Source organism: Synechococcus sp. W70.1 (assembly GCF_047461515.1).
Lineage (GTDB): Bacteria > Cyanobacteriota > Cyanobacteriia > Thermostichales > Thermostichaceae > Thermostichus.
Genome location: NZ_JANSHH010000002.1, coordinates 1 through 86,160, shown reverse-complemented (window position 1 = coordinate 86,160; position 86,160 = coordinate 1). Strand labels below are relative to the sequence as shown.

The following is an 86,160-nucleotide window of genomic DNA, read 5'->3' as shown; positions in this document are numbered from 1 at the left end:
CCGCCGCCAGGGTCTCCATCGTCGGCACATCGCCGCAGCAGGCCATGACCACATCCGGCTCCGAGCCCTGGTCGTTGCTGGCCCACTCCCAGATCCCCAAGCCCTGGGTGCAGTGCTTGATGGCGGCGTCCATGTCCAGGTACTGCAGAGCCGGCTGTTTCCCCGCCACGATGACATTGACGTAGTGGCGGCTGCGCAGGCAGTGATCCGCCACTGAGAGCAGGGTGTTGGCATCGGGGGGCAGGTAGACGCGGATAACATCGGCTTTCTTGTTGACCACGTGATCCAGAAAGCCGGGATCCTGGTGGCTGAAGCCGTTGTGATCCTGCCGCCACACGTGGGAGGTGAGCAGGTAGTTGAGGGAAGGGATGGGCCGCCGCCAGGGGATGTGCCGGGAGGTTTTCAGCCACTTGGCGTGTTGGTTAAACATCGAGTCCACCAGGTGAATGAAGGCCTCGTAGCAGGAGAAGAAGCCGTGGCGACCGGTCAACAGGTAGCCCTCCAGCCAGCCCTGACAGACGTGCTCGCTCAGGATCTCCATAACCCGCCCATCGGGGGAGAGGTGCTCGTCGTAGTCGTAGGTAGGGGCCACCCAGGTGCGGTCACTGGCCTCAAACACGGCATCCAGCCGGTTGGAAGCGGTCTCGTCAGGGCCAAAGAGGCGGAAGTTGTGGGGGTTGAGCTTCATCACATCCCGCAAGAATTGCCCCAGCACCTTGGTGGCCTCGGCTTCCGTGGTGCCAGGGCGCGGGACGTCTACGGCGTAGCGGCGGAAATCTGGCATCCTCAGCTCCCGCGTCAGCAAGCCGCCGTTGGCATAGGGAGTGGCGCCCATGCGCTTTTCCCCCTTGGGAGCTAGCTCCTGCAGCTCGGGGAGCAGGCGGCCGTTTTCGTCGAAGAGCTCTTCTGGCCTGTAGCTGCGCAGCCACTCTTCCAGGATCTTGAGGTGCTCCGGCTTTTGGGCCAGATCCGCCAGCGGTACCTGGTGGGAGCGCCAGAAGTCCTCTATCTTTTTGCCGTCCACCTCTTTGGGGCCAGTCCAACCTTTGGGGGTGCGCAGGATGAGCATCGGCCACTGCGGACGGGTAGGATCCCCCTTGCTGCGGGCATAGTGCTGGATTTCTTGGATTTCATGGATAACGGTGTCGAGGGTGGCGGCCATCAACTGGTGCATTTCTGCCGGCTCGGAGCCCTCCACGAAGTAAGGCTTGTAGCCGTAGCCCACAAACAGGCTTTGCAGCTCTTCGCGGCTGAGGCGGCCCAGGATGGTGGGGTTGGCAATCTTGTAGCCGTTGAGGTGGAGAATGGGCAGCACCGCCCCGTCGCGGATGGGGTTGAGAAACTTGTTGGAGTGCCAGGAGGCAGCTAGAGGGCCGGTTTCCGCTTCTCCATCCCCTACCACACAGGCCACCAGCAGATCGGGGTTGTCAAAGGCTGCCCCAAAGGCGTGGGCTAGGGCATAGCCCAGCTCCCCCCCCTCATGGATGGAGCCGGGGGTTTCCGGAGCCGCATGGCTGGGCACGCCGCCGGGGAAGGAGAACTGCTTGAAGAGCTTGCGCAGACCTTCGACATCCTGGGTGATGTTGGGGTACACCTCGCTGTAGGTGCCTTCCAAGTAGGTGTTGGCCACTAGGGCAGGGCCGCCGTGGCCGGGGCCGGTGATGTAGAGGACGTTGAGGTTTTCCCGCTTGATGATGCGGTTGAGGTGCACGTAAATAAAGTTCAGCCCTGGAGTAGTGCCCCAGTGCCCTAGTAGGCGCGGCTTCACGTGTTCTGGCTTCAAGGGCTCCCGCAGCAGCGGATTGTCCATCAAGTAGATCTGCCCCACTGACAAGTAGTTGGCAGCCCGCCAGTAGGCGTCGATCTTGCGCAGTTCCTCGTCGGTGAGCGGTTTTCTCGAGAGCTGTTCTGCCAAAACCATAGCTCCACCCCCTAGGTATCTCTACTCCCATGGTGAGCTAGGTTTGGAGAAGGGCGAGGGGATCTTGGGATTCCTTTGGATTTGGGAGGAAGGGTCGGCCTACCACCACCAAGGCTTGAGGGGGGTGCCGTCGGGGAAGATCAGGCCAGCAATCCGGGCGCCGCTGTGCTTGAGGCCCTCGATCTGGGCGCCTTCTAGGTTGGCTTGCTCCAAATTAGCCCCGCTGAGGTCGGCGCGGCGCAAGTTAGCTCCCTGCAACTGGGCCTGGCGCAGCTCGGCGCCGCGGAGATCAGCCCCCTCTAGGTCGGCATTCTGCAAGTTGGCCCCCCGGAGATCTGCCCGCTGCAAATTGGCCCCCCGCAGATCCGCTTCCTCCAGGTTGGATCCGCGCAGATCCGCCCCCTTGAGGTTGGCTCCCCTTAGACAAATTTGCCGCAGCACCAGCCCCCGCAGGTCAGCTTTGCTGAGGTCTTGGCCGGCCAGATCCTGCCCCTCTCCCCCCCAGTTTTGCAACTGCCAGATGTGACGCAGCCGCTCCTCCAAGTGGGTGGCGTCTGAAAGCTGGGATCCGCGCAGGCTGGTGCCACTGACTTTTACCCCCCTCAGGTCGGCCCCCCGCAGATCCGCTCCTTCTAGGAGGGCGCCACTGAGCTTAGCCCCTTGCAAATTGGCCTGGCGCAGATCCGCTTGGCGCAGGTGGGCGCCGTTGAAGTTGCAAAGGCGCAGGTTAGCCTTTCTCAAATTGGCTTCGTAGAAGTTGGCACCCCCCAGCCGTGCCTCCTGCAGATCCACTCCCTCCAAGTCGGCGTAGGCAAAGTCTCGCTCCCCGCGCCGATAGGCCACGATTACCCCCTGTGCTCCTCCCACCGGCCGAAAGGGGCTGTAGGTCCGACACGCTTCCTCTGCCTCGGGTCGCTCGAGCTGGGAGAGCAGCCGCCACGCCGCCAAGCGCACTGCCCAGGAGCTGTTGCCGGCCAGGGCTGCTACTAGCTCCGCTAGACCTGCCGGCCCGTACTGCAGCAACTGGGGCAAGGTGGCTAGACGCACCGCCTCCTCACCCCGAGTGAGCCGCCGCCGCGCCCCCTCAAGACCCCCTAAGACCAAGGCGTAAGGCGGGGCACCGCTGGCGGCAGCTTGTCCTCCCAACACCAGATCCCAAGGGCGAGGGCTAGACCCCACCGCTGGCTGAGGATTGCTGTTCATCGGCGGAGGTGGGCTCAGTTACACCCAGCGCCCCACCACCACGCGGATAGTGCCATCTTCCAGGCGCTCTTCCGCCTCGATGGCATAGCCCTGTTGCTGGGCCGAGCGCAGCAGGCTTTTGTAGGCGTAGCGCTGCAAAATCGGCGCTAGGAACGTCTGGGGATCGATGCCGGCTCCCCAGAGATCGGCCACCAGCTCGTAGTGATCCCCCTTGCGGCGAAAGCCGATGTCGAAGCCGTTCTTTTGCCGGATCACCAAGTCGGCGCGGGTGCGGTTCCAGAGGTAGCCCCGCAGGTTGGCGTTCCGCTCCACGCTGTAGCCCAATTCCTTCAGGGTTTCTTCCAGCAGCTCGGCATCTTTAATCTGCACTTGCAGGGTGGTGAAGTGGGACATGGCGCTTCCCATCCCAACACGGAGAGGGGGATCCTCACTATAGGAGCGCTTTTGCGGTTCTAGGACAAATGTTAAGGAGCTTGACGCTTTAAACCTCTCTGCCCGAGGGGGGGAGCAGCTTGGGATCTGTTCTCTCCGGCTGCCGGGAGGGCGAGCTCCCATCCCTTTCCAGCTCAGACAGGAGCAAGGGGCGGGCTCGCGGGCCTCGCCAGGGATCCAGCACATCTCGAATCAGCACCTCCTGGATCCACACCTGCAGGATGGCCGCCAAGGGCACGGCCAAGAATAGGCCCAGCACCCCGAAGAAAAAGGCCGAGGTGATTTGAGCTATCAGCGTCAAGGCGGGCAAAAGCGACACCTGGCGCGACATGACAAGCGGGGTAAAGACGCTGCTTTCAAGCTGCTGGATGAAGATGTACAGCCCTAGCACTGCTAGGGACTTCCAGGGGGCGTCGGTGAGGGCCACCAGCATTGGGGCAACCACGCTCAGGGTGGGGCCAATGTTGGGGATGAAGTTAAACAGGCCCGCTAGCACCGCGTTGGCTAGGATCAGGGGCACACCCAAAATCCAGAGGCCAATGCCGCTTAGCACCATCACCAAGGTGCTGGTAAACAAGATCCCCACCAGCCAGCCCCGCAGCACCAGCTCGCAGCGCTTGAGGATGTAGCGAACGCGGGGGCGGTAGAAGGCCGGGAAAACGGAAACAAAGGCGCGGCTGTAGGCCGGGGGATCTAACAACAGCAAGATGGTGAGGATGATCACAAACAAGAAGTTGAGCAGGGTGGCAAAGAAAGCAGTGAAGGACTGGGAGAAAAAGTCGCGCACCTGGCGCACCAATTCGGTGGCCTGGGGCACAAGACTATTGGCCAACTCCCGCAGCGTCGGCAGCTCAAGGTCGGTCGGCAGCAAGAGGATTAGGCTCTCAAACAGCCGCTGCGCCTGCACAATCCCCGCAGGCACCACGTCGGTCAACAGCCGGCGCAACTGCTCCAGTAGAGGCGGCACCACGATGAGCCCCACCAAGACCGCGCCCACCAAAACCGTCAAGCCCGTGATGAGAAGGGAGGGGCCGCGGCGAAAGCCGTAGCGCTGGGGAATCTGGGCTAGAGTATCCAAGGCTACTGCCAGGACGATGGCTGCAAACACCAGCAGCAGGATCTGTCGAATCTGCCAGAGCAGCGCCAACAGGCCCAGCAGCGCCCCCAGCCCCAGCCAATGGGCAAAAGTCACCGTAGCCACCTCCTCCCTTGGTTTGTCGTCGCCTATTCTAGATGGGGTCTCGGACATTCCCAGCGGTATTCGGGAGCTGCGTATGCCGAATCCCGATCCACAAGCAAGGGCTCTGGCTAACCGCAGTAACCTGGAGGAGGTGATAGAGTCCCTGCTGGGCGGGGAAGTCCCCCTCCTCTCAGTTGGGGGGGTGTCCCGCTACCTCAAGTCGCTGCTGGGCGGGGATCCCTATTTGACCCGGCTGTGGGTGGTTGGAGAAGTCTCCAGTTGTCAGCGCAACCACACGGGCCACCTGTTCCTGACCCTGGTGGATCCAGAAAGCGGCGACGTCCTCAGAGGGGTTGTGTGGCAAAGTCAGACGGCCCGGCTCAGCTTCTGGCCAAAAGTGGGTCAACAGGTGCTGGCGCTGGGGCAAGTTGGCATCTACAGCGGCGGCAGCTACTACCGCCTGGTCATCTGGCAACTGCTGCCAGCAGGGGAAGGCCTCCTGGCGTGGAGATTCCAGCAGCTCAAGGCCCGCCTGGCCGCCGAGGGCCTGTTCGACAACCAGCGGCCCCTGCCCACCCACCCTCAGTGCATTGCCGTCGTCAGCTCTCCCGACGCCGCCGGCTGGGGAGATATCCGCCGCACCCTCAACCAGCGCTACCCGGGGCTGCGGGTGCTGTTTTCGCCAGCTCAAGTGCAAGGGGAAGCGGCCCCCGAGTCCATTGTGCGGGCCATTCGCCGGGTGGAACGGGATGGGCGGGCGGAGGTGCTGCTGATTGCCCGAGGAGGCGGAGCCGGCGAGGATTTGGCCTGCTTTAACGATGAACGGGTGGTGCGGGCCATTGCCGAATGCCGCATTCCGGTGGTAACTGGGATCGGCCACCAGCGGGATGAGACCTTGGCGGACTACGCCGCTGACTATGCGGCCCACACCCCCACAGCGGCAGCCGAACGGGTTGTGCCGGATCTGCGGGAATTGCAGCGCCAGGGATCCCAGCTCCGGCAGCGGCTGGTCACCTGCACCCTGCAGGTTTTGGAGAAGGCCCAGGAGCGCCTGCACCATGCCCACCACCGTCTGCTCCAAATTCATCCCGAGCGGCTGCTGCACCAGGCCCAGAAGCACCTGCTGCAACGGCAACAGCGCCTAGTTCAGGCCGTGCGCCATCGCCTTCAAGAGCAGCAACAGCGCCACCAAGCTCTCCAGCAGCACCTCCAAGCCCTCGATCCCGCGGCCGTCCTCCGGCGGGGCTACGCCCTCGTGCGCGACGAGCGGGGATCTCTCGTCCGCAACCCCTGCCTGCCACCTCAGACCCGCCTGTGCATAGAGCTGGCCGGGGGAAGCTTCTGGGTTCGAGTGGAGGAGAGCCATGAGCCGCCGCAAACGTGAGGATCCCTGGCGCTACGAGGCAGCCATTGCCGAAGTGGAAAGTTTGATTGCCCAGATTGAATCGGGGGAGCTGGATCTGGAGGAGGTGGTGGAGCGCTTCCAGCAGGCCGCCCAAACCCTAAAGCGCTGCGCCGAGTTTTTGGAGGAAAAACGGCAGCAAGTGGAGATCATCATTGAGCAGCTAGGGCCCGACGACGAAGAAGAGCTGCGCGAGTTCTAGGGACATCAATGCCCGTGCTGCTGGTTCTCGACGGCAGCAAGGCTTGACGAAGGGAGCCGAGCTCCTGAAGATAGTCAAGTTGTCAAGACCTCGTGGGGCGCCCTCCATGGCTGCCAAGATCTTGGATGGCAAAGCCTTAGCTGCTCGCCTGCAAGCCGAGATGGCCGCCCAAGTGCAAGCTTGGCTCCCGCGGGTGGGGCGCCCCCCAGGGTTGGCAGTGCTGCGAGTTGGAGAGGATCCTGCCAGTGCTGCCTACGTGCGCGGCAAAGAGCGGGCCTGTGAGCGGGTGGGCATCGCCTCCTTTGGTCGCCATTTTTCCGCCCAGGACTCCCCCGCCCATCTGCTCGACACCATTGCCCAACTCAACCAGGACGAGCGCGTCGATGGCATCCTGGTGCAACTGCCGCTGCCCCCTGGCTGGGATCCCATCCCGCCTCTTCTAGCCATCGATCCTGCCAAAGACGTGGACGGCCTCCACCCCCTCAACCTGGGCCGGCTGGTGCGCGGCGAGCCCGGCCTGCGCAGTTGTACCCCATTAGGCGTGATGCGCCTGCTGGAGGCAGAAGGGATCCCGGTTGCCGGACGAAAAGCGGTGGTGGTCGGCCGCAGCCTTCTGGTGGGCAAGCCCTTGAGCTTGATGTTGCTGGCCGCCGACGCCACAGTTACCGTGGCCCACTCCCGCACACCCAACTTGGCCGAAGTAACCCGCAGTGCCGACATTGTGGTCATGGCGGTGGGGCGTCCCCGCCTGCTCAAGGCAGAAATGGTAAAGCCAGGGGCCGTGGTTGTCGATGTAGGCATTAACCGTATCCAAGGCCCTGACGGGTCGGAGCAGTTGGTGGGAGATGTGGACTACGAGGCAGTCAAAGAGCGGGCTGCCGCCATCACACCCGTACCGGGTGGCGTGGGGCCGATGACGGTAACCATGCTGCTGGCCAACACCCTGGAGAGCTACAAACTGCGCAGCCGCCTCTAGGCCAAAATGCGTGCGCCCCCTCCGGCTAGACGCCGCGGATTTCCCGATATCTTCTGGCGCGCTCTTCGGCGGGATCGGGGGCTTGTGCCTTGGCCACAGCTTCCTGCAGTTGCACCATCACCTTTTCCGGGGGGTCAGTGGAGCGAACGACATAGAACATCAAGTTAATGGCTTCGGCAGCTGTTAGCTTGAGGTCTTCTTTTCCCTTGGGCACCAGAGCAACCTTGCCATCGGTGGTCGGAATGGCCGTATGGGATCCCTTGGCGAGAATCTCCCCTGCTTTCTCCAAAGTGACCAGCATATCCGCGCCTCACTGCAGCGATTAGGTATCATCCTGGCAAAGATCTTTTGGGCTCCTGGCAAAGCCCGTGTTCTTCTAGCCAAGTGTACAGGTAGGGAAATAGCTTTTGGTTAGCTGCTGGAAAAGGAAACTGCGACAGCTCTGCCGGTTTGACCCAGCGGACTTCACTGCATTGTAAAGGCTGAGCTTCTCCGCCCAAATAGCGGCAGATAAAAGCCATGAGGGTGATGGTGAAATGGGTGTAGGCATGCTCAACGGTGGCTAGCGGCGCTACCACGGCGATGTCAATGCCCACTTCCTCTTTCACTTCCCGCACCACACACTCCGCAGGGGTTTCTCCCGGCTCGATCTTGCCACCGGGGAACTCCCACAGGCCGCTGAGCATCGAGCTTTCCGGGCGCCGATCGATGAGGATCTCGTTCTCCCGCAGGACAATGGCCACCGCAATCTGTTTGTGAGGGCGCAAGGGACGGGGTTCAGCCATAGGCAGGTGGTGCTGTTGACCTCGATGGTAAGCGGCGCAATCGGCCTGCCAAGGGCACTGACCACAGCGAGGCCGCCTGGGCCGGCAGACAGTAGCGCCCAAGTCCATCAGAGCCTGGTTAAAGGTGCGCGGCTGCTCGGGATCCAGTAATTGCTGCGAAAGCCGCCACAAGAGAGGCAGGCAGCGACTTGGTGGCTGGGGCAAAGCCACCAGGCGAGCCAACACCCGCTTGACGTTCCCCTCCAAAATCGGCAGGGGTAGGTCAAAGGCAGCGCTGAGAATGCCCCCAGCTGTCGTGCGCCCGATCCCTGGCAGCGCCAGCACCTGCTGCAGGTTGCGGGGAAACTGCCCTCCATGTTCCCGCATCAGGATTTGAGCGGCTTTGTGCAGATTTAGCGCCCGCCGGTAGTAGCCCAGGCCTTCCCACAATTTCAGCACCTGCTCTTGGGAGGCTGCCGCCAAGTCGGGGATCCCGGGCAAAGCCTCCATCCAGCGCTGAAAGTAGGGGATCACGGTAGCCACCTGGGTCTGTTGCAGCATCACTTCCGCTACCCAGATGGCGTAGGGATCTCGGGTGCGCCGCCAGGGCAGATCCCGGCCTTCCTTGCGGTACCACTGCAGCAAAGAACGCCTCAGGCGCTGCTGAACTGCCTCTTCCCAGCCCAGCCGTTGCCCGTCGACGGTTGCCGCCTCTACCTCCACCTCCCCGGGTTGCAGAGATGGCATCTCAAGCTGCGTAGGCAAAGTGCAGGGCCCACCAGATCAAGGCCGAGACGACCCCCGCCACAACGCTGGCCGAGATCAGCACCACAATGGGGCTATCCGCCCCCTTGAACTGCATAATGCCGCGGTTGTAGTTAGCCATCGTCGCCTCCCCCAGCTCCAGCGGTGGGGTGGGGAACCAAGCGCAGGAGCTGGAAAGTTTTTCCCAAGAGCCTACTTTCAGGATAGCCAACTAGCCCCCCTCCGACTCTACACCGGGGCAGGTTCCCCCCGGCCATGGCTGGGTTGGCCAGGGGGTGCTTTGTTAAACTGAGGTTCCGGAGGCAAGTTGCCATTATTGGCCAAAAGAGTGGCGTTGGGGCAGGCATGGCTAGAGGAAGGGAGGGAAGAGGCAGCAGCTCAGCTCCAGAAAGATCCCGGCAGGCAGGGCCTCATCAACACCTTGCTTCTGAGCGTCTGCTACCTGCTGCGGGATCCCTCTTGCGCCTTTCTCGCCAAAAGGCCCTTGCCCGAGTGCGCCAACGGGCAACTCGTCCCTCTCGCCTACGCCGGCCCAGGGCTTTTAAGGAGGTGCTGCTCAGGGGCTTGGGCTTCAGCCTAATTTTGGGTCTGACGATGGCTGGCCTGTCGCGCCTGCTGCAATCCACCGCCCCTCCCCAGACAGAGCAGGTGGCAGCAGGATCTGGGGATCCCCCCCCTGCCTTGCCCACAGACTTCCTCAAAGGAGAGGAAATCCCTGCTTTGCAGGAGCGCTTAGCTGCCCTAGCTGACCAGCCGGGCCTGACGGTGGGAGCCTTGTTTTGGGAGGTGGAAACTGGCGCCTTTGCGGGGGTGAGGCCGGATCAGGTTTTTCCTGCCGCTAGTGTCCTCAAGATCCCGATTCTCCTAGCCTTTTTGCAGGCAGTGGACACTGGGCAGGTGCGGCTAGATGAAAAGCTAACGCTGCGGGAAGAGCTCAAGGGGGGGGGAGCTGGCCTTTTGCAAACCCGTCCTATGGGATCCCAGGTCTCTGCTCTTGAGGCAGCCACCCTCATGAGCACCGTCAGCGATAACTTCGCCGCCAACTTGATCCTGGATCGCCTGGGCGGTCGAGAAGCCCTTAACCAAAAGTTTCGCCAGTGGGGACTGCAACACACGCAGATTTCTCAATGGCTGCCAGATCTAGAGGGCGCCAACACCAGTAGCCCGCGCGATATGGTCTGGCTGCTCAGCCAAGTGGAGCAGGGGCGCCTGCTTAGTCGCCGCAGCCGCGACCGCTTTTTGGACATCCTCTGGCGCACGCAGCGGCCCTCCTACTTTCGCCCTGGCCTAGACCCAGAAGTGCGCATTGCCCACAAGACGGGAACCCTTAGCTCGGTGGTTGGAGATGCCGGGATCCTCGATCTGCCCAACGGGCGGCGTTACATAGCAGCGGTGTGGGTGAAGCGGGAAACCCCCAACGATCCCAGAGCGGAGGAGCTGATTGCCAAACTCTCCCAGGCCGCCTACGAGTTCTGGTCGACTGTAGAAGCTCCGGCGACCTCAGCTTTGCAGCCCTAGGCCATCTCAGCACCTTGCCAGCAGAGCGCCTGAGAATGGAATTAGCCGACGAGCAAGAACGCTATGGCCACAACGGCTCGAGCTTCTGGAGGGGGAGATCCCTACATTAAGCTGGGTCAATTTCTCAAGCTCACGGGAGTTGTCCCCACCGGCGGGCGGGCTAAGCAGCTCATCCAGGCGGGGCAGGTGCGCGTCAACGGCGAGGTGGAAACCCGGCGGGGGCGCAAGTTGCGCCCAGGGGATGCAGTGGCGGTGGCAGGCCAAGTTTGGCAGGTGCGCTGGGAGGGTGCCAGAGCTTGCGCCTGGCGCCAAGATCCCACTCCGCCAACTCGGCCACTGCTGGCCTAAGCTGGGAACAGATGTCTTTTCCTAGCTGAGCCTCCTGTGCAGGGTGATTCTCCCCCTTTACCCCCCTCGCCACCCCCTTCTCCTGCGTTGAGGGTGGTGGAGACGGCTTTCTTGGCCAGCACTGCCGCTTTGATCTGGATCTTGAGCTACACGCCGCTGGCCCCGCTTATGCGCCTGTTTTTCCCTATCCCGGTGGCACTGGCCGTGATGCGCTGGGATCCCCGCACTGGGGCCATGGCGCTAGGGGTCTCCGCCTTGCTGCTGACGGTGCTGATGGGGCCCACCCGCAGTATCCTCTATGTCATTCCCTACGGCCTTCTAGGCTATTGGTGTGCCTGCCTGTGGCGGCAACGCCTCTCCTGGTATCTCTCGGTGGTCAGCGGCGCTGCCCTCAGCACTTTTGGTCTGGTTTTCCAATTGCTGCTCTCCTCGCTGCTGCTGGGAGAAAACCTCTGGATCTATCTCACCATCCAGCTCACTGGCCTGACCAACTGGCTGCTGGACGTGTCTCTGGGCCGATTCGGCCTGTACTGGGTGGCGGAACCTTGGATGGTTCAGGTGGTGGTCCTAGGGTTTATTGCCTTTAACTCCCTTGTCTATGCATTTACTGTGCATTTGGTGGCAGCCTTGGTCATGGAGCACTTCCGCTGTCCGCTGCCACCGCCGCCAAAGTGGGTGCAATTTTTGCTGGACTAGCAGCCTCCTATACTTCTTGGGGAGGCTATCGCCATAAGATTAAAGTTAGATTAAGACCTAGAGGCTCTGCCTTCGTTGCCTAGGCCCTATGAACCCTATTCCCCCCCCTGCCCACCCCTACCAGTTCCGCGCGCTGGGCTTGATTAAGGGATCCCTGAAGCCAATCCCGAAGACCTATGCCCAGGCGACGCTGGTTGCCAGCGATGGCGTGGAGTACCCAGCCACCCCTGGCCGCGCCGGGCTGCTGCGCCGTTTCACCCACTGTATTGAGAGCGGCCGAACCTACTGGTACTACGTGCAGCCCCAGCTGCGCTCGGGGGGCACTCTGGGCCTAGGCGTCATCCGCATCCTGGCTCTGCCAGAGGAGGAGCAAGACCCAGCGGCAGAAGATGAGCCTTTTTTGCCTGCCCCTGAAGATGCGGAGGAAGGCTTTAACATTCGCGGCGTTGTCGAGCCCCACGAAGGCTACATCTGGGTAGCAGTGCGGCGCAAGCCTCAGGGGAGCAAACAATTTCCCCCCCTGCGGCTACGCCTGGAAGGGTTTTTGCCAGGGGCTACAGCGGGGGAGTTCTGGGATCTGCTGGCGGAGCGGGAAGGTCACAAGCTGCTGCTGGTGGATGGCAGCCGCCTCTTGACAGCCGTAGCCTAGGTGCTGAGAACTAGCCCAACTGTACCCCAGGATCCCTAACTGATGGTGTCTGCTGCTGGCTTGTCCCAACGGGTTGCCCGCCTTTCCCCTTCGGCAACGCTGTCGATCTCGGCCCTGGCCAAAGCCATGCAGGCAGAGGGTCTGGACGTCTGTATCCTGAGCGCCGGCGAGCCGGACTTTGACACCCCTGAACATATTCGGGCGGCTGCCATTCGCGCCCTGCAGGAAGGCAAGACCCGCTACGGCCCCACCGCTGGGATCCCCGCCTTGCGCCAGGCGGTAGCCGACAAGCTGCGTCGGGAAAACGGCCTGGACTATAGCCCCGAGCAGATCTTGATTAGCAACGGCGGCAAGCAAACCCTGTTTAACCTGGCCATGGTGCTGCTGGATCCAGGGGATGAGGTCATCCTACCCGTCCCCTACTGGGTCAGCTATCCCGAAATGGTGGCTCTGGCAGGCGCTCAAGTGGTGCGGGTTCAGACCCAAGAGGCCCAGGGCTTCAAGCTCACTGCCGACCAGCTGCGCCAAGCCCTCACCCCCCGCAGCAAGTTGCTCATTCTTAACTCGCCAGCCAACCCCACCGGCGCTGTCTATCACCGGCACGAGCTGGAGGCGCTGGCGGAGGTGATCCTCTCGGTCCCCCATCTCTACGTGGTCTGCGACGAGATCTACGAGAAGCTCGTCTACGGCGAAGCTCGCCACCTCAGCCTGGGATCCCTCTCTCCAGAGCTGCTGCCGCGCACTATCCTTAGCAGCGGCTTTGCCAAAGCTTATGCCATGACCGGCTGGCGCATCGGCTACTTGGCAGGGCCAAAGCCCATCGTCGAGGCGGCCATCAGCCTGCAAAGCCACAGCACCTCCAACGTCTGCACCTTCGCCCAATACGGCGCCCTAGAGGCCCTCACCAGCCCCCTTTCAGCGCCAGCGGTAGAAAAGATGCGCCAAGAGTTCTGGCGGCGGCGGGATCTGATGCTGGAGGGGATCCGCACCCTGCCAAAGGTAAGCTGTCCGGAGCCAGAGGGCGCATTTTACATCTTTCTCAACATCAGCCAGACCGGCTTGAGCTCGGTGGAGTTCTGCCAACGGCTGCTCAAAGAGCACCATGTGGCTGCCGTGCCAGGGGTGGCCTTCGGAGCCGATCACTGTATTCGCCTCTCCTACGCCGCCGACCGCGTCACCCTGGAAAAAGGTCTGGAGCGACTGCACCGCTTTCTCTCCTCCCTCTAAGGCGGGAAACTGGATGCTGCCAGCGCCCTGGTTGACCTAGAGGAGCTTCTTGACGATGAAGGAAGTAGACCTGGCCAAAGCCATCCAGCAGCGGCGCACTTTTGCCATCATCTCCCACCCCGATGCTGGAAAGACCACCCTTACGGAAAAGCTGTTGCTGTACGGAGGAGCCATTCAGGAGGCTGGAGCCGTGAAGGCCCGCCGCGCTCAAAAGCGGGTTACCTCCGACTGGATGGAACTGGAAAGACAGCGGGGTATCTCCATCACCTCGACGGTGCTCCAATTTGACTATCGCAACTTTCGCCTCAACCTCCTCGATACCCCCGGCCACCAGGACTTTAGCGAAGACACCTACCGAACCCTGGCGGCAGTGGACAACGCCGTGATGCTAGAAGATGCCGGCAAAGGGCTAGAACCCCAAACCCGCAAGTTGTTTGAAGTCTGTCAAATGCGGCGGCTGCCGATTTTTACCTTCATCAACAAGATGGATCGCCCCAGCCGGGATCCCCTCGAGCTCATGGACGAAATCGAGAGCGAGCTGGGCCTTAAGCCCTATCCTGTTACCTGGCCCATTGGCTCAGGGGAGCGCTTCACAGCTTTGTTTGACCGACGCACTCACGAGTTTCACTTCTTTGAGCGAGTCTCCGGGGGACGGCTACGAGTCAAAGATACAGTTATTAAACTCGGGGATCCCCAAGTGGAAGACCTAATCGAAAAAGATCTCTACTACCGATTTAAGGAAGAATTGGAGATCCTGGATGGCCTTATGCCCAGTTTGGATCTCAAACAGGTCCATGCTGGGAAACAAACTCCTGTCTTTTTCGGCAGCGCCATGACCAATTTTGGGGTGGAGCTGTTTCTCAATGCGTTTTTGGAGTACTCCCTGCCGCCAATGCCCCACGAAAGTACGGCTGGGCTGATTTCTCCAGAGTATCCTGAGTTCACAGGCTTTGTCTTTAAGCTGCAGGCCAATATGGATCCCCGCCACCGGGATCGCATTGCTTTTGTGCGCATCTGCTCCGGCAAGTTCGAGAAAGACATGGTGGTCAACCATGCCCGCCTCAACCGCCCCATCCGCCTATCCTACCCACAGAAATTGTTTGCTCAAGAGCGCATCTCCATTGACGAAGCTTACCCTGGGGATGTGATTGGCCTAAATAACCCTGGCCTCTTTACAATTGGGGATACGCTCTACACTGGCCCAAAGCTGCGCTACGCCGGGATCCCAAGCTTTTCCCCGGAGCTTTTTGCCTATCTCAAAAATCCCAACCCCTCCAAATTTAAACAGTTTCAGAAAGGGGTGTCAGAGCTGCGGGAAGAAGGGGCGGTGCAAATTATGTACTCCCTTGACGAATCCAAACGGGATCCAATCGTGGCCGCGGTGGGCCAGCTGCAGTTCGAGGTGCTGCAGTACCGCCTGGAACATGAATACAACGTTGAAACCCGCCTGGAGATGCTGCCCTACACGCTGGCTCGCTGGGTAGAAAACGGCTGGGAGGCTCTTCGGGATCTTCCCAGTCTGTTTAACACTCTGATTGTCAAGGATGTTCAGGATAGGCCGGTTCTGCTCTTTAAGAATGAATGGACTCTGCAGCAATTTGTCAGTAGCAATCCCAAGATTAAGCTCAGCAAAATTGCTCCCACTGCCGATCTCAGCCTAGAAGCTAACAGCAGCCCGTAAAGCCCCTCAGAGGAATCCCCTCCCCGCCTCCTCCGACGTATTCCCCGAAAAGGGTGCTGGTGGCCAGAAAAGCTGCACCCGGTTACGTCCTGCCCGTTTGGCTTGGTAGAGGGCCTCATCGGCTTGCTGGAGGGCAACCTCTGGCGGCAGGGGGTGATCTTCGCTAATCACGACCCCGCCAATGCTGATGGTTACGGGCAGTCTGCGACGGGGTGAAACCTCAACGGGACGGCTGGCGATAGCCTGGCGCAGCGACTCAGCATACCGTTGACAGCGCGAGGGGCTTAGACCAGGGGTAACGCAGACAAATTCCTCCCCGCCGTAGCGGTAGAGCAGGCTGGAGGGGCGGAGGTGCTGCTGCAGCCGTTCAACAGTGGCCTGGAGGACGCAGTCGCCGATGAAGTGGCCGTAGGTGTCGTTGATCTGCTTGAAGTGATCCACATCCAGCATCAATAGGCAGAGGTAGCGGTAGCGGGCTTTCCCTTGCGGCCCCACCTGCTGCAGCAAACGGGGCAGTGCCTGGTCAAGGGCGCGGCGGTTCAAGGCTCCAGTCAAGGGATCCGTCAAAGCCAGAGACTCCAACAGCTCGTTGCGGGCTTGCAGTTGTCGGTTGGCCTGAGCCAAAGCTTGGACAAGCCGCTGTAAACGCAGCCCTGCCTGCACCCGTGCCCGCAGTTCCTCAGGAGCCACCGGCTTGGCGATAAACTCATCTGCCCCCGCCTCCAACCCCTGAAGGCAATCCTTGAGTTCAGAGCGGGCCGTGAGGAAGATGAAGTAGACAAACTGGCCAGCGGTGGATCCCTTGAGACGGCGACAGAACTCCAGCCCTGACAGCTTGGGCATCACCCAATCGCAGATCACCACATCCGGCCACTGGCTTTCGTCGAGCGCCTGCAGCTGCTCCCAGGCCATCTGGCCATCTTCCCAGGTTTCCACCTGGTAGCCACAGGCTTTGAGAACCTCGCCCACGGAGCAGCGAGTCACCGAATCGTCGTCGACGACCCAAAGGCGGGGAACCTGATCCTTAAGCTGGCTCCATGCCTTCTCCTCCAGGGACTCAGGTACTGGACTAGAAGAATCCCCGCCCCTGTAGTCAGACGGCGGCATGAGGAGAAACCCCCAAAGTCTAGCTACAACTAGAAGTAGGGGTGGCTAAGTAGGTAGAGGCAGGGGGGCCCTCCCCTACCGCCTGCTGCAACGCCTCTACAAATTCCCGCACCCGAATGGGGTCAATGAGGGGGAAAAGCTCTGCATGGCCTGTCAGCATACCCCCAGAACGAGCCAGCCGCTTGAGGGAACTGGCCACGATCACTCCATCGGCGTGCTGGATGAGGGTGCCGATGTTCTCAGCGGTGGCCCCTGAGCCAATGAGAAGGGGTACCTGAGGAGCAACTTGGCGGGCTAGCTTGAGATCTTCCAAAAGAGGCGGCTTGCCGGTCGCCTCGCCGGAGACAATGATGGCATCGGCAAGTCCTCGCTCCACTGTATCCAGGATAGCCGCCTCAAGGCTAATGGGGCCGAGAGGCTGGGCGTGCTTCACCAGCACATCGGCGAAGATTTTAATGTCTTGGGCCCCCAGCTCGCGGCGGTAGCGCAGCAAGCGGTAGGCATTCCCCTCGATGAGGCCCTGGTCGGTCACCATTGCCCCGCAGAGGATGTTGACGCGGATAAACTGCGCTCCCACACAGGCGGCAATGGCTAGAGCGCTACAGCCATCGTTGCGCAGGACGTTGATCCCGATGGGCAGGGAGACCAACGTCTTAATCCGCTGGACAACTACCGTCATGGCGCTCACCACCGCCGCGTCTACCTGATCCTTGGCAAAAGGGGCATCGTAGAAGTTCTCGACCAGGATCCCGTGAACGCCCCCTGCAGCCAAGGCTGTGGCGGCCTGTTCCGCTTGGGCAATAACCTGCTCCAAGTTGCCGCCCCAACGGGGGGAGGTGGGCAGCGGCAACAGATGGACCACTCCGATAACGGGATGGGAAGTTTTGAAAAGGTGTTGCAGCAGGCTCACCGGCAGGCTCCCTTGGGGATCCTTAACCAACAATCTTACGCCCGGATGGGATCGAGCAGGCTCCCTGCCGGCTAGCAGCAAGGCCGCGCAGCAGGCGAGGAACCAGGCTTGGCCCTTCATAGATCCAACCGGTATAGACCTGGAGCAAACTGGCGCCGGCAGCAAGCTTCTCCAGGGCGTCGTCTAGGGTAAAGATGCCCCCCACGCCGACAATGGGCAGCTGTCCCCCCGTGGCCTGGTGGATGTAGCGGATGATCTGGGTGGAGCGCTCTCGCAGCGGGGCGCCGCTGATGCCGCCGGCTGCTGTTGTCAAAGGCCCTAGACCAGGGAGGAAGCGGGTTTTCAGGTTGTCGCGGCGCAGAGTGGTGTTGGTGGCGATGATCCCAGCCAGGCCGTAGGCTTGAGCTAGCTCCAGAATGGCGTCAATCTCTGGCCAGTCTAGGTCGGGGGCAATCTTGACCAGAAGAGGCTTCTTGGCTTGGTTTTCCTCTTGGAGAGCGGCCAGGATGGGCTCCAGGTGCTTGGCAGCCTGCAGGGATCGCAAGCCTGGCGTGTTAGGGGAGCTGACGTTAATCACAAAGTAGTCCCCCAGCTCCCGCAGCACCCGAAAGCTGGCCAGGTAGTCGGTGGCGGCGGCTTCCAGCGGCGTGGCTTTGCCTTTGCCCAGGTTGACGCCAATGGGGATAAGACGTTGACGCAGCCGGCGCAGCCGTTCGGCCAAAGCTGCTGCTCCCTGGTTATTGAAGCCCATGCAATTGAGGGCAGCCCGATCCTGGGGCAGCCGAAATAGGCGCGGCTTTGGATTGCCCGGCTGGGGCTGGGGAGTGACGGTGCCCACCTCCACAAAGCCAAAGCCCAGGTGGGGCCAGACTCCCAAAGCTACGCCGTCCTTATCCAAGCCTGCAGCGAGACCCAGGGGATTGGGGAAGCTCAGCCCCCACAGCCGCACCTCCAAGCAGGGATTCCGGTAGCAGAAGAGGCGTTCCAAAAGACTCAAGATCCCCGTGGCCTGGGTAACATCTAGCCACTCTAAGGTGCGTAGGAGCGCCACCTTGAGGGTTTCTGGGTCAGCCCTTAGCCCGGAAAACAGTAGCGGCTGCAGCAGATCCCGGTACAGATTCACCCCTCAACCCCTCTTTGCCAAGCCATATTACCTGAGCCAGCTCGCTTGCACTCCGCGGTGCAGGGCTGTTGCTAGATTGGGGTTACAGTTTTGACTCCCCTCCTTCCGCCGGAAAAGGGGATGGGGGCAAAACCAGGGTCCCTGAGGCTAGCGCTATGACTATCCCTCTCATCCAAAGCCCAGAGCTTCTGGAGAGTCGGCTCAAGGAGATCCCGGCTGAGCCTGGTGTCTACCTCATGCGAGATGCCAGCGATCAAATCCTCTATGTGGGCAAATCTAAGAAGCTGCGCTCCAGGGTGCGATCCTATTTTCGCTGCCTTGGGGATCTCTCCCCTCGCATTCAGCGCATGGTAGCCCAGGTGTGCGAGATCGAGTTCATTGTAACTGATAACGAGAGTGAGGCCCTGGCTCTAGAAGACAATCTGATTAAAACCTATCAGCCACCCTACAATGTTCTCCTCAAAGAGGATAAGAAGTACCCCTATTTGTGCATTACATGGTCAGAGCCTTACCCTCAGATTTACATTACCCGCCACCGCCGTCTCGACCGAAATCAAGATAAGTACTACGGGCCCTATACCGATGTAGGCCTGCTGCGGTACACCCTTGGGCTAGTGAAGCGGATTTTTCCCTTGCGCCAGCGTCCTAAGCCACTTTACAAAGACCGCCCCTGTTTGAACTACGACATCGGGCGTTGCCCTGGTGTCTGTCAGGGCTTGATCAGCCCCGAGGAGTATCGCAAGACCGTTGCTCAAGTGGCGATGATCTTCCAGGGGCAGACGGACGAGCTCATCCGGGAGTTGAAGGAGAAAATGGCCCAGGCGGCCGAGCAAGAAAATTACGAGGCAGCAGCGCGGTATCGGGATCAAATCCGCGGCCTAGAACAGTTGGGCGAATCCCAGAAGGTGTCCTTGCCCAACTCGACAGTTAGCCGCGATGCTCTGGCCTTGGCGATGGACGACTCGCGGGCTTGTATTCAGTTGTTTCAGGTGCGAGCGGGCAAGCTGGTGGGTCGGCTGGGGTTTGTGGCCGAAAACCGGGGCGACGATCCAGCCCTGATTTTGCAGCGGGTTTTGCAGGAGCATTACCAGTACTGCGATCCGGTGGAAATTCCCTCGGAAATCTTGACGCAGTACGAGCTGCCGGATCGCGATTTTCTCGAGTCTTGGCTAAGCCAAAAAAAGGGGCGCAAAGTCAGTCTCATTGCCCCCCAGCGGCAAAGTAAAGCCGAGCTGATTGAACTGGTGGAGCGGAACGCCCAGCTGGAGCTAGCCCGCAGCCAGCGCTTGGCAGACCGGGAGGCAGCAGCCCTGGAGCGCTTGGCAGAAGTTTTGGATCTGCCGTCAGCCCCCCGCCGCCTGGAAGCCTACGATATTTCCCACATTCAGGGATCCGATGCGGTGGGCAGCCAGGTGGTGTTTATCGACGGCCTGCCAGCCAAGCAGCACTACCGCCGCTACAAGATTCGCAACCCCGAGGTGCGTCCTGGCCACTCCGACGATTTTGCCAGCCATGCCGAGGTGGCGCGGCGTCGCTTTAGCAAAATGACCCCTGAGGATCAGCCGGACTTGGTCCTCATCGACGGGGGCAAAGGGCAACTGGCTGCAGTGATGGCTGTTTTGGCGGAGCTGGGGCTAGATCACCTGCCGGTCATTGCCTTGGCCAAGCGGGAGGAGGAAATCTTTCGGCCTGGGGATCCCGAGCCGCTGCGGCTGCCGCCCCAAGATCCAGCTCGCCTGCTATTGCAGCGCCTACGGGATGAGGCCCACCGCTTTGCCCTTGCCTACCATCGCCAGCAGCGGAAACTGCGCCAACAGGCTTCTGTTCTGGAGGAGATCCCTGGCCTAGGCAAGCAGCGCCAAAAGCTGCTCATGGAGGCGTTTCGCTCCCTTGCCCGCATTCAAGTGGCCACCGAAGAGCAGTTGGCCCAGGTGCCAGGCATTGGCCCCAAGCTGGCCCGCCAGATTTACCGCTACTTCCACCCAGAAGCCGAAACCGAGTTGCCGGCAACAGCGCAACCCGCCTCTAGCCAAACCTAAGTCTGAGCTGGCGTATCATCGTGGAGTCCGCCATTCTCGACCAAGGGAGCCAAGTGAAGGTAGCGCTGTTGCAACTTAACTATACCGTTGGCGATCTCAGCGGCAATGCCGAGCGCATCCGTGCGTCGGTTGAGGCGGCAGCAGCCAAGGGGGCAGAGCTGGCGATTACTTCTGAGCTGGCCTTGTTGGGGTACCCGCCCCGGGACCTGCTGCTCTACCCTGCTCTAGTCGAGAGGGCAGGCCAAGTCTTGCAGCAGTTGGCTGACCGGCTGCGGGATAGCATTCCGGTGGTGGTGGGATCCGTGCAGCCCAACCCCCTGCCGGAGGGGCGGCCTCTCTACAACGCCGCGGCCTGGCTAGAGGGGGGGCAGATCCGCCACTGGTTCCAGAAGTCGCTTTTGCCCACCTACGATGTCTTCGACGAAGACCGCTACTTTGAGCCGGGATCCCAGCCCCAGCCCGTCCAGTACGGCGGCTATCGCCTGGGTTTCACCATCTGTGAAGACATCTGGAACGACCGCGACTTCTGGCAGCACCGCCGCTACCACCGGGATCCGGTAGACGAGATGGCCCGCTGCGGCGCCGATTTGCTCATCAATCTGTCGGCCTCGCCTTTTAGCCTGGGCAAGCAGAAATTGCGGGTGGAGATGCTGGGATCCCTGGCCCGCAAGCACGCCCTGCCCATCCTCTATGTCAACCAGGTGGGGGGCAACGACGACCTCATTTTCGACGGGGCCAGTTGCGCCCTAGACTGCCGGGGCCGGGTGGTGGCCCAAGCCGCTGCCTTTCAGCCGGACTGCCTGATTGTAGATGTGGAGGCGCTGGTTCACCCTCCTGAGGAAGGCCCGGAAGTTCAGGGATCCCGCTGGCCAACGGAGCCGGAAGCAGAGCTCTACGAGGCGCTGGTCTTAGGCACCCGCGACTACGTCAGCAAATGCGGCTTTCGCGAGGTGTTGCTGGGCCTGTCGGGGGGGATTGACTCAGCGGTAACTGCCGTCATTGCCGCCGACGCCCTAGGGCCGGGGCGGGTGCTGGGGGTACTCATGCCCTCTCCCTATTCCAGCCCGGGCAGCCTGACGGACGCCTACCAACTGGCGCAGAACCTGGGGATCCCTACCCTGAAGCTGCCCATCCAGTCGATTATGGAGAGCTACCAGCACCTCCTGGCTGAGCCCTTCGCTGGCCTGCCCTCTGACATCACGGAAGAGAACCTGCAGTCGCGCATTCGCGGCACCTTGCTCATGGCCCTCTCCAACAAGTTTGGCCGGCTGCTCTTGACCACGGGCAACAAGTCGGAGCTGGCGGTGGGCTACTGCACCATCTACGGGGATATGTCCGGCGGCCTGGCCGTGATTTCCGATGTGCCCAAAACCTGGGTCTACCGCCTGGCCCGCTGGATCAACCGCCACCAGGAACGGATTCCCCTCCCCATCCTCACCAAGCCCCCCTCAGCAGAGCTGCGGCCCGGCCAGAAAGATAGCGACAGCCTGCCTCCCTACGACTTGCTGGACGCTATTCTCCAGCGGCACATCGAACAGCACCAGTCGGCCGCTGAGCTGGTGGCCCAGGGGTTTGACCCTGACACGGTGCAGCAGGTGCTGTGGCTGGTGCAGAATGCTGAGTTCAAGCGCCACCAGGCTCCCCCTGGCCTGCGGGTTACCGATCGGGCCTTTGGCACCGGCTGGCGCATGCCGATTGCCAAACGGCAAGAAGGGATCAGCTAAAGAACAAAGAGCCTGCTCCACGGCAGGCTTGATCTGGTGCTAGGGCCTGAGGGGGATCACTGAATTAGACCTAGCCAGGAGGCGACGCCTTGGCCCGTTACCGCTTCAATAACGATGGCCAGCACAAAGCCAATCATGGCTGCGCGGCCGTTGAGGCGCTCGGCGTACTCGTTAAAGCCAAACTTGGGCTCAGACAGGTTGGGGTTGGACATGGAAACCTCCACAAGCGGCACCTGCCCTTCAGTATACTTTGCATTTCTTCACGATCGCAACCTCAGCCGCTTCTCGCCTTAGGGGCTAGGCTTTGCCTTCCCTGTTACAAAAATTCGGAAATCGCAGCCTTCTTGCCGACTAGGGATCTCCTCTAGTCCTTGATTCACCGGACAATTGGCCACTTTGTGGCATAACCAACCTTCTGCCTTGACGTAGATGGGCTGAGCTAGTAGGCTAGCCGGTACATCTTCTTGCTTCTTGAGTAGGCGTTTTGCCTAGGCTAAAGTTGGCTCCGTCTTTAGCCGGTGTGCCTTAGGTGGGCAAGGAGCACCTACCTGCAGCTCGCGGGGAAGTTACGCCTGTGGAGATCCCTCTGGCGGGGTGGTAGGGGTGGACTCTGCCACTAGCCACGGGTCGCTGAAGCAGGAAGAAAGCCTCAACGCCGAGCGAAAGTCTGCTTTTGCCCGGGGTTGTATAAGTCTTTCAGAGCGGTAATCTGAAGGGCAGGTAATGGAGAGAACCTCTATGGCGATTCAGCGCGGTGCCAAAGTCCGTGTCTTGCGGAAAGAATCCTACTGGTATCGGGATGTGGGGACGGTTGCGGCAGTGGATACCAGCGGCATTCTCTACCCGGTGATCGTCCGCTTTGACAAGGTTAACTACTACAACATCAACACCAACAACTTCCGCGAAGACGAGCTGGAAGTGGTGGAGGAGCCCAAGCCCAAAGCCGCTTCCAAAAAGTAAACCCAAGCCCTCCCGTGCCCGAGCTGCCGGAGGTTGAAACCGTCAGGCGGGATCTGCAGTGCCTGACTCTTGGCCTGCGCATCCTGGCGGCAGAAGTGCTTCTTCCTCGCACCCTGGCCTACCCCGGCCAAGAGGAGTTTGTGCGGGGGCTGGCTGGCGCCTATTTGACCCAGTGGCGGCGTCGGGGCAAGTATCTTCTGGGATCCCTGGACTCCGGAGCGGTTCTCGGCGTGCACCTAGGCATGACGGGGCAGTTGCTCTGGGTTCAGGGATCCGCGCCTTTGCCAGCCCATACCCGGGTTCGACTGCGCCTGGAGCAGGGGTGGGAGCTGCGCTTTGTGGACCCGCGTACCTTTGGCCAGATGTGGTTGGTGCCTGCCGGGGTGGAGCCGGAGGCGGTGATCACGGCTTTGCAGAGGCTGGGGCCAGAGCCGTTTTCGCCCGCCTTTTCAGAAACCTATTTCCAAGCCGCCTTGCGGAAAAGCCGCCGCCCCATCAAAGCCGCCCTGCTGGATCAGTCGCTGCTAGCGGGAGTGGGCAACATCTACGCCGACGAAGCCCTGTTTTTGAGCGGCATCCACCCCTTGACACCTGCCTCGCAGCTTTCCGACGCTGCCAAGAGCCGCCTGCGAGAAGCCTTGATCCGGGTGTTGCAAGCGGGGCTGGAGCAGCGGGGCACCACCCTGCGCGATTACCGGGATCTGCGGGGGCTCAACGGCAACTACCAGGGTCAGGCGTGGGTATATGGTCGAGAAGGGGATCCCTGTCGCCTGTGTGGCACCCCGATTCAGCGGATCAAGCTGGCAAGCCGCTCAGCTTACTTTTGCCCCCACTGCCAGCCGCCTTGAGGGCAGACCTCTGGTGAACGGTTCCCCGTGAAGAAGATGGCCTGGCCTCGGTCTTGGGGCAGTCTCAGTCTCCTCGCCCTGTGGGGGATGGGGATCCCGGCACCTCCAGCTTTTGCCCAACTGGAGCTTGAGGCCCAACTGGGTCGATCCCAAGTCGTTCTTCCTGGCCGAGATTGCCCCGCCTGCGATCTGACGGGAGCCGTACTGGCGGGAGTGGATTTGCGGGGGGCCAACCTGAAAGAAGCCATCCTCAAGCAGGCCAATCTACAAGCTGCCAACCTCTCCCAGGCCATCCTCAACTTGGCCGACTTGCGCGGCGCCAACCTGAGCAGCGCGGATCAGGGGGGAGCCTTTTTGTGGGAAGCGGATCTCAGCCGAGCCAACCTGCAGCAGGCCAATCTCACAGGGGCCAATCTTCAGGTAGCTAACCTCAGCGAAGCCGATTTGCGCGGGGCTGTTCTTGCCGGCGCCGACCTGACGAGAGCCAACCTGCGCCAGGCCGATCTGCGCGGGGCCGACCTGCGGGGAGCTTTTCTGGAAGAAGCCGATCTGACCGGTGCCCTGTACAATGCTCAGACCCGGTTGGATCCCACCTTCAACCCCAAGACCCGCGGCATGGTCTTTGTAAAATAGCTCCTCTCCAGGCTGGGGGTGAGGGCACTTTATTGGGGATCCCTCTTTTGGGCAGATTAAGTTGTGCCCTCTTCCTCCGGGATCCTATGATTTCTCCTGTGCGCGTGCTCATTGCCGACGACCATCCTCTGTTTCGGCTAGGGATGAGGTTTGCCCTGGAAGCCCAGGGGTTTGTGGTGGTAGCCGAGGCCGAGACCGGATCCCAGGCTGTTGAGTACTGCCGCCACCACCCCGTCGACGTGGCCCTTTTGGATGTGCGCATGCCTGGTGGGGACGGGATCGCTGCCTGCCAGCAGATTGTCGAGCTGGGCCTGCCGGTGGTGGTGGTGATGATGACGACTTTTCACGAGCCGGCCCTAATCGAAGCAGCGCGGCGGGCGGGGGCCAAAGGCTACCTCTCCAAAGAAACCGAGCCGGCGGAATTGGCCCGCGTTATCCGCCAGATCTTAGCCAACCCCGACCACGACTGGCTGCCCGCCCCCCAGGAGCTGCCCAGGCTTACCCCCCGCGAGCTATGCGTGCTGCAACTGATGAAGGAGGGCCTAGCCAACAAACAAATTGCTCGCCGCCTTGGCATTAGCGTCGAAACCGTGAAAGAGTACGCCAGCGCTGTCTACCGCAAGTTGGACGCCACCGACCGCGTCACCGCCCTGCTCAAAGCGCAGCAACTGGGGATTTTGTAAAAGCTTGGGAATCCTGAAAAGAGCAGGCTGTCCCTTCCCCCCACCCGTGGGGATGGCTGAGACTCGGGATCCCTTGCATACTGTTGCTATCTTGGCACTCGCATACTCCGGGATACAGCCATGTCTGCTCCTTCCCCGCTGTTGCTCAAACTTGTCCTGCGCTTGCTCAGCTCTCTGAAGATCCCGGTGGATCGGGGCAGGATCCGCGAGCGCGGCTTTGTGCTGCCAGTGGCGATTTTAATCGTGCTGGTGCTGAGCTTGGTAACGGTGGGGTTGCTCACTCGATCTACCCAGCGCACCATCCAAACCCAGGTGGAGCGGGCGGAGCAGACGGTTAGCCGACAACTGAATGCCGCCATCGACCGGGCGCGGGCCAAGATCGACAACCTGATTCGGGATCGCCGCCTGCCTGTCAGTGCTCCCACTGATGAGCAATTCACCTCTGCCCTGCTCAACGATGGCGCATTGGTGCCTGCAGAGCCCTCGGATCCCTATACCCTTCCCGATGAGCGGCGCTTTTTGCTGAACTACAGCGCCCTTGTTCCGGATCCCCAGAATCCGAGCCGGAGAATTGAAGTGCAGCGGCAAGCCCCAGTCTGGTGGTTCTTGGTGGATACCGACAACAACGGGATCGACGACTCCGTTACCGCCTACACCATTCTGTACAACCGCCGAGCGCCGGTTACGGGGCAAACGAACCTCCAGGACTTTCAGGAAAACATTTCCGATACTGAGCGGGCGCGGCGGCTGCTGATCCGCAGTGGGCCACTGCAGGGTTCGGCCTTGGCGGGGTGTACCGATTCTCCGGCTGAACAGACGGTCAACCCCAACGTGGGGGATTGGTTCCAGGTCGGCACGGCGCTGTACAAGCCCTTCCAGGTCTTTGCCGTCACCCTGCCGATTCAAGGCGCCGACTCCACCACCCGCGCCGTTTCGGCTTTGCAATTTCAGCAAGATCGGCGGCGGGATCTGCTCAACAAGTGGGGGGTCTTTAGCCGCGGCGATGTAGAGTTCTTCTTCACCCCCGGCTACAACTGGAACGGCGCCATCTACGCTGGGGGCAGCCTCTTTTTCCGGTATGGCTCCAACAACTTGTTCCGGGCTTTCGCCATCAGCTCGGAGCACTCCTGCTTCTACATGCCCGCTGACAACTCTGAGATCACTGCCTTTGGAGAGCTGGTGGCAGGGGCCATTGGCTACGCCGGCCAGCAGGTGAGCGACAACCTCATCTTCGATGCCCACCCCGGTGTGCCAGGTAGGGCACCTAGTACGTCCCGTCTGGATAACCTCAACTCTGATTCAGTTCAGAACGATGCAGATCCGGAAAAGATAGCTCTGGATCCGCTGGAGCTCCAGCTTTTTGGCCGCATTCGCACCCGCGGAACCTATGCACCGGATCCAAGGGGATGGTCGGACTCCCCAATTAATGCCAAGCAGGGAGGACGAGTTAAAGCCGGTGGCTTTCAATCAGAAAGAGACCAGGTCTGCCCTCCCTATGTAGACGATGTCTATCGGGCCGACAACCGCTTTGGCCCCAAGGCCAGCTACGACCGTCCACCAGCCAACCCTGTTCCGGGGAAGGGCTGTGACGTGGACACTTTTGCGCAAAAGTATCGTGCCAAGGCCGGTGATCCCATCCCTGCCGACGCCAGGAACGACCAAGGGGAATCTCTGACCGAGGACAACCCTCCCCCAGGGGCCCTTGCCGAAGTGGGGCTGGATGGCTACTGGGAGCGGCGGGCCCGTGTGGAGGGCTTGCGGGTGATTGTGGGGCAGCGCCTGGAGCTAACCCGCACCGATTCTTTGCCTTTGCCTCTGGTGCCGCCCGGGGATCCCGAGGACCCCACCAAGCTGCAGGCCATTTTCATCAGCAACGAGGCGCGGCAACGGCTAACGCTACGGGATAACCCAGCGGCAGTGCAGGCCACGGCCGTTTACCACTACAGCCATGAGCAGGGGCGCTTTCCCATTGCTTGCCTGGCCACGGTAGCCCACCCCGGCTCTCCCTGGAGCTTGCAGCGGGCTTCCACCTTCCCTACCGGCGACCAGCGCACTCAACTGGGCATCAACTTCTTTACTGGAGAGGGCACCAACGTTTGGGAGTATGACCCCGAGCCGATGCGGGAGCAACTGCGGCCTGGCACTCCTTTGTGGACGGCGCTCACCAACCTGGCCAATTTTGCTGGCGATCCCGACGGGGCCTACCCACCTAAGCAAGAGCTGGGCCGCATTCATCCGGATCCGTTCATCACCGCCTTTGGCAACTTCTCCGAGCTGCGGCGGGTTATTGATATCGTCAACCGAGGCACCTCTGTTGACCAATTGAGCCTGGCCGACCAAACCACCCTGCAAACGGCAGGCTGCATGTTGGGCATGCTGGCCGACAACATGCTCCGCATTGAGGCGGCTGCCAATGCCGGGAATCCAGCGGCTCAAACCCTCTGGAACGACATTCAAGCCAGCCGAGCTGGGAACCGAGAGGCGGCCAATCGGTTTTATCTGCCGCTGCGCTACATCTTCCCGACCACCAGTTTCAACCAGACGGATACCCTGGAAACGGAGCGGCGCAACGCTTACTCCTTCCTTCCGAGCACAGTCAGCTATCAGGCTGTAACCAACTTAAACGAGGTTGCTCTGGAGCCCCGTTCTGGAATTGGCAACTGGGCTTTGCCCCATGCCCTAGCCAATTGCACTGCTGCTGGCCCCAATAGCAACCAATTTGATCTCATTCGGATTGGTGACCAGTGCTTCCGCGTGCCCTTTAAGGATTCCGTCTTTTACGATGGCCGCGAGGCAATGGCGGTGCGGGCCCTCAACATCGACCTGGCCCTGCTGACCAACAACGTCAACGGACAGGTCAACGGGTTGATCAACGGAGATACTTGGCTGCCTGCCGGCATTGGCGAGAACCGAGAAGGGGGGATTTTCTACGCCTTCCGGGAAGATGCGGTACGGGAGGATGCCATTGCCCGCCCACCCTTGGGCACTTTTGATAACTACCTAACCAGCTGGCGCAACGCAAACGCCCGCGGCACTTTGGGCAGCGCTGGCGTTATGAACGCCGGTCAGCCGAATCGAGGCACGGCCAATGGCCAAACGGTCTGGGATCCCCCTGTTTCCGATGCCGGACTTAGCCCTAAGCCGGTGGACTACTACGCGGATCCGGATCGGCGGCCCTACGGCTTCCGGCTGCGCAACGGGGCGGTGCTGGCCCGCGGCGGGTTCAACCCTGATGACGCGATCTTTGGCTTGTCTTTTATTTCCGATAACCCCGTCTATATCCAGGGGGACTTTAACCTGCACCAGACGAGGAACGGGCAGCGGCTGGAGGAGTTCACAACTCTCCTCAACTTCGGGGCGGATGGCCTCTACAGAAACTTCTACGGGCGGCTCCGGAGGGATGAAGACCGGCGCTTTGCTCGGGCGGCGGAGGATCTTTGGCGGCCCAGCGAGGTCTTGGGCGACTCGGTGAACATCCTCTCTGCCGATTTCTGCGATGGCAGCATTGATGATGCCTTTGTCCAGGATGGCACCCTCAATGGCGGCGGCGTTAACTACAACCCCGGGCAGGACTACAACGGTGGGCGGGCATCAGCCCCTCGGCGGTGGGATTACTACGGCTGTCTCAGGGGTGAGAACGGCAGGGATAACCTGGGATTCAACACCTCCTTCCTCAACCAGGCCCTGGTAATCCGCGGCAACAACTGGCCGGCTCCGGATCCCAACAGAGATGGTGCTGGGGTTCTGCGCTTCGACAACACGAACGGGGCCCAGAACCTGGGCGACAACCTCAACCAGCCGGGTTGGCCGGATGTGTTTGCCCGCGACACCATTCTGGCTCCCTTCAACAACGCCGATTCGGATCCCAATAACGATGACAGAACGGCGGGCGGTGGCGTGCCGGCAGTGCGGCCCTTGCGGGCACCCGATACGGGCTATGCCAACTTTGGGGTGCGCATCTCGGCTTTGGGCAACCCGGTGCTGGATACCTCCCGCTGGGTGCTGGTGGCTCCCCTTGGACCTTGCCCGCCTCCGGGTGGTGGTGGCCTGCTGGCCGAGTACTACAACGGCTGGCTGACCAGCCCGCAGAACCGGTACAACCGCAACACAGGGTTTGCCACCAGCGGAGCTGTAGGCCCCCTGGACGGAGACGCTCAAAGGGACAACCTGCCCTACCTGCGGGCAGTGCGCTGGCCGGATCCGGTGTTCCCGGCGCAAGGCGTGCCCGATGCCCTTGGTCAGTTTAACAACGGCTTTACCAGCAGTGCTCACACTTGCCCCACGACCAACTTGGACAGCGCCAACAATGACCAACGCTGGGCCTGCGTGCGCAATGCTATCGATAACCCGACCAACCTAGCCCCCTTTGCCCGCAGCGGCAGCGGTTTCCCTTGGTGGGGAGGCTTCCAGTACTTTTTCGGCAGCAGCACATCGCTGAACTCCAACTCTCCCTTCAAGCGGCGGCTGTATGACGACTCTAAGTGCAACGGGTCTTTGGCGGACATTCGGGAGCCCCTTTGCCGCTTGTCGGCGCCAGCTGGCACCCCAGATCGACGGGATCGCGGCGATTGGTTCTGGATGCCCAGTTGTGGGGAGCCCGATGGCAACAACAGCCTGCCGGACCTGCCCATCGACGCGGATGACCTCAACTTTCCAAGTCACTTCAACTTCCTGCGCTCCTGCTGGCGGCGTAGAAGTGGGGGCGGGCCAAATGGCAACAACAACGGCAACGACTTTTTCGTGGTGCGCTGGGTAGGGGAGCTGTATCCGCGTTGGCCGGGCTTGCAGACCTACCGCATTTTCGAGGGCGACGACGGCGTGCGGCTGATCATTCGGCGGCGGGACGGCTCCGATGCCACTTTCGAGAACCGCGGAGTTTGGAACGGAACTCCCCTCAACCTAGGGCCAAACGCAGCAGGGGCCGAAGCCTGGCAAGATGGCGGCGCCAACGAGGTTGCCCTGCGATTGGAGCTGGAGTGCGCGGATCCAAGCCAGCCCTCGCCCTACTTAATAGAGATCCAAACTTACGAAAATACCGGCAACGCCCGGCTACGCTTTGCTACCCGCGATGACAGTGAGTGGGAAGACTACGACCTGCGCTACCTAAAGCCGCTGCCGCCGGTCAACAAGCCATGCCAGCCGGATCCTCAGAAGACTCTTGAGTCTAACCAAGCGTATTGCAAGACCTGCGATCCCATCTGGAATCCCCCCTGCCCGACCAATATCTGTCAGTCTGTAACCATTACCCAAACAGCAAGGTTGCCTGATGGCTGCCCAGGCCAGCCACCAACACCTCGACGGGTTACCTGCCAACCTCCGAGGACCTGCGGTGCTTGGTCTGAATGGACTCCTGAGTGTACGGTGGCCAACGGTGGCACCAGAGTCACCCAAACTCGCAGCCGCACCTGCACAGTGGTAGCTTGCGGAACCAGCTACACCGAGACGCAATCCCAAACGGTCGACTGCCCGCAGACTTGCAACTACGACTGGGGCCCTTGGTCACCGGCCAGTTGCGATGAGGTCATCGACCAGATCGCCTGCGGCACAACCAGAACGTTTACCCAAACCCGGAGGGGCACCCTCATCGCCAGCACCAGCAGCCCAACCTGTGAGGACACTGCAACGGAGACCCGACCTTTGCGCTGTCAAGGTCGGCCTTGCGGGTCGAGCACCTTTGCCCCAGAAACTCGTTCTAAGAGCCCCTTGGGCGAGTGGATGGCAGCCAAGCCCAACACGGTGGAGCTGCGCCCTGTTCAGGAAGTGCAGGCGGATCCGGAGCTCGAGACAGTCAGCGTGCACAGTGTGGCCAAGGCTTCTACTGAAGGTGTAACCATCGCCCTGGAGCCGCAGCTCTCGCCAGTGCTAGAGGTGAAAGCAGGGGTGCCCAAGCCGCCCAAGTGGCTTAGCCCTGCTGAGGCTTTGCGGGCAGCCTTCGATTGGATGTTTGGCGAGCCGGCTCATGCTGCCCGCGCTGGCTTGAGGGGCAACCTGCTCTCCACTCAAATTGCCAACCCCAGCAGAGAGCCAGGTATCCGCCCTGCCGAGAGCGGTGCTCCACCACTTTCTGCAAATCCTGCTCGAGGCACAGACGACTGGGCCCGGCAACTGCGGCGGCGATTGCTCAATCCCAATGGAACTGTTCGCTGTGACTCAGAAGAAAAGGTCACTCCCACCGACGGTGGCTTCTGGGTACCGGGGGTGTTTCGCCCCAACTTCAACGACCGCTTCAAGTACACCGCCTACACCGGTGACAGCCGCCCCAGCACTTTGCGCTTTGAGGACAAAAACGGCAACGATCAACCGGATCCGGATGAGATTCGAGATCGGGATCCGCTGTTTGGGTTGGATCTGGTTCCTGAGCCTCCCGGCAACCCCATTCAGCTAGAAATTCAGCCGCAGATGGCGCTCAACCCTTACGCCCGCGTCAATAAAAGCGCCGCGACCCAAGCCTACACTCCCGCGTCCAAGTATGCGGACGGATACTACATTAACCACAAGGGCAGTGAAGATATCCGCAATGGCCTGTGCTTCTACGTCAAGCCCAACGGCAGCACCATCCAGGTGCAAATTGACTTCAACGGTGGCGCAGGTGGCAGTAATGACGACTTGAAGTGGGTGGATGTGGAGCCCTTCACCCTGGACCTGAACAAGCCCACCACTGGCTTTGCTGGGGACAACCCGGTGCTGGGGGTAATCCTGGATGAGGTGACCCGTCGGCCCATTCCCATTCCCCGCTTCCAAGAGCTGGCTTCAACCGATGTGGACCAGCGCCGCCGCAACGACACTGGCGAAAACAACCATCAACTGCAGCCAGCTAGGGAAACGCGGGTGAATGCCACTGCCATCAGCGGCACCCTGCCCTCGCGGCTGCATCAAGCTGCTGGTGGCATGCATAACTTCCTGCGCCTCAACGAGCTGTGGAAGGATATCAACCTCTTCTTCAGCGGCTCGATGATCCAGCTCAACTACAGCACCTATGCCACCGGCCCCTTCCTGCAGCACAGCTTCGAGCCGCCCAGCCTAGTGTCAGATCCAACCTTTGTGCGGGGCTTCGACTACTACTTCCCGCCCAATCGCCGCTTCGGCTATGACGTGGGCTTGCAAATTGCCCGCCGCCCCGGCCCTGTGTCGTCCCGCTTCCAATTCCCCTCCAACACGCGCACCGAGTTCTTGCGGGAGCTAGATCCACAAGATCCGTACGTGCGGCGGCTGCGCTGCGCACTCCAGAATCAGCCGGGTGTGCAGTTGGATCCGTCTGCCCGGATTGGTGGCTGCGAGGAGTTTAACTGATACTGACCTGGCCGGTCAGGGGCAGATTTAGGGTAGGGGCAGAAGAGGGAGGGATCCATGAACAAGTGGCGGCTTTGGAAGCAACACCAAGCGGAGGGTTTCACCCTCATTGAAGTCTTGGCTTCGGTCGTCCTCGTGGCCCTGGCCATGGTCGCCCTGGCCCCTACCCTCACGGTGATTGCCTACCGGCGCGCCATGAGCGAGCGGGTGGAGCTGGCCAACCGCCTGGCCCAGGAAGAGGTAGACCGCATCCGCACTCTGGTGGATATCGAGCTGGCTGCCAACCCTCGCGCTTTTCAGGATCGGGCTCAACTGGCCCGTCTGCCCAAGGTGGGAGCCAACCCGCTGGCAAATACCCCACCTCCTACCGATATGGACACAGAGGGGAACAACTATTCCATTCGCGTGGCTCGGGTTCAAGTGCCGGGGCGTAACCCTGAAGAATACGTCATCCAAACCTTCCGCGACGCAGGGGCACCTTGCATCGACCGCCGTGAAAACAGGGTCATTGAGGGGGTGCCCTGCAGCTTTCTCATGGGGGTGAGGGTTTACCACCGCTTTTCTTTTGATCCAAACACTCGCCGAGCGCTGCCTGGCTTGAGGAGGGAGGTGGTTTCGGCTAACCAGAACTTGGCCAATGCCGATGTCTGGCTCTTTCCACTAGCCACCTCCTTTGTAGAAGTTAACCCTGCTGCCAACTTGGGGGATGTTTGCCGGCAGATAGCCATTGCCAGACGCGAGAATCCCAACCAGAGGTGCCAGGCTTTCCCCTTGCCTAACTGACCTGCTGTACCCTGAGGTAGAGCCTAAGTTCCTTCCTGCAAAACCTGTTGAAAGATGGAGGTGTTGGCCTGTGTTGATCTTTCGCCGCCAAGCCAGCAGAGGGTTTACCCTCATTGAGCTGTTGGTCTCACTGCTGGTTGCCTCCATCTTTCTCCTGGCCACCGCGATGATTGTCATCGAGACGATGCGGCTGGATCGGGAAGAGACGGGCCGCACCCAGGTGCAGGCGGAGCTGACCCAAGCCATGGAATACATCCGGCAGGATTTGGCGGAGGCTCTTTACATTTACAACGACACTGAGCAGAACCCACAGCAACCTGATCGACTTGGGGACAGGATCCCGGATGTCATTCAACGGCTCTACGCGCCGGGCTGGATCCGCCGACCCGATGACGCTATCCCGGTTGTTGCCTTTTGGAAGTTGGAGCCGATCCCGCAGGGATGCTACGAGGGCAACCCCACCTTGCAAGATATTCGAAGAGGCAATGCTACCCTACCAGCCCAGCCACCTCCCGAGTTTCCGCGCGATCAGAACGGTAGAAATGCGGATTGGGACACTCTTGTCAGCCGCCGCGGCATCTACACCCTGGTGGTGTACTACCTACGCCGCAACTACAACAACGCCGGCAACCCAACGGGGGGCACTCCCTGGGAAGGCAACGCGCGGATCGACCGTTTTGAGTTGCGACCCTTCAACACTGAGGGTCAAAATAACTGCGCCGGGCGCAGCCCGTTCTTTGTTGAGGATCCCGATCCGTTCCGAGATGGTTTCCTTGCTTGGCCTTCCGAGCAAGCTCGAGCGCGCCAAATCCCCATTGCCGGCAGGACAGATGGCCCCCGCCTGACAACTCTGGTCTCCAACATCTTCAGCAGCCGAGAGGGAAGTCCGCAGGTTGCGCCCGCTTGCCCGCAGGGCTATGCCTTTGGCGGCGGCAAGCCCAACGGCGTCACCTTCTCAGGGCTGGGAGATAACCAAAACGACGTGGGCTTCCATGTCTGCGTGCGGCAAAGCGTCGGCGCTGACCGACCGCAGGATGTGATCATCAACATCACCGCCACGGCCATGGAGCGGGCCAACCCTGGCCTTTTCCGTCGCTACATCCGAGATGCCACCAGCGTCGATATCTCGGAGGTGTCGCGCTACTTGCTGCCAATGCAAACACGGGTTCTTGCCCGCGGTGTTATCAACCGTCAGCTCTCCTAGGGGGAATGTCCACCATGTTGGCCTTGGAGAAAAAAGCAATTGGCCGAGCTCAGCCTTTTCGATCCCGGGGCTTTACGCTGACAGAAGTCCTAGCGGTGGTGGTCATCATCGGCATTCTGGCCGTGCTGGCGGTTCCTTCTGGGATCAACATCTGGGCGCGGATCCAACTGGAGGATGCCCAAAACAAGGTGGAGCGAGCCTTGCGCACCGCCCGCACTAACGCCAAAGCCTCTCTCCAAGGTCGTGCTTGGGTGGTTGGGATCGACAATGCGGATCCAAGGGTTCCCACGCTAGTGATCCAAGACGAGGAAGGCCGTTGCGATGAGCCTACTCCCTGTCAGCGGGTGCGCCTGAATAACTTTGTAACGGTACGCAACAACTTCCCTGATGGCAGAGCTGTTTTCGACTCGGAAGGGCGAGCGCGTCAGCTAGGACGCTTTGTGGTCAGCAGCACCTACTCTCAGGGAGAAAACCGCTGCGTGGTGGTGAGCACTTTGATCGGCACTCTTCGCAAGGACAACAATCCGGAGTGTGGCAATGTAACCAGCGAGCCAGAGGAAGGATAGCTGGGGTAGGATGGTCAGGCCGTGGCTTAAAGGTTGCCAGGCTCCTGTCCTGTCCTAAGCTGCCGTAGGTCATTGGCTATGCTTACCTCTTCCCCAACTCTTGAAGCTCCAGAAAAAGTCTTCCCCTGGCAAGCTCGTCAGCCGGCTCTGCTGGTGCTGGCGGATGGCACTTCCTTTGCCGGCTGGTCTTTTGGGGCGCTGGGCACGGCGGTGGGTGAGGTGGTGTTCAACACGGGCATGACCGGCTACCAGGAGGTGATGACCGATCCCAGCTACCGGGGGCAGATCGTTACTTTTACCTGCCCTGAGCTGGGAAACACCGGAGTCAATGAGCTGGATCAAGAATCGGCCCGGCCCCAGGTCGCGGGAGTGATTGCCCGCAACGTGTCGCGCCTAGCTAGCTCCTGGCGAGCCACGGGGACACTGCCTGACTACCTCAAACAGCACGGGATCCCGGCCATTGCCGGGGTGGATACGCGGGCTTTGACGCGGCGGCTGCGCTCCCAGGGGGTGATGAATGGAGCTCTCTCGACCGAGATCCTGGACCCGCAGGCGTTGCTGGAGCGGGTGCGCCAAGCCCCTTCGATGCAGGGGCTGAGCCTGGTGGCAGAGGTTACAACCCCCAAGCCTTACGAGTGGCTGGAGCCCACCCCTGCCGACTGGGACTATGGCTGCAGCCAAGGGATCCCGGTCCCAGATCCCCCCTTGCGGGTGGTGGCGCTAGATTTTGGCATCAAGCGCAATATCTTGCGCCGCCTAGCTCGCTACGGCTGCCGGGTGGTGGTGTTGCCGGCCCACGCCACTCCTGAGGAGATCTTGAGTTACAGCCCCGACGGGATCCTTCTCTCCAACGGGCCTGGGGATCCGGCGGCAGAGACCACGGCCATCCGCACCGCCCAGGCGCTGCTGCAAAGCGGGAAGCCCTTGTTTGGGATTTGCCTGGGCCACCAGATCCTCAGCCTAGCCCTCGGAGGATCCACCTACAAGCTCAAGTTTGGCCACCGCGGCCTCAACCATCCCTGTGGGCTAGAGCGGCAAGTGGAAATCACCAGCCAAAACCATGGGTTTGCAGTAGACGCTGCTTCGATCCCGGCTGAGGACGTGGAGATCACCTACCTCAACTTAAATGACCGCACGGTGGCCGGGATCCGCCACCGCCAGTTGCCCCTCTTTTCGGTGCAGTACCACCCAGAGGCCAGCCCCGGCCCTCACGATGCCGATCACCTCTTCCGCGAGTTTGTGGAGCTGATGCTGCAGCACCGCCGTTTAGCGGGATAGATGGGCTAGACGCAGAGCAAGGGCCTCGCGCGCTTCTTCCCGGTCGTCAAAGGGAATCTTCTCAGTGCCTAGGATCTGGTAGTCTTCGTGGCCTTTACCGGCAATGACCACCGTATCCCCTGGCTGAGCTTCGAGGATGGCTAGACGAATGGCCTGCCGCCGATCCACCTCCACGGCCCAGGGGGCTCCAGGGATCCCAGCCAAGATATCCTGCAGGATTTGTTGGGGATCTTCAGTGCGCGGGTTATCTGAGGTCACGATCACCTGATCTGCCCAGGTGGCGGCAATGCGGCCCATCTGCGGGCGCTTACCCCGGTCGCGATCTCCACCACAGCCAAAGACGCAGATCAGCCGGCCTTGAACTTGCGGGCGCAGCGCCTTGAGCAGGTTTTCCAGCCCATCGGGGGTGTGGGCATAGTCCACGATTACCGTGATGTCCTGCCCTGGCAGGCTCACCCGCTCCATTCGCCCCGGTACCCCGGGAAAACGGGGCAAGGCTGACTGGATGGCCTCAGGGGGGATCCCCAGGTGCAGTGCTACCCCTACCGCCGCCAGCAAGTTGGAAAGGTTGAAGGATCCCACCAGGGGCGCCTCCACGGCAAAGGTGCCCATAGGGGTGTGCAGGGTTGCCTTGAGGCCGGTGGGATGTAGGTGAACTTGGCTGGGCCATAGGCCGGGGATCCCTTCTAGGGGCTTAAGGGAATAGGCCCAGGGCTCCAGAGAGGCTGAAATGGCTCCAAGCAGCCGCCGTCCGCCCGCGTCGTCGGCATTGACCACTGCCCGCCCCTGCAAATACTCTGGCCGGAAGAGAGTGGCCTTGGCCTGCCAGTAGTTCTCCATGCTGCCGTGGAAATCCAGGTGATCTTGGGTGAGGTTGGTCCAGACGGCAGCGGCAAAGGCACAGCCCCACGCCCGATCCTGGGCCAAAGCGTGAGAGCTCACCTCCATCACCGCCACCTCGGCGCCGGCTTCCTTGGCCTGTCTCAGGCTGCGCTGCAGCTCTAGGGGAAACAGGGTGGTGTGGGGTGTAACTTCATAGTGGCCTGGCCAGCGGTTGTAGAGGGTGCCCAGCAGGGCTACAGGACGGCCAGCAGCCTGCAGCAGGTGCTCGATGAGGTGGGTGGTGGTGGTCTTGCCGTTGGTGCCGGTTACCCCCACTAGGGTCAGTTGGCGAGCTGGAAAACCGTAGAAGGCCGCCGCCACCTGGGCCACGGCTTTGTTGAGGCCGACGCGAGGCAAAACCAGAAGGGGCTGACTCCCCCATTCAGCCTCTCCGCTAACCTTCTTCCAAGCCTCCTGGGAAAGAAGGGCCGCTACCGCTCCTCTAGTGAGCGCTTCCCCGACAAACTCGCCGCCATCGACGCGGGATCCCAGCATCCCCAAAAACAGATCCCCCGCCTGCACCTGGCGGGAATCGGCGCAGAGGCCTTTTACCCACACCCCCTCTAGGGATCCCTGGACCAATTGGGGTTGGATTCCGGCCTGTTCTAGCAATTGACCCAGACTTCTCATGCTTTTGCCACTCCCCACCGCTTTGCTGGTTAGGGTAGCTGCTAACTGCAGCCTAGGCCAGGGCCTCCTCCAGCTTTTGCTTAGCCCAGAGGGTAGCGTAGAGCCCCTGCGGGTCGGCCAGCAGCTCGGCATGGGATCCCTGCTGCACAATGCGACCTTTGTCCATGACCCAGATTTGATCTGCCTCCACCGCCACCGTGAGGCGATGGGTGATAAAGAGCACCGTCTTCTGAGCCGTGGCCTGGCGCAGGTGGCGAAGAATGGCCTGGGCGGTCTGGTTGTCCACGCTGGAAAGACAGTCGTCCAAAACCAAGATTGGCGCATCCATTAGCAGAGCCCGGGCGAGAGCTACCCGCTGTCGTTGGCCGCCGGAGAGGGTAATGCCTCGCTCTCCCACCAGCGTGTCGTAGCCCTTGGGAAAGTTGAGGATCTCGGCGTGGATGTGGGCGGCTTTGGCGGCCCATTCCACTTCCCAGTCTTCAGCGTCCGGCTTGCCGTAGCGGATGTTGTCCCGAACCGTGGCGCTGAACAGGAAGCTCTCCTGGGGCACATAGGCGATGGCCCGGCGCAGGGATCTCAGTTGGATCTGGGTGATGTCCTGTCCGTCCAAAAACAGTTGCCCCGGCTGGATCTCCAGCAGGCGAGGAAGGGCATTGGCCAGGGTGGACTTGCCCGCCCCAATTGGCCCCACCACCGCCACCAGTTGGCCCGGCTCGAGACAAAAGTGCAGATCCTGTAGAGCTGGCGCTGGGGATCCTGTGCCGGTGTAGGCAAAAGTTAGACCCCTAGCCTCGATACGTCCCTGCACCTTCTCCAAAAGGAGAGGCAAAGCCTCCGGGGCATCGCGGATGGTGGGCTCTACCCGCAGCAAGGCGTCAATCCGCTCCAGGCTAACCTGGCCTCGCTGGTAGGCGGTAAGGGTAAAGCCCAGCAAAGCGGTGGGAAACACCAGCCGTTCTACGTAGAGGGTGAGCGCCGAGAAATCCCCAATCGTCAGCCGCCCCGCGGCAATCTGGGGCCCGCCCACGGTGAGCAGCAACAACAGGCTGAGGCTAACCAAAGCCACCAGAGAAGGAAACAGCAGGTTGCGGGTGAGGGCCAAGCGCAAATTGGCCTGCAACAAGCGGTCATTGCGGCGACGAAACTCCTGCTGCTCGTGCTCTTCCTGGGCGTACACCTTGATCGAGGTGATGCCGTTTACGTCCTCCTGGATGAGATCGCTGAGATCCGCCAGCTCCTGCTGCACCTGAAGCTGCTCCTGCTGCAGGCGGTTGCTGCTTAACTTCACCAGCACCAGCATCACCGGAAACACCGACAGGGCCAGAGCGCTTAGACGCGGCTCAATAGCAAACATGGCCGGCAGCGTACTGCCGTAGGCAAAGATCGTGTTGGCCAAGTTAAGCAGGGCAAAGCCCAACAGGCGGCGGACATTTTCCACATCGCTGGTGATGCGGGTGAGGATGTCCCCGATGGTCTGCTGGGCAAAAAAATAGGAAGGCTGCAGGGTGAGCAAATGCTCGAAGATGGCCTGCTTGAGGCGAAACTCCACCTGCCGTCCTGCCCCAAACATCCACACCCGCGAGGCAATGCGAATAACCATCATCAGGGTGGAGACACCCAACACCACCAGGGCGTGGAGGGCGATGCGGCTGGGCGCCAGGGTGGCCAGGTTCTGGCTGAGATCATCAACGGCCAGCTTGACATACCAGGGCAGGAACACCCCCAGGCTGTTGACCACCAGCAGGGAGGCAATGCCCAACACCACCTGCTGCCAGTGGGGGCGTAGATAGTGAAGCAACTGTTGCCAGTGGGATCTGGCCACTCAGGTGCTCCTCAAGCCTTTTCCCACTCTAGCGCTGGGCCGGATCCCCCTGGTAGGGATCAGGCTAGAACCTGGGCTGGGGCCTGCTGCGCCAAGAGTTCCACCTGCTGTCGCGCCCAGGCATCCACTGCCAGAATGTCCTCCAGGCTGGGATTGGCAATGACCTGATGCCGCTCGCACACCTGCTCCAAAAGGCGAGGGATATCCAGAAAGCGGATGCGCTCTTGCAGAAAGAGGTTCACCGCCGCCTCGTTGGCCGCATTCAACACCGCTGGCAGGGTTCCTCCTGCCCGCCCAGCAGCATAAGCCAGTTGTAGGCAGGGGTACTTGCGGTGATCCGGCGCCCTAAAGGTAAGGGATCCCAGCTTTACCAAATCAAGAGGCTCCCAGGGGGTGGAGAGGCGCTCCGGCCAACTGAGGCCGTAGAGAATGGGCAGGTGCATATCCGGCCAGCCCAACTGGGCCAGAACAGAAGTATCTGCCAGCTCGACCAAGGAGTGGACAATGCTCTGGGGGTGGATGAGGATCTCGATCCGGTCATAGTCCAGGCCAAACAGCCAGTGGGCCTCGATCACCTCCAGGCCCTTGTTCATCAGGGTGGCTGAATCAATGGTGATCTTGCGCCCCATCACCCAGTTGGGGTGTTTGAGAGCATCGGCCAGCGTCGCCTGATCCAGTTTCTCCACCGGCCAATCGCGAAAGGCTCCCCCTGAGGCGGTCAGCCAGATGCGGCGCAGGGATCCCGCTGGCACTCCCTGCAGACATTGAAAGATGGCCGAATGCTCCGAGTCCACGGGGATGAGCTTCACGCCGTGCTTTTGCACCAGGGGCAGCACCACCGGACCGCCTGCCACCAGGGTTTCTTTATTGGCCAGGGCAATGTCCTTGCCGGCGCGGATGGCAGCCAGAGTAGGCAACAGGCCAGCACAGCCGACGATCCCCGCCACCACCCGCTGAGCCTCGGGGTGGGCCGCCACCTGACACAGCCCCTCCATTCCTGACACCAACTCTGGCAGGGGCCGCAGGCCGCTCAGCAGGGATCGCAGCTCCGGCAGCAGCTCCTCCCGCCCGATGGCTACAATTTGAGGCCGAAACCGCCGCACCTGCTCGGCCAGAAGAGTGACGTTGCTGTGGCTGCTCAAGCCAACAACCCGAAAGCGATCAGGATACTGAGCCACCAAGTCCAGGGTTTGGGTGCCGATGGAGCCGGTGGAGCCGAGCAGGGTGATGGCTTGCATACTTGTAAGGATCCCTTTGCACCTAGCTAAAGAGCGTAACACTCTTTCAGCGCAGACTCACCCTCCTACAGCCTGCCCAAAGGGCGAACGGCCCCGCTTCGCGTTTGAGGATCCCTGCCTTATACCGCCTGCAGGGGATAGTGAGGCCCTTTTTTCCCGACTGCAGACCTTTCCTAACTCTTCATCGGTCGGCAGGGTATGCTTGGCTAGCATAGCCGGCTAGCCTTGCAGAATCTGACCATGCCTTATTCCTCCCGATTCCATCCCTTCTTTGGCCTAGCTCGCTCATGGTCTGTGCTCCTGGGGTTGGGTTTGGCTCTGAGCGTAAGTGCCTGTGGTGGTGGGGGTTCCAGTCGTCCCCTGCCGCCGCTTCCAGCCCCTCCTGCAGGGCGCATCGAGGGATCCCATTTCGACGATCTCAACGGCAATGGTCTGCGAGATCCAGGAGAGCCAGGGCTAGCAGGCATCACCACCTTTCTGGATTTGAACAGCAATGGACGCCTCAACCCAGGGGAGCCCAGCACCGTCAGCGATGCCAACGGCAACTTTCGTTTCTCCAACTTGCCCCCTGGCACCTACCACGTCACTGCCCTTTTGCCGCCAGGGCGGGTGTTCACCACGCCGCGCTCAGGGTTGGGGCGGATTGTCGACGGCAGGCCAGCTCAGCCGGGAGCCTTTCCCTGGATGGTGGCCTTGCTAGACGCGACTGAACCGGATCCTTTTCAGGCGCAGTTTTGCGGGGGATCCCTGATTGCCCCGGAGTGGGTGCTTACCGCCGCCCACTGCTTTTTCGACCCTCGAGGCGAGCCGGACGTGGATGTCCAAAGTCTGGATCTGCTGTTGGGTACCACCGTCTTGCAAATCGGTGCCGGCCAGCGAATTCGGGCTGCACAAATTGTTATCCACCCCAACTACGACCCTCGACGAGGGCCAGAGGGGGGGAATGACATTGCCCTGGTGCGCCTCTCTCGGCCAGTGGCCCTGCCTACCCTGCCGCTGGTGCAGTCCAACCAAACCAACCTGACTGCCCCTGGTACTCTCGCCACCATCCTTGGCTGGGGAGCCACCTTCCCCCGCACTCTCGAGGAGGAGCCCAGCGGCTTTCCCAGGGCTCTACAGCAGGCCGAAGTTCCCCTCGTCAGCAACGAGGTGTGCAATGCTCCCCAGTCTTACAACGGCGCCATTTTGGAAACCATGCTCTGCGCTGGCTTTCCTCAAGGGGGTGTGGATACTTGCAAGGGTGATAGCGGTGGGCCCTTGGTTGTTCCTACCAGCAGTGGCTTTGCCCTAGCCGGGATCACCAGCTTTGGCCAAGGTTGCGCCCAGCCCAATTTCTATGGGGTGTATACACGGGTATCCAGCTTTGTCGGGTTTGTGGAATCGGTAATTGGTGGTGCCCCCAGGCCAACACCGCTACCAATGCCCTCCCCTTCTCCCCAAGAGAGAGCAACGGCCTCCGTGACGGTGAACTTACGGGAGGGGGAGGTAGTTTCTGGGATTACCTTTGGCAGCCGTGCCCAGTAGTCGCCATCGGGTGGCAAGAGATAGTTTAGGATAGAGATCCTGACAACTTCAGTTAATTCAGGAAGGAGACGATCTCTCTATGACCCAAGTAACAATCGGCGAAAACGAAGGGATTGAGTCGGCGCTGCGTCGCTTTAAGCGCCAAGTTGCCAAGGCGGGCATTTTGCGAGATCTGCGCAACCATCGGCACTTTGAAAGCAGCCTGGAAAAGCGCAAGCGGAAAGCAGTAGCAGCCCGTCGCAATCGCCGTAAAGCTGCCAATTGACAACTTGCCTCAGAGCTGCAATCGAGAACAAAGCTCCCCCTCTCTTACCTGGAGGTACCTGGAGGAAGACTGTCATGGCAAAGGAAGGAATCGAGGGGGAAAACTGGGCAAAACGCCTGCGCAACGGCCTGGTTGCCGCCATAGCCGTGCTTTTGGCAGCAGGTCTGTTTTTGGCCAACCAAGCGCGTCAGGCGGGCACGAGCTTGGCAGCGCTGGCGGCAGAGGCTGTGCCTTGGGAGGAAGCGCAGGCCAACGGCAAGCCTTCCCTGGTGGAGTTTTATGCCGACTGGTGCATCACCTGCCGCTCCATGGCGCCTCTTCTGGCCAACCTGAAAAAGGAATTTGCCCAGCAAATTAACTTCGTCATGCTCAATGTGGACAACCCCAAGTGGCTGCCGGAGCTGAGCCGCTATCGGGTCAACGGAATCCCTCACTTTCTCTTCTTGGACAGCCAAGGGGAAGTGGTGGGATCAGCCATTGGTGAACAGCCAGCTTCGGTTTTGCGGGCCAACTTGCTGGCTCTGGCAGCCGGGGATCCCTTGCCGCTGACCCAGCCTGGGCCAGTGTCTGCCCTGCAGCCGGGTGGGCCTGTCCTCCCCGCTCAGCCGGATCCGCGCACCCATGGCTAGGACTTGGGCGGGTGATTTGCCCACGCCCGATTTTGCCTGGCTGGATCCCTTGATTCGCCACTTTCAACTAGGGGAGCCCGAGCTGCTCGAAGCCCTCGGTGGGGGCCTTGTTCACCAAACCTGGAAGCTCAAGGCAGGCCAGGGATCCTTCGTTGTCCAGCACCTCCATCCCCAATTTGACCCGGCGGTTACCGAAGATGGCCAGGCCATTGGCTCTTGGCTACGGCAGCAGGGCTTTCCGGTTCCCCAATTCCGCCGCGCCCGCGATGGCTCCCTGCACCTAAGCTGGGGGGGAGGGCTGTGGCGGGTTATGGACTGCCTGCCGGGCTCCTCCTACTCAACTCCTCCTGCCTGGAGCTATTTGGAGCAAGCAGGGGCGGCAGTTGGGCGCCTACATCGCCTTTTGGCCGGATGGCACTACTCTTTTCGCTTTCAGATCCCTCACTTTCACGACACGGCCTATTTTTGGCAGCAGCTCTGCCAGCGCAGCCCCGACCCGGAAATAAGGGCAGAGTGGCAATTTTTTGTCGAGACCGTGCCCAGGTTGCTTTTGCCGCCAGGACTTCCGACTCAGATTATCCATGCCGATCTCAAATTCAACAACTTTTTGTTTGACGAAAGGGGAAAATTTGCTGGCCTGGTGGATCTCGACACCTTTATGGACCACAACCTGTACGTTGAGCTAGGAGATGCCTTGCGCTCCTGGGGCCGGAGAGGGGAGGCCGTTGAGGCCGAGGCAATCCTAGCAGGGCTGCGCGGCTACGCCCAAACCGGCAACCTGCGCGCTCTGCAGCCAGAGCTCCTTCTGCAAGGGATCCAGTTGATGACGCTGGAGTTGGGGATGCGCTTTTTGCTGGATTGGTTCGAGGACTGCTACTGGAATTGGGATCCGCAGCGCTACGCCAGTCGCCGGGATCACAACCTCGCCCGCTGCCGGCGGCAGATCTGCCTCTACCAGCACCTAACCCAGATAGCACCCCAACTGTTGGAGTCCATATACGCCCTTGCTTCAGGAGAGGGAAATTGGTTAAGTTAGGGGCAACTTCCTCTTCTTTGCGTGGCTTCTATGAGCACCATTCAACTTCCCCGCTGGCTGGAATTGGCTCTGCCCTTCTTTCACCCAGTGCTGATGATTTTGGCCTCTGCCCTAGCTCTCTATACTCTCTATCTGGGTCTCCAGGTGCGGCGGCTGCGCACCGCCTCGGCGGAAGAGCGCAAGGAGTTAATTAAGGGCAAGTTTGGCCAGCGGCATTTCCTGGCAGGATCTCTCTTCTTGCTGTTGATGGTGTTTGGGGCCCTGGGAGGCATGGCCGTGACCTACATTAGAAGCCACAAGCTGTTTGTTGGGCCCCACCTGCTGGCCGGCCTGGGCATTGTAGCCCTAGTAACCACCTCTTCTGCTTTGGCACCCCTGATGAAGGATGGCCAAAAGGTCTGGGCCCGCAATGTCCACCTGCTGCTCAATGTGGTGATCTTGGGGATCCTGGGCTGGCAGGCGGTAACCGGCTTTCAAATCGTGCAGCGCATCGTCAACCAGATGCTAGCCTCTCCTCAGGTAACCTAGCCCTTTTCCAGCCAAGGGCAGGGAAGGCGTCCATACCATGATGGACGCTATCTCTTTGGATAAGGCTTCTTTCCCAGGTACTCAGCCCTAGCAAGCGGTTCTCCCATGCCTGGTAGCCCCCTCCCCAGTTGGGTCAAGCGCTCTATCGGCAAGGCCAGCGATATCTCGGCAGTTCAGCGGGTGATCAAGCAGCGGGGACTGCACACCATCTGCGAGGAGGGACGCTGCCCCAATCGGGCCGAGTGCTACAGCCAAAGGACTGCCACCTTTCTGCTGATGGGCGGGATCTGCACCCGCGCCTGTTCTTTCTGTCAAGTGGCCAGCGGACGGCCTGCTCCCCTCGACCCGGAAGAGCCGGAAAAGGTGGCCGAAGCGGTGGAGCTGCTGGGGCTGCGCTATGTAGTGCTTACCTCGGTGGCCCGCGATGACCTGCCCGACCAGGGATCTGGCCGCTTCGTGGAGGTGATGGAGGCCATCCGGCGGCGCTGTCCTGGGATCCAGATCGAGGTGCTTACCCCTGACTTTCGGGGGGATCGCGACTGCATTGCCCGGGTGGTGGCGGCCAGGCCAGCCTGCTACAACCACAACATTGAGACGGTGCGGCGGCTGTCGCAGGCAGTGCGGCGCAGTTCTGGCTACGACCTATCCCTGCGGGTTTTGCAAACTGTGAAGGAGCTGGATCCGAACCTGCCCACCAAGTCCGGCCTCATGCTAGGGCACGGGGAGACCCGCGAAGAAGTGTTGGAGACATTTCGGGATCTGCTGGCAGTGGGGTGCGAGCGGCTCACCCTGGGGCAGTACCTACAGCCTTCCTTGGCCCACCGCCCAGTGCAGCGCTACTGGACGCCAGAGGAGTTTGCTGAGCTGGGCGAGATTGCCCGCCAGATGGGGTTTCGCCAGGTGCGCTCTGGGCCCTTGGTGCGCAGCTCCTACCACGCTGCCGAGATGGGGCAGGACTAGGCCCCCTAGACCTTGGCAGCTAGCTCTTTGCTGCCCACGAGATCCCGCAGGACGGCCCCCAGGCCAAACCCTTCGCTGACCCAGCGGCTCAGCAGGGGTGGCGTCAGGGATCCCAGACGGTATAGGCTTGCCCCTGCCACGACTCCCCCTAGGAGGCTGTTGCCCCAACTGCCCCCCAGCCAGGTGCCCAGCCCTTCGGCCAACAGCAGCAGCGTGCTATTAAGCAGCAGCGGTCGCCCCAAGTCCTCTAGAGCCCTGCGGAGGGATCCCCAGGGCAGGCGCAGCCGCATCCCCAAGCCCAACAGCCACAGACTATCCAGGAGGGGCGCAAGCAGCAGATCCAAGCCCAGGGGCGCTAAGCCCACGGCAACCCCCTTGCCAAGGGCGCAGGCTGTACCCCACTGCTCCAGATGGCGGGCGTGATACTGCCACTGCTTTTGCCAAAGCTGAGCCTGGAGGCGCTCCAGCCGCTTCAGCCCATTGAGGGCCAGGAGGGACTCCGCCTCCGTCTGCAAAATCTCCACAATTTGGCCTTGCAGAGCTTCGATCTGGGGGGCAGGTCGCTCCCAGTCCAGGGTGACGCGGCCATCTGGCCAGTGGGTGCGGACTTTCTGGGGTTTTGGGCAAGCGGACACTGTCAGGATCTCCTGCGGCGACACCCAGCCCAGGTGGCGGCTAATTTGTTCGCGAATTGCCTGCAGCTCCGCCTCCGAGTAGAGATCGCACTTATTCAACACCAGCAGGAGGGGCTTGTGCAGGGTGCGCAACTCCAGTAGCGCCTGGTACTCCAGCTGGGTCAAGTCGCCGGCGATTACAAACAGGATCAAATCCGCCGCCCGGGCCACCTCCCAGGCCAACTGCTCGCGCGCTTCTCCGTTGACCTCGTTTAAGCCAGGCGTATCGATGAGCCGCACTTGCCAAGGGATCCCTGGCCCCGGTCGCCACAGCAGCGATTGCGGCTTTTGAGTCACGCCATTTAGGGGCCCCACTTCCAGCCGAGCCTCGCCAACTAGGGCATTCACGACTGCTGACTTGCCGCGGTTGACCAGCCCAAACACGGCAATGGAAAATAACCGCGCCCTCAGTCGCCTGCGCAGAGCAGACAGAGCCTTCAGCTCCGGCTGCAGGTCGGGACGCTTGGCCAGCGGTTGCCAGTGATCCCAGCAGCGCTGAAAAACCGTTTCGGCTTGGGCTAGGGGAGTGGTCATCGACAGAAAATCACTCCAAAGGGAATTGGCCACCGCAGCCCAGCTTCCCCCCCAGCGAAGGGAAGTTAGGTGGGATCGGCCACTTGGAGAATGGGGCATGATTATTTGTAGCGTCAACACTCCCCAAGTGGCTCGAGGAGCTTTCTGTATGCTCTACCGCTTTCCCAAGTCCCTGCGCTGGCTGCGGCTGGGGGGATCCCATCGCTCCAAGCAAGAACGCCAGATCGTGCGCAGCCTACTAGCCTTTGCTGGGGCCCTGCTGGCCGTGGACATTCTGCTTTTAGGTGCTCTCCACTAGGGCATTTCCCTGTTTCTTGGAAAGAAGCGCTATCATGGAAGTCCACGGGTTAAACTCCCCCGAGAGCTTTGTAACTCCTACGAGGCAGGTCGGATGGATTGGGTAGAAAAGGTTCTCGAAAAGATCCGCGAGTGGGTGGAACGTGTCATTGACGCTTTGCTGGGAAGTCCTCAGCCCCAACCTGCACCCATTCCGGTAGAAAATGGATCCCCTCGTCGTCGTTAATCCGACCGCCCTAGCCACCAGCGGCGAGCTTTTGAGCATCTTGGTGTTGCACGGCCCCAACCTCAACCTGCTGGGGGAGCGGGAGGTCAGCATCTACGGCTCAGTTTCCCTGGAGCAGGTGGATCAGGCTCTGCATCGGCAAGCAGAGCTGCTGGGGGTAAAGCTGGAGATCCTCCAGTCCAACCATGAGGGAGTGCTCATCGACGCCATTCACCGCGCTCGCCAGCAGCATGCCGGCATTTTGATCAACCCAGGCGCCTATACTCACACCAGCATTGCTCTGCGCGATGCCATTGCCGCTGTGGGATTGCCTACTGTAGAAGTTCACCTAAGCAACATCTACCGCCGCGAGCCTTTCCGCCAGCACTCCTACATCGCGGCTGTAGCCCTTGGGCAAATCAGCGGATTTGGGGCCCATAGCTACTTGCTAGGACTACAGGCGCTCGTGCAACACCTGCGGATGCCAGCAGCCTAGCTAACTTGGTTGGAGAAGCAGGTGAGCCTTCTTTTGGCTATCCTACGCGATAGCCAGGCTCAACTCATTGACCCCCATGCTGACGTTACAAGCTGTGGCCGAGCTGCTGCAAACCCCTCTGCAGGGGGATCCCCAGCTGTTGAGCTGGCCGGTTCAGACCCTCTGCACCGACAGCCGCCGCTTGCAGCCCGGGTCGATCTTTGTTGCCCTCAAGGGAGAGCGCTTTGACGGGCACGATTTCATTCCCCACGCCATGAGCAAAGGGGCCATTGCTGTCATCAGCCAGCAGCCGGTGGCTGCACCTCACTTTCGGGTTCCAGATACCCTAGCTGCCTACCAGCGCCTAGCCAGAGCCTGGCGGGAGCAGTTTGCCATTCCTGTGGTGGCCATCACCGGCTCAGTGGGCAAGACCACGACCAAGGAAATGCTGGCGGCTGCCCTCTCCCGCTACGGCAGCGTTCTCAAGAGCGAAGCCAACTACAACAACGACATCGGCGTGGCCCAGACACTGCTGCAGATGCGACCTGAGCACCAGTTTGCCGTGCTGGAAATGGCCATGCGCGGCCCCGGCGAAATTCGCCGCCTGGCCCAGACGGCTCAGCCTACCCACGCCTTGATTACCCATATCGGCACTGCCCACATCGGCAGACTGGGATCCCGCGAGGCCATTGCCGCCGCCAAGTGCGAGCTGCTGCAAGAGCTGGGCCAAGGGGGAGTGGCTCTGCTCAACGGTGAGGATCCCTTGCTGCTGGCCACTGCCGCCAGGGTGTGGTCGGGGCCAACCCTCACCTACGGCCTTGACCAGGGTGAGCTGCGAGGGCAGTGGGATCCGCAGGCGCAGACGGTTACCGTGGAGGGCTTGACCTTGCCAGTGCCCCTGCCAGGCAGGCACCATGCCCTCAACTGGATGGGGGTGCTGGCCGCTGTGCGCAGCTTGGGGTTGGATTGGGAACGCCTGCGAGAGCCTATCCTCTTGCCCACGCCCCTGGAGGGGCGTAACCGCCACCTCAAGCTGGCAGGAGATGTGGAAATTTGGGATGAGACCTATAACGCCTCGCCAGAGGCCATGATCGCGGCTCTCCAGCTTCTGGCCCAAACCCCCGGAAAACGGCGCTGGGCCATTCTCGGCCCCATGCGGGAGCTGGGGGATCATGCCCCTTACCTTTACGCAGAGGTGGGGCGCGCTGCTGCCCCTTTGGGGTTGGAGCGGCTTTTGCTTTTGGATCCCGAGGGGGAAATGCAGCCGCTCGTTGAGCAGAGGCCAGCGGCTCAGGTAGAGCGCTGTAGGGACGAATCAACCCTATTGGAAATCTTGCTGCACCAGGTGCAGGCGGGGGATCGGCTGCTATTTAAAGCAGCGCGAGCCATCCAGTTGGAGCGGGTGCTGCAGCGCTTTTTGCAGGCCTGGCATGCCTAGGCTAAGCTAAGAAATAGCCGCTAGCCAGACTCACCTCCCCGCTTGAGGGGAGCAGTTTCGATTTTTTCCCTTTGCCTGGACAGTATGTACTACCACAACCCTTCTCTGCGGGAGGAGCCGCGGGATCAACCTCCGGTGCTCCTGCCCTCCAAGGGCGGCCTCTCTATCTTGGACTGGCTACGCCAGGAAGGTCGCTTGCTGGAACAGCCAATTGAAGTTCCTGAGATTACCCTAGACGACGATCTCGAGGAGATTGACGACTTGATCGGCGACGACTTCGTCGAGGACTTCGAGATGGAGGAAGAGGAGTAGGTCAGAGTCAGCTGGCGCTGCAAGGCTCTGGGCGGGGAGGATCGAAATAGAGCTAGGGGCGCTAAAGTAGAGAGAGAAGGGGCGTTGGCCGAGCGGTTTAGGCAGCAAACTCATAATTTGCCTTACACAGGTTCGACTCCTGTACGCCCCAGTGTCAAAGCGATCCCCCTGGCTGAAACTGACTCGCTGCGGCGTGGAAGCTCAAGCCTAGTGGGATCTTCCCTCCCTCCAACGCTCAGGCAAGGTGGCGGGGGCTCCGTATTGGGACTGGAGCTGGCTGAGAAATTGTTCCTGCCAGGCACGCAAGTCAGCCAAAGGGGCGCCGTTGTTCATCAGGGCAAACCAAATGTCCCCCCTTTCGGTTGGCAAGACTCCCGCCAAGGTGCTGATGCCGCTGAGGGTGCCGGATTTGGCAATCATCCCCTCCGGCAACAGCCGCCGCTCCAACACTCCCCCATCTTGGCCGACGACAGCAAAAGCATCGGCTAGAGAAAGCCCTTGCTTTTCCAGAAGCAGTTGGATTGCCTGAAACAAAGCCACACTGGCCCGTGGAGAAATGCGGTTTTCCACTCCCAACCCCGAGCCGTTAACTAGCTGTAGCTCGGCAGGCGGGATCCCTGCGGCCTCACGGGCCAGTTGAGCCACCTGGTCTGCTCCCCCCACCGCCGTGGCCAACATCTCGGCCATGGAGTTGTTGCTGTAGAGATTCATCAGCTTGAGCAAGTGAATAAGGGGGGGCGACTCATGTCTGAGCAAAACTTGGGCGTTAGCTGGGATTTGCTGGGCAATCCGCACCGAGCCCAAGATCTCCACCTGGGGCTTGGGTGTGCCGGGAGGCAAGGTTTGAAACTGGATCTGGGCTTCTGGCGGCCAGCGCCGCGCATCCAGCCCCCGCTGCAGCAGAGCTCCCGAGCGGGCTACATCCAGGGAAAAGTTCATGTAAAAGCGGCCTACCACCACCAGATCCCCGCGCACTTGGCGGATCCCCCGGGCGTTGAGGGCGTTGCCCACCAAGAAGGCCTCTTCCCACACGAAGAAGGGATCCCCTCCTCCCAAAACCCAGAGATCCCCCTGCAAAACTCCCTTAGCGGTTAGGGGGCCAGTGGCCAACCAGGTGGTAACAAAGCGGTGCTGCGGGCCAAGCTGCTGCAAAGCAGCCAGGGTAGTGGCCACCTTGGTCAGCGAGGCGGCCGGCAGAGGGGTGGATCCCTGGTGCTGCCCCAAAACTTGGTCGCCTCTTTGCAGCCAAACCCCCTGCCCCCTAGGCGAAAACCCCCGCCTAGCTAACTGCGCTAGATGGATTTGCACCTGAGGTTGTAGGGATCCCGGCGAAGAGGGCAGCGCCCCTAGCCAAAGCCCTGCTGCTGAGAGCAGCCCAACCCCTGCTCTTACTCCGCGTCTCCACCGGCTCATCAACCCTCAAAGCGCCGCGAGGATAAATCCTTCAGCTGGGTAACTCCCAGCTGCTCTCTTCCCCAAACTCCACGTCGATGGTGCCAGGGGGCGTTTGCCGGTGGAAGTATCCATCGGCAACAAACAGGGGCTCGCCACAACTGGGACAAAAGAAGTGGCTGCCTTCAAGAGCTTGCGCCTCTGACCCACAGACCGGGCAGCGATCTGTCGTAATCCAGCGGCGGGCCCACCAGCGGAAGGCCAGCAGCACCAACAGCGGTAGAGAGAGCAAAAACAAAAGCAGGGCTACCAAGCCAACCATCAGCCAGCCCAGGCCGAGGCCGGTTAGCAAAGCTGCCACGGCCAGGGATCCCAGCCAAAAACCCCAGCCAGTTAGAGAAATGGAATAGGTTTTGGGCTGCTCAAAGCGCATCTTTTTCTGCCTTCCTCAATACTTGCCAACACTGCTAGGACAGGCCTTTTCCTGAGCATGGTAGCCCAAACTTGCCGCCAGCAAGATGCTGCAAGAGTAGGCTAGCTCATCCTAGGGGGACAAGCTAGACCAGACGCTGCAACTGCTCCAGGAGGGAAAACCGCTGGCAGGGCTCTTAGGGAAGCTATCAGAAGCTATTATCAATTACAGAACTTATTGACGGTCACGGCCGCGTTGCCTAGGAGTGGAGGGGCAGGGTCATGGTCTATACGGAAGAAGCTTTCAAGGCGGAGCTAAACGCGAGGGGCTGGCGAGCCACTCGGCAACGGGAGATTATCCTACAGACCTTTCAAAACCTACCCGAGGGGACTCACCTGAGTGCCGAGGAGCTGCACAAGAAGTTGCAGGAAGAAGGCCATAAAGTTAGCCTCTCCACTATCTACCGCACTGTCAAGCTAATGACACGCATGGGCATTTTGCGGGAGCTGGAGCTGACGGAAGGTCACAAACACTACGAGATCAACCATCCGGCTCCCCGCCACCACCACCATTTGGTTTGCATTAAAACCAACAAGGTCATTGAGTTTAAAAACAATGCCATCCTCAGCATCAGCCAAAAGGTGGCGGAAAAATACGGCTTTAAGCTGCTCGATTGCCAGCTCACCATCATTGGCATTAGCCCCGAGGGACAGCGCTCGATTGTGTAGCCAAAAACTTCTAAGGCTGAGCTTTGCTTAGGTTGCTCTCCGACCTAGTGGAGCAGTGCTGCCGCTGGGAGGGGGATAAGGCACCTGTTGTTACCAACTCAGCCCGTCAACCCTGGCCGTGGACACCGTCTGCAAGCTCAAACTGGGCACTTCAGTAGATCGTGGCGCCAGTGCCGGCGACCCGAGGCCAAACCGCCCTGGCAGCATTGCTCCTACCGGGTGCAGGGGAAGAGCCCATCTGCCACTCCTCTTCAGCGGCAAGCGCAGCCCACCGCTGGTGATCCTCTAGACCTAGGACAAACGGACACTGGTTGAGATCTTGCGGTACAAGCCGCACGCTGTGTAGCACAGCAAGTAGGGGGAGAATCCCCGCCTTTCAGGGCTGAGGAGAACGTCAACCCCCTACTGCGGGAGATGACTATGAACGAGCAGGAAGTGGCGCACTGGCTGGAGAGGGCCCTGGCCGATCTGCGCCTGAGAGTCCAAGTCAAGGCCCAGCCCCTCCAAGACAGCCCTGGGGACTATGCTTTGGTGGTCATGCTCAATCGCCCTGCCCATGCTGCCCTCAACTACGAGCAGCTAACCGCTTGGTTCCGGAAGGCTGTAGCTAGCCGCTACCCCCAAGTCAAGCGCTTAGCTCTCTACAGTCGCCCTATGGGTCAGCAGCAGGCTGACTGGAAGACGCAGGTGAGACTGGGGCCAGGGCTAGCCACAGAAGGGACTCTGCAGCCAGATCTCAGCCACTACTGCTTTGTCCTAGACCGCCAGTTGCTCACTGCCGACCTGCCCCAACCCTCCAGCGTGGTGCGCCAGGCAGTCTTGGGTTTTCACGGCCTCACTTCTGGGCAAAAAGAGGAGGTGCTGCCCCCTACTGCCCACCTTGTTTCGCAACCCCAGCGCTGTCTCCACGGTGACGCTGTCAGTGGAAGCATCTCTGTGGCTGGAACCTCTGAAGAGTCTTAGCCCCTATGAGCTGCGCCTGCTGAGCATTTGGCTAAGCCGCTACTGTTTCAGCCCTAGCCGCACCTTGGCTGATTTGGATCCCGCCGCCTCAGGCCGCAAAACCGGCCAGGCAAAACGCAACTATCGCGCTCCCCAAGGGGGGGTGGCGCTGGTTTTGGCCAGCTTTGCCGGCAACCTGACAGTGGCCGCAGGCCTGACCCTAGGCCTATTGTTTGGCATGGTGTTTGTGCTGGCCCTGGCTGTTTTCGGCACCCTGGAAGGAGGGCTCTCTTTCGGCTCTTTCCTTCTCGCCGTTTTGCTTGCCCTGGCCTTCAACGCCCTAGTCTTCTTTATTGTCCCCCTGGGTGATGGACTGGATCCAGCAGAGCCTCTACGGCACCCAGTGGGTGAGCTTGGGGGAAATTGAGCGCCGCAGCCCCGAAAGCGCGGAGGTGATTGAACGCGTCTGCCGGCAGCACAAGCTAAAGCAGCCGAAGCTGGGTCTGATCCCCGATCAAAACCCCACCACCTTCACCTATGGCAGCCTGCCCAATAACGCCCGCATTGTTGTCAGCGAGGGCCTATTTACCTACCTGGAAGATGAAGAGGTGGCCACGGTCTATGCCCACGAGCTGGGGCATGTTATCCACTGGGATTTCGCTGTCATGACCCTAGCTTCCACGCTATTGCAGCTCCTCTACCTTCTCTATGTCTATGTGCGCGATCGCGGGAGCAGTGAGGGCCGTAACCGCAGAGGGGGGAAAAACCTGGCTTTCCTGGCGCTGGTGGCCTACCTCTTCTACGTGGCTGGCTCCTATTTGGTGCTGTATCTGTCGCGGGTGCGGGAGTACTTTGCCGATTACTTTGCTGCCGAAACCACCGGCAACCCCAATGCCCTTGCACGGGCTCTGGTGAAAATTGCCTTGGGCATTGTTCAGGAGGGAGAGCGGGAGCAGGACGAGGAAACTCGTCGGCGCAGCACCCGCCTGTTGGAGGGGATGCGGGCCTTGGGGATCTACGACGCCAAGGCAGCAGGGACGGTGGGGACAGCCTACCGGCTTGCTTCGGATCCCAGCCAGGTGGGCAGGGTGTTTTTGTGGGATCTGTTTAACCCCTGGGCCTGGTGGATGGAGCTGAACTCCACCCATCCCCTCACCGGCAAGCGGGTGCGGGCGCTAGCCACCTATGCCGAGCAACTGGATCTGCCGGTGGAGTTCGATATGGCCAGCGTGGTGGCCCAAGGCAAGCAGCTCAACCGCCAGCAGCTCTATGGCAGTTTCCTCCTAGACATGCTGCTGTTGAATGCCGAGTGGCTGGGAGCAATCTTGGGAATGGGGCTTGGGATCCCAGCTCTACAGGCAGGATCTTACGGCATGTTTGCCGGCCTGGCCCTGGCGGGAGCCAGCCTGGGCCTGCTGCTGAAGATGCCAGTGATGTACCCCAGCTTGGAGAACCCGCCGGCGTTGACGGTGTTGAAGGCGCTGAGCAACCCCTACACCAGCCCCTTGCGCGGGTTGCCAATGCAGTTGCAGGGGCGGGTAATTGGGCGGGGGAATCCGGGCTATCGCCTTGGCGCCGACCTCAAGTTCCAGGATGAGACGGGGATGATGTTCTTGCGCTACGCTTCCCGCTTTGGGCCACTGGGCAACTTCCTGTTTGGGGCCAGGCAGGCCGCAGGGCTGATCGGCAAAGAGGGAACAGTGGTCGGGTGGTTCCGGCGGGGGGTGGCTCCCTATCTGGATCTGTCCCGCTTCCAGAGCCGCTATGGCGAAGTGGTGACCAGCCACCCTCCTTTTGGGCAGGCGGTGCAGGTGGCACTGGGCTTGCTTGGTGCCCTGCTGTTGATGGCCTTTTCCCCTTTCTAGGGGGCCTGCTCAGGAGGCAGTCGCTTGCTCACCGGTAGCACGGGCGTAGTCGTCGCTGAAGCGGACAATGTCGTCTTCGCCCAGGTACTGGCCGTTTTGCACCTCGATGATCACCAACGGGATGACACCGGGGTTTTCCAGGCGGTGCTTGGTGCAGGGGGGCACGTAGGTAGACTGGTTGGTGGTGATCAGCCGCTCTTCGTTGCCGCAGGTTACTTTGGCGGTGCCGGCAACGACGATCCAGTGTTCGCTGCGGTGGTAGTGCATCTGCAAGCTAAGACGACGCTTGGGCAGCACCACAATCCGCTTGATTTTGTAGCCAGGGCCCTCGTCCAGCACCGTAAAGCTGCCCCAGGGGCGAGTTTCCGTATTGCTCTCGAGGAGCTTGTGAAAAACTTCAGCCGAGAAGGTGGCTGGCAGTTTTTCCTCTGAGGGCATGGGGGAATTAGGGGTTTCTAGCACAGGCTGCTCTCCTGGGCGCCCTGCCTTCAGCTTATCCTACGGAGCTGGAAAGTAGCCCAACTCCCCTCAAGTCTTGTGGGATCATGGAGAAGTCTCCTCATCTTGCTCCTCCATGCGTTCCTACCCGGTTCACATCCACGACCGCCAGAAAGACGCCCACTATCTCATCCAGGTGCCCGCCGACCAATATATCCTGGAGGCTGCCGAAGCCCAAGGGATCCAGCTTCCCTTTGCCTGTCGCAACGGTGCCTGCACCACCTGTGCGGTGCGGATCCGGCGGGGATCCCTCTACCAGCCGGAGGCAATGGGGATCTCGCGGGAGCTGAAGGAGCAGGGCTACGGGCTGCTGTGCGTGGGCTATGCCCGCTCCGAGCTGTGGGTGGAAACCCAAGACGAAGACGAGGTCTACGAGCTGCAGTTTGGCCGCTACTTTGGCCAGGGGCGGGTACGAGCGGGGATCCCCATCGACGATGAGTAATTTCTCTGCCTCAGTTGCCTCTAAAGACCTGTTGCCGGATCCCCGGCCTTCGCAACCTCAGGGCTGGCTGTTGGGGTCGGCGGCCCTGATCCCAGTCAACCTGGCCCCTAGTCTGTTGCTGGCGGCGGTGGGGACGGTGCAGAGCTATGGCCGCTACTGGGAGCAGATCCGGCGGGATCCCTTGTTGGGCTTGGCGGGCCTGCTGAGCGCGGCGGCAGTGGCAACGGCGCTGCTGGGGGAAGACTGGCGGCTGAGCTTGCCGGGGATGTTTAACTACTGGCCCTTTCTGCTGATGCTGCCGGCCTTTGGGGCAGCGCTGGCCGATCCTGAAAGTCGCCGGCGCCTAGCGCAGGTGTTGGTGCTGGGCAGTGGGCTGATGCTGCTCTTGGGCTGGGGAGAGGTCCTGTGGGGGTGGCAGGGCCATCTCTTCTTGGGGCCGCTCTGGATTACGGGAGTGGCTGGCGGGGAGCGACCGGCAGCGGCCTTTACCTCCCCCAACCTCCTGGCCATTTACCTAGTGATCCACCTGTGCTTGGCGGCAGGGCTGTGGGGGGTAACTCGATCCCGCCTCACCCGAGCAGGGCTAGTGGCGATGCTGGGGCTGGGATCTCTGCTGTTGCTGCTGACAGCCTCCCGCAGCGGCTGGGGGGCAGGGGGATTGGCTCTACTCATTGGGTTGGTGCTGCGGCGCTGTTGGTGGGGGATCGCCCTCTTGGCCGGCCTGGGGCTAGCCAGCTTGGCGGCGGCTTTGGATTGGCCTGGCTGGCGGGCAGTTGTGCCTTCGTTGATTTGGAGCCGTCTGGCGGACACCTGGGATCCCCAGGCCCCCCACTTTAGCTCAACCGCCAACCGCCTCGATGCCTGGCGCTTTGCCCTGCAGATGGTGCGGGAGCGGCCCCTGACCGGCTGGGGCTGGCAGAGCTTTCCTGCCCTCTACAATGCCCAGGACCCGCCTGAGTTGCTGGGCCACTGCCACAACTTGTACTTGCACTTGGCGGCGGAAGGCGGGATCCCTCTGCTGCTGGGCTATCTTGCCTTGTGGGGCTGGATCTTGGCGCGGGGCTGGCGAGCCTGGCGTTGTTCCCAGGACGGGCTCCTTCTGGGCATGCTGCTGGCCCTAACAGCGTTTTTTGCTGCCGGGATAGTGGACGTGGTGATCTTGGATGGCCGCCTTCACCTGTTGATGACCTTGCTTTTGGGGGCCGTTTGGGGAGCCAGCCTCAATCCGCTCCACAGCGAGCAAAATGGAGTTCCAGCGGATCCCTTCCCAAGCCAGGCGTTCCAGCCAATGCCACAATAGAGTTTCGTCCTTGCGTTTTCTGGGATTACTCTGTTTATTCTGTCTCGGTTGCCAGATTTTCTTGCGTATCGATTGGATTGTCTCACCCACGATTGACTCACATCCCCCCTCATCAAATCTCCCCTTTTCCTCGGAGAGAGGGGATGGGAGGTGAGAGCACGCCTCTCCAGAAGGGGAGTAAAAAGCTGTTGCTAACCCATTTCCGAAAAAGTTCAGTGGTATTTGGAGTGCCCCACCTTCTTCCATGGAGCAGCCAATCCCCTTGCTGGCCCCTGATCCCATCAAGCCAGGGGATCTCCTATCCCTGGAGATCACCGACCTAACTCCCGAAGGAGATGGCATTGCCCACACGCTTGGCTACGGGCGGGGACGGGTGGTGTTTGTAGCCCAAGGCGTGCCCGGGGATCAGGTGGTGGCCCAGGTTCTCGAGATCAAGCGCAACTACCTGGTCGGGCGAATTCGCTCGCTCGTTACTCCCTCGCCGCACCGAGTGCGTCCAGCCTGCATTGTTGCCGACAAGTGCGGTGGCTGCCAGTGGCAGCACGTCAGCTACGAGCAGCAGTTGGCCACCAAGCAGCAAATTCTCCGCAACGCGCTAGAGCGGATTGGCGGCCTTTCCTTGCCGGAGCCCGTCCCCATTTTGGGATCCCCGCAGCCGCTGCGCTACCGCAACAAGGTCACCTACCCCATTGCCAAAGCAGAGGGCCAGCCGCTGCGCATGGGCTACTACCGACGGGGCAGCCACCGCTTGGTAAACCTCAACCAGTGCCCTGTCCAGGACGAGCGACTGGACGTGTTCCTGAGGGAAATCAAGCGGGATCTGCAGGAAACCGGCTGGAGTGTGTACGACGAAAGCCGCCACCAAGGCCAGTTGCGCCATCTGGGCCTGCGCATTGGCCGCCGCACCCGCGAGGTGCTTCTCACTCTAGTGAGTTGCAGCCGCGACCTACCTCACCTGGAAAGGTGGGCCAAACGCTGGATGCAGCGCTACCCCGACTTGGTGGGGGTCTGCCTCAACCTCAACCCAGCCCGCACCAACGTCATCTTTGGCCAGCAAACGGAGGTCATTGCTGGACGGGGATCCCTGCGGGAAGAACTGGCCGGTCTTTCCTTTTGGATTGATAGCACCTCCTTCTTCCAGGTCAACACAGAGCAGGCGGAGGCCTTTTTTACCTGGATAGTGGATCAGCTCCATCTGCGCGGCGAGGAGACCGTTCTAGATGCCTACTGTGGCATCGGCACCCTAACCCTGCTCTTGGCCCAGCGGGCCAAACGGGCGATGGGGGTGGAAGTCCTGCCCGCGGCGGTGGCCCAGGCCCGCTACAATGCCCAGTTCAACGGCATCACTTCGGCCCAGTTTTTCCAGGGCGCAGTAGAAGCGGTTTTGCCGACTCTGCCTCCTGCCGATGTTGTGGTGTTGGATCCGCCGCGGCGGGGCTGCGAGCGGCAGGTGCTTGAGATCCTAAAGCAGCAACGGCCCCGGCAGATCGTTTACATTAGCTGTCATCCTGCCACCTTGGCGCGCGACCTGCAAATCCTCATGGCCGAGGGATCCTACCGCCTAACCCAATGGCGAGCTGCTGACTTCTTTCCCCAGACAGGCCATGTAGAGGGAGTGGTCTTTTTGGAACGGGTCTGAGGAACCTTGCCCAGCTTGCCGCGGAGCTGCCCTCTGGGTAGGCGCACTAGCCGGAGGCGACAAATGCTAACGTCAAAGTAAAGTTTCGCAACGGACTTTTTCCCTCCCACTCTCAATGCTTAGAGCTGGAATTGTCGGCCTGCCCAATGTGGGCAAATCGACTCTATTCAACGCTCTCTGCGAAAATGCCAAAGCGGAGGCGGCCAACTTTCCTTTCTGTACCATCGAGCCCAACATCGGACGGGTGGCCGTGCCAGACGAGCGCCTGGAGGTGCTGGCTAAGATCAGTGGCTCGGCGGCCATTGTTCCCGCCCAAATCGAGTTTGTCGATATTGCCGGGCTGGTGGCTGGTGCCAGCAAGGGGGAGGGCTTGGGCAACCAATTTCTCTCCCACATCCGCCAGGTGGACGCCATCGTGCATGTGGTGCGCTGCTTTAAAGACGAGAACATTGTCCACGTGGCTGGCTCGGTGGATCCCGTGCGAGACATAGGGGTGATTAACCTAGAGCTGGCTCTAGCGGATCTGGCCCAGATTGAGCGACGCTTGGAACGGGTGCGCAAGCAGGCCAAGTCTGACAAAACGGCTCAAGTAGAGCTGCAGGCCCTGGAGAAGCTGCAGGCTGCTCTAGACGAGGGCAAGCCGGCTCGCCTGGTGCCCCTTAGCGCAGAGGAGGAGGTCGCCATCAAAGGGCTGGGGCTGCTCACCCGCAAGAAGGTGATCTACGCCGCCAACGTGGCAGAAACGGAGCTAGCCACTGGCAACGACTGGGTAGAGCAGGTGCGGCAAGTGGCCCAGGCAGAGGAGGCGCGTGTGGTGGTGGTCTCGGCCCAGGTGGAGGCGGAATTGGTGGAGCTGCCGCCTGAAGAGCGACAGGCTTATCTAGAGTCGCTGGGGGTGAAAGAAGGGGGGCTGAAATCCTTGATCCGCGCCACCTACGAGCTGTTGGGCCTGCGCACCTACTTTACCTCTGGTCCCAAAGAAACCCGCGCCTGGACAATCCCTGCCGGTGCCACTGCTCCCCAGGCGGCGGGGGTCATTCACTCGGATTTTGAGCGGGGCTTTATCCGGGCGGAAACGATAGCGTATGAGGATCTAGTGGCAGCGGGATCCCTGAGTGCTGCTCGGGAGAAGGGTCTGGTGCGCAGCGAGGGCAGAGACTACGTGGTTCAGGAAGGAGATGTAATGCTCTTCCGCTTCCATGTCTAGGGGCCCTTTCCTGAGAAAGCCGTTGACGCTGTAACGAAGCATCACAATAATTGGACTAGATAAACAATTGCTTTAAGGGACGCATTGATGGACCTGCTGCAATACGGGCCAATGGCCTGGGTTTACCTGGCAATTTTTGCTTCCATCATCTGGTGCATCTGGGGTCGTTCGGAAGACGACATTATGTTCTAGCTCACGCGGGAGGGATTCCTCTGCTGAAGCTACTCTTTGGCTGGCAGCGGATCCCTCCTTGTCAACCTCAGGTGATGTCCCCTCTCAATCCCCCTACTAGGACGGATACACCCAGATGCCGTGCCACTCCAAGCAGTCTGCGTCCCAACAGAGCAAGGGAATTCAGCTAGGCTCGCACTTCCTCCCTCTTGGGCAGCCGCTCTGACAGCGAAGTAGCTTACAAGAGTTATGGGCGTTACTAGCTTGATCTCCCGGCGTCCCCTGCCTGGAGCGGAACGGACAGAGGAGGGGTACCGTCTTTCTTGGCGGGGAGTGGCGGTGATGGGGGTACTCAATGTAACCCCCGATAGCTTCAGCGACGGCGGCCAGTGGGGATCCGCGGAGGCAGCCGTGCAAGCGGCCAAGGCCATGGCAGCAGCGGGAGCTCTGATTGTGGATATCGGCGGCGAGTCTACCCGGCCGGGGGCGGAGCCGGTGCCGGTAGAGGTGGAGTGCGACCGGGTTTTGCCCGTGATTCGGGCTCTAGAAGGATCCGGAATTCTCCTCAGCGTCGATACACGGCGAGCAGAGGTGGCTGCTGCTGCTCTGGCAGCGGGGGCACACATCATCAACGATGTCACCGGGCTGCGGGATCCACAGATGATGCAGGTGTGTGCCGAGAAGGGGGCTCCAGCGGTCATCATGCACATGCGGGGAGAGCCGCGCACCATGCAGCAGCTCACCGACTACGACGACCTTGAGGGAGAAGTTTTTGGTTTTCTCAAGGACCAAGCGGAGCGGGCTCTGGCAGCCGGTGTGCCCAGTGTCATTTTGGATCCTGGCCTGGGCTTTGCCAAAACCGCCGAGCAGAACATTGCCCTCCTCAGAGCCCTGCCGCGGCTAGTGGCCTATGGCTACCCCGTTTTGGTGGGAGCCTCGCGCAAAAGTTTTGTCGGCCAGCTTTCCGGCATTGCTGTGCCCAAAGAGCGGGATAGCGCCAGCGTAGCCGTACATCTCTTTGCCGCCAGCCGGGGCGCTACCCTGGTGCGGGCGCACAACGTCCCCGCCCATGTCTCCGCTCTAGCGGCTTGGGAAGGGCTGCACGGTGAGCCAAGCTAGGCTGGTGCTGCGGGGTCTTAGCTTCCATGCCCACCACGGCTATCGTCCTGAGGAGGCCCTGTTGGGGGCGCGCTTTGTAGTGGATGTGGAGCTGCAGCTTGCCTTGGTTCCCCAAGAGGATGACTTGGCCCACACCGTGGACTACGCCCAGGTGTACGAGGCAGTGCGGGAAGAGGTGACCCAGCAGCGCTACCGGTTGATTGAGACGTTGGCAGACCGGATTGCCGAGCGGCTGTGGCAGAGCTATCCCCAGGTGGAAGCCCTGACGGTGCGGGTGCACAAGCCGCAAGCCCCCCTGCCAGGGCTGTTTGACGATGTGTACGTGGAGATCGTCCGCCGTCGCTCCACCCCTCCATGAAGCCTGACCTGGCCTACATAGCTCTGGGGAGCAACCTCGGGGATCCGCTGCAGCAGTTGCGCACGGCCATGCAGAAGTTGCCGCGTCTGGGAGAGGTGGTGGCCCGCTCCAGCCTCTACCGCAGCCCCGCCCAAGGAGGGCCGCCGGGCCAGCCCGACTACCTCAACGCCGTGGTGGCCCTGGATCCCTTTCCGCCTTACCAATCCCCCCTGGAGTTGCTCAGGGCGCTGCTGGCCATCGAGCAGGAAGCAGGGCGGGTGCGGCGCATACACTGGGAGGCCAGAACGCTGGACTTGGATCTGCTGGCCATGGGCAATTGGATTCTCAACAGCCCCGCCCTGACCCTGCCCCACCCTCGCATGATGGAGCGCCCCTTCGTCCTGGCCCCCCTGTGCGAAATCAATCCCCACTGGCGCCACCCGGAAACCGGCATAGCTGCAGCCGAGGCGCTGGCTGCCCTGGATAGCTCCTGGCTCGAGCGCACCGACCTAGGCTGGGACTAAAGCTCTACAGTGCAGCCGCCATTTTGGCTGCCAGATCCACCAGCCGCGAGGCGTAGCCGTATTCGTTGTCGTACCAGGAGAGCACCTTCACTGTGCGATCCCCTAGCGTCATCGTCGACTCCAGATCCACAATTGAAGAGTGGGGATCGCCGATGATATCTGCCGAGACAATGTGCGGCGGGGCAATGGCCAGGATCCCGCGCATCGGCCCCTCAGAAGCCTCGACAAAAGCTTGGTTAACCGCCTCTTTGGTAATGGGCCGTTCGGTGCGCACCACAAAGTCCACGATCGAGCCGGTTAGGGTGGGCACCCGCAGCGCTAGGCCGTCCATCTTCCCTTTCAGGGCAGGCAAGACCTCGGCAACTGCCGTAGCTGCCCCTGTTGTGGAAGGCACAATCGACACCGCCGCCGAGCGGCCCCGGCGATAGTCCTTGGGATCCGGGCGATCCACAATGGCCTGGGTGGCAGTGTAGGCATGGCAAGTGGTGAGAAAGCCCGTCTCGATGCCAAAGCGATCCAGCAAGACCTTGGCCAGCGGCGCCAGACAGTTGGTGGTACAGGAGGCGTTGGAGACGATGTGATGCCGCTCGGGGTCGTACTGGTCGTCGTTGACCCCTATCACCACTGTTAGGTCGGCACCCTTGGCAGGAGCAGAGATGATCACCTTTTTGGCGCCAGCCTCCAGGTGCTTGGCTGCTCCCTCCCGCTTGGTAAACAGGCCAGTGGACTCTATTACCAGTTCGACGCCCAGATCTTTCCAGGGCAGTTGCGCCGGATCCCGTTCTGCCAGAACTCGGATCTTGTGGCTGCCGACGTGCAGGTGGCCATCGGCAACGCTCACCGTCTGGGGCAGGCGGCCGTAGGCAGAGTCAAATTGGAGTAGGTAAGCCAGATTTTCCGGCTCGGTTAGATCGTTAACCGCTACCACCTCCAGCCCCCGCTCTGGCTGGGAGAGCAGCGCTCGCAAAAACGAGCGGCCAATGCGACCAAATCCATTGATGGCTACCCGTATGGTCATAGCAATCCTCCAGTAGCAGTCTAGGACGACGGGTTGGGGGCTGTAGCGCAGGAGACGCCAGTCCCCTAGAGATAGAGTGACACTCCCAGCCGCTGGAAGGGGAGGCTTAGTATAGGCTTAGTATGGCCGGCTTCTTGCAAGGCTCTAAGGCAGGGTTGCAGCAGGAGGCTGACCCGGGAATCTAGGGTCGGACTTCCCTGGCCGGGCGACTAGTTCTTCCCCCCCCAGACCCTTTGAGACGCAAGTTGATAACCGCGTTGCTTTGGGGTACGTTAGTGCAAGCGCTCCCGAAACTGGGAACACAAGTCCCGAGTCCCATCTCTATGTGAAGGAAGGAAAGCGGGAGAAGTTATTTTATTTCCCAGCCAAAGAGCGGCAACTTTTCCAGAGAGGTTGGCAGCGGCCTTAAGCCTTTATAAGACTTTTAAGACAACGAAAACAACGGCGAGGGGATCCCACCCATGGAAGCACGCAAACCTCTGAAGAAACTGGAAAATCAGATGGAGCGGGCTGTTCTGGAGATGGTGAATGAGCTGCTGCTCATGGAAAGCCAGCAGCGCTACTGCTTGTGCGAAAGATTCTGTCACGATGCCGCTGCGCTGGCCCTCAACAACCTCCAGCCCCGCTACACTACTAGTTTTGAAGGCTCTATATACACCCTAGAGGCTATCCAGGCGGATCAGGAGTTGCAGAGGCAAATTCGCCTGGAAGTGACCAAGGCCATGGAGCGGGTGGCGGCCAATCCTCTCTGTCCAGAACCTGACTGCCCCCTGCAGCTGCGCAACGCCAAGACGGTAGAGTTAGAGCTAGCCGACAGCAATTCTGAACAAGAAAGCTGAAGGGATGGACTCCATCGTCTCGTCTGCGCCAGTGGCTTTTCTAGGCCCTGCCGGAACCTATACGGAGCTAGCCGCCCTGCTGGCCTGTCCCGAGCAGCCCCACCTCCACAGCCAGGGATCCCACCCCTTGGTGCCCTACCCCACCATTAGCGCCTGCTTGGAAGCGGTGGCTGCCGGCGAGCAGGCCTGGGCAGTGGTGCCGGTAGAAAACTCCGTCGAGGGCGGCGTCTCGATGACCCTAGATGCCCTCTGGCAACTGGAAGGGCTAAGCATTCGCCAGGCGCTCATTCTGCCAATTCGCCATGCCCTCATCAGCTGTGCCTCCCGGCTAGAGCAGATTGAGCAGGTCTACTCCCACCCGCAAGCTTTGGCCCAATGTCAGGCTTGGTTGCGATCCCACCTGCCGCAGGCCACCTTGATCCCAACCCGCTCCACCACCGAAGAACTGGAGCGGCTGCAAAGCCAGCCCAAAGCTGCTGTCGTCGCCTCAGAGCGGGCTGCAGAGCTTTACCAACTGCCGGTCTTGGCCTGCCCAATCAACGACCACCCGGACAATTCCACCCGCTTTTGGGTGGTGGGCCGCTGCGGATCTTCACCGGGGGGATCCCACACTTCCCTGGCCTTTAGCCTGCCCCACAATGTGCCAGGAGCGCTGCTGAAGCCGCTGCAAGTTTTTGCCGAGCGGGGCCTGAACATGTCGCGCATTGAGTCCCGCCCCACCAAGAAATCGGCGGGAACCTACGTCTTCTTTGTCGATCTGGAAAACCCGGTCGGCCAACCCTATCTGCCTGATGAGGTCATTGCGGCCTTGGAGGCCATTGCCGAGATCCTCAAACTTTTTGGCAGCTACCCTGTCCATGACCTCAGCAAGCAGAACTACAGGGATCTGCTTGGCCAAGGCAATCCGGTTTATTCGTAACTTTGCCAGGCCTGCCAAAAAACGTAGAGAGAAACCAGGGCCAGAAAGCTGCGCAACAGTAGCCTGACCACTGCCTCGGGCAATCTGGGCAAGAGGCGGGTGCTGACCTGAACGCCGGCTAATCCCCCCATCCCCAAGATGAGGCCGGGAATCCAGAGCACGTTCTGGCGGAGGGTGCCCTCCCCAAAGCCCAGGGCGTTCGCCATCCAATCGCCCAGGCCAGCATGGCCGAAGGTGGCAGCAGCGGCTGTAATCCCAATCACACCCAAGCTGGTTTGGATGGCCACCTTGAGGGCTTCCCCCAACAGCAGGATCTGCAGCGGTACCAGGATAATGCCACCGCCAATGCCGAAAAGCCCCGCCAACAAGCCGGCAGCGCCTCCGGTCAGGATGCGGGCCAGCCAGGGAGGCATCGGGATCCTAATAGCAGAGCGGTTGCCGAGTTTCCCTGCATCGGGGGACTTCGTCCTGCCGGCCGCAGCACCTGGCCTCCCCAACCCTTGGGCGTGGGCGACCGCGGTTTTGCCCAGCTCCACCAGGTAAATGTTCGCTAGCAACAGCACCCCAAAGGCCGCTAGTAACAGATAGCCGGGCAGGTGACTGGCAAGGATTGCCCCCCCTTGGGCTGTGAACAGAGCCGGGATCCCCAGCAGAATTACCCGCTTGGGATCCAGCATTCCCCTGCGCCAGTTTTGGAAGCTGCCTGCGAGGGAGGTGAGGAGCATGGAAAAGTTGCTCGTGGCAACCGCCTGCAGCGGCGGGATCCCCAAGCTGACCTGCAAGGGCACCAGGATCGTGCCGCCGCCGATACCCAAAAGGCCGGCCAAGATCCCTGTTGCCACACCGCCCATTGCCAAAGCTAGATTTTTTCCTACCAAGGCTTTGGCTCTCCTCCCCTAGGGAGCTACGGCAAGAAACTGCAGCGAGGCTTGGCTTCGCGCCAGGCACAGCCGTCCAGAGCAATCCGCTCCACCTCCGAGGCCAGCTTTAGGGCCTTTAGGGCCTGCTCCCCGCCCACCGAAGGCTGGCTACCGCCCCGCACACAGTTGATGAAATGCTCTAGCTCGGCATGCAGCTTATCAATAGGTTCGATATAAACCTTCTCGATAAGGCCCTCCCGCGGGTAGGGCGCCTGGCCGTAGTCGTGGCTACTGCCGCCTCCCTGGCGGTAAATCGAGATCTCGTTGTGGAGAAAATCGGCTTCCACGAGGGCATTTTTGCAGTGGACGGCGATGGTGCGCACCTTGCGGTGGGTAACCTTGCTGGCAGTGAGGGTGGCGATGGCGCCGTTGGCAAAGGTGAGGGTGGCTGTGACGTAGTCGAGATAGCCTAAGTTGGAGGCGCGGTTGCCGCTAGCAGTAATCTGGGTTACAGGGGAAGGGATCAGCTCCAGCAACAGGTCGATGTCGTGGATCATCAGGTCAAACACCACCGACACGTCGCTGGCCCGGTCGGAATAGGGGCTGAGTCGGTGGGCCTCAAAAGCCAGCGGCTCTTCGCGCTGCAAAACTTGCCCCAGCCTTTGAAAGACGGGGCTAAAGCGCTCGATGTGTCCCACCTGCAGAATACAATTGCAGTCGGCGGCGCGGTTGACCAGGGATTCTGCCTCGGCAATACTGGCGGCAATGGGCTTTTCAATGAGCACGTGTACCCCCGCCTCCAGGCAGGCCATACCCACCTCGTGGTGAAGCACAGTGGGAACGGCAATGGCCACGGCGGCCACGTGGGGCAGCAGCTCCCGGTAGTCTTCGTAGAAGTGGACTCGATAGCGGCTGGCTACATCCAGGCCCCGCTCCACGTTGATGTCGGCCACGCCCACCACTTGCACGTCCTTCATCAGGCTAAAGACGCGAGCATGGTGCTGGCCCATGTTGCCGACCCCGATGACGCCGACAGGAACCGGCTGGCCAGGGTAACGGCGGGGAGAGTTGGCAGGACGCGGGCAGGATCGAGCCATAGGTTACCACTACCTCCACCACAAGCGCTTGACAAACCGCACCCCACCTTCCGGCAAGGAAGCCCAGCTTCTCCTAGACAAACTGCCCAAAGCTTACCATGCCCCCCTCAAATCCAGTTCAAGCCAGGAACAGGCGGCAGGCGTAGGGGTGCTCGCTCGCAGGCCTGGGGGCTAAAGCAGAAGAGCGGTGTCGGGGTGGGGCGGAACCACATGCGCGCATAAAACTGGTCTGGCCTGAGGGGAAGGCCAAACCAAACAGGGAAGAAGAAGAGAAAAGACGCCAAAACCAAGCTCACCGCCATCCAGCTCACCCGCCGCCAGAAGCGACGGTAGTGCCGCCAGCCCAGCAGCACCAGCCAGGCCAGGGCCAGGGTGCTGAATGCCAGAGCACTCATGTAGTGGTAGATGAAGACGCAGCGGCTGACGAGGAACCAGGGCAGGTAGTTGGCCGCGTAGCCAATTAAGATAAAGGCTTCCAGGCCGTGGAAGCGGCGGATCCCGCGCCAGACCAGCACCAGGATTGAGCCTGTCCCCAGCCACCACAGCCAGGGATTGCCCAGGCCATGGACTGCTCGCCACAGGTTGCCCTGACTGCTGAAGTAGTAGCCCACCGGGCGGCCCATAATTGGCCAAGACCAGGCCCCCGCCGAGGCCAAGGGGGTGGTCAGCCAAGGTCGTAGCGCTGGGAACCAGGCCACCAGGGAGCGCAAGCTGGTGGAGCAATAGGGGTGGACGGAGGTGTTCTCATCGACCACAAGATCAGCATGCAGGTGCCCGCTGTAAACCGCCTGATTGATGAGCACTAGAGAGCGAAAGTAGTTCTGGATCCCGGTCCAGCTCCAATCCAGCGTCAGCCCCTGCTGCGGGTTGAGCTGCAGGTGTGGGATCCACTGGATGGCATAAAAGGCCAGCGGCGCAAGGGCAAAGCAAAAGGCATAGTGCCACCAGCGCAGGCGGCGGATCTGGCTCAAGATCCCCAGCCTTGGGATCCACTGCGGGCGCAGCCAGACCACCCCCCAGACCAGGATCCCCAGGAGGGCAAACATGAAAGCAAACCAGAGGCCATTCCACTTTACAGAAGCCGCCGCCCCCAGGAGGATGCCGGAGCCGGTGAGGTGAAGAGTCCGCTGCCAACCGCGGCGTTCCAGCCCGCTTAGGAGCAAAATCGAGGCCGCCAGGCCAAAGGCAACCAAGTACACGTTAATCAGGCCAAAGCGGGACTCCACCAGAAACACCCCGTCCGTGAGCAGCAGAGCCCCACTTAGGAGCGCAAAGCCCACGTGGTAGGTGAGGCGATAGGCCAAGCCAGCCAGCAAAAGCGGAATCAAGGACCCGCACAAGGCGGTAGCTAGGCGAAAGCCCCACTCGTTGCGGCCAAAGAGTTGGATGCTGAGAGCGATGAAGTACTTCCCCAGGGGCGGATGTACGTCGTAGAAGGGCTTCCCGTCGAGGTAATTTTGGGCAAATTGAGGAAAATACACCTCGTCGAACACCGGCGCCGGCAACTCGGCCAGTCGCCATAAGCGCAGCCCCAGGCTCATCAGAAAGATCCCAAGCGCTCCCCCCAGCAGCCAGCGGCGCTCTCCTGCGGACCCAATTGCAGCTAGAGCGGCAGTTGCTGCCTCTGGGGGCAAGTTGCCAGCGGCTACCCCTTCGCGGGCAGAGGCAGCAAGGGGGGGCTGATCCCTTTCCGGCCTTGCGGGTTGGTGGGGTGAAGCCATGGGCAGGAGACGTCAGCAGGGATCCTCAGTGCTACTTTAACCTGCCGCCGTTGCTATGCCAGTCCCTACTTAAAGCCCTTAGGAGGTGGGAATGACCAGCTCCACGGCCGTATCCAGGCGCGAAGGTGGCACTGGGGCCTCGCCTGGGGTCAGCTCTAGGTAAGAAGCCAGCGGGTGGTTCTTTTTCCAGCGGGATCCAATTTCGGCGGCCATTTGCGTGACCTGGATTTGGTAGAGCTGGGCCAGGTCGTCGGCGTTGAGGTTGCCCCGTTCCACCTGGTTGCGGCTAGCCTCCGCCAGAACCTCCGCCACAAGGTTGCCCTGCTCGTCAAATCTCCACAGCTCCAGGCGGCTGCGGGAGCGCAGGCTTACCTCAGTGGGCGAAGTCGGGCGGGTGAGGACATCGACGCGGGCGATGACAATGGCCTCCAGGCCTAGGTAGTCGAAAAACCGGCTCACCGCTTCTGGCTTGCGGCGATCCCACTCAAACAGCTCGTAGATGGGCCAGCCCACCTGCCGCAGGATCGGCTGCAGGCGGCGGTTGTCCAGGGGCACCACCTTCTCGGTGTTGGGGATCAGACCCAGGCGCACCACCTCCATGGCCAGGCGCTGGCTCAAAAGCCGGGTATGGTCCAGCCCTCCCACCCCCAAAATGCCAAGGCGACGCCGCGGCTGGGGCCGGAGGGGCACCTGCAAAACCACCTCCACAGGGGTGGTCAGGCCTGCCTGCAGCAGGATCTCCTGCTCTGCCTTTTCGTAATCGGGGTGCCACACCGTCAGCAGCCGGCGCCCAGCCGGGGCTTGGTTGATCTCGAAGGCGCCCTGCTCGTCCGTTTGGATGGGCTGAGCGAGGTTCTCCAAGCCCTCTAAGTGCACCTGCGCCCCGGCCACCGGCTGCCCCAGGCTGTTGCTCACCTGCCCCACCAGACGCGCCTGGGATTTTACCTGGTTCCGCTGGGGAAACAAGGCCGTCAAAGGGAGAGGGGGGGTGGCCAGAGCCTGGGCCGAGACTTCCGCAGCCAGGGCTAGCCAACTGCCAAGTGCCAAGCTGCCCAGGCCACTCCTACGCCACCGCGAGAGGAGGAAAATAGGACCAGCCCTAGCGATGTCTGCCAATTGCGGGGGATTCTCCATAAACAAGCTCCTCATCGAAAGACGCGGCGCGGCAGCCCCCAGATTTAGCCGTGGGGTAGTTTACCCAGCAAAGGGGTTATTGGCCTGCCATTGCTGGATAAAGAGAGGCACCATGTTGCGCACCTGCAGCCGAAACAGGCCCGCCGCCGCATCTTCAAACAGCGGCTCCCCGCCCACGTCATCCCGCCCATAGGCCTCGTAGTAGCGAGCCCGATCCCCTGGCCGATCCTTCTGCAAGTCCACCACCACCACTACGCCACGGCTGCGCAGCTGGTTAGGGGTAAAGTTGGGGATCTCCACCGGGATTGCCGGCGCCAGCAAGCGCAGGGCCATATTCAGCAGCGGGCTGCCCTGTCGGTTGTAATCCCGCGAGATTTGCAGGTGGGTTAGGAGAATGTAGCGCAAGCCGAGGGCGTCGCCGATGGCCTTCAGCTTGGCCAAGTCGGCGGTGTAGCGCTCATCCCGATCCAACAAGGTTAGGCCCTGGACAAGTGGCAGGAGCGGCTCAAAGCGGGGATCTGGCCCTAGCGGTCCCTTTAGGAGGATCACGGGCCGCTGTGGCTGCAGCTCCTGAAGGGCAACGCTGAGGTGCCGGGCCAGCTCATCCGAGTAAACCGGCTCATCCGGCAACAGGCCAATGCCCTCCGGCTGGTGGGCCGGCTGCCCTGGCGGCAGGCGAATGTTTTGGGTGGACACAAAACCAGCCCGCACCTCCACCTGGGTGCTAGTGGGGGGAAACCCTGGCACCTCCACATCCACCAGGTACAGCCCCGCCGGCAGCTCTGGCAAGACATAGGTGCCGTCGGCGGCAATGGGAACTGTCTGTTGGGGTTGGGTGGCGGTGGCAGCAAGGCGGACAACCCCAGTCTGGACAGGCTGGCCGGCAATATCCAGCACCCGTCCCGTCACCACACCGCGCTGGCCTGCAGAGGGAAGCTCCTCCTGGCGGGCCTCCATCTTGCTCTTGCCCACTTGCGCTTCTAGACGGTGCAGAGCTGGGATCCCTGCCGCCACCACCCACAGATCCCCATCGCCCAGCATCGCCAAGCCTGTCGGCTGTCCCTCCAGCCGTAGGGAGGTAACCAGTCGCCCCGCCTCTAGATCCACAATTTGCAGGCGGTCGCTGCTGCGGGCACTCACGTAGGCCCAGCGCCCATCGGGGGAAAGGGCCAGCCGCGTCGGCCGCCAATCTAGGCCAACTCGCTGCAGGAGCTTGCCGCTGCGGCTTAGATCCAGCACGGTCAGCTCTTGGCTACCCGAGTTGAGCACCACCAGGCGTTGCCGCTGGGCATCCAACGCCATTGCCTCTGGAGTATGACCGCCGCGCCAGCGGGCCAGCAGCTCGCCATTGTCGGGGTTGACCACCAGCACACTGAGGGGATCCCCGCCACCCAAGCCCACAAATAGCACTCCCTGCCGGGCGTCATAGGCCAAAGCCAAAGGGGGGCCGGGCAGCGGCAAGTGGCGAGCCTGAGGCTGCTCCGCTTCCCCCCAATGGATCACCGCCAAACTTTGGGCGGCGGGCAGGGAGGCAAAAACCCGTCCCCTGGCAGGATCCACAGCCATATCCAAGACTCCTGCCGGCAGTTCATAAGTCCGGAGCAGCTCCCCAGTTGGCAGATCGAGGGCCACCACCCCAGGAGCCTCGAGGCCAGAGGCATAGACCACCTGCCGTGGCGCATCCACCCGCACCACGCTGGGGGCAAAGCCCACCGCCACTTGCCACAGGGGATCCCCGCTCGACCCCTCCAGCAGCATTACCGCCTGGGCTTCCAGCAGCCCCACCGCCAGCCAGCCCCGCTCCGGCACGCCGTCAATGCGATCCGCCGAGCTGGGGAGTGGTAATAACTTCTCCGCCCTCAGGGGGCTGGCAGCGTCTTGAGAGGCCACCGGCATCTCCTGGGCCCAAACCGTGGATCCCAGACCTAGCAGGCCGCTCACCACAATCAGCCACTGCCAGCGCATTTGATCCCCAGCCCTGCTCTGCTCCTCTGCCCAACCAGCATAGCCAACCCACTGAGAAAGCCCAAACGATTTTTGACAGCTTGTCCCGGTGACCTTAGAATGGATATTCGCTGGTTTTGGCAGGATAGCCATGAAGGTGCGGCCCTCCGTCCGACGAATCTGCGAAAAGTGCCGAGTCATTCGCCGCCGTGGCCGGGTGATGGTCATTTGTCCTGCCAACCCAAAGCACAAACAGCGGCAAGGGTAAAAGTAGGGGACGGAGGAGTGAGGCAGCGCTGGAAACAAGGGGCAGTTGGTGCAGCCTAAGCCATGCCTTTGGCAAGACGCTTCCCGACTGCAACAACTCAACTTTAGGAAGCCAGTTTATTTGTTGGAAAGGTACCCCTAACCATGGCACGAATTGCGGGCGTTGACATCCCCCGAGACAAGCGAATTGAGATTGCCCTCACTTACATCTACGGCATTGGGCTAACCCGCTCCCGCCAAATTCTGGCCAAAACGGGCATCAACCCCGATACCCGCACCCGCGACCTCACCGACGCGGAGATAGCCGCCCTAAGGGCTGTGGTGGAAAACGAGTACCAAGTGGAGGGGGATCTGCGCCGTCAGGAGGCGATGAACATCAAGCGCCTCATTGACATCGGCACCTACCGAGGTCGGCGCCACCGCCTGCGGTTGCCTGTGCGCGGCCAGCGCACCCGCACCAACGCCCGCACCCGCAAAGGAGTTAGGAAAACGGTAGCTGGCAAGAAGAAACCGCCAGCCAAGAAGTAAGTCCTGTTCCCCCCAATCTCCGTACACCTTACTTTAAGTCAACAAGGACGCAGAGGTCATGGCTCAGCAGCAACGGCGCGGACGCAAGGTCAAGAAAAATATCCCCAACGGCGTGGCCTACATCCAGTCCACCTTTAACAACACCATCGTCACCATTACCGATCCCAACGGCAACGTCGTGTGTTGGGCTTCGGCAGGTTCTACTGGATTCAAAGGTGCCAAGAAGGGTACTCCCTTTGCCGCCCAGGTGGCAGCAGAGAGCGCAGCGCGACAAGCCATGGAGAACGGCATGCGGCAGATTGAGGTCATGGTCAGCGGTCCCGGAGCCGGTCGAGAGACAGCCATTCGAGCTCTCCAGGCGGCAGGCCTAGAAATTACCCTCATTCGTGACATCACTCCCATTCCCCACAACGGCTGCCGGCCCCCTAAGCGGCGGCGCGTCTAGGATCCCGACTTTTAGGGAAGCCAAGAGCTTGTTTTTAGAATCCTAGCCCCCTAGCACCAGAGGGGGACTACCTTCTCCAACGCATAGCTAGCCAGACAGACAGGGCTACGCCATGATGCCAACCAGCCGAACCCTCCACCATTCAACCAGCAAAGCAGCAGCCAGTGCTGCTCCCTATCAGACTGAGTGCCTCGAATCCCATCAGGAAGCCAATGGGGCTTACTATGGCAAATTTGCCCTGGGGCCGCTGGAGCGCGGTCAGGGGATCACGGTAGGCAACGCCTTGCGCCGGGTGCTGCTTTCCAACCTCGAAGGCACGGCAGTGACGGCCGTGCGCATTGCCGGGGTAAGCCACGAGTTTTCCACCGTGCCTGGGGTGCGGGAAGACGTGATGGAGATCCTGCTCAACATGAAGGAGCTGGTTCTGCGCTCCAGCTCTCCTGAGCCGCAGGTGGGCCGCCTAGTAGCGCAGGGGCCGGGGGAAGTGACCGCTGAAAAGCTGCAGCTGCCCAGCGGCGTAGAGGTGATCAACCCCCGTCACCACATTGCCACGCTGGCGGAGGGAGCCATCCTGGAGATGGAGTTCATGATTGGCCGTGGACGGGGCTATCGCGCCGTCGATTACGCCGACAGCAAATCCATGGCCATTGACTTTCTCCAAATTGACTCCGTCTTCATGCCGGTGCGCAAGGTCAACTACACCGTCGAGCCAGCCCGGGTGGGGCAGTCTTTGGAAAAAGATCGCCTGGTTCTGGAGATCTGGACCAACGGCAGCCTTACTCCCCAGGAAGCGCTTAGCCAAGCAGCTCGCATTTTGGTAGGTCTGTTCTCGCCGCTGCAGGAGGTTAGCTTTGACACCCCAGCAGCCCCCCAGCCAGCAGAGGACACCCAGAAAAACCAAATCCCCATCGAGGAGCTGCAGCTCTCGGTGCGGGCCTACAACTGCCTCAAGCGGGCCCAGATCCACACTCTGGCGGATCTGCTGCTCCATACCGAGGAAGATTTGCTGGAGATCAAGAACTTTGGCCAAAAATCCGCCGAAGAGGTGGTGCAGGCTCTGAAAAACCGCTTTGGCCTGACGCTGCCCCGCGAAAGGAGCAGAACCTAGCCTGCCCAGGGTGGGGCTCGAAACCCCAAGCTGCCTGAAACTCGAGGACAAAAAGCAGAGGCTACCATGCGCCACCGCCGTCGTACTCCTCATCTCAACAAGCCTGCTGACCAACGCAAGGCTCTGCTGCGGGCCCTGACCACGGCTTTGCTACGGGAAGGGCGAATTGTTACCACCAAAGCCCGCGCCAAAGCCGTTCGGGCCACAGCCGAGAAGATGATTACCCTAGCCAAGGACGGCTCCCTGGCAGCGCGGCGGCAGGCACTGGCCTACATCTACGACAAGGATCTGGTGCGATCCTTGTTTGAGCAGGCGCCCGAGCGCTACCGAGATCGAGCGGGAGGCTACACCCGCATCTTGCGCACCGTGCGCCGGCGGGGCGATGGGGCAGAAATGGCCGTCATCGAGTTGGTGTAGGCTTCATGCAAAGCCGTCGCATTGCCCTAAAGATTCAGTACCTGGGCAGGGACTTTCGCGGCTGGCAACGGCAAGCGGGCCACCGCACCGTACAAGGGGTACTAGAGGAGGCCATTGCCTCGCGGGCCGGGCACCCCGTTACCCTCTACGGGGCAGGTCGCACCGACACCGGGGTACATGCGGCTGGCCAAGTAGCTCACTTCGACACCACCTGCGGCATTCCGCCCACGGAGTGGGCACGGGTGCTCAACGACTGCCTACCGGAAGATATAGTGGTACTGGCTTCAGCGCCTGTGTCAGAGGACTGGCATGCCCGCTTTTCCGCCAGGTGGCGCCGCTATCGCTACCTCATTCTCAATCGCGAGCGGCCAGATGTGTTCTGGCGGCCCTTTAGCTGGCAAGTGCGCTCGCCTTTGCAGGTGGAGCCAATGGCCGAGGCGCTACGCTCCCTTTTGGGGGAGCACAACCTGGAAGCCTTCCGCCGGCGGGGATCCGATCGACCGCACTCGTGGGTGCGGGTGGAGGAGGTGCTCTGCCAACGAGTAGGGGATCTCATCAGCATCGAAGTGCAGGCCAGCGGCTTCCTCTACCGGATGATGCGGCTGCTGGTGGGTTCTCTCGAGGTGGTGGGCCGGGGCGAGCTCAGCCCCCAGCAATTTGTCCACCTCTGGCAACACAACGACTGGAGCCAGATGCGCACCCGCTACAGCGCCCCTCCACAGGGCCTGTGCCTGTTGGATGTGGGCTATGCTAGGGATCCCTTTGGCCAACGCTTTCCGCAGTCTCTGCCCTTCTGGGGATCCCTTTCTTGGCCGGCAGGTGTTCTTTCTCTTGTCCCTTCTCTCTCCTAGCTGCCATGAACAAGACTCCCCTTCCTACCCCTTCCACCTTAGCCCCGCGCTGGTACGTAATTGATGCGGCTGGCCAGCGCCTTGGCCGCCTAGCGGTAGTGGTGGCCAACCTCTTGCGCGGCAAGCACAAGCCCAACTTCACCCCCCACCTGGATACGGGGGACTACGTGATCGTCATCAACGCTGAGAAAGTGGTGGTTACCGGCAAAAAGCGCACCCAAAAGCTCTACCGCCGCCACTCTGGCCGTCCCGGCGGGATGAAGGTGGAGACCTTTGCCCAACTGCAAGCCCGCCTGCCAGAGCGGGTGATCGAGAAAGCGGTGAAGGGGATGTTGCCCCACACCCGCCTAGGGCGGCGGCAATTTACCAAGCTGAAAGTGTACGCCGGCCCCCACCACCCCCACGAGGCCCAGCAGCCACAGGTCTATCCCATCCACACGATCCCAGGAGCCCAAGCATGACCCAGACAACCAGCAACCCGCGAGCTGTCTACTGGGGAACTGGGCGCCGCAAAACTGCCATTGCTCGCGTGCGCCTGGTTCCTGGCACGGGCAAGATCATCATCAACGACCGGCCTGGCGAGGAGTACTTGCAGTACCAGGCAGCGTTCCTGGCCAGCGTCAAAGCGCCGCTGGAGCTCCTTGGCCTAGAGGACTCCTACGACATCTTGGTGCGAGCCCATGGGGGCGGCCTCCACGGCCAGGCCGATGCCATCAAGCTGGGGGTAGCCCGCGCCCTCTGCCAGCTGGATCCCTCCAACCGCGGCCCCCTCAAGGCCGAGGGCTACCTCACCCGCGATCCCCGCGCTGTGGAGCGCAAGAAGTACGGCTTGCGCAAAGCCCGCAAGGCTACTCAGTACTCGAAGCGGTAAGGGCCGGCATTGCCGCGGTAGGTATTAGGTTGATAGACATTTTGATAGACATTTATTTACAGGCTTATACCCACCCAGGGAGGAGGCTCTCATGCCCAAGAAAGGCATTCACCCCCAGTGGTACCCCGAGGCCAAAGTCATCTGCAACGGCGAGGTGGTCATGACGGTGGGATCCACCAAGCCAGAGCTCAGGGTTGAAGTCTGGTCTGGCAACCACCCCTTCTTCACCGGCACCCAAAAGATCATCGACACCGAAGGGCGAGTGGAGAAGTTCATGCGCAAGTACGGCATGAGCAGTGGCAAGAAAGCCCAGTAGAGCTTTCCCTTGCCTTGCTCAGGACGGCTTGGGTTCCTTGCTGACTTAGACCTATGGCTTCTGCTCAACTCATCGAGCAGCTCAAAAATGTCGAAGCTACCTTCCAGGAGCTGACGGTGCGCCTGGCGGATCCCGAGGTGGCGACAGACCCTGCGGAGCTGCAGCGAATCGCCAAGGCCCGCTCCTCCCTGGAAGCAACGGTGCAGGCCTTCCATGACTGGCAAAAGCTAACTCGCGACCTCAAGCAGACGGAGGAGCTTTTGCGCGAGGCGGCCTCTGACCCGGAGCTGGAGGCAATGGTAAGGGCAGAGCTGGAGCAGCTGCGCGCCCGTCAGGAGCAACTGGAGGAAAAGCTTACCCTGCTGCTGCTGCCCCGGGATCCCAACGACGAAAAGAACATCATGTTGGAGATCCGCGCTGGCACTGGGGGAGAGGAAGCAGCCCTGTGGGCAGCTGATCTAGCCCGCATGTACACCCGCTATGCCGAGAAGATGGGCTGGTCAGTGCGCTTGGTCAGCCTCTCTGAGGGCGACATGGGCGGCTACAAAGAGGCCATCCTGGAAATCCGCGGCGATCAAGTCTATAGCAAGCTCAAGTTCGAGGCCGGTGTGCACCGGGTCCAGCGGGTACCCATCACGGAAGCCCAGGGGCGCATCCACACTTCGACGGCCACGGTAGCGGTAATGCCAGAAGCGGACGAGGTGGAGGTGGTCATCGATCCCAAAGATATCGAGATTAGGACAGCGCGTTCCGGCGGGGCAGGGGGACAAAACGTGAACAAGGTGGAAACGGCGGTGGATCTCTTCCACAAGCCCACTGGGATCCGGGTCTTCTGCACCGAGGAGCGCTCCCAGCTGCAAAACCGGCAGCGGGCCATGCAGATTTTGCGGGCCAAGCTCTACGAGATGAAGCTGCGCGAGCAGCAGGCCTCCATTAGTTCCGCCCGCCGCATGCAGGTAGGAACAGGAGCCCGTTCAGAAAAAATTCGCACCTACAACTACAAGGACAATCGGGTTACCGACCACCGCCTCAACCAAAATTTCCCGCTCGAGCCAATTTTGGAAGGGGAGCTGGACGAGTTAATCCAAGCTTGTATTGGCCTATACCAAAAGGAGCTGTTGGCGGAGCTCTCTTGAGGAGGGCTGGGTTCTTTCTGGCGGTAGAATAATGCCTGCGTCAGTGACCCAAGGAATCCTCATGCTGGCTGAGTACCGCCAACACGCTGCCGCCCGTGCGGCGCAAGGGATCCCGCCACTGCCCTTGAATGCCGCCCAGACCAGCCAGGTGTGCGAGCTGCTTAAGGATCCCCCGCCTGGAGAGGAGGCTTTTCTGTTGCACCTCCTCACGGAGCGCGTCCCGCCGGGGGTGGACGAGGCAGCCTATGTGAAGGCCGGCTTTTTGGCCGCTGTGGCCAAGGAGGAGGTGCGCTCCCCCCTCATTCCTCCCTTGCGGGCAGTGGAGCTCCTGGGCACGATGTTGGGGGGCTACAACGTCCAGGTACTGCTGGAGCTGCTGCAGGATAGGCGGCAGGAGATCGCGGCGGCGGCGGCCCGCGCCCTCAGCCACACGCTGCTGGTCTTCGATGCCTTTCACGACGTACTGGAGCTGAGCCAGGCCGGCAACGTCTATGCGCGGCAGGTGCTCGACTCTTGGGCCGCTGGGGAGTGGTTTACTGCCAAGCCGCCTCTAGCTGAGGCCATCACCGTCACGGTGTTCAAGGTTGCCGGCGAAATCAACACCGACGACCTCTCCCCTGCCGCCCACGCCACCACCCGCCCAGACATCCCCCTTCACGCCCAGAGCATGTTGGAGTCGCGGGCACCGGGGGCCATAGCTGCCATTGCTGAGCTCAAGCGCCGCGGCCATCCGGTGGCCTTTGTGGGGGATGTGGTGGGCACGGGATCCTCCCGCAAGTCCGCCCTCAATTCCCTCCTTTGGCACATTGGCCACGACATTCCCTATGTGCCCAACAAGCGGGCCGGGGGCGTTATCCTGGGGGGCACGATTGCACCGATTTTCTTCAACACCGCCGAGGATGCGGGCGCTCTGCCCATCCAGTGCGATGTCTCTCCATTGGAGACGGGCATGGTGGTCACGATCTATCCCTACGAGGGCGTAATCCGCTCCCAGACGGGCGAAATTCTCGCCAGCTTTTCCCTGCAGCCTGTAACCTTGCCGGACGAGGTGCGGGCCGGGGGCCGCATCCCCCTTTTGATTGGCCGGGCCCTCACCGACAAAACCCGCCAGGCCCTGGGGCTGGATCCTTCTCCTCTCTTTATCCGCCCCACCCCGCCCCCCGACACGGGCAAAGGCTATACCCTGGCCCAGAAAATCGTGGGCAAAGCCTGTGGCTTGCCAGGGGTGCGTCCTGGCACGAGTTGCGAGCCCCTGATGACCACCGTGGGATCCCAGGACACCACTGGCCCCATGACCCGCGACGAGCTCAAGGAGCTGGCCTGTCTGGGCTTTAGCGCTGACCTGGTGCTGCAGAGCTTTTGCCACACCGCCGCCTATCCCAAACCGGTGGACATCCAAATCCACAAGGAGCTGCCCGACTTCTTTGCCTCGCGGGGAGGGGTTGTCCTGCGGCCAGGCGATGGCATCATCCACTCCTGGCTCAACCGCATGCTCCTGCCCGATACCGTCGGCACGGGGGGCGACTCCCACACCCGCTTTCCTCTGGGCATCTCCTTCCCCGCTGGATCGGGTCTGGTGGCCTTTGCCGCGGCCATGGGGGTGATGCCCCTCAACATGCCGGAGTCGGTGCTGGTGCGCTTTAAGGGGGAATTGCAGCCTGGGATTACTCTGCGGGACCTTGTTCACGCCATTCCCTACGTGGCCATCCAGCGGGGGCTGCTTACCGTCGAGAAGCAGGGCAAGAAAAACGTCTTCGCTGGGCGAATTATGGAAATCGAGGGCCTGCCCAATCTGAAGGTGGAGCAAGCCTTCGAGTTTACCGACGCCTCGGCAGAACGCAACTGCGCCGCCTGCACCATTAAGCTAAGCGTTGAGAGCGTTGCCGAGTACCTGCGCTCCAACGTGGTGCTGCTGAAAAACATGATTGCCCGCGGCTATCAGGACGCCCGCACCCTGCTGCGGCGCATTGCCAAGATGGAGGCCTGGCTGGCCAATCCCACCCTGCTGGAAGCGGATCCCGACGCCGAATACGCCGCCGTCATCGAGATTGATCTCAGCACCATCACCGAGCCAATTGTCTGTGCCCCCAACGATCCCGATAAAGTAATGACCCTGAGCGAAGTCCACGCCCAGCACGCAGCCGGCAACCCCGATACGCCCATCCACATTGACGAGGTGTTCATTGGCTCCTGCATGACCAACATTGGTCACTACCGCGCCGCTGCCAAGATCTTGGAAGGCCAGGGGCGGGTTAAGGTGCGCCAACTGTGGATCTGTCCCCCCACGCGCATGGACGAGGCGCAACTGCGTGCTGAAGGGGTGTACAGCATCTTTGCCGCTGCTGGAGCGAGAACAGAGATGCCTGGCTGCAGCCTGTGCATGGGCAACCAGGCTCGCGTGGCCGATGGAGCCACCGTCATGTCCACCTCCACCCGCAACTTTGACAACCGCATGGGCAAAGGCGCACGGGTCTATCTGGGATCCGCCGAGCTGGCTGCTGTCTGCGCCCTCTTGGGGCGGATCCCAACGGTGGAGGAATACCGGCAGATCGTTGCCACCAAGATCCAGCCCTTTGCCGGCGAAGTGTACCGCTACCTCAACTTCCACGAGATCCCTGGCTTTGAGGACGAGGGACGGGTCATCCCCAGAGAGCAAATGCCCAAGCTGGAAGAGGCGGTGGGGATCCAGTCTTGAGCAGAGGGGCAAAGGCGTCGAGCCTGCTACCATGGCAGGATGGTGGCGCTTACCTGGGAGCAAGCCTAATGGCCCTTAGTCAAAGAATCCTCCGCCGCATCCACCGTGCCCTGGCCCCTATCGTGGCCTTGCCCTTGCTGGTGACGGTGGTAACGGGATCCCTCTATCAAATGGCCCGCCTCACCGGAAACTTCGACTACTCCTGGCTCATCCAAATCCACAAAGGACAGTGGGGCCCCCTCGATCTGCAGGGGGTTTACCCGTTCTTAAACGGACTGGGTCTGTTGGTTATGGTAGCTACTGGCCTGAGCCTGTGGTTGCAAACAAGCTCCCACCGCCCCTATCGGCGTTCAGAGCCCTAAGGGCTTTTGCTTGCTTTTCGTAGGGGAAATACCCCAACAGATTTCTAGAAAACTCTACACCTTGATTGGGCCAGACGGCTTAGGCTGATGTACGGAGGCTATGCTAAAGCCTCCGAGGCAAAGCTTAAAGAAAATCAACCAAAATCTCCTCAGGAGGTGGGTGGATATGGCCCTTGTTCGCTGGGATCCCTTTCGGGAAATTGACGAAATTCAACGGGAAATGAACCGGATGTTCGACCGGCTGATGGCTCGTCCTACGGAGACCGAGGCGTTTGCCTTCGTGCCGGCGGTGGAAATGCACGACGATCCGGAGACCATTACCCTGAGGCTGGAGCTGCCCGGCCTGAACCCCCAAGATCTGGATATCCAAGCGACAGCGGAGGCAGTCTCCATCAGCGGCGAGCGGCGCTTTGAGAAACGCTCCGAGGACAGAGGCGTAACCCGCAGCGAGTTCCGCTACGGGCGCTTCCAACGGGTGATCCCGCTGCCCAGCCGGATTAAGCACGACCAGGTGAAGGCGGAATACAAAAACGGGATCCTCACTCTCACATTGCCGAAGGCGGACTCTGAAAAAGCCCAAGTGGTCAAGGTGAGTGTTGTCTCCTAAGGCGGGGAGCTAAGGCTGCCCTAAGGTTATCCGCTAAAGGCAGGTGGTATGCCTGCCCTTTTTTGCGTTGAACAAAGATTCCCCAGCGACTGCCTAGCAGAAGCAAGCTATAGCCGTAGGGGAGTATGTCAACGCAGCGGAGAATTCAGGAGGATGACCAGGCGTTCTTCCAAAAACTTCAGGTTGGCCAACACTTGACTAAACGCTTCTTCCTGGGTCCAGTCCATGATCTCCATGGTTTTGTGAACCAGCGATTGCACCGGCACCGGCAAAGGGCCGAAGACATCCACCAGCCAGCGCACCGAGAAAGGATCGATGGTAATGTTCCCCTCAGCTCCCGGCCAGCCGTTGATGTTGACAGGGCCGTTGTCGCGAATGGCGTTGAGAAAAGCCTGCTTGGCATCCAACCTCACCAAAAGGGGGTGGGCTTGTACGGTGCCGTTCCACCATTCGTCGTTTGTAAACGGCTCGGGCTTGGGAATGCCGGGGTGCCCGCACCAAAAATCAATCAAGCGGGTCATGTTGGGGAAAATCAGCTCGATGAAGTGAAGTTTTTGCTCCTCGCTTAGCTTATTGAGTTGCCGCATCGAGTAGGGCACTGGCTTAGTCAAGACCCTCTCCAGCTTCCACTGCTGCCAATTCACCATGCTGATAAACTCAAGACCGGCCTGCCTCAACATCTCAAACACTTGGGGCACCGTAAAGCCCTTGTCGCTGCGCAGCAGGAAATTGGCCAGGATACCCGCTGTGGTTTTGATGGCATCTCCTTGCCAGTGGCTTTTGACAAAGCTGGCGTCTGTGAGCGCTTCCATCACCTCCCGCAGCAGGGGCACCGCTTTAGCTGCCGGCTCATCCATCACCCCCAGCAGCTCCATGGCCTCCTGCATGTTGAAGATAAACTGACGCTGGTAAAGGCTGTGAACATTGGTGCGGATGATCCCATCGGGCTTGAGCACCTGCCGCATGCCTTTCAAACCGGCAACTGGGTCGTCCAGGAGGTAGAGAACGTCGTTGCAGGCAATAAAATCAAACTCCTCCCCCAGCGCGCTCATGTCGGTAATGTCCATAACGTAAAAGCGGGCGTTCTCGATCTTGTGGAACTTGAAACGCTGCTCCGCTATCTTGATGGACTCTGGGGAAATATCTACTCCCACATAGCGGGCGCCGGGGTTGGCTGTTGCCACAACTAAGGTTTCCCAACCGGAGCCGCAGCCGGCATTGAGGATCACCTTGCCTTCCGGGGATACCACCTTGCGATCCCTTAGGTACCTGGCCGTCGTGATGCTGTTGGCAAACAAAGCAAAGTTGTCGGTAACCGTCTGCTCAATTGGCACATTTGGGTAGGGAAACTCGTCAAACTGCGCCTGGACGGGGTTAGACACAGCGGTCTTTGCCATGGTGATCTCCCTGCTTTTAGGTATCCCAACACTCTTAGCACGTACCCTATCGTACTGCACAGCAAGCAAAAGACTGAGGCAAATCCAGAAAAGCCTGAGGATGGTATAGTGGTGGGGTGTTTTGTAACTACCTAACCTAGAATTCAGGAGAGTCGGGAAGAGGGATCCTTCGATGAGCCCCCGCAAGCGGCTGTTGCGGTTGATGTCCACTTTTTCCCTTGGAGTCCTGGCTGCTTGTGGGCCAGCCAGCGGGCCCAGCCTCCTCAGTCGCCCAGAGACTTCATCGCCCGCCCCAGAAGGAGGCGTTGCTGCTTACTACGACGGCAACCCGCAATCGGTAACCATCCGCGATGCCGCCATTGCCTTTGCCATTGCCAGCAGGATCACCCAGCCCAGCCAGATTGTTAGCTTTGTCAACAACGTCTTGAGGCTACAGCCCCCCCTCACTTTGGCCGAGGTGACTGGCGCCAACCCCAACCCTGTCGCCATCTCCGACTTTGATGGAGACGGCACACCAGGCACCATGCGGGATGCCGCCATTTTGTTTGCCATTGCCACTTTGCAGACCCGCGATGCCAACCGCATCAACACTTTCGTCAACACCGTTTTGCGGCTGCAACCTCCCCTCAACCTGACGCCTGAACAGGCAGCCAGATTGCCAGGGCCGGGATTTGTTCCGCCCACAGGGCTTCCAACCGCCTCGCCTTCGCCGTCACCACCCCCCCCACCGGAAGATCCATCGACACCAACCCCCTTGCCAGTTCCACCAACGCCAACGCCCTCACCTCCTCCACCAACGCCAACCTCCTCGCCATCTCCGTCTCCTGGTGGGTTTAACATCGAGATTGAGTTTATCGACAACAGCCTCAGCCCCTCCCAGCGAGAGGTTGTGCTTCGGGCAGCCCGGCGGTGGGAACAGATCATCACCGGCGACTTGCCCGACGTCGCCCTAACTCTGCAGGCTGGCTCCTGCAGAGCTGGCTTCCCCCCGACTCCTCTGGTCAACCGGCCGGTGGATGACCTCTTGGTTCAGGTAACTGGCGCTCGGCTTCTCTCCGGCCCTACTAGTGATGGTCCGGGTAGCCTTCTGGCTCAGGGAGGCCCCTGCGGCCCTTGGAGGTCTGGGATTGGGGACGGCCTCTATCCCTATGGCATCATCGGGTTCGACCCAGCAGACCTGAATCAGCTGGAGGCCCAGGGCTCCCTCTTTGACGTTGCCCTGCACGAGCTGGGCCATGCTCTGGGGTTTGGCCTCGGCGAGAAGTGGCGTTCTCTTCTCCTCAACAGCGGCACCTCCAACCCGCGCTTTGCTGGCCGGCAGGCCACTGCTGAGTACAACAGCCTGGGCGGATCTGGGAATGTGCCGGTGGAGGTTGAGACACCTCCCGAAGGTCACTGGCGGGAAACCCTAGGGTTGGAGCTGATGACGCCCTCTCTGCCACCGCCACCTGCACGCCCTGCTCTTAGTCGCATTACGGCTGCAGCCATGCAGGACCTGGGGTACCCAGGCGTTAACCTGGCTGCTGCGGATCCCTCCTATACCCTGCCTCCAGAAGGGCGCCGCCTGCCCCCAGGGGAGGGGCTTTTCCTCGGGAACGATGCGGTTTTTGGCCCAATTGGGGGAGAGCTCCGCTTGCTTCCCTGAGGACCTGCTAACCCCAGGGAGATGCCCAGCCTAGCCTAGGGCGGCAACAAAAAAAGGCCCCGCTGGGAGTCTACTAGGAGAAGGGAAGCGAGACGCAGCTCTTGTCCTAGGACAAGACCTGAGCTGCCGATGGTCCTGCGGCTGTTGCCCGGCATGGCCACTTTGGCATAGAAAAGGCCCCTCAGTGGGGGCCAAAAAGGAAAGAGGTGGGAAAGGTTAGGGACAAGAAAGGCCAGCACGGTTCTCTGCATATTGATTGTCTGGAGATGATGTAGAGAAGCCGGTGAAGGTGTTGCCAGTGCGAACCACAGTTCCCGCCTGTTTATAGATAGCAATACTGTTACTACCTGAAAGAGGAGCGTTTGTGTTTGTGAAGGTGTTGCCTTGCACAGTCACAGTGCCAGTAGCGTTAACACAAACTCCAATTGCTATTGCTGGGGAGCTTCCTTCTCTTACCTGAATTGACGATCCTTCCACTCTTCCAGAAGCAATGGGGCCTGCGAGGAGAACAGAGAAAACATTGCCTCCTGAGGCTTGAATCGCGCTCAAGCTTACAGGGCTTCCAACCACCTCCACAGAGCCGACAGTTGTGTTCCCATAGATACCTACAACGCCCTTAGCGTTCCCTGACCCTGCAGCCACAACGGAACTACCATTAGTGACCTTCAAGGTACCACTGCCCTGGTGAAGAATGCCAGTAACAAAGTTTTGGTTGCTTGGAATGCTAATGTCTACGTTCTCAAGAGTAACAGTGCCTAAAACTGATGATGTTACATGAACACATTTGTCGCCTCCACCAACTGCCGTGGCCCCGCTAGTGGTAATACCTGTGCTACCTGCGCAGTCAATAACCATGTCTTTCAAAGGCGTGCCCCCCGCCCTGAGCTCAATGGCAGCTGCAGCAGTTCCAGTACCGCCGGGATCCTTGCTGATAATTCTAAACCCTTGCAGCTTGTTGCCCCCCTTGAGAATTAAATACCTACCGTTCAAATCGAGCTCAAAGTTAACGCCAGCGTCAGGAACTATCGTGATGGATCCAGTTGCTAAATCGGCACTTTCGATATTGTTAGAGCCAGCAGGGTTGACCGTCTCGACACCGCTACGAATGATCCTTACAATAACATTTGTCCCGCCCCCAAGACCTGCTGCGGCTTGAACGATAGGAGACTCTATAGCTTTTTCTACGGTTCTAAATGGCTGAGCAGGTGAAGTGCCCGGGAAGGTATCAAGACCAAAAACCGGATCGACATAGAACTGAGCAGCGGGGGTTGGCGTTGGAGTCGGCGTCGGGGTAGGGGTGGGAGTGGGGGTCGGGGTGGGGGGGGGGGTGATTGAGGTCGGCGTTGGCCGCCTGGCCCCGCCGCCCCACCCGGCCCCGGAGCTGGTAGAGGGTGGCGAGGCCCAGGAGGTCCGCCCGCTCAATGAGGATGGTGCCCGCCTCGGGGACGTCCAGGCCCGCCTCAATGATGGTGGTGGCCAGGAGGACATCGTAGGCCCCTTCGGCGAAGAGCGTCATGGTCTCCTCAATAAGGCCCTCGGGCATCTGGCCGTGGACCACGCCGATCCGGGCCTCGGGCACCAGGTCCTCCAGGTAGCGCCGCCTGGCCTCTATGGAGGCCACCCGGTGGTGGACGTAAAAGGCCTTGCCGCCCCGCTCCAGCTCATTTAGGATGGCCTCCCGCACCAGGAGGGGGTCAAAGGGGGCGAGGAAGGTCTTGATGGGCTTCCTCCCCGGGGGCGGGGTCTTGATGCTGGAGAGGTCCTTGAGGCCCACCAGGGCCGAGTAGAGGGTCCGGGGGATGGGCGTGGCCGAGAGGTAGAGGGTGTCCACGTTCTCCTTGAGCTC

85 protein-coding genes and 1 tRNA gene are annotated in these 86,160 nt (G+C 60.9%); 59 read left to right on the top strand and 27 right to left on the bottom strand.

Annotated features, from left to right (window positions below; genetic code table 11):
- The 4 genes from NW808_RS00455 to NW808_RS00440 form a co-directional block, all read right to left on the bottom strand.
- A partial coding sequence (locus tag NW808_RS00455; protein ID WP_414419918.1) for a phosphoketolase occupies positions 1–1,921 on the bottom strand: 1,921 nt, incomplete at its 3' end.
- A 99-nt stretch (positions 1,922–2,020) separates the two neighbouring features.
- Complete coding sequence (locus NW808_RS00450; protein ID WP_414419917.1) at positions 2,021–3,124, bottom strand: pentapeptide repeat-containing protein; 1,104 nt, start codon at positions 3,122–3,124, stop codon at positions 2,021–2,023.
- Between the two features lie 18 nt (positions 3,125–3,142).
- On the bottom strand, positions 3,143–3,517 hold the full coding sequence (locus tag NW808_RS00445) for a DUF1257 domain-containing protein (protein WP_414406251.1): 375 nt from the start codon (positions 3,515–3,517) through the stop codon (positions 3,143–3,145).
- An 88-nt stretch (positions 3,518–3,605) separates the two neighbouring features.
- Complete coding sequence (locus NW808_RS00440; RefSeq protein ID WP_414419916.1) at positions 3,606–4,757, bottom strand: AI-2E family transporter; 1,152 nt, start codon at positions 4,755–4,757, stop codon at positions 3,606–3,608.
- Positions 4,758–4,830: 73 nt separating this feature from the next.
- On the opposite strand from NW808_RS00440, the gene xseA reads away from it, so the two are divergent.
- The 3 genes from xseA to folD all read left to right on the top strand — a co-directional run bounded on the left by xseA (position 4,831) and on the right by folD (position 7,316).
- A complete protein-coding gene (gene xseA / locus NW808_RS00435) occupies positions 4,831–6,120 on the top strand; it encodes an exodeoxyribonuclease VII large subunit (RefSeq protein ID WP_414419915.1) in 1,290 nt (429 codons plus the stop codon).
- Positions 6,101–6,340, top strand: a complete 240-nt coding sequence (gene xseB / locus NW808_RS00430) for an exodeoxyribonuclease VII small subunit (protein ID WP_414395752.1) — start codon at positions 6,101–6,103, stop codon at positions 6,338–6,340. Before xseA ends, xseB begins: the two co-directional genes overlap by 20 nt.
- Before the next feature lie 106 nt (positions 6,341–6,446).
- Positions 6,447–7,316, top strand: coding sequence for a bifunctional methylenetetrahydrofolate dehydrogenase/methenyltetrahydrofolate cyclohydrolase FolD (gene folD, locus NW808_RS00425; RefSeq protein WP_414411677.1), 870 nt, complete (start codon positions 6,447–6,449; stop codon positions 7,314–7,316).
- A gap of 25 nt (positions 7,317–7,341) precedes the next feature.
- Here the strand turns inward: folD and NW808_RS00420 are convergent, their stop codons facing one another.
- From NW808_RS00420 to NW808_RS00410, 3 genes are read right to left on the bottom strand one after another with little or no spacing between them, the layout of a single operon-like run.
- The gene (locus NW808_RS00420) at positions 7,342–7,617 is read right to left on the bottom strand and encodes a hypothetical protein (protein WP_414410397.1); all 276 of its coding nucleotides are present in this window, start codon (positions 7,615–7,617) and stop codon (positions 7,342–7,344) included.
- A 28-nt stretch (positions 7,618–7,645) separates the two neighbouring features.
- On the bottom strand, positions 7,646–8,827 hold the full coding sequence (mutY, locus tag NW808_RS00415) for an A/G-specific adenine glycosylase (protein ID WP_414419914.1): 1,182 nt from the start codon (positions 8,825–8,827) through the stop codon (positions 7,646–7,648).
- A 1-nt stretch (position 8,828) separates the two neighbouring features.
- Complete coding sequence (locus NW808_RS00410) at positions 8,829–8,966, bottom strand: hypothetical protein (protein ID WP_414362608.1); 138 nt, start codon at positions 8,964–8,966, stop codon at positions 8,829–8,831.
- 338 nt (positions 8,967–9,304) lie between these two features.
- On the opposite strand from NW808_RS00410, the gene NW808_RS00405 reads away from it, so the two are divergent.
- The 6 genes from NW808_RS00405 to NW808_RS00380 all read left to right on the top strand — a co-directional run bounded on the left by NW808_RS00405 (position 9,305) and on the right by NW808_RS00380 (position 14,964).
- On the top strand, positions 9,305–10,363 hold the full coding sequence (locus NW808_RS00405; RefSeq protein ID WP_414419913.1) for a serine hydrolase: 1,059 nt from the start codon (positions 9,305–9,307) through the stop codon (positions 10,361–10,363).
- 63 nt (positions 10,364–10,426) lie between these two features.
- A complete protein-coding gene (locus NW808_RS00400; protein WP_414395762.1) occupies positions 10,427–10,711 on the top strand; it encodes an RNA-binding S4 domain-containing protein in 285 nt (94 codons plus the stop codon).
- 36 nt (positions 10,712–10,747) lie between these two features.
- Complete coding sequence (locus NW808_RS00395) at positions 10,748–11,407, top strand: DUF2232 domain-containing protein (RefSeq protein ID WP_414406259.1); 660 nt, start codon at positions 10,748–10,750, stop codon at positions 11,405–11,407.
- Positions 11,408–11,495: 88 nt separating this feature from the next.
- On the top strand, positions 11,496–12,056 hold the full coding sequence (locus NW808_RS00390; protein WP_414419912.1) for a hypothetical protein: 561 nt from the start codon (positions 11,496–11,498) through the stop codon (positions 12,054–12,056).
- A gap of 42 nt (positions 12,057–12,098) precedes the next feature.
- The gene (locus tag NW808_RS00385; RefSeq protein WP_414395767.1) at positions 12,099–13,283 is read left to right on the top strand and encodes a pyridoxal phosphate-dependent aminotransferase; all 1,185 of its coding nucleotides are present in this window, start codon (positions 12,099–12,101) and stop codon (positions 13,281–13,283) included.
- Between the two features lie 55 nt (positions 13,284–13,338).
- Entirely contained in the window at positions 13,339–14,964 is a 1,626-nt protein-coding gene (locus NW808_RS00380; protein ID WP_414419911.1) for a peptide chain release factor 3, read from the top strand.
- A 6-nt stretch (positions 14,965–14,970) separates the two neighbouring features.
- Here the strand turns inward: NW808_RS00380 and NW808_RS00375 are convergent, their stop codons facing one another.
- Genes NW808_RS00375 through NW808_RS00365 form a run of 3 tightly spaced genes read right to left on the bottom strand, consistent with a single transcriptional unit; the run spans position 14,971 to position 18,104 of the window.
- Positions 14,971–16,071: a diguanylate cyclase gene (locus tag NW808_RS00375; RefSeq protein ID WP_414419910.1), complete on the bottom strand. Its 1,101-nt coding sequence runs from the start codon at positions 16,069–16,071 to the stop codon at positions 14,971–14,973.
- 19 nt (positions 16,072–16,090) lie between these two features.
- Positions 16,091–16,981: a photosystem I biogenesis protein BtpA gene (gene btpA / locus NW808_RS00370; protein ID WP_414406263.1), complete on the bottom strand. Its 891-nt coding sequence runs from the start codon at positions 16,979–16,981 to the stop codon at positions 16,091–16,093.
- Between the two features lie 22 nt (positions 16,982–17,003).
- On the bottom strand, positions 17,004–18,104 hold the full coding sequence (locus tag NW808_RS00365; protein ID WP_414419909.1) for a quinone-dependent dihydroorotate dehydrogenase: 1,101 nt from the start codon (positions 18,102–18,104) through the stop codon (positions 17,004–17,006).
- Between the two features lie 155 nt (positions 18,105–18,259).
- On the opposite strand from NW808_RS00365, the gene uvrC reads away from it, so the two are divergent.
- Together uvrC and NW808_RS00355 are read left to right on the top strand one after the other, a co-directional pair.
- Positions 18,260–20,143 (top strand): excinuclease ABC subunit UvrC, encoded by a 1,884-nt coding sequence (gene uvrC / locus NW808_RS00360; RefSeq protein ID WP_414419908.1) that lies wholly within the window; start codon positions 18,260–18,262, stop codon positions 20,141–20,143.
- Positions 20,144–20,196: 53 nt separating this feature from the next.
- A complete protein-coding gene (locus tag NW808_RS00355; protein WP_414419921.1) occupies positions 20,197–21,867 on the top strand; it encodes an NAD+ synthase in 1,671 nt (556 codons plus the stop codon).
- 56 nt (positions 21,868–21,923) lie between these two features.
- Here the strand turns inward: NW808_RS00355 and NW808_RS00350 are convergent, their stop codons facing one another.
- Positions 21,924–22,079 carry a chlorophyll a/b-binding protein gene (locus NW808_RS00350; RefSeq protein ID WP_414395779.1) on the bottom strand — a complete coding sequence of 52 codons (156 nt, stop codon included), beginning with the start codon at positions 22,077–22,079 and terminating at the stop codon, positions 21,924–21,926.
- A gap of 526 nt (positions 22,080–22,605) precedes the next feature.
- Here NW808_RS00350 and NW808_RS00345 point away from each other — a divergent pair.
- From NW808_RS00345 to carA, 9 genes are all read left to right on the top strand, one after another.
- Entirely contained in the window at positions 22,606–22,827 is a 222-nt protein-coding gene (locus NW808_RS00345) for a photosystem I reaction center subunit IV (protein ID WP_414395781.1), read from the top strand.
- 14 nt (positions 22,828–22,841) lie between these two features.
- On the top strand, positions 22,842–23,675 hold the full coding sequence (locus NW808_RS00340) for a DNA-formamidopyrimidine glycosylase (protein ID WP_414410406.1): 834 nt from the start codon (positions 22,842–22,844) through the stop codon (positions 23,673–23,675).
- A 36-nt stretch (positions 23,676–23,711) separates the two neighbouring features.
- Positions 23,712–24,308, top strand: coding sequence for a pentapeptide repeat-containing protein (locus NW808_RS00335; RefSeq protein ID WP_414406267.1), 597 nt, complete (start codon positions 23,712–23,714; stop codon positions 24,306–24,308).
- 86 nt (positions 24,309–24,394) lie between these two features.
- Positions 24,395–24,991 (top strand): response regulator transcription factor, encoded by a 597-nt coding sequence (locus NW808_RS00330; protein ID WP_414419907.1) that lies wholly within the window; start codon positions 24,395–24,397, stop codon positions 24,989–24,991.
- A 120-nt stretch (positions 24,992–25,111) separates the two neighbouring features.
- Positions 25,112–32,281, top strand: a complete 7,170-nt coding sequence (gene hpsA, locus NW808_RS00325) for a hormogonium polysaccharide biosynthesis protein HpsA (RefSeq protein ID WP_414419906.1) — start codon at positions 25,112–25,114, stop codon at positions 32,279–32,281.
- Positions 32,282–32,338: 57 nt separating this feature from the next.
- Positions 32,339–33,064, top strand: coding sequence for a prepilin-type N-terminal cleavage/methylation domain-containing protein (locus NW808_RS00320; RefSeq protein ID WP_414419905.1), 726 nt, complete (start codon positions 32,339–32,341; stop codon positions 33,062–33,064).
- 70 nt (positions 33,065–33,134) lie between these two features.
- Positions 33,135–34,268, top strand: a complete 1,134-nt coding sequence (locus NW808_RS00315; RefSeq protein WP_414419904.1) for a type II secretion system protein J — start codon at positions 33,135–33,137, stop codon at positions 34,266–34,268.
- A 5-nt stretch (positions 34,269–34,273) separates the two neighbouring features.
- Positions 34,274–34,834, top strand: coding sequence for a Tfp pilus assembly protein FimT/FimU (locus NW808_RS00310; RefSeq protein WP_414419903.1), 561 nt, complete (start codon positions 34,274–34,276; stop codon positions 34,832–34,834).
- Between the two features lie 78 nt (positions 34,835–34,912).
- The gene (carA, locus tag NW808_RS00305; RefSeq protein ID WP_414419902.1) at positions 34,913–36,112 is read left to right on the top strand and encodes a glutamine-hydrolyzing carbamoyl-phosphate synthase small subunit; all 1,200 of its coding nucleotides are present in this window, start codon (positions 34,913–34,915) and stop codon (positions 36,110–36,112) included.
- Here the strand turns inward: carA and NW808_RS00300 are convergent.
- Genes NW808_RS00300 through NW808_RS00290 form a run of 3 tightly spaced genes read right to left on the bottom strand, consistent with a single transcriptional unit; the run spans position 36,101 to position 40,684 of the window.
- Entirely contained in the window at positions 36,101–37,624 is a 1,524-nt protein-coding gene (locus tag NW808_RS00300) for a UDP-N-acetylmuramoyl-L-alanyl-D-glutamate--2,6-diaminopimelate ligase (protein WP_414419901.1), read from the bottom strand. The genes carA and NW808_RS00300 overlap by 12 nt on opposite strands.
- Positions 37,625–37,676: 52 nt before the next feature.
- Entirely contained in the window at positions 37,677–39,446 is a 1,770-nt protein-coding gene (locus tag NW808_RS00295; protein ID WP_414419900.1) for an ABC transporter ATP-binding protein, read from the bottom strand.
- Between the two features lie 59 nt (positions 39,447–39,505).
- The gene (locus NW808_RS00290) at positions 39,506–40,684 is read right to left on the bottom strand and encodes a 1-deoxy-D-xylulose-5-phosphate reductoisomerase (protein WP_414419899.1); all 1,179 of its coding nucleotides are present in this window, start codon (positions 40,682–40,684) and stop codon (positions 39,506–39,508) included.
- Between the two features lie 240 nt (positions 40,685–40,924).
- On the opposite strand from NW808_RS00290, the gene NW808_RS00285 reads away from it, so the two are divergent.
- From NW808_RS00285 to lipA, 6 genes are all read left to right on the top strand, one after another.
- Complete coding sequence (locus tag NW808_RS00285; RefSeq protein ID WP_414419898.1) at positions 40,925–42,208, top strand: trypsin-like serine protease; 1,284 nt, start codon at positions 40,925–40,927, stop codon at positions 42,206–42,208.
- Between the two features lie 79 nt (positions 42,209–42,287).
- The gene (gene rpsU / locus NW808_RS00280; RefSeq protein WP_414395804.1) at positions 42,288–42,473 is read left to right on the top strand and encodes a 30S ribosomal protein S21; all 186 of its coding nucleotides are present in this window, start codon (positions 42,288–42,290) and stop codon (positions 42,471–42,473) included.
- Positions 42,474–42,547: 74 nt separating this feature from the next.
- The gene (locus NW808_RS00275) at positions 42,548–43,102 is read left to right on the top strand and encodes a thioredoxin domain-containing protein (protein ID WP_414419897.1); all 555 of its coding nucleotides are present in this window, start codon (positions 42,548–42,550) and stop codon (positions 43,100–43,102) included.
- Positions 43,095–44,138 carry a phosphotransferase enzyme family protein gene (locus NW808_RS00270; protein ID WP_414419896.1) on the top strand — a complete coding sequence of 348 codons (1,044 nt, stop codon included), beginning with the start codon at positions 43,095–43,097 and terminating at the stop codon, positions 44,136–44,138. Before NW808_RS00275 ends, NW808_RS00270 begins: the two co-directional genes overlap by 8 nt.
- 30 nt (positions 44,139–44,168) lie before the next feature.
- Positions 44,169–44,666: a DUF4079 domain-containing protein gene (locus NW808_RS00265; RefSeq protein WP_414419895.1), complete on the top strand. Its 498-nt coding sequence runs from the start codon at positions 44,169–44,171 to the stop codon at positions 44,664–44,666.
- 105 nt (positions 44,667–44,771) lie between these two features.
- Positions 44,772–45,626: a lipoyl synthase gene (lipA, locus tag NW808_RS00260; RefSeq protein ID WP_414395812.1), complete on the top strand. Its 855-nt coding sequence runs from the start codon at positions 44,772–44,774 to the stop codon at positions 45,624–45,626.
- Between the two features lie 5 nt (positions 45,627–45,631).
- Here the strand turns inward: lipA and NW808_RS00255 are convergent, their stop codons facing one another.
- On the bottom strand, positions 45,632–46,834 hold the full coding sequence (locus NW808_RS00255) for an Era-like GTP-binding protein (RefSeq protein ID WP_414419894.1): 1,203 nt from the start codon (positions 46,832–46,834) through the stop codon (positions 45,632–45,634).
- Positions 46,835–46,931: 97 nt separating this feature from the next.
- Here NW808_RS00255 and NW808_RS00250 point away from each other — a divergent pair, with 97 nt between their 5' ends.
- The 6 genes from NW808_RS00250 to NW808_RS00225 all read left to right on the top strand — a co-directional run bounded on the left by NW808_RS00250 (position 46,932) and on the right by NW808_RS00225 (position 49,712).
- On the top strand, positions 46,932–47,132 hold the full coding sequence (locus NW808_RS00250; protein ID WP_414405827.1) for a hypothetical protein: 201 nt from the start codon (positions 46,932–46,934) through the stop codon (positions 47,130–47,132).
- Between the two features lie 93 nt (positions 47,133–47,225).
- Positions 47,226–47,357: a hypothetical protein gene (locus NW808_RS00245; protein ID WP_414395819.1), complete on the top strand. Its 132-nt coding sequence runs from the start codon at positions 47,226–47,228 to the stop codon at positions 47,355–47,357.
- Positions 47,335–47,832, top strand: coding sequence for a type II 3-dehydroquinate dehydratase (gene aroQ, locus NW808_RS00240; protein ID WP_414405828.1), 498 nt, complete (start codon positions 47,335–47,337; stop codon positions 47,830–47,832). The genes NW808_RS00245 and aroQ overlap by 23 nt, the downstream gene beginning before the upstream one ends.
- Before the next feature lie 76 nt (positions 47,833–47,908).
- Entirely contained in the window at positions 47,909–49,249 is a 1,341-nt protein-coding gene (locus tag NW808_RS00235) for a UDP-N-acetylmuramoyl-tripeptide--D-alanyl-D-alanine ligase (protein ID WP_414419893.1), read from the top strand.
- 84 nt (positions 49,250–49,333) lie between these two features.
- Positions 49,334–49,561: a DUF3134 family protein gene (locus NW808_RS00230; RefSeq protein ID WP_414419892.1), complete on the top strand. Its 228-nt coding sequence runs from the start codon at positions 49,334–49,336 to the stop codon at positions 49,559–49,561.
- Between the two features lie 78 nt (positions 49,562–49,639).
- Positions 49,640–49,712, top strand: a tRNA-Ile gene (locus NW808_RS00225).
- 56 nt (positions 49,713–49,768) lie between these two features.
- Here the strand turns inward: NW808_RS00225 and NW808_RS00220 are convergent.
- Both NW808_RS00220 and NW808_RS00215 read right to left on the bottom strand, forming a co-directional pair.
- Positions 49,769–50,974 (bottom strand): D-alanyl-D-alanine carboxypeptidase/D-alanyl-D-alanine-endopeptidase, encoded by a 1,206-nt coding sequence (locus NW808_RS00220; protein WP_414419891.1) that lies wholly within the window; start codon positions 50,972–50,974, stop codon positions 49,769–49,771.
- 31 nt (positions 50,975–51,005) lie between these two features.
- Positions 51,006–51,386: a hypothetical protein gene (locus NW808_RS00215; RefSeq protein ID WP_414419890.1), complete on the bottom strand. Its 381-nt coding sequence runs from the start codon at positions 51,384–51,386 to the stop codon at positions 51,006–51,008.
- Between the two features lie 260 nt (positions 51,387–51,646).
- Here NW808_RS00215 and NW808_RS00210 point away from each other — a divergent pair, with 260 nt between their 5' ends.
- The 4 genes from NW808_RS00210 (at position 51,647) to NW808_RS00195 (ending at position 54,900) form a co-directional block, all read left to right on the top strand.
- Positions 51,647–52,093 carry a Fur family transcriptional regulator gene (locus tag NW808_RS00210; protein ID WP_414395828.1) on the top strand — a complete coding sequence of 149 codons (447 nt, stop codon included), beginning with the start codon at positions 51,647–51,649 and terminating at the stop codon, positions 52,091–52,093.
- 420 nt (positions 52,094–52,513) lie between these two features.
- Positions 52,514–53,056 carry a hypothetical protein gene (locus NW808_RS00205; RefSeq protein ID WP_414419889.1) on the top strand — a complete coding sequence of 181 codons (543 nt, stop codon included), beginning with the start codon at positions 52,514–52,516 and terminating at the stop codon, positions 53,054–53,056.
- Positions 53,016–53,462, top strand: a complete 447-nt coding sequence (locus NW808_RS00200) for a hypothetical protein (RefSeq protein WP_414419888.1) — start codon at positions 53,016–53,018, stop codon at positions 53,460–53,462. Before NW808_RS00205 ends, NW808_RS00200 begins: the two co-directional genes overlap by 41 nt.
- Positions 53,404–54,900, top strand: coding sequence for a M48 family metalloprotease (locus tag NW808_RS00195; RefSeq protein ID WP_414419887.1), 1,497 nt, complete (start codon positions 53,404–53,406; stop codon positions 54,898–54,900). Before NW808_RS00200 ends, NW808_RS00195 begins: the two co-directional genes overlap by 59 nt.
- A gap of 9 nt (positions 54,901–54,909) precedes the next feature.
- Here NW808_RS00195 and NW808_RS00190 read toward each other — a convergent pair whose 3' ends face one another.
- Entirely contained in the window at positions 54,910–55,362 is a 453-nt protein-coding gene (locus NW808_RS00190) for a phosphomannose isomerase type II C-terminal cupin domain (RefSeq protein WP_414395834.1), read from the bottom strand.
- A 112-nt stretch (positions 55,363–55,474) separates the two neighbouring features.
- Between NW808_RS00190 and NW808_RS00185 the strand changes: the two genes are divergently transcribed.
- From NW808_RS00185 to folK, 7 genes are all read left to right on the top strand, one after another.
- Entirely contained in the window at positions 55,475–55,840 is a 366-nt protein-coding gene (locus tag NW808_RS00185) for a 2Fe-2S iron-sulfur cluster-binding protein (protein WP_414395836.1), read from the top strand.
- A complete protein-coding gene (locus tag NW808_RS00180; protein ID WP_414419886.1) occupies positions 55,833–57,140 on the top strand; it encodes an O-antigen ligase family protein in 1,308 nt (435 codons plus the stop codon). The genes NW808_RS00185 and NW808_RS00180 overlap by 8 nt, the downstream gene beginning before the upstream one ends.
- Positions 57,141–57,384: 244 nt before the next feature.
- Positions 57,385–58,779, top strand: coding sequence for a 23S rRNA (uracil(1939)-C(5))-methyltransferase RlmD (rlmD, locus tag NW808_RS00175; RefSeq protein ID WP_414419885.1), 1,395 nt, complete (start codon positions 57,385–57,387; stop codon positions 58,777–58,779).
- A gap of 115 nt (positions 58,780–58,894) precedes the next feature.
- A complete protein-coding gene (ychF, locus tag NW808_RS00170) occupies positions 58,895–59,986 on the top strand; it encodes a redox-regulated ATPase YchF (protein ID WP_414410427.1) in 1,092 nt (363 codons plus the stop codon).
- 420 nt (positions 59,987–60,406) lie between these two features.
- On the top strand, positions 60,407–61,276 hold the full coding sequence (gene folP, locus NW808_RS00165) for a dihydropteroate synthase (RefSeq protein WP_414419884.1): 870 nt from the start codon (positions 60,407–60,409) through the stop codon (positions 61,274–61,276).
- Positions 61,263–61,634 (top strand): dihydroneopterin aldolase, encoded by a 372-nt coding sequence (gene folB / locus NW808_RS00160; RefSeq protein WP_414419883.1) that lies wholly within the window; start codon positions 61,263–61,265, stop codon positions 61,632–61,634. The genes folP and folB overlap by 14 nt, the downstream gene beginning before the upstream one ends.
- Positions 61,631–62,137: a 2-amino-4-hydroxy-6-hydroxymethyldihydropteridine diphosphokinase gene (gene folK, locus NW808_RS00155; RefSeq protein ID WP_414419882.1), complete on the top strand. Its 507-nt coding sequence runs from the start codon at positions 61,631–61,633 to the stop codon at positions 62,135–62,137. The genes folB and folK overlap by 4 nt, the downstream gene beginning before the upstream one ends.
- Before the next feature lie 4 nt (positions 62,138–62,141).
- On the opposite strand, the gene gap is transcribed toward folK, so the two are convergent.
- Complete coding sequence (gap, locus tag NW808_RS00150; protein WP_414419881.1) at positions 62,142–63,155, bottom strand: type I glyceraldehyde-3-phosphate dehydrogenase; 1,014 nt, start codon at positions 63,153–63,155, stop codon at positions 62,142–62,144.
- Between the two features lie 461 nt (positions 63,156–63,616).
- Between gap and NW808_RS00145 the strand changes: the two genes are divergently transcribed.
- Together NW808_RS00145 and pheA are read left to right on the top strand one after the other, a co-directional pair.
- Entirely contained in the window at positions 63,617–63,994 is a 378-nt protein-coding gene (locus NW808_RS00145) for a late competence development ComFB family protein (RefSeq protein ID WP_414419880.1), read from the top strand.
- A 4-nt stretch (positions 63,995–63,998) separates the two neighbouring features.
- Positions 63,999–64,913 (top strand): prephenate dehydratase, encoded by a 915-nt coding sequence (gene pheA / locus NW808_RS00140; RefSeq protein WP_414419879.1) that lies wholly within the window; start codon positions 63,999–64,001, stop codon positions 64,911–64,913.
- Here pheA and NW808_RS00135 read toward each other — a convergent pair.
- From NW808_RS00135 to NW808_RS00115, 5 genes are all read right to left on the bottom strand, one after another.
- On the bottom strand, positions 64,904–65,764 hold the full coding sequence (locus tag NW808_RS00135; protein ID WP_414419920.1) for a sulfite exporter TauE/SafE family protein: 861 nt from the start codon (positions 65,762–65,764) through the stop codon (positions 64,904–64,906). The two genes, pheA and NW808_RS00135, sit on opposite strands and share 10 nt — an antisense overlap.
- A gap of 53 nt (positions 65,765–65,817) precedes the next feature.
- Positions 65,818–66,870 carry a Gfo/Idh/MocA family oxidoreductase gene (locus NW808_RS00130; RefSeq protein ID WP_414410434.1) on the bottom strand — a complete coding sequence of 351 codons (1,053 nt, stop codon included), beginning with the start codon at positions 66,868–66,870 and terminating at the stop codon, positions 65,818–65,820.
- 107 nt (positions 66,871–66,977) lie between these two features.
- Entirely contained in the window at positions 66,978–68,591 is a 1,614-nt protein-coding gene (locus tag NW808_RS00125) for a phospholipid carrier-dependent glycosyltransferase (RefSeq protein WP_414419878.1), read from the bottom strand.
- 78 nt (positions 68,592–68,669) lie between these two features.
- Positions 68,670–69,725: a carboxypeptidase-like regulatory domain-containing protein gene (locus NW808_RS00120; RefSeq protein WP_414419877.1), complete on the bottom strand. Its 1,056-nt coding sequence runs from the start codon at positions 69,723–69,725 to the stop codon at positions 68,670–68,672.
- A 60-nt stretch (positions 69,726–69,785) separates the two neighbouring features.
- Positions 69,786–71,690 carry a carboxypeptidase regulatory-like domain-containing protein gene (locus tag NW808_RS00115; protein WP_414419876.1) on the bottom strand — a complete coding sequence of 635 codons (1,905 nt, stop codon included), beginning with the start codon at positions 71,688–71,690 and terminating at the stop codon, positions 69,786–69,788.
- 130 nt (positions 71,691–71,820) lie between these two features.
- On the opposite strand from NW808_RS00115, the gene rpmJ reads away from it, so the two are divergent.
- The 13 genes from rpmJ (at position 71,821) to NW808_RS00050 (ending at position 81,272) form a co-directional block, all read left to right on the top strand.
- On the top strand, positions 71,821–71,937 hold the full coding sequence (gene rpmJ / locus NW808_RS00110) for a 50S ribosomal protein L36 (RefSeq protein ID WP_414395865.1): 117 nt from the start codon (positions 71,821–71,823) through the stop codon (positions 71,935–71,937).
- 143 nt (positions 71,938–72,080) lie between these two features.
- The gene (rpsM, locus tag NW808_RS00105; protein ID WP_414395867.1) at positions 72,081–72,464 is read left to right on the top strand and encodes a 30S ribosomal protein S13; all 384 of its coding nucleotides are present in this window, start codon (positions 72,081–72,083) and stop codon (positions 72,462–72,464) included.
- Between the two features lie 58 nt (positions 72,465–72,522).
- Positions 72,523–72,909, top strand: a complete 387-nt coding sequence (gene rpsK / locus NW808_RS00100; RefSeq protein ID WP_414395869.1) for a 30S ribosomal protein S11 — start codon at positions 72,523–72,525, stop codon at positions 72,907–72,909.
- Positions 72,910–73,024: 115 nt separating this feature from the next.
- On the top strand, positions 73,025–74,017 hold the full coding sequence (locus tag NW808_RS00095) for a DNA-directed RNA polymerase subunit alpha (RefSeq protein WP_414410446.1): 993 nt from the start codon (positions 73,025–73,027) through the stop codon (positions 74,015–74,017).
- 66 nt (positions 74,018–74,083) lie between these two features.
- Positions 74,084–74,434 carry a 50S ribosomal protein L17 gene (gene rplQ / locus NW808_RS00090; RefSeq protein WP_414395870.1) on the top strand — a complete coding sequence of 117 codons (351 nt, stop codon included), beginning with the start codon at positions 74,084–74,086 and terminating at the stop codon, positions 74,432–74,434.
- Between the two features lie 5 nt (positions 74,435–74,439).
- Complete coding sequence (truA, locus tag NW808_RS00085; RefSeq protein WP_414419875.1) at positions 74,440–75,285, top strand: tRNA pseudouridine(38-40) synthase TruA; 846 nt, start codon at positions 74,440–74,442, stop codon at positions 75,283–75,285.
- Positions 75,286–75,290: 5 nt separating this feature from the next.
- A complete protein-coding gene (gene rplM, locus NW808_RS00080; RefSeq protein ID WP_414360726.1) occupies positions 75,291–75,746 on the top strand; it encodes a 50S ribosomal protein L13 in 456 nt (151 codons plus the stop codon).
- On the top strand, positions 75,743–76,156 hold the full coding sequence (gene rpsI / locus NW808_RS00075) for a 30S ribosomal protein S9 (RefSeq protein ID WP_414419874.1): 414 nt from the start codon (positions 75,743–75,745) through the stop codon (positions 76,154–76,156). Before rplM ends, rpsI begins: the two co-directional genes overlap by 4 nt.
- 91 nt (positions 76,157–76,247) lie before the next feature.
- Positions 76,248–76,472, top strand: coding sequence for a 50S ribosomal protein L31 (gene rpmE / locus NW808_RS00070; RefSeq protein ID WP_414395874.1), 225 nt, complete (start codon positions 76,248–76,250; stop codon positions 76,470–76,472).
- Positions 76,473–76,525: 53 nt separating this feature from the next.
- Positions 76,526–77,608 carry a peptide chain release factor 1 gene (prfA, locus tag NW808_RS00065; protein WP_414395876.1) on the top strand — a complete coding sequence of 361 codons (1,083 nt, stop codon included), beginning with the start codon at positions 76,526–76,528 and terminating at the stop codon, positions 77,606–77,608.
- Positions 77,609–77,669: 61 nt separating this feature from the next.
- The gene (gene acnB / locus NW808_RS00060; RefSeq protein WP_414419919.1) at positions 77,670–80,303 is read left to right on the top strand and encodes a bifunctional aconitate hydratase 2/2-methylisocitrate dehydratase; all 2,634 of its coding nucleotides are present in this window, start codon (positions 77,670–77,672) and stop codon (positions 80,301–80,303) included.
- A 68-nt stretch (positions 80,304–80,371) separates the two neighbouring features.
- On the top strand, positions 80,372–80,665 hold the full coding sequence (locus tag NW808_RS00055; protein ID WP_414395878.1) for a PepSY domain-containing protein: 294 nt from the start codon (positions 80,372–80,374) through the stop codon (positions 80,663–80,665).
- A 166-nt stretch (positions 80,666–80,831) separates the two neighbouring features.
- Positions 80,832–81,272 (top strand): Hsp20/alpha crystallin family protein, encoded by a 441-nt coding sequence (locus NW808_RS00050; protein ID WP_414410440.1) that lies wholly within the window; start codon positions 80,832–80,834, stop codon positions 81,270–81,272.
- Between the two features lie 128 nt (positions 81,273–81,400).
- On the opposite strand, the gene NW808_RS00045 is transcribed toward NW808_RS00050, so the two are convergent.
- Positions 81,401–82,669, bottom strand: a complete 1,269-nt coding sequence (locus NW808_RS00045) for a class I SAM-dependent methyltransferase (protein WP_414419873.1) — start codon at positions 82,667–82,669, stop codon at positions 81,401–81,403.
- A 172-nt stretch (positions 82,670–82,841) separates the two neighbouring features.
- Between NW808_RS00045 and NW808_RS00040 the strand changes: the two genes are divergently transcribed.
- Positions 82,842–84,314 (top strand): peptidase M8, encoded by a 1,473-nt coding sequence (locus NW808_RS00040; protein ID WP_414419872.1) that lies wholly within the window; start codon positions 82,842–82,844, stop codon positions 84,312–84,314.
- A gap of 216 nt (positions 84,315–84,530) precedes the next feature.
- On the opposite strand, the gene NW808_RS00035 is transcribed toward NW808_RS00040, so the two are convergent.
- The gene (locus tag NW808_RS00035) at positions 84,531–85,178 is read right to left on the bottom strand and encodes a hypothetical protein (protein ID WP_414419871.1); all 648 of its coding nucleotides are present in this window, start codon (positions 85,176–85,178) and stop codon (positions 84,531–84,533) included.
- 361 nt (positions 85,179–85,539) lie between these two features.
- Positions 85,540–86,160: helicase-related protein (locus NW808_RS00030; protein WP_414419870.1), on the bottom strand; the 621-nt coding region annotated here is incomplete at its 5' end.

What these genes read in the sequence shown, in the direction of transcription:
- NW808_RS00450 (WP_414419917.1), bottom strand. Translation starts at nt 3,124, where the DNA reads ATGAACAGCAATCCTCAGCCAGCGGTGGGGTCTAGCCCTCGCCCTTGG.
- NW808_RS00445 (WP_414406251.1), bottom strand. Translation starts at nt 3,517, where the DNA reads ATGTCCCACTTCACCACCCTGCAAGTGCAGATTAAAGATGCCGAGCTG.
- xseA (WP_414419915.1), top strand. Translation starts at nt 4,831, where the DNA reads ATGCCGAATCCCGATCCACAAGCAAGGGCTCTGGCTAACCGCAGTAAC.
- xseB (WP_414395752.1), top strand. Translation starts at nt 6,101, where the DNA reads ATGAGCCGCCGCAAACGTGAGGATCCCTGGCGCTACGAGGCAGCCATT.
- folD (WP_414411677.1), top strand. Translation starts at nt 6,447, where the DNA reads ATGGCTGCCAAGATCTTGGATGGCAAAGCCTTAGCTGCTCGCCTGCAA.
- NW808_RS00420 (WP_414410397.1), bottom strand. Translation starts at nt 7,617, where the DNA reads ATGCTGGTCACTTTGGAGAAAGCAGGGGAGATTCTCGCCAAGGGATCC.
- mutY (WP_414419914.1), bottom strand. Translation starts at nt 8,827, where the DNA reads ATGCCATCTCTGCAACCCGGGGAGGTGGAGGTAGAGGCGGCAACCGTC.
- NW808_RS00410 (WP_414362608.1), bottom strand. Translation starts at nt 8,966, where the DNA reads ATGGCTAACTACAACCGCGGCATTATGCAGTTCAAGGGGGCGGATAGC.
- NW808_RS00400 (WP_414395762.1), top strand. Translation starts at nt 10,427, where the DNA reads ATGGCCACAACGGCTCGAGCTTCTGGAGGGGGAGATCCCTACATTAAG.
- NW808_RS00390 (WP_414419912.1), top strand. Translation starts at nt 11,496, where the DNA reads ATGAACCCTATTCCCCCCCCTGCCCACCCCTACCAGTTCCGCGCGCTG.
- NW808_RS00385 (WP_414395767.1), top strand. Translation starts at nt 12,099, where the DNA reads ATGGTGTCTGCTGCTGGCTTGTCCCAACGGGTTGCCCGCCTTTCCCCT.
- NW808_RS00380 (WP_414419911.1), top strand. Translation starts at nt 13,339, where the DNA reads ATGAAGGAAGTAGACCTGGCCAAAGCCATCCAGCAGCGGCGCACTTTT.
- NW808_RS00375 (WP_414419910.1), bottom strand. Translation starts at nt 16,071, where the DNA reads ATGCCGCCGTCTGACTACAGGGGCGGGGATTCTTCTAGTCCAGTACCT.
- uvrC (WP_414419908.1), top strand. Translation starts at nt 18,260, where the DNA reads ATGACTATCCCTCTCATCCAAAGCCCAGAGCTTCTGGAGAGTCGGCTC.
- NW808_RS00350 (WP_414395779.1), bottom strand. Translation starts at nt 22,079, where the DNA reads ATGTCCAACCCCAACCTGTCTGAGCCCAAGTTTGGCTTTAACGAGTAC.
- NW808_RS00345 (WP_414395781.1), top strand. Translation starts at nt 22,606, where the DNA reads ATGGCGATTCAGCGCGGTGCCAAAGTCCGTGTCTTGCGGAAAGAATCC.
- NW808_RS00335 (WP_414406267.1), top strand. Translation starts at nt 23,712, where the DNA reads ATGGCCTGGCCTCGGTCTTGGGGCAGTCTCAGTCTCCTCGCCCTGTGG.
- NW808_RS00330 (WP_414419907.1), top strand. Translation starts at nt 24,395, where the DNA reads ATGATTTCTCCTGTGCGCGTGCTCATTGCCGACGACCATCCTCTGTTT.
- hpsA (WP_414419906.1), top strand. Translation starts at nt 25,112, where the DNA reads ATGTCTGCTCCTTCCCCGCTGTTGCTCAAACTTGTCCTGCGCTTGCTC.
- NW808_RS00320 (WP_414419905.1), top strand. Translation starts at nt 32,339, where the DNA reads ATGAACAAGTGGCGGCTTTGGAAGCAACACCAAGCGGAGGGTTTCACC.
- NW808_RS00310 (WP_414419903.1), top strand. Translation starts at nt 34,274, where the DNA reads ATGTCCACCATGTTGGCCTTGGAGAAAAAAGCAATTGGCCGAGCTCAG.
- carA (WP_414419902.1), top strand. Translation starts at nt 34,913, where the DNA reads ATGCTTACCTCTTCCCCAACTCTTGAAGCTCCAGAAAAAGTCTTCCCC.
- NW808_RS00300 (WP_414419901.1), bottom strand. Translation starts at nt 37,624, where the DNA reads ATGAGAAGTCTGGGTCAATTGCTAGAACAGGCCGGAATCCAACCCCAA.
- NW808_RS00290 (WP_414419899.1), bottom strand. Translation starts at nt 40,684, where the DNA reads ATGCAAGCCATCACCCTGCTCGGCTCCACCGGCTCCATCGGCACCCAA.
- NW808_RS00285 (WP_414419898.1), top strand. Translation starts at nt 40,925, where the DNA reads ATGCCTTATTCCTCCCGATTCCATCCCTTCTTTGGCCTAGCTCGCTCA.
- rpsU (WP_414395804.1), top strand. Translation starts at nt 42,288, where the DNA reads ATGACCCAAGTAACAATCGGCGAAAACGAAGGGATTGAGTCGGCGCTG.
- NW808_RS00275 (WP_414419897.1), top strand. Translation starts at nt 42,548, where the DNA reads ATGGCAAAGGAAGGAATCGAGGGGGAAAACTGGGCAAAACGCCTGCGC.
- NW808_RS00270 (WP_414419896.1), top strand. Translation starts at nt 43,095, where the DNA reads ATGGCTAGGACTTGGGCGGGTGATTTGCCCACGCCCGATTTTGCCTGG.
- NW808_RS00265 (WP_414419895.1), top strand. Translation starts at nt 44,169, where the DNA reads ATGAGCACCATTCAACTTCCCCGCTGGCTGGAATTGGCTCTGCCCTTC.
- lipA (WP_414395812.1), top strand. Translation starts at nt 44,772, where the DNA reads ATGCCTGGTAGCCCCCTCCCCAGTTGGGTCAAGCGCTCTATCGGCAAG.
- NW808_RS00255 (WP_414419894.1), bottom strand. Translation starts at nt 46,834, where the DNA reads ATGACCACTCCCCTAGCCCAAGCCGAAACGGTTTTTCAGCGCTGCTGG.
- NW808_RS00250 (WP_414405827.1), top strand. Translation starts at nt 46,932, where the DNA reads ATGATTATTTGTAGCGTCAACACTCCCCAAGTGGCTCGAGGAGCTTTC.
- NW808_RS00245 (WP_414395819.1), top strand. Translation starts at nt 47,226, where the DNA reads ATGGATTGGGTAGAAAAGGTTCTCGAAAAGATCCGCGAGTGGGTGGAA.
- aroQ (WP_414405828.1), top strand. Translation starts at nt 47,335, where the DNA reads ATGGATCCCCTCGTCGTCGTTAATCCGACCGCCCTAGCCACCAGCGGC.
- NW808_RS00235 (WP_414419893.1), top strand. Translation starts at nt 47,909, where the DNA reads ATGCTGACGTTACAAGCTGTGGCCGAGCTGCTGCAAACCCCTCTGCAG.
- NW808_RS00230 (WP_414419892.1), top strand. Translation starts at nt 49,334, where the DNA reads ATGTACTACCACAACCCTTCTCTGCGGGAGGAGCCGCGGGATCAACCT.
- NW808_RS00220 (WP_414419891.1), bottom strand. Translation starts at nt 50,974, where the DNA reads ATGAGCCGGTGGAGACGCGGAGTAAGAGCAGGGGTTGGGCTGCTCTCA.
- NW808_RS00215 (WP_414419890.1), bottom strand. Translation starts at nt 51,386, where the DNA reads ATGCGCTTTGAGCAGCCCAAAACCTATTCCATTTCTCTAACTGGCTGG.
- NW808_RS00210 (WP_414395828.1), top strand. Translation starts at nt 51,647, where the DNA reads ATGGTCTATACGGAAGAAGCTTTCAAGGCGGAGCTAAACGCGAGGGGC.
- NW808_RS00205 (WP_414419889.1), top strand. Translation starts at nt 52,514, where the DNA reads ATGAACGAGCAGGAAGTGGCGCACTGGCTGGAGAGGGCCCTGGCCGAT.
- NW808_RS00195 (WP_414419887.1), top strand. Translation starts at nt 53,404, where the DNA reads ATGGACTGGATCCAGCAGAGCCTCTACGGCACCCAGTGGGTGAGCTTG.
- NW808_RS00185 (WP_414395836.1), top strand. Translation starts at nt 55,475, where the DNA reads ATGCGTTCCTACCCGGTTCACATCCACGACCGCCAGAAAGACGCCCAC.
- NW808_RS00180 (WP_414419886.1), top strand. Translation starts at nt 55,833, where the DNA reads ATGAGTAATTTCTCTGCCTCAGTTGCCTCTAAAGACCTGTTGCCGGAT.
- rlmD (WP_414419885.1), top strand. Translation starts at nt 57,385, where the DNA reads ATGGAGCAGCCAATCCCCTTGCTGGCCCCTGATCCCATCAAGCCAGGG.
- ychF (WP_414410427.1), top strand. Translation starts at nt 58,895, where the DNA reads ATGCTTAGAGCTGGAATTGTCGGCCTGCCCAATGTGGGCAAATCGACT.
- folP (WP_414419884.1), top strand. Translation starts at nt 60,407, where the DNA reads ATGGGCGTTACTAGCTTGATCTCCCGGCGTCCCCTGCCTGGAGCGGAA.
- folK (WP_414419882.1), top strand. Translation starts at nt 61,631, where the DNA reads ATGAAGCCTGACCTGGCCTACATAGCTCTGGGGAGCAACCTCGGGGAT.
- gap (WP_414419881.1), bottom strand. Translation starts at nt 63,155, where the DNA reads ATGACCATACGGGTAGCCATCAATGGATTTGGTCGCATTGGCCGCTCG.
- NW808_RS00145 (WP_414419880.1), top strand. Translation starts at nt 63,617, where the DNA reads ATGGAAGCACGCAAACCTCTGAAGAAACTGGAAAATCAGATGGAGCGG.
- pheA (WP_414419879.1), top strand. Translation starts at nt 63,999, where the DNA reads ATGGACTCCATCGTCTCGTCTGCGCCAGTGGCTTTTCTAGGCCCTGCC.
- NW808_RS00135 (WP_414419920.1), bottom strand. Translation starts at nt 65,764, where the DNA reads ATGGGCGGTGTGGCAACAGGGATCTTGGCCGGCCTTTTGGGTATCGGC.
- NW808_RS00130 (WP_414410434.1), bottom strand. Translation starts at nt 66,870, where the DNA reads ATGGCTCGATCCTGCCCGCGTCCTGCCAACTCTCCCCGCCGTTACCCT.
- NW808_RS00125 (WP_414419878.1), bottom strand. Translation starts at nt 68,591, where the DNA reads ATGGCTTCACCCCACCAACCCGCAAGGCCGGAAAGGGATCAGCCCCCC.
- NW808_RS00120 (WP_414419877.1), bottom strand. Translation starts at nt 69,725, where the DNA reads ATGGAGAATCCCCCGCAATTGGCAGACATCGCTAGGGCTGGTCCTATT.
- NW808_RS00115 (WP_414419876.1), bottom strand. Translation starts at nt 71,690, where the DNA reads ATGCGCTGGCAGTGGCTGATTGTGGTGAGCGGCCTGCTAGGTCTGGGA.
- rpmJ (WP_414395865.1), top strand. Translation starts at nt 71,821, where the DNA reads ATGAAGGTGCGGCCCTCCGTCCGACGAATCTGCGAAAAGTGCCGAGTC.
- rpsM (WP_414395867.1), top strand. Translation starts at nt 72,081, where the DNA reads ATGGCACGAATTGCGGGCGTTGACATCCCCCGAGACAAGCGAATTGAG.
- rpsK (WP_414395869.1), top strand. Translation starts at nt 72,523, where the DNA reads ATGGCTCAGCAGCAACGGCGCGGACGCAAGGTCAAGAAAAATATCCCC.
- NW808_RS00095 (WP_414410446.1), top strand. Translation starts at nt 73,025, where the DNA reads ATGCCAACCAGCCGAACCCTCCACCATTCAACCAGCAAAGCAGCAGCC.
- rplQ (WP_414395870.1), top strand. Translation starts at nt 74,084, where the DNA reads ATGCGCCACCGCCGTCGTACTCCTCATCTCAACAAGCCTGCTGACCAA.
- truA (WP_414419875.1), top strand. Translation starts at nt 74,440, where the DNA reads ATGCAAAGCCGTCGCATTGCCCTAAAGATTCAGTACCTGGGCAGGGAC.
- rplM (WP_414360726.1), top strand. Translation starts at nt 75,291, where the DNA reads ATGAACAAGACTCCCCTTCCTACCCCTTCCACCTTAGCCCCGCGCTGG.
- rpsI (WP_414419874.1), top strand. Translation starts at nt 75,743, where the DNA reads ATGACCCAGACAACCAGCAACCCGCGAGCTGTCTACTGGGGAACTGGG.
- rpmE (WP_414395874.1), top strand. Translation starts at nt 76,248, where the DNA reads ATGCCCAAGAAAGGCATTCACCCCCAGTGGTACCCCGAGGCCAAAGTC.
- prfA (WP_414395876.1), top strand. Translation starts at nt 76,526, where the DNA reads ATGGCTTCTGCTCAACTCATCGAGCAGCTCAAAAATGTCGAAGCTACC.
- acnB (WP_414419919.1), top strand. Translation starts at nt 77,670, where the DNA reads ATGCTGGCTGAGTACCGCCAACACGCTGCCGCCCGTGCGGCGCAAGGG.
- NW808_RS00055 (WP_414395878.1), top strand. Translation starts at nt 80,372, where the DNA reads ATGGCCCTTAGTCAAAGAATCCTCCGCCGCATCCACCGTGCCCTGGCC.
- NW808_RS00050 (WP_414410440.1), top strand. Translation starts at nt 80,832, where the DNA reads ATGGCCCTTGTTCGCTGGGATCCCTTTCGGGAAATTGACGAAATTCAA.
- NW808_RS00045 (WP_414419873.1), bottom strand. Translation starts at nt 82,669, where the DNA reads ATGGCAAAGACCGCTGTGTCTAACCCCGTCCAGGCGCAGTTTGACGAG.
- NW808_RS00040 (WP_414419872.1), top strand. Translation starts at nt 82,842, where the DNA reads ATGAGCCCCCGCAAGCGGCTGTTGCGGTTGATGTCCACTTTTTCCCTT.